This is a genomic window from Pseudomonas sp. D3, from assembly GCF_029320995.1.
Lineage (GTDB): Bacteria > Pseudomonadota > Gammaproteobacteria > Pseudomonadales > Pseudomonadaceae > Aquipseudomonas > Aquipseudomonas paraveronii.
Genome location: NZ_CP119772.1, coordinates 1 through 113,641, shown reverse-complemented (window position 1 = coordinate 113,641; position 113,641 = coordinate 1). Strand labels below are relative to the sequence as shown.

At 61.5% G+C, this 113,641-nt stretch carries 103 protein-coding genes and 3 pseudogenes (1 of these 106 cut by a window edge); 59 read left to right on the top strand and 47 right to left on the bottom strand.

Annotated features, from left to right (window positions below):
- From P3S72_RS00530 to aspA, 4 genes are all read right to left on the bottom strand, one after another.
- A protein-coding gene (locus tag P3S72_RS00530) for a DUF6543 domain-containing protein (protein ID WP_276195511.1) crosses the window boundary here: on the bottom strand, positions 1-4,383 show its 5' portion. 210 nt of this gene lie to the left of the window's left edge; the window shows 4,383 of its 4,593 coding nt (coding positions 1-4,383); it begins with the start codon at positions 4,381-4,383; the stop codon falls past the left edge of the window.
- A gap of 127 nt (positions 4,384-4,510) precedes the next feature.
- Positions 4,511-5,488 carry an asparaginase gene (locus tag P3S72_RS00525; RefSeq protein ID WP_276195510.1) on the bottom strand — a complete coding sequence of 326 codons (978 nt, stop codon included), beginning with the start codon at positions 5,486-5,488 and terminating at the stop codon, positions 4,511-4,513.
- A 73-nt stretch (positions 5,489-5,561) separates the two neighbouring features.
- On the bottom strand, positions 5,562-7,013 hold the full coding sequence (locus P3S72_RS00520) for an alanine/glycine:cation symporter family protein (protein WP_276195509.1): 1,452 nt from the start codon (positions 7,011-7,013) through the stop codon (positions 5,562-5,564).
- Between the two features lie 380 nt (positions 7,014-7,393).
- On the bottom strand, positions 7,394-8,818 hold the full coding sequence (gene aspA / locus P3S72_RS00515; protein ID WP_017850012.1) for an aspartate ammonia-lyase: 1,425 nt from the start codon (positions 8,816-8,818) through the stop codon (positions 7,394-7,396).
- 182 nt (positions 8,819-9,000) lie between these two features.
- On the opposite strand from aspA, the gene P3S72_RS00510 reads away from it, so the two are divergent.
- The 5 genes from P3S72_RS00510 to P3S72_RS00490 all read left to right on the top strand — a co-directional run bounded on the left by P3S72_RS00510 (position 9,001) and on the right by P3S72_RS00490 (position 12,736).
- Positions 9,001-9,909 carry a LysR substrate-binding domain-containing protein gene (locus tag P3S72_RS00510; RefSeq protein ID WP_276195508.1) on the top strand — a complete coding sequence of 303 codons (909 nt, stop codon included), beginning with the start codon at positions 9,001-9,003 and terminating at the stop codon, positions 9,907-9,909.
- A 271-nt stretch (positions 9,910-10,180) separates the two neighbouring features.
- Positions 10,181-10,672: a 5-(carboxyamino)imidazole ribonucleotide mutase gene (purE, locus tag P3S72_RS00505; protein WP_003195648.1), complete on the top strand. Its 492-nt coding sequence runs from the start codon at positions 10,181-10,183 to the stop codon at positions 10,670-10,672.
- Positions 10,673-10,683: 11 nt separating this feature from the next.
- Positions 10,684-11,769 carry a 5-(carboxyamino)imidazole ribonucleotide synthase gene (locus P3S72_RS00500; protein WP_276195507.1) on the top strand — a complete coding sequence of 362 codons (1,086 nt, stop codon included), beginning with the start codon at positions 10,684-10,686 and terminating at the stop codon, positions 11,767-11,769.
- Positions 11,770-11,875: 106 nt separating this feature from the next.
- Entirely contained in the window at positions 11,876-12,121 is a 246-nt protein-coding gene (locus P3S72_RS00495) for a GlsB/YeaQ/YmgE family stress response membrane protein (RefSeq protein WP_005792540.1), read from the top strand.
- 78 nt (positions 12,122-12,199) lie between these two features.
- Positions 12,200-12,736 (top strand): DUF3299 domain-containing protein, encoded by a 537-nt coding sequence (locus P3S72_RS00490; RefSeq protein ID WP_276195505.1) that lies wholly within the window; start codon positions 12,200-12,202, stop codon positions 12,734-12,736.
- Between the two features lie 133 nt (positions 12,737-12,869).
- Here the strand turns inward: P3S72_RS00490 and P3S72_RS00485 are convergent, their stop codons facing one another.
- Entirely contained in the window at positions 12,870-13,775 is a 906-nt protein-coding gene (locus P3S72_RS00485; RefSeq protein WP_276195504.1) for a D-hexose-6-phosphate mutarotase, read from the bottom strand.
- A gap of 57 nt (positions 13,776-13,832) precedes the next feature.
- A complete protein-coding gene (locus tag P3S72_RS00480) occupies positions 13,833-14,237 on the bottom strand; it encodes an acyl-CoA thioesterase (RefSeq protein WP_010566936.1) in 405 nt (134 codons plus the stop codon).
- Positions 14,238-14,705: 468 nt separating this feature from the next.
- Here P3S72_RS00480 and P3S72_RS00475 point away from each other — a divergent pair, with 468 nt between their 5' ends.
- The 8 genes from P3S72_RS00475 (at position 14,706) to P3S72_RS00440 (ending at position 25,257) form a co-directional block, all read left to right on the top strand.
- Positions 14,706-15,995, top strand: coding sequence for an MFS transporter (locus P3S72_RS00475; protein WP_276195503.1), 1,290 nt, complete (start codon positions 14,706-14,708; stop codon positions 15,993-15,995).
- A gap of 241 nt (positions 15,996-16,236) precedes the next feature.
- On the top strand, positions 16,237-17,223 hold the full coding sequence (locus P3S72_RS00470; RefSeq protein ID WP_247404674.1) for a phosphate ABC transporter substrate-binding protein PstS: 987 nt from the start codon (positions 16,237-16,239) through the stop codon (positions 17,221-17,223).
- A gap of 472 nt (positions 17,224-17,695) precedes the next feature.
- The gene (locus P3S72_RS00465; protein ID WP_276198014.1) at positions 17,696-19,729 is read left to right on the top strand and encodes an ABC transporter permease subunit; all 2,034 of its coding nucleotides are present in this window, start codon (positions 17,696-17,698) and stop codon (positions 19,727-19,729) included.
- Between the two features lie 15 nt (positions 19,730-19,744).
- A complete protein-coding gene (pstA, locus tag P3S72_RS00460) occupies positions 19,745-21,415 on the top strand; it encodes a phosphate ABC transporter permease PstA (protein WP_276195502.1) in 1,671 nt (556 codons plus the stop codon).
- Positions 21,416-21,604: 189 nt separating this feature from the next.
- Positions 21,605-22,438 carry a phosphate ABC transporter ATP-binding protein PstB gene (gene pstB, locus P3S72_RS00455; RefSeq protein WP_247404680.1) on the top strand — a complete coding sequence of 278 codons (834 nt, stop codon included), beginning with the start codon at positions 21,605-21,607 and terminating at the stop codon, positions 22,436-22,438.
- Between the two features lie 70 nt (positions 22,439-22,508).
- Positions 22,509-23,270 carry a phosphate signaling complex protein PhoU gene (gene phoU, locus P3S72_RS00450; protein WP_276195500.1) on the top strand — a complete coding sequence of 254 codons (762 nt, stop codon included), beginning with the start codon at positions 22,509-22,511 and terminating at the stop codon, positions 23,268-23,270.
- 166 nt (positions 23,271-23,436) lie between these two features.
- Positions 23,437-24,342: a response regulator gene (locus tag P3S72_RS00445; protein WP_276195499.1), complete on the top strand. Its 906-nt coding sequence runs from the start codon at positions 23,437-23,439 to the stop codon at positions 24,340-24,342.
- 243 nt (positions 24,343-24,585) lie between these two features.
- Positions 24,586-25,257 (top strand): M23 family metallopeptidase, encoded by a 672-nt coding sequence (locus P3S72_RS00440; protein WP_276195498.1) that lies wholly within the window; start codon positions 24,586-24,588, stop codon positions 25,255-25,257.
- 3 nt (positions 25,258-25,260) lie between these two features.
- Here P3S72_RS00440 and P3S72_RS00435 read toward each other — a convergent pair whose 3' ends face one another.
- From P3S72_RS00435 to phoB, 3 genes are all read right to left on the bottom strand, one after another.
- Positions 25,261-26,601 carry a hemolysin family protein gene (locus P3S72_RS00435; RefSeq protein WP_276195497.1) on the bottom strand — a complete coding sequence of 447 codons (1,341 nt, stop codon included), beginning with the start codon at positions 26,599-26,601 and terminating at the stop codon, positions 25,261-25,263.
- A 228-nt stretch (positions 26,602-26,829) separates the two neighbouring features.
- Positions 26,830-28,155: a phosphate regulon sensor histidine kinase PhoR gene (gene phoR / locus P3S72_RS00430; protein WP_276198013.1), complete on the bottom strand. Its 1,326-nt coding sequence runs from the start codon at positions 28,153-28,155 to the stop codon at positions 26,830-26,832.
- Positions 28,156-28,246: 91 nt separating this feature from the next.
- The gene (gene phoB / locus P3S72_RS00425; protein ID WP_003176964.1) at positions 28,247-28,936 is read right to left on the bottom strand and encodes a phosphate regulon transcriptional regulator PhoB; all 690 of its coding nucleotides are present in this window, start codon (positions 28,934-28,936) and stop codon (positions 28,247-28,249) included.
- A 154-nt stretch (positions 28,937-29,090) separates the two neighbouring features.
- On the opposite strand from phoB, the gene P3S72_RS00420 reads away from it, so the two are divergent.
- Positions 29,091-29,471: a hypothetical protein gene (locus P3S72_RS00420; RefSeq protein WP_276195494.1), complete on the top strand. Its 381-nt coding sequence runs from the start codon at positions 29,091-29,093 to the stop codon at positions 29,469-29,471.
- 32 nt (positions 29,472-29,503) lie between these two features.
- On the opposite strand, the gene ubiA is transcribed toward P3S72_RS00420, so the two are convergent.
- Together ubiA and P3S72_RS00410 are read right to left on the bottom strand one after the other, a co-directional pair.
- Positions 29,504-30,394 (bottom strand): 4-hydroxybenzoate octaprenyltransferase, encoded by an 891-nt coding sequence (ubiA, locus tag P3S72_RS00415; RefSeq protein ID WP_276195493.1) that lies wholly within the window; start codon positions 30,392-30,394, stop codon positions 29,504-29,506.
- Positions 30,394-30,957: a chorismate lyase gene (locus tag P3S72_RS00410; protein WP_276195491.1), complete on the bottom strand. Its 564-nt coding sequence runs from the start codon at positions 30,955-30,957 to the stop codon at positions 30,394-30,396. Before P3S72_RS00410 ends, ubiA begins: the two co-directional genes overlap by 1 nt.
- Before the next feature lie 197 nt (positions 30,958-31,154).
- Between P3S72_RS00410 and P3S72_RS00405 the strand changes: the two genes are divergently transcribed.
- The 15 genes and pseudogenes from P3S72_RS00405 to P3S72_RS00335 all read left to right on the top strand — a co-directional run bounded on the left by P3S72_RS00405 (position 31,155) and on the right by P3S72_RS00335 (position 40,717).
- Positions 31,155-31,322, top strand: coding sequence for a rubredoxin (locus P3S72_RS00405; RefSeq protein WP_276195490.1), 168 nt, complete (start codon positions 31,155-31,157; stop codon positions 31,320-31,322).
- Positions 31,323-31,358: 36 nt separating this feature from the next.
- Positions 31,359-32,507: an FAD-dependent oxidoreductase gene (locus P3S72_RS00400; protein ID WP_276195489.1), complete on the top strand. Its 1,149-nt coding sequence runs from the start codon at positions 31,359-31,361 to the stop codon at positions 32,505-32,507.
- Positions 32,508-32,698: 191 nt separating this feature from the next.
- Positions 32,699-32,974 carry an HU family DNA-binding protein gene (locus P3S72_RS00395; RefSeq protein ID WP_040071769.1) on the top strand — a complete coding sequence of 92 codons (276 nt, stop codon included), beginning with the start codon at positions 32,699-32,701 and terminating at the stop codon, positions 32,972-32,974.
- A 267-nt stretch (positions 32,975-33,241) separates the two neighbouring features.
- Positions 33,242-34,279: a hypothetical protein gene (locus P3S72_RS00390; protein ID WP_276195488.1), complete on the top strand. Its 1,038-nt coding sequence runs from the start codon at positions 33,242-33,244 to the stop codon at positions 34,277-34,279.
- 247 nt (positions 34,280-34,526) lie between these two features.
- Positions 34,527-34,961, top strand: coding sequence for a DcrB-related protein (locus P3S72_RS00385; RefSeq protein ID WP_276195487.1), 435 nt, complete (start codon positions 34,527-34,529; stop codon positions 34,959-34,961).
- 41 nt (positions 34,962-35,002) lie between these two features.
- A complete protein-coding gene (locus P3S72_RS00380; protein ID WP_276195486.1) occupies positions 35,003-36,214 on the top strand; it encodes a PAAR domain-containing protein in 1,212 nt (403 codons plus the stop codon).
- Complete coding sequence (locus P3S72_RS00375; RefSeq protein WP_276195485.1) at positions 36,207-36,542, top strand: hypothetical protein; 336 nt, start codon at positions 36,207-36,209, stop codon at positions 36,540-36,542. The genes P3S72_RS00380 and P3S72_RS00375 overlap by 8 nt, the downstream gene beginning before the upstream one ends.
- Positions 36,543-36,639: 97 nt before the next feature.
- Positions 36,640-36,777, top strand: a pseudogene (locus tag P3S72_RS00370) (hypothetical protein); the annotation flags it as partial.
- Between the two features lie 59 nt (positions 36,778-36,836).
- Complete coding sequence (locus tag P3S72_RS00365) at positions 36,837-38,123, top strand: PAAR domain-containing protein (protein ID WP_276195484.1); 1,287 nt, start codon at positions 36,837-36,839, stop codon at positions 38,121-38,123.
- A complete protein-coding gene (locus tag P3S72_RS00360; RefSeq protein ID WP_276195483.1) occupies positions 38,120-38,653 on the top strand; it encodes a hypothetical protein in 534 nt (177 codons plus the stop codon). The genes P3S72_RS00365 and P3S72_RS00360 overlap by 4 nt, the downstream gene beginning before the upstream one ends.
- A gap of 29 nt (positions 38,654-38,682) precedes the next feature.
- The gene (locus tag P3S72_RS00355) at positions 38,683-38,877 is read left to right on the top strand and encodes a hypothetical protein (protein WP_346429962.1); all 195 of its coding nucleotides are present in this window, start codon (positions 38,683-38,685) and stop codon (positions 38,875-38,877) included.
- Between the two features lie 184 nt (positions 38,878-39,061).
- Positions 39,062-39,529: pseudogene (locus P3S72_RS00350) on the top strand (IS630 family transposase); the annotation flags it as partial.
- A 37-nt stretch (positions 39,530-39,566) separates the two neighbouring features.
- The gene (locus tag P3S72_RS00345) at positions 39,567-39,830 is read left to right on the top strand and encodes a hypothetical protein (protein WP_276195482.1); all 264 of its coding nucleotides are present in this window, start codon (positions 39,567-39,569) and stop codon (positions 39,828-39,830) included.
- A 234-nt stretch (positions 39,831-40,064) separates the two neighbouring features.
- Positions 40,065-40,295: a hypothetical protein gene (locus tag P3S72_RS00340; RefSeq protein ID WP_276195481.1), complete on the top strand. Its 231-nt coding sequence runs from the start codon at positions 40,065-40,067 to the stop codon at positions 40,293-40,295.
- The gene (locus P3S72_RS00335; RefSeq protein WP_276195480.1) at positions 40,292-40,717 is read left to right on the top strand and encodes a GTP pyrophosphokinase; all 426 of its coding nucleotides are present in this window, start codon (positions 40,292-40,294) and stop codon (positions 40,715-40,717) included. Before P3S72_RS00340 ends, P3S72_RS00335 begins: the two co-directional genes overlap by 4 nt.
- A 29-nt stretch (positions 40,718-40,746) precedes the next feature.
- Here P3S72_RS00335 and P3S72_RS00330 read toward each other — a convergent pair whose 3' ends face one another.
- The 11 genes from P3S72_RS00330 to tssA form a co-directional block, all read right to left on the bottom strand.
- Complete coding sequence (locus P3S72_RS00330; protein WP_276195479.1) at positions 40,747-42,678, bottom strand: type VI secretion system tip protein VgrG; 1,932 nt, start codon at positions 42,676-42,678, stop codon at positions 40,747-40,749.
- 158 nt (positions 42,679-42,836) lie between these two features.
- Positions 42,837-45,494 (bottom strand): type VI secretion system ATPase TssH, encoded by a 2,658-nt coding sequence (tssH, locus tag P3S72_RS00325; RefSeq protein WP_276195478.1) that lies wholly within the window; start codon positions 45,492-45,494, stop codon positions 42,837-42,839.
- On the bottom strand, positions 45,487-46,530 hold the full coding sequence (gene tssG, locus P3S72_RS00320) for a type VI secretion system baseplate subunit TssG (protein WP_276195477.1): 1,044 nt from the start codon (positions 46,528-46,530) through the stop codon (positions 45,487-45,489). Before tssG ends, tssH begins: the two co-directional genes overlap by 8 nt.
- Positions 46,494-48,353, bottom strand: coding sequence for a type VI secretion system baseplate subunit TssF (tssF, locus tag P3S72_RS00315; protein ID WP_276195476.1), 1,860 nt, complete (start codon positions 48,351-48,353; stop codon positions 46,494-46,496). The genes tssG and tssF overlap by 37 nt, the downstream gene beginning before the upstream one ends.
- Positions 48,350-48,865: a type VI secretion system baseplate subunit TssE gene (gene tssE / locus P3S72_RS00310; RefSeq protein ID WP_276195475.1), complete on the bottom strand. Its 516-nt coding sequence runs from the start codon at positions 48,863-48,865 to the stop codon at positions 48,350-48,352. The genes tssF and tssE overlap by 4 nt, the downstream gene beginning before the upstream one ends.
- Positions 48,859-49,284: a hypothetical protein gene (locus P3S72_RS00305; RefSeq protein ID WP_276195474.1), complete on the bottom strand. Its 426-nt coding sequence runs from the start codon at positions 49,282-49,284 to the stop codon at positions 48,859-48,861. The genes tssE and P3S72_RS00305 overlap by 7 nt, the downstream gene beginning before the upstream one ends.
- The gene (locus P3S72_RS00300) at positions 49,284-49,736 is read right to left on the bottom strand and encodes a type VI secretion system amidase effector protein Tae4 (protein ID WP_276195473.1); all 453 of its coding nucleotides are present in this window, start codon (positions 49,734-49,736) and stop codon (positions 49,284-49,286) included. Before P3S72_RS00300 ends, P3S72_RS00305 begins: the two co-directional genes overlap by 1 nt.
- An 81-nt stretch (positions 49,737-49,817) precedes the next feature.
- Positions 49,818-50,306 carry a type VI secretion system tube protein Hcp gene (locus P3S72_RS00295; RefSeq protein WP_247406914.1) on the bottom strand — a complete coding sequence of 163 codons (489 nt, stop codon included), beginning with the start codon at positions 50,304-50,306 and terminating at the stop codon, positions 49,818-49,820.
- A gap of 91 nt (positions 50,307-50,397) precedes the next feature.
- The gene (gene tssC, locus P3S72_RS00290; protein WP_276195472.1) at positions 50,398-51,894 is read right to left on the bottom strand and encodes a type VI secretion system contractile sheath large subunit; all 1,497 of its coding nucleotides are present in this window, start codon (positions 51,892-51,894) and stop codon (positions 50,398-50,400) included.
- 2 nt (positions 51,895-51,896) lie between these two features.
- Positions 51,897-52,403, bottom strand: coding sequence for a type VI secretion system contractile sheath small subunit (gene tssB / locus P3S72_RS00285; RefSeq protein WP_247406909.1), 507 nt, complete (start codon positions 52,401-52,403; stop codon positions 51,897-51,899).
- 54 nt (positions 52,404-52,457) lie between these two features.
- Entirely contained in the window at positions 52,458-53,480 is a 1,023-nt protein-coding gene (tssA, locus tag P3S72_RS00280; protein ID WP_276195471.1) for a type VI secretion system protein TssA, read from the bottom strand.
- A 393-nt stretch (positions 53,481-53,873) separates the two neighbouring features.
- Here tssA and tagH point away from each other — a divergent pair, with 393 nt between their 5' ends.
- The 13 genes from tagH to P3S72_RS00215 all read left to right on the top strand — a co-directional run bounded on the left by tagH (position 53,874) and on the right by P3S72_RS00215 (position 71,351).
- Entirely contained in the window at positions 53,874-55,202 is a 1,329-nt protein-coding gene (tagH, locus tag P3S72_RS00275) for a type VI secretion system-associated FHA domain protein TagH (protein ID WP_276195470.1), read from the top strand.
- A 45-nt stretch (positions 55,203-55,247) separates the two neighbouring features.
- On the top strand, positions 55,248-55,757 hold the full coding sequence (tssJ, locus tag P3S72_RS00270; protein WP_276195469.1) for a type VI secretion system lipoprotein TssJ: 510 nt from the start codon (positions 55,248-55,250) through the stop codon (positions 55,755-55,757).
- Between the two features lie 18 nt (positions 55,758-55,775).
- Positions 55,776-57,110, top strand: a complete 1,335-nt coding sequence (gene tssK / locus P3S72_RS00265) for a type VI secretion system baseplate subunit TssK (RefSeq protein WP_276195468.1) — start codon at positions 55,776-55,778, stop codon at positions 57,108-57,110.
- A gap of 6 nt (positions 57,111-57,116) precedes the next feature.
- Positions 57,117-58,406: a DotU family type VI secretion system protein gene (locus tag P3S72_RS00260; protein WP_276195467.1), complete on the top strand. Its 1,290-nt coding sequence runs from the start codon at positions 57,117-57,119 to the stop codon at positions 58,404-58,406.
- On the top strand, positions 58,403-61,903 hold the full coding sequence (tssM, locus tag P3S72_RS00255) for a type VI secretion system membrane subunit TssM (RefSeq protein ID WP_276195466.1): 3,501 nt from the start codon (positions 58,403-58,405) through the stop codon (positions 61,901-61,903). The genes P3S72_RS00260 and tssM overlap by 4 nt, the downstream gene beginning before the upstream one ends.
- Positions 61,900-62,553: a type VI secretion system-associated protein TagF gene (gene tagF, locus P3S72_RS00250; protein WP_276195465.1), complete on the top strand. Its 654-nt coding sequence runs from the start codon at positions 61,900-61,902 to the stop codon at positions 62,551-62,553. Before tssM ends, tagF begins: the two co-directional genes overlap by 4 nt.
- Complete coding sequence (locus P3S72_RS00245; protein WP_276195464.1) at positions 62,554-63,273, top strand: protein phosphatase 2C domain-containing protein; 720 nt, start codon at positions 62,554-62,556, stop codon at positions 63,271-63,273.
- Positions 63,270-66,245, top strand: coding sequence for a serine/threonine-protein kinase (locus P3S72_RS00240; RefSeq protein WP_276195463.1), 2,976 nt, complete (start codon positions 63,270-63,272; stop codon positions 66,243-66,245). Before P3S72_RS00245 ends, P3S72_RS00240 begins: the two co-directional genes overlap by 4 nt.
- Positions 66,245-66,949: an ABC transporter ATP-binding protein gene (locus P3S72_RS00235; protein WP_276195462.1), complete on the top strand. Its 705-nt coding sequence runs from the start codon at positions 66,245-66,247 to the stop codon at positions 66,947-66,949. The genes P3S72_RS00240 and P3S72_RS00235 overlap by 1 nt, the downstream gene beginning before the upstream one ends.
- A complete protein-coding gene (locus tag P3S72_RS00230; RefSeq protein ID WP_276195461.1) occupies positions 66,949-68,133 on the top strand; it encodes an FtsX-like permease family protein in 1,185 nt (394 codons plus the stop codon). Before P3S72_RS00235 ends, P3S72_RS00230 begins: the two co-directional genes overlap by 1 nt.
- Complete coding sequence (locus P3S72_RS00225; protein ID WP_276195460.1) at positions 68,126-69,838, top strand: SUMF1/EgtB/PvdO family nonheme iron enzyme; 1,713 nt, start codon at positions 68,126-68,128, stop codon at positions 69,836-69,838. Before P3S72_RS00230 ends, P3S72_RS00225 begins: the two co-directional genes overlap by 8 nt.
- An 84-nt stretch (positions 69,839-69,922) precedes the next feature.
- Positions 69,923-70,852, top strand: a complete 930-nt coding sequence (gene tagQ / locus P3S72_RS00220) for a type VI secretion system-associated lipoprotein TagQ (RefSeq protein WP_276195459.1) — start codon at positions 69,923-69,925, stop codon at positions 70,850-70,852.
- 124 nt (positions 70,853-70,976) lie between these two features.
- On the top strand, positions 70,977-71,351 hold the full coding sequence (locus P3S72_RS00215) for a helicase (RefSeq protein WP_094774023.1): 375 nt from the start codon (positions 70,977-70,979) through the stop codon (positions 71,349-71,351).
- A 108-nt stretch (positions 71,352-71,459) separates the two neighbouring features.
- Here P3S72_RS00215 and P3S72_RS00210 read toward each other — a convergent pair whose 3' ends face one another.
- The 6 genes from P3S72_RS00210 to exbB form a co-directional block, all read right to left on the bottom strand.
- Positions 71,460-72,860, bottom strand: coding sequence for an aminoacyl-tRNA deacylase and HDOD domain-containing protein (locus tag P3S72_RS00210; RefSeq protein ID WP_276195458.1), 1,401 nt, complete (start codon positions 72,858-72,860; stop codon positions 71,460-71,462).
- A 77-nt stretch (positions 72,861-72,937) separates the two neighbouring features.
- On the bottom strand, positions 72,938-75,013 hold the full coding sequence (gene recG, locus P3S72_RS00205) for an ATP-dependent DNA helicase RecG (protein WP_276195457.1): 2,076 nt from the start codon (positions 75,011-75,013) through the stop codon (positions 72,938-72,940).
- An 8-nt stretch (positions 75,014-75,021) separates the two neighbouring features.
- Positions 75,022-75,942, bottom strand: a complete 921-nt coding sequence (locus tag P3S72_RS00200) for a hydrogen peroxide-inducible genes activator (protein ID WP_247406180.1) — start codon at positions 75,940-75,942, stop codon at positions 75,022-75,024.
- Between the two features lie 168 nt (positions 75,943-76,110).
- Complete coding sequence (locus tag P3S72_RS00195) at positions 76,111-76,860, bottom strand: energy transducer TonB (protein WP_276195456.1); 750 nt, start codon at positions 76,858-76,860, stop codon at positions 76,111-76,113.
- On the bottom strand, positions 76,857-77,282 hold the full coding sequence (exbD, locus tag P3S72_RS00190) for a TonB system transport protein ExbD (protein ID WP_247408689.1): 426 nt from the start codon (positions 77,280-77,282) through the stop codon (positions 76,857-76,859). Before exbD ends, P3S72_RS00195 begins: the two co-directional genes overlap by 4 nt.
- 6 nt (positions 77,283-77,288) lie before the next feature.
- The gene (gene exbB / locus P3S72_RS00185; protein ID WP_276195455.1) at positions 77,289-78,299 is read right to left on the bottom strand and encodes a tonB-system energizer ExbB; all 1,011 of its coding nucleotides are present in this window, start codon (positions 78,297-78,299) and stop codon (positions 77,289-77,291) included.
- Positions 78,300-78,488: 189 nt separating this feature from the next.
- Here exbB and P3S72_RS00180 point away from each other — a divergent pair, with 189 nt between their 5' ends.
- Complete coding sequence (locus P3S72_RS00180; RefSeq protein WP_276195454.1) at positions 78,489-79,340, top strand: SDR family oxidoreductase; 852 nt, start codon at positions 78,489-78,491, stop codon at positions 79,338-79,340.
- 155 nt (positions 79,341-79,495) lie between these two features.
- Here the strand turns inward: P3S72_RS00180 and P3S72_RS00175 are convergent, their stop codons facing one another.
- From P3S72_RS00175 to P3S72_RS00150, 6 genes are all read right to left on the bottom strand, one after another.
- Positions 79,496-80,239 (bottom strand): hypothetical protein, encoded by a 744-nt coding sequence (locus tag P3S72_RS00175; RefSeq protein WP_276195453.1) that lies wholly within the window; start codon positions 80,237-80,239, stop codon positions 79,496-79,498.
- Positions 80,240-80,295: 56 nt separating this feature from the next.
- On the bottom strand, positions 80,296-80,676 hold the full coding sequence (locus P3S72_RS00170) for a RidA family protein (protein ID WP_003176922.1): 381 nt from the start codon (positions 80,674-80,676) through the stop codon (positions 80,296-80,298).
- Between the two features lie 24 nt (positions 80,677-80,700).
- Positions 80,701-82,806 carry a bifunctional GTP diphosphokinase/guanosine-3',5'-bis pyrophosphate 3'-pyrophosphohydrolase gene (gene spoT, locus P3S72_RS00165; RefSeq protein WP_276195452.1) on the bottom strand — a complete coding sequence of 702 codons (2,106 nt, stop codon included), beginning with the start codon at positions 82,804-82,806 and terminating at the stop codon, positions 80,701-80,703.
- 60 nt (positions 82,807-82,866) lie between these two features.
- A complete protein-coding gene (rpoZ, locus tag P3S72_RS00160; RefSeq protein WP_247398362.1) occupies positions 82,867-83,130 on the bottom strand; it encodes a DNA-directed RNA polymerase subunit omega in 264 nt (87 codons plus the stop codon).
- A gap of 166 nt (positions 83,131-83,296) precedes the next feature.
- Positions 83,297-83,917: a guanylate kinase gene (gene gmk / locus P3S72_RS00155; RefSeq protein WP_276195451.1), complete on the bottom strand. Its 621-nt coding sequence runs from the start codon at positions 83,915-83,917 to the stop codon at positions 83,297-83,299.
- 10 nt (positions 83,918-83,927) lie between these two features.
- Positions 83,928-84,791 (bottom strand): YicC/YloC family endoribonuclease, encoded by an 864-nt coding sequence (locus P3S72_RS00150; protein WP_276195450.1) that lies wholly within the window; start codon positions 84,789-84,791, stop codon positions 83,928-83,930.
- 229 nt (positions 84,792-85,020) lie between these two features.
- Between P3S72_RS00150 and rph the strand changes: the two genes are divergently transcribed.
- Both rph and P3S72_RS00140 read left to right on the top strand, forming a co-directional pair.
- A complete protein-coding gene (rph, locus tag P3S72_RS00145; RefSeq protein WP_003213280.1) occupies positions 85,021-85,743 on the top strand; it encodes a ribonuclease PH in 723 nt (240 codons plus the stop codon).
- Between the two features lie 22 nt (positions 85,744-85,765).
- Complete coding sequence (locus tag P3S72_RS00140) at positions 85,766-86,134, top strand: DUF4870 domain-containing protein (protein WP_017846057.1); 369 nt, start codon at positions 85,766-85,768, stop codon at positions 86,132-86,134.
- A gap of 59 nt (positions 86,135-86,193) precedes the next feature.
- Here the strand turns inward: P3S72_RS00140 and P3S72_RS00135 are convergent, their stop codons facing one another.
- Complete coding sequence (locus tag P3S72_RS00135) at positions 86,194-86,973, bottom strand: exodeoxyribonuclease III (protein WP_003195493.1); 780 nt, start codon at positions 86,971-86,973, stop codon at positions 86,194-86,196.
- Positions 86,974-87,055: 82 nt separating this feature from the next.
- Here P3S72_RS00135 and pyrE point away from each other — a divergent pair, with 82 nt between their 5' ends.
- On the top strand, positions 87,056-87,700 hold the full coding sequence (gene pyrE, locus P3S72_RS00130) for an orotate phosphoribosyltransferase (protein WP_017526814.1): 645 nt from the start codon (positions 87,056-87,058) through the stop codon (positions 87,698-87,700).
- 70 nt (positions 87,701-87,770) lie between these two features.
- On the opposite strand, the gene argB is transcribed toward pyrE, so the two are convergent.
- The 4 genes and pseudogenes from argB to coaBC form a co-directional block, all read right to left on the bottom strand.
- Complete coding sequence (argB, locus tag P3S72_RS00125; RefSeq protein ID WP_017846055.1) at positions 87,771-88,676, bottom strand: acetylglutamate kinase; 906 nt, start codon at positions 88,674-88,676, stop codon at positions 87,771-87,773.
- Positions 88,677-88,698: 22 nt separating this feature from the next.
- Positions 88,699-90,114, bottom strand: a pseudogene (locus P3S72_RS00120) (phosphomannomutase/phosphoglucomutase); the annotation flags it as partial.
- A gap of 251 nt (positions 90,115-90,365) precedes the next feature.
- The gene (gene dut, locus P3S72_RS00115; protein ID WP_276195449.1) at positions 90,366-90,821 is read right to left on the bottom strand and encodes a dUTP diphosphatase; all 456 of its coding nucleotides are present in this window, start codon (positions 90,819-90,821) and stop codon (positions 90,366-90,368) included.
- Positions 90,822-90,826: 5 nt separating this feature from the next.
- The gene (coaBC, locus tag P3S72_RS00110; RefSeq protein ID WP_276195448.1) at positions 90,827-92,035 is read right to left on the bottom strand and encodes a bifunctional phosphopantothenoylcysteine decarboxylase/phosphopantothenate--cysteine ligase CoaBC; all 1,209 of its coding nucleotides are present in this window, start codon (positions 92,033-92,035) and stop codon (positions 90,827-90,829) included.
- A gap of 143 nt (positions 92,036-92,178) precedes the next feature.
- On the opposite strand from coaBC, the gene radC reads away from it, so the two are divergent.
- Complete coding sequence (gene radC, locus P3S72_RS00105) at positions 92,179-92,853, top strand: DNA repair protein RadC (RefSeq protein ID WP_247398338.1); 675 nt, start codon at positions 92,179-92,181, stop codon at positions 92,851-92,853.
- A 44-nt stretch (positions 92,854-92,897) separates the two neighbouring features.
- On the opposite strand, the gene P3S72_RS00100 is transcribed toward radC, so the two are convergent.
- Positions 92,898-94,490, bottom strand: coding sequence for an ABC transporter substrate-binding protein (locus tag P3S72_RS00100; protein ID WP_276195447.1), 1,593 nt, complete (start codon positions 94,488-94,490; stop codon positions 92,898-92,900).
- Positions 94,491-94,948: 458 nt separating this feature from the next.
- Between P3S72_RS00100 and rpmB the strand changes: the two genes are divergently transcribed.
- Positions 94,949-95,182, top strand: a complete 234-nt coding sequence (rpmB, locus tag P3S72_RS00095) for a 50S ribosomal protein L28 (RefSeq protein WP_003176907.1) — start codon at positions 94,949-94,951, stop codon at positions 95,180-95,182.
- An 11-nt stretch (positions 95,183-95,193) separates the two neighbouring features.
- Entirely contained in the window at positions 95,194-95,349 is a 156-nt protein-coding gene (gene rpmG, locus P3S72_RS00090; RefSeq protein ID WP_003176906.1) for a 50S ribosomal protein L33, read from the top strand.
- Positions 95,350-95,420: 71 nt separating this feature from the next.
- Here rpmG and P3S72_RS00085 read toward each other — a convergent pair whose 3' ends face one another.
- A complete protein-coding gene (locus P3S72_RS00085) occupies positions 95,421-95,783 on the bottom strand; it encodes a cupin domain-containing protein (protein WP_247398331.1) in 363 nt (120 codons plus the stop codon).
- Positions 95,784-96,013: 230 nt separating this feature from the next.
- Between P3S72_RS00085 and P3S72_RS00080 the strand changes: the two genes are divergently transcribed.
- Positions 96,014-97,507, top strand: coding sequence for an aldehyde dehydrogenase (locus P3S72_RS00080; RefSeq protein WP_247398328.1), 1,494 nt, complete (start codon positions 96,014-96,016; stop codon positions 97,505-97,507).
- Between the two features lie 161 nt (positions 97,508-97,668).
- Positions 97,669-98,811, top strand: a complete 1,143-nt coding sequence (locus P3S72_RS00075) for an MFS transporter (RefSeq protein WP_247398325.1) — start codon at positions 97,669-97,671, stop codon at positions 98,809-98,811.
- 14 nt (positions 98,812-98,825) lie between these two features.
- On the opposite strand, the gene P3S72_RS00070 is transcribed toward P3S72_RS00075, so the two are convergent.
- Both P3S72_RS00070 and P3S72_RS00065 read right to left on the bottom strand, forming a co-directional pair.
- Positions 98,826-100,394 (bottom strand): phospholipase D family protein, encoded by a 1,569-nt coding sequence (locus tag P3S72_RS00070; protein ID WP_276195446.1) that lies wholly within the window; start codon positions 100,392-100,394, stop codon positions 98,826-98,828.
- A 62-nt stretch (positions 100,395-100,456) separates the two neighbouring features.
- Positions 100,457-101,881, bottom strand: a complete 1,425-nt coding sequence (locus P3S72_RS00065) for a PLP-dependent aminotransferase family protein (protein ID WP_276195445.1) — start codon at positions 101,879-101,881, stop codon at positions 100,457-100,459.
- Positions 101,882-102,046: 165 nt separating this feature from the next.
- On the opposite strand from P3S72_RS00065, the gene P3S72_RS00060 reads away from it, so the two are divergent.
- Positions 102,047-102,271, top strand: a complete 225-nt coding sequence (locus P3S72_RS00060) for a DUF1127 domain-containing protein (RefSeq protein WP_276195444.1) — start codon at positions 102,047-102,049, stop codon at positions 102,269-102,271.
- Between the two features lies 1 nt (position 102,272).
- Here P3S72_RS00060 and P3S72_RS00055 read toward each other — a convergent pair whose 3' ends face one another.
- The gene (locus P3S72_RS00055) at positions 102,273-103,565 is read right to left on the bottom strand and encodes an FAD-binding oxidoreductase (protein ID WP_276195443.1); all 1,293 of its coding nucleotides are present in this window, start codon (positions 103,563-103,565) and stop codon (positions 102,273-102,275) included.
- 115 nt (positions 103,566-103,680) lie between these two features.
- Between P3S72_RS00055 and P3S72_RS00050 the strand changes: the two genes are divergently transcribed.
- The gene (locus P3S72_RS00050) at positions 103,681-104,034 is read left to right on the top strand and encodes a YkgJ family cysteine cluster protein (protein WP_276195442.1); all 354 of its coding nucleotides are present in this window, start codon (positions 103,681-103,683) and stop codon (positions 104,032-104,034) included.
- 65 nt (positions 104,035-104,099) lie between these two features.
- Here the strand turns inward: P3S72_RS00050 and P3S72_RS00045 are convergent, their stop codons facing one another.
- Positions 104,100-104,588, bottom strand: a complete 489-nt coding sequence (locus tag P3S72_RS00045; RefSeq protein ID WP_003206849.1) for an Lrp/AsnC ligand binding domain-containing protein — start codon at positions 104,586-104,588, stop codon at positions 104,100-104,102.
- A gap of 155 nt (positions 104,589-104,743) precedes the next feature.
- On the opposite strand from P3S72_RS00045, the gene dadA reads away from it, so the two are divergent.
- The 6 genes from dadA to P3S72_RS00015 all read left to right on the top strand — a co-directional run bounded on the left by dadA (position 104,744) and on the right by P3S72_RS00015 (position 110,840).
- Positions 104,744-106,045 (top strand): D-amino acid dehydrogenase, encoded by a 1,302-nt coding sequence (gene dadA / locus P3S72_RS00040; RefSeq protein WP_276195441.1) that lies wholly within the window; start codon positions 104,744-104,746, stop codon positions 106,043-106,045.
- The gene (locus tag P3S72_RS00035; protein WP_276195440.1) at positions 106,017-106,370 is read left to right on the top strand and encodes a RidA family protein; all 354 of its coding nucleotides are present in this window, start codon (positions 106,017-106,019) and stop codon (positions 106,368-106,370) included. The genes dadA and P3S72_RS00035 overlap by 29 nt, the downstream gene beginning before the upstream one ends.
- 78 nt (positions 106,371-106,448) lie before the next feature.
- Positions 106,449-107,522 carry an alanine racemase gene (alr, locus tag P3S72_RS00030; RefSeq protein WP_276195439.1) on the top strand — a complete coding sequence of 358 codons (1,074 nt, stop codon included), beginning with the start codon at positions 106,449-106,451 and terminating at the stop codon, positions 107,520-107,522.
- Positions 107,523-107,638: 116 nt separating this feature from the next.
- Positions 107,639-108,187: a cupin domain-containing protein gene (locus P3S72_RS00025; RefSeq protein WP_276195438.1), complete on the top strand. Its 549-nt coding sequence runs from the start codon at positions 107,639-107,641 to the stop codon at positions 108,185-108,187.
- Positions 108,188-108,369: 182 nt separating this feature from the next.
- Positions 108,370-108,780: a c-type cytochrome gene (locus tag P3S72_RS00020; RefSeq protein ID WP_247401985.1), complete on the top strand. Its 411-nt coding sequence runs from the start codon at positions 108,370-108,372 to the stop codon at positions 108,778-108,780.
- A 137-nt stretch (positions 108,781-108,917) separates the two neighbouring features.
- Complete coding sequence (locus P3S72_RS00015) at positions 108,918-110,840, top strand: acetyl-CoA hydrolase/transferase C-terminal domain-containing protein (protein WP_276195437.1); 1,923 nt, start codon at positions 108,918-108,920, stop codon at positions 110,838-110,840.
- A 160-nt stretch (positions 110,841-111,000) separates the two neighbouring features.
- Here the strand turns inward: P3S72_RS00015 and P3S72_RS00010 are convergent, their stop codons facing one another.
- Positions 111,001-111,573 carry a xanthine phosphoribosyltransferase gene (locus tag P3S72_RS00010; protein ID WP_276195436.1) on the bottom strand — a complete coding sequence of 191 codons (573 nt, stop codon included), beginning with the start codon at positions 111,571-111,573 and terminating at the stop codon, positions 111,001-111,003.
- A gap of 58 nt (positions 111,574-111,631) precedes the next feature.
- Positions 111,632-113,641, bottom strand: a complete 2,010-nt coding sequence (rep, locus tag P3S72_RS00005) for a DNA helicase Rep (RefSeq protein ID WP_276195435.1) — start codon at positions 113,639-113,641, stop codon at positions 111,632-111,634.

Sequence of the window (113,641 nt, the reverse complement as noted above, 5' to 3'; positions counted from 1 at the left end):
ATGGGTGCTGCTTTCGGTGATGGTGTATTCGTCCAGGTAATCGGGCCTGATGGACTTGATGCGCCGTCGGCTGATGGTTTTTTTGATGGTGATCGCGTTGCGGGCCTTGAGCCATTGCACGCCGGAGGGGGTGGGCGGGTGCTGTTGAGTCATTCTCAGCACGTTCTCGATGGAGTGTTGATAGAGGGTGGTCGCGGCGTCGCTGAGTGCCTTTTTGACGGTGCTGGCCAGGGCCACGTCGCCTTGCGCGAGGTTCTTCTGGGTCAGGGCTTGCTCGATGTTGCGCGTGGCTTGTTCCAGGCGCTGGGCGTGTTGATGGTACAAGTATTCGATGCCGATGGGCGTGCGCTGGGCTTGACTGGCCAGCCCGGTGATCCGTTGTTTGAAGTCCGGTAATCCGTCGAGCAGGTCCTGGCCGGTGTCCACGCTGGTTTGCAGGTCGATGGGCGTGCTCACCGTCTGTTCGCTCCTGACCCGTTGCACCCAAAAGCCGTCCGGTTTTTCGTGAAACGTGGCCACCACGGTGTTGGACAGGGGCGAGCGAACATCCACCAGCCCGGTGTCCAGGCCCGCGTCGGACAACTGCGGCTCGCCCACCACCATGCCGTGGTAACGGGTGCGGATGAATTTATTCTGCGCGCGTGGCGGAGTGGGCGGCGGGCTGGGGGTGGCTCTCAGCGTGCTGCGCCGGTCGGCTAAATGCGCAAGATGGTTACTGGCGCGCTTGGTGTACTCATCGAGTTGGTCGCGCAGTCGGGTCAGTGGTTCCGCCAGCGAGACGCTGGGGAATTCGGTGGGGAAGTCCTGCAGGCGCTCGCCCAGCACGGTGAACTGTTCGATCAGGCTGCTCAGGGTCTCGATCTGTTCGTCGATTCGCTTGTCACTGTGCTCGCGCAAGGTGTCGCGTAGGGCCTGGATGGCGATGTCGCAGGCATCGACGATATGGTCGATGGCCGTCCACGCCAGCGGTGCGCTGAGGGTGGTGTTTTCGCGCAGGCACAGGTTGCGGGCCAAGGTCACTTGCAACGCCTTGAGGTCGCCGCTGCTGTAGGCGGGCAGCAGGCTTTTGGTGTCCTTTATCAGGCGCAGGCCTTCGCCGGGCAAGTCACGCAGTTCGTTGAAGCGCGTTTCGAAGTAATCCAGGCGCCCAACCATGCCGCGCAGCGTTTCGTTCATTTCGAGCGCATCGGGGATGTTGCGCACGCGTGCATCGGCGGCCTGCTTCGCGATGTGGTCCAAGGTTATGCGTAATTTGGGGGTAAAGGCTTTCAGCACCTCGTTGAGGCCGGTCCAACTGAGGCTCAGTTGAGCTTTGACATACCCCACGGCGCGGTGCAGGTAGTCGGGCGTTGGGGCAACCACATTCAACTCTTTGAGGTTTTGCAGGGCGGTTTCATAGTCTGTGCGCTGGGCCTCCAGTTGATTGAGGTAGGCCCTTTGCGCGGCCTGGGCCGAGGTCGACGGGGCGTCAACCAATGCTTGATGAGCCTTTTGCAGGGTTTCCTGGGCGGTCTTTTTCTGTTGCTCGAAGGTGGTGATCGGGGCGCGCAGTTGGCTTGCCTTGCGTTCGGCTGCCGCCCGGGCTTTGCGCTCCAGGCTCCTTGAGCCGCCACCACGCAGGCGCAGCCGGGTGTCGATGAACCACTCGCCCTTGAGATTGCCGATCAGAAAGGGGCCGTTGCGCATTGGTTGCTTGGGGTCGGCGATCTGCACGTCGTCATTCTCGTCCACCGTCACTTCGAACCAGCGTTCACCGACCTGTGCGTACCATTTATCGAGCAGTGGGTAGAGGTGACGTTGAGGGCCGATGCGCGCCGAGGCTTTGCTGCGCACCCCCGGCTTTTCGACCTTGAAACTGTCCAGCAGGCTGCCCAGGTCGCTGGCATTGCGATTGATCGCGGCAAGCGTGTGCAGGGCATGCGGGTGATTGCCGGGCAGTTCAGGTGCCGAGAGGTTGGCCAACTGTTTGACCGTTACGGGCTTGGCGATCACCTCGGGCTCGACGGGAAGTTTCGGCGCGGGTTCTTCCTTGGCCAGGCGGGGCTCTGACGGTGCGTTGCGGCTGGCGATGTGCAGGGTCAGCACCATCCCGAGGTTGAGCAGTAATGCCGCCAGGGCGGACCATTCAGCCGGTTTGTCCTGCTGCTGCGCGTCGACCACCGCTTGTAGTTGATCCAGGATCTGCCAGATCCAGGCGGCGGTGTTCACGGTTCGGCCCAGGAACGGCAGCGCCGCGTTGAAGATCAGCCAGCCCGCCTGCTTGAACGACGCCCAGCGGCTTTCGGCGTTCGACGCCGACTGACGGTCCGCCAGCGTGATCAGCGCGTTGGCGTTGGCCTTGAACAGCTCGCCGGGCAGGTCACCGCTGAGCACTTGCGTACCGAGATCCATGGGGCCGCTCATCGTATAGAGTTTGACCGGGTCCAGCAGCAGCTCCACGACGGCCCAGGGTGAGGGCAGCTCGCCGGGGAACGCGTAGCGGGCATAGTCGTCGCGCACGCTGTCCGGCAGCCAGGCCAGGACCGAGTCGCGCAGATGGCGCGATTGGCGGATCGCATACAGCAGGTCGGCCGGTGACGGGTATTGCAGCAGTTGCAGCTCGGCCATCGGGCGATACAACAGGCAGGGCCCGGCGCTCTGGTCTTGGGGGCCTATCACAAACATGTTGGCGACCACGTCTTGCGTGCCTGCGCCGCGGTTTTTCGGTGCGAAGGCCAGGGGGCGAAGGACGATGGTTTGCCCGTCGACCTGGCGGTCCGCCGCCTCTGGCGCTAGCACGGCAGCGACGTAGCGATATCCCAGCTCGTCGACCCCGGCGCGTTGGCTGATTTTGTATTGCAACGCCTGCAGCGGCAGTTGGATACGTAAATGGCTGCTGTACAGGCCCTGGCGGCGGGTGGATTCGAGGGCGTTGTCGAGCAACTTGCTTTTGGCCAGGGCCGGGTAGTGTTGGCCGATGTCCACCCGCAGGATCAGGCTTTCGATGTAGGCCACGGTCAGCCACTCAGGCAGGGCGCCGCCGTTGCGCAGGCGAATGCTTTTGTCGCCGAGGGGCAGGCTGATCAGGTTTTGCAGGGCCAGGTCGGCCAGGCTGAAGAGGCTGGTGTCGACCTTGCCCGGCAGGGTGAAACTGCCCCAGACGATCAGGCTGCGCACCTGAATCTCGACGTTATCCAAGTGCAGGTTCGCCGCGTCGGCGTGCTCCTTAAGCATCTCGGCGCGCAGCCTGTCCAGCGCGTAGGTCTGGATCTGCGGGATGTCGTCGTCATAGGACTTGCCGGCGTTGAGGCTGTGCAGGGCGGCGAGGTCTTTCAGATAGCGGGCGTAGAGACTCAGGTCGGTGGTGGAGGCAGACGTCAGCCACTTGGGCAGCGCGTCGAGATAGGGTTTGAGGTCGGGTTGCTTTTCACCCACCAGCTCTTTGGTGGCCGGTGGCAGGTTGAGTGAGGACTCGCTGGGGTCGGTGCGGCTCAGTTGCTGAACGTCGAGTTGCGCAATGAAGGCGAGCTGATGGGCGATCAGCGTGCAAGCCTGGTGATCGAAAAAATGCCCCGTGGGTTCGAACAGTCGCCACTGGATATGGGTGCGCGATTGGCGGTTGAGGTAGTCGGGCAAGCTCCGGCCCAGTTGCTCCAGCGAGGTGAACTTTTCGTAACCGTTGAGCAGCGAGTAGGTGAGGATAAGGGTCTCCCCTTCATAGCTGCCGATCAGCACGGCGATCGACAGCACGCCCAAGTGGGTCACGGTTGCGCCGTCGACCTGATCAACGTCCACCAGGTAGGCGCGGCTGGCGAAGTCGTCGCCGACCTGGCGGCGCGTCAGTTCAGGCGCGGCGTACAGCGTGCGGGCCATGGCACAGTCCTGCGCGTCCCACCCCTCGACACGGGTTACGTTCCACAGCGACCGCAGCGTGCTGGACAGGGCTTGCCAGTGGGTGCCGGAGTTGCCATTGCTGGTGTTCCAGAACGCCACTTGTTGTTCCTGATAGGCGGTGAGCATCAGGGGCGCCAGCAGGTTGATCAGGGTGGCGATCTGTGTGATGCGCACCGGCAGGTGGGCGGTGGGTTGCTGGTTTTTCTGCTGAATGAGGAAGTGCACGCCTTCGATATAGAGCGTGGGTTCGCCCGAGACGGCCTGGTGGGTGAGGATGTCGGTAAGGGGCTGGTACCCGGTGGGGCGGGCGACGATTTCGTCGTCGACAACGTCCCATACCGGTGTGCCGACCATGGCGGTGTCCGGGTCGATGCCGAGGTCTGGGTAGCGTTCCTGCAACGAGCGCCGTAGCAACGCGCTGGCGGCTTCCCGGAAGGCGGGGCCGACGCAGAGTTGAGTGATCAGCGTATCGGAGGGGCTGTGTGGGGGGGTAGACGTTTGTTGGCTCATGGGTTCCTGCCTTGCCATTTCATGGACGCTGCCGGAAGAACAGCTTCGGCATGCTAGAAAGTGGCAAGGCACGGAGGAGGCTAACTATGTAGTTGGCCGGGGTTTTTTACTCAGGTTGCGACCTGATTCAGGCCAACTCACCGCACAGGTCCAGTTCCACCAGGCGGCGCACTTCGCTGGTCGCGAGGCCAGCACCGAGCAGGGCCTGCAACTTACCGAACGCGGCTTCACGGGTCATGCCGCCACCGGACAACACGCCCACGCCACGCAAACGGCTGCCCGCTTCGTAGACGTCCAGTTCCACGCCGCCTTCATGGCATTGGGTGATGGCGACCACGACCACGCCTTGCGCCTGTGCACGCTGGAGGCTGGCGAGGAACTCGGGGTTATCGCTGGGCCCGGTGCCGCTGCCGAAGCATTCCAGGATCAGTGCCTTGAGGCCGCTGCCGATCAGCGCATCCAGTTGCGCGGCAGCGATGCCCGGCACCAGCGGCAGCACGCCGACGTTGGCCAGGGCTTTGGGCTGACGGTAATCCAATGCAGCGGGCAGTGCCTCGGCCTTGGCCACACCGCCGTTGCGTTGCAGCGCGGCAAACGGATGGCGCCCGAAACTGCGGACCTTCGCACAGCGTGTCGGCGCCATCAGCGTGCCGTGAAAGTACAACTGCACACCCGGCGCCAGGCCTTGGCCCAGGGCCAACAGCGCACCGCTGACGTTTTCCCAGGCATCGCTGTCCGGCACGCCGGCGGGGAGCATGGAGCCGGTGAACAGCACCGGCGCCGGCAGGCCCAACAGTTGGAAGCTCATGGCGGCCGCGCTGTAGGCCAAGGTGTCGGTGCCGTGCAGGATCAGCACCGCGTCGCAACCGTCGTCCACGGCCTCGACCACGGCGGTGCGCAGGCGCTGCCAGTAGGCCGGGGTCATGTTGGCGCTGTCGATCAGCGGCGCCATTTCCCGGAAGCGCCATGCAGGCACGGGCTGGTTGGCGAGTTGTTCGCGCATACGGGCTTCGAAACCGGATGCGGGGGTCAGGCCGTTGGCGCTGGCTTGCATGCCGATGGTGCCGCCGGTGTAGAGCACCATGACGTTGTTAGCTGCTTGCATCGAAAAATCTCCTGAACGAAAAACGCCGCCAAGCCCAGAGCATGCCCAAGGCCAGGCGGCGTGTCATCTACGCTTAGCGTTGCGCCAGCGCGATCGATTCAGCAGGCGCTTTAGCGGCAGGCTCCGGTTTCACCGGGTTGGCCGGCCAGGCGTTGCGGTCCAGGTCCAGGTCGGGGAACTGGCTGGAGTCGAAGACCGGGGTCTTGATGCCCGCTGCGCGCTGGTTGTCGTAGTCGTTCAGGATGCGCATGGCAATCTTGAACAGGAACGCCAGGGCGAACAGGTTGACGAATGCCAGCATCGTCATGGTGATGTCGGCAAAGGCAAACACGGTGCTCAGGTTCTCAATGGAACCCCAGAAAATCAGCACCAGCACCAGTGCGCGGTAGCCCATCAGCACCTTGCGGTTGTTGCCGACCAAAAAGCGCAGGTTGCTCTCGCCGAGGTAGTAGTTGTACATGATCGAGGTGAACACGAACAACGCCAGGGCCACCGAGATGAACATCCGGCCCCACTCGCCGACCACGGCCGCCAGGGAGTTCTGGGTCAGGGCAATGCCGTCGCCTTCGAAGCCTGGGGTGTAGAAACCGGAGAGCAGGATCAGCAACGCGGTGCAGGTGCAGATCACGAAGGTGTCGAGGAACACGCTGAACGCTTGCACCACACCTTGGGCGATCGGGTGTTCCACCGACGCGACTGCTGCCACGTTAGGCGCACTGCCCAAACCGGCTTCGTTGGCGAACACGCCGCGCTTCACACCCATGATGATCGCGCTGCCCACCAGGCCGCCGAAAGCCGGGTCGAGGCCGAACGCGCTCTTGACGATGGTCGCGAGCATGGCCGGCACGTGGTCGAATTGCAGCACGATCACGTACAGGGTCACGGCGATGTAGACCAGGGTCTTGACCGGCACCAGCAGGTCGGCGATCGAGGCGATCCGCTTGATCCCGCCGATGAACACCAGGCCCAGCAATGCCGCCAGGGCCAGGCCGGTGTAGGTGGTGTCGAGGCCGAAGGCATTGTTCAGCGAATGCGTCACGGCATGGGCTTGCAGGCCGTTGAACGCAAAACCGAAGGTCACCAGCAGCAGGAACGCCATCACCATGCCCAGCCAGCGTTTGTGCAGGCCATGCTGGATGTAATAGGCCGGGCCGCCACGGAAGGTGCCTTCGGCGTCGGTGCGCTTATACAGTTGGCCGAGGGAGCACTCGATAAAGCTCGAGGACATGCCCACCAACGCGGTGACCCACATCCAGAACACGGCACCCGGGCCGCCCAGGGTCACGGCAATGCCGACGCCTGCGATGTTACCGGCACCGACGCGGCCGGCCAGGCTGAGCATCAGCGCCTGGAACGAGCTGAGCTGGTCGGAGCTGTTTTTCAGGCTGTCGCGAAACACCGAAAACATGTGGAAAAAGTGACGCAACTGAACGAAACGCGAGCGGATCGTGAAGTAGCCGCCGAGCCCGACAATGAGCACGATCAGTACTTTCCCGGAGAGGAAGTCGTTGATGACTTCGAGCATGGAGTGTTCCTCGCTGATTTTTCTAATGGCAAACGCAGGACGGTTCGACGCTGTCGCTTGGCACCAGGCAGTGCGCGACGGTTCGACCCAATCCTTTTGCGGGTGTTGTTATTCATGCGGTTTCGCGTGTGTCCGGGCCTCGTTACCGACGACCGTTGGCGCGAAGAGGGGCGGCACTATACCTAGGCGAACGTGATCCGTCTGCCTGGGCTGATTAAAGGTTTCAGCCAAGGGGTGGCGGGCACGGGCAATATTGGAATTTTTATGGGCGTCATTTCACAACCTTGAGGCAAAAAAAAGGGCCTGAAGAACGAGCCTTCGGGCCCTCAAAAGGTGAGAGGTGTCTAGTCCCTCAACCTGGTGAGCGGTGCAACAAACGCTTAGGCCTTCAGTGGGACCAAACGTGGGGCAATCATGTTTTCGGGGCGCAGGATGTCGTCGAGCATGGCGTCGTCGAGCAAGCCTTCTTCGCGCACCAGTTCCAGCACGCCGCGGCCGCTTTCGAGGGCGATACGCGCGATGCGGGTGGCGTTTTCATAGCCGATGTACGGATTCAACGCGGTGACCAGGCCGATGGAGTGCTCCACCAGTTCGCGGCAGCGCGCTTCGTTGGCGGTGATGCCGACGATGCAGTGCTCGCGCAGCATGTCCATGGCGCGTTGCAGCAGGCGGATCGAGTCGAAGATCTTGAAGGCGATCAGCGGTTCCATCACGTTCAACTGCAGTTGGCCGCCTTCGGCTGCCATGGTCAGGGCCAGGTCGTTGCCGATGACCTGGAAGGCCACTTGGTTGACGGCTTCCGGGATCACCGGGTTGACCTTGCCGGGCATGATCGAGCTGCCTGGCTGGCGTGCCGGCAGGTTGATCTCGTTGATGCCGGTACGTGGGCCGCTGGACAGCAGGCGCAGGTCGTTGCAGATCTTCGACAGCTTCACCGCAGTCCGCTTGAGCATGCCGGAGAACAGCACGAAGGCGCCCATGTCGGAGGTGGCTTCGATCAAGTCCGCCGCCGGAACCAGCGGCTGGCCGCTGATGGTGGCCAGGCGTTGTACGGCCAGGGCCTGGTAACGCGGGTCGGCGTTGATGCCGGTGCCGATGGCGGTGCCGCCCAGGTTCACTTCGGTCAACAGCTCCGGCGCCAGGGTTTTCAGGCGGGCCAGGTCTTCGTTGAGGGTGGTGGCAAAGGCGCGGAATTCCTGGCCGAGGGTCATCGGCACGGCGTCTTGCAATTGGGTACGGCCCATTTTCAGCACGTGGTTGAACTCGACGCCCTTGGCGGCGAACGCCTGGATCAGGCTGTCGAGGCTGGCCAGCAGCGCGTCATGGCCCAGCAGCAGACCCAGGCGGATCGCGGTTGGGTAGGCGTCGTTGGTCGACTGCGCCATGTTCACGTCGTTGTTCGGGTGCAGGTACTGGTATTCGCCCTTGTTGTGGCCCATGGCCTCCAACGCGATGTTGGCGATGACTTCGTTGGCATTCATGTTGGTTGAAGTGCCGGCGCCGCCTTGAATCATGTCCACCACGAACTCTTCGTGGAAGTCGCCGCGGATTAGGCGGGCACAGGCTTCGCTGATGGCTGCGTGCTTGGCTTCGCTGAGCTGGCCCAACTCGCGGTTGGCGTCAGCGGCTGCTTGCTTGACCATTGCCAGGCCGACCACCAATTTCGGGTAATGCGAAATCGGAACGCCCGAGAGGCGGAAGTTATTCACCGCTCGCAGGGTCTGGATGCCGTAATACGCTTGGGCAGGTACTTCGAGTACGCCAAGCAGGTCTTTTTCTGTGCGGAATGATGCAGCGGAGGACATGATGGAAATCATCTCGATATGGACCCGGAACTAGCCGGAACGCTGTGAATGCTAGGCTTGTGGAAGTTTTTGGGCCAATGCTGTTAAGCACTGGCCTATGCACAAACGGCATAATGGTCGTGTGACCCGGCTATCATGGCGGGCGTGTGGGCCAAAATGGTGCGCACCCGTGGGAGGAACTGATGAACCTTGAGAGCAAATGGCTGGAAGACTTCAGCGCCCTGGCGGCGACGCGCAGTTTTTCCCAGGCGGCGGAGCGACGCTTTGTCACCCAGCCGGCGTTCAGTCGCCGTATCCGCAGCCTGGAGGCCGCACTGGGCCTGACCCTGGTCAACCGCTCGCGCACGCCGGTGGAATTGACGGCGGCGGGGCAGTTGTTCCTGGTGACCGCGCGCACGGTGGTCGAGCAGCTCGGTGAAGTGCTGCGCCATTTGCACCATCTGGAAGGCGGGCAGGGCGAAGTCATGCAAGTGGCGGCGGCCCACTCCCTGGCGCTGGGCTTCTTCCCGCGCTGGATCGCGCAACTGCGCAACGAGGGTTTGAACATTGCGACCCGTTTGGTCGCCACCAACGTCGGCGACGCCGTGCATGCCCTGCGCGAAGGCGGTTGCGACTTGATGCTGGCGTTCTACGACCCGGATGCGGCGATGCAGATGGATCCGGAGATCTTCCCGTCACTGCACCTGGGCAATACCGAAATGCTCCCGGTGTGCGCCGCCGATGCCGAGGGCAAGCCATTGTTCGACCTGGAAGGGGAAGGCAGTGTGCCGCTGCTGGCCTACAGCGCCGGAGCATTTCTGGGGCGTTCGGTGAACCTGCTGTTGCGCCAACGTGCCTTGCGCTTTACCACGGTTTACGAAACCGCGATGGCCGACAGCCTCAAAAGCATGGCCCTGGAAGGCCTGGGCATTGCCTGGGTGCCGCAACTGAGTGTGCGGGCGGAACTGGCCCGCGGTGAGCTGGTGGTGTGCGGCGGGTCGCAATGGCACGTGCCGCTGGAGATTCGTTTGTACCGCTGTGCGTTGGTGCGCAAGGCGAATGTGCGGTTGTTGTGGCGCAAGCTGGAAGGTGGCGCGGCGCAGACTACTTGAGCCCAACACCGCTCAACGGTGGGAGGGGGCAAGCCCCCTCCCACAGGGATTTTTGGTGTTTTCGCTGACTCTTAAGTCAATAAAATCGTTGGTTTGCGCCGCTAGACAGATGGTCAACCGAGGGGCTGTTTATCTGCGTTATTACGGTATACTGCGCGGCCTTCGGCCGGTCCAACCGGCCTTAATTCGTACACCAAGCCACGCCGGATTTCCCGCGTGGCTTGTTGTTTTTTGACGCGCCTGCGGGCGCCCAGAGAGAAGAGGCACGACGATGAGTGCATTGGTTGGCGTGATCATGGGCTCCAAGTCCGATTGGTCCACCCTTAGCCACACCGCCGATATGCTGGAAAAACTCGGCATTCCGTATGAAGTGAAAGTGGTCTCTGCCCACCGCACCCCGGATTTGCTGTTCCAGTATGCCGATGAAGCAGAATCCCGTGGCATCGAGGTGATCATCGCCGGTGCCGGCGGTGCAGCGCACCTGCCGGGCATGTGTGCGGCCAAGACCCACCTGCCGGTGCTTGGCGTACCGGTGCAGTCGTCGATGCTCTCGGGCGTGGATTCGCTGTTGTCCATCGTGCAGATGCCAGCCGGTATTCCGGTGGCAACCCTGGCGATCGGCAAGGCCGGCGCGATCAACGCCGCGTTGTTGTCCGCCAGCATCCTGGGCGCCAAGCACCCGCAGTTCCACGCGGTGCTGAAAAAATTCCGTGCTGAACAAACAGACAGCGTGCTGGACAATCCAGACCCACGTATCGCCTGAGGTTGTTGACGATGAAAATCGGTGTAATCGGTGGCGGCCAACTGGGTCGCATGCTGGCCCTGGCGGGAACGCCGCTGGGGATGAACTTCGCTTTCCTGGACCCGGCGCCGGATGCCTGTGCGGCCGCGTTGGGTGAACACCTGCGCGCTGACTACAGCGACCCGGCCCACCTGCGCCAACTGGCCGACGAAGTCGACCTGGTGACCTTCGAGTTCGAAAGCGTCCCGGCCGAAACCGTGGCCTTCCTCTCGCAGTTCGTGCCGGTGTACCCGAGCGCCGAAGCCTTGCGCATCGCCCGTGACCGCTGGTTCGAGAAGAGCATGTTCAAGGACCTGGGCATTCCTACCCCGGCCTTCGCCGATATCCAGTCCCAGGCGGACCTGGACGCCGCCGTCGCCAGCATCGGCCTGCCGGCCGTGCTGAAAACCCGCACCCTGGGTTACGATGGCAAGGGCCAGAAAGTCCTGCGCACCGCCGCCGATGTGGTCGGTACTTTCGCCGAGCTGGGCAGCGTGGCCTGCCTGCTGGAAGGCTTCGTGCCGTTCACCGGCGAAGTCTCGCTGATCGCCGTGCGTGCCCGCGATGGCGAGACCCGCTTCTACCCGCTGGTGCACAACACCCACGACAACGGCATCCTCAAGCTGTCCGTGGCCAGTACCGATCACCCGTTGCAGGCCCTGGCCGAAGACTATTCCAGCCGTGTGCTCAAGCAACTGGATTATGTCGGCGTGATGGCGTTCGAGTTCTTTGAAGTCGACGGTGGCCTCAAGGCCAACGAAATCGCCCCGCGCGTCCACAACTCCGGGCACTGGACCACCGAAGGCGCCGAGTGCAGCCAGTTCGAGAACCACCTGCGCGCGGTGGCGGGCTTGCCGCTGGGCTCTACGGCCAAGGTGGGCGAGAGCGCCATGCTCAACTTCATCGGTGTGGTACCGCCGGTTGAAAAAGTCGTCGCCATCGACGATTGCCACCTGCATCACTACGGCAAGGCCTTCAAGGCCGGGCGCAAGGTCGGCCACGCCAACCTGCGCTGCCAGGACCGTGCGACGCTGCAAGCGCAGATCCTTAAAGTAGAGGCGTTGATCGCCGAGCAATAATCCTGGGGGCGGCGGGAACCATTGCCGGCCGCCGTCTCTCTGATGGCAGGATGATAAAGCCTGACTAGGCTTTGTCATGACCCACATTCAATCAGAGGGAAATGCCATGGGTATCATCGGAACCATCTTTATCGGCCTGATCGTCGGCCTGCTGGCGCGTTTCCTCAAGCCCGGCGACGACAGCATGGGCTGGATCATGACCATCCTGCTGGGTATCGCCGGCTCCCTTGCCGCCACCTATGGCGGTCAGGCACTGGGTATCTACCAGGCAGGCCAGGGCGCGGGCTTCATCGGCGCATTGGTCGGCGCCATTGTGTTGTTGGTGATCTACGGCCTGATCAAAAAGAAGTAATCGAGCGACAAAGTCCTCTGCGCTGCGCAGGCGCAGAGGGCTAGAATGCCGGCACTGTTTACCTTGTCGAGCTCCTCCATGCGCCGTCTCCTCTTGATGTTTCTCCTGTTGGGCCCTGGCCTGGCTCATGCTGGCGAATTGCCGGAAACCGACTGGCTGGACCTGATGCCGCTGTCGGACCAGAAAGCCCTCGAACAGATGCCGGAAATCGACCACAACTCCCCCGAAGCCCAGGGCACCTTTACCGACAAAGGTGGCTTGAAGCAGAGCAAGGGGTTGCCGGCGGTGATGTATTCCACTAAGACCGTGGCCGCCATGAACGGCAAGAACATCCGCATCGGCGGTTACCCGGTGCCCTTGGAAACCGACGCCAAGGGCCGCAGTACGCTGTTCTTCCTGGTGCCGTACCCCGGCGCATGCATCCACGTGCCGCCACCGCCGCCGAACCAGTTGGTATTGGTGCGTTACCCCAAGGGGTTGAAGCTGGATGATATCTACACGCCGCTGTGGGTCACGGGCACGGTGAAGGTGGAGACGGTCAACAATGACCTGGCCGATGCGGCGTATGCGTTGGATGCGCAGAAGGTGCGGGCGGTGAAGGAGTCGGATCTCTAAAACCCAACGCATAACAATGTGGGAGGGGGCTTGCTCCCGATAGCGGTCTATCAGACACAAATGTGCTGACTGACCCTCTGCTATCGGGAGCAAGTCGAATCGTCGCACCGCCCCTCCCACATTTTGATTGGGTTTACAGCTCGAGACTGATGATGCTCACGCCCAGCGTGTGGCTTTCGCCCGGCGCCAACGCCACCACATCATCCAGCACATTGGCCGTCTCGATGCACAACATGCCCTGCCAGCCGTCGTCGGCCATGTCGTCGAAGGCCTTGGCCCGTTCGGTCCAGGGGTTCCAGATCACGGTCGACCGGGAACCTTCGCTGGTGAGCTGGACGCGGCGCTGCCAGTCTTTATCAACGATGTTCAGCTGAGCGGGGGTGTCGAGGTAGATGCGGTCGGTCTCGGCGCTGAAGTGCAGCAGCCCCGCCTGTTGCCGGGTGGCCCAACCGTCGGCGGTATCGATATACGAACACCCGTCCAGGCCTTCGACCTGCACGTTGCGCACGTCGCTTACGGCGAAGTAGGTGTGCAGCGCCTGGCTGAGGGTCACCGTTTCGTGGCCATGGTTATGGCTGGTCAGGCGAATGTGCAGTTGATCGTCCAAGCGCAGGCTCAGCTTCAGGTCGACCTGATGGGGCCAGCCGGGAAAGCCGCCCGCAGGTACGGGGAGTACCAGATCGACGCGCAGCGCGTCGCCGTCGCCGTCGAGTTCGGTCGTGGCCAATTCCCAGATCGCAGTACGCACGAAACCGTGGGCCCCCGCAGGTTGATCGCTCTGGCGCATGGCCTGCACGCTGTGCGGGTTGCGGTCGAACACGCCAAACCACGGCCAGCACACCGGTACACCGGTGCGGATACCTTTGCCGGCCTTGAAGACGGCGGCCTTGTTCGGCCAGATCAGCGGCTGCTCGCCTGCGCGTTGGTAGCTGAAGATGTGCGCGCCCTGTTGGGCCACCATCAGTTCGGCACCGTTGTGGCGGATGCGCCAGCAGTCCAGCTCGTCGATTTTCACGGTTTCAACGTGGGGCGTGGGCATAACAAAGCACTCTCAATGGCAGGCAATGGGCAATTGACCGTCAAAACCCGGCGAGGTTTAACGCGCCCGCGACGGCACCGAACGGGTACGGCCGCTGCCATCGATGGCGACGAACACGAACACCGCCTCGGTGACCTTGCGCCATTCGCTGGACAGCGGGTCGTCGCTCCACACTTCGACCATCATCTGGATCGAGCTGCGGCCGATTTCCAGCGCCTGGGTATAGAAGGACAATTGCGCGCCCACGGCCACCGGCACCAGGAACGCCATGCGATCAATGGCCACGGTAGCCACACGCCCGCCTGCGACCTTGCTGGCCATCGCCGTTCCGGCCAGGTCCATCTGCGAGACCAGCCAGCCGCCGAAGATATCGCCGAAACCGTTGGTTTCACGCGGAAGCGCGGTGATTTGCAGGGCGAGATCGCCTTGCGGAATGGGATCTTCTTGTTCGAGTTCGATCATGCCGAGGGTGCCTCTGAGCCGTGACGCTTCATGGGTGTTTCAAGTGGATAGTCGTCTCGTAGAAAAACATTCCAGCACCCACGCACGACGCGAGCTGTGTTTCTCGTAAGGCGTACTAAAGGGAAACTCTGCCAAACCGGCTGGATGGCACCCAACGGCGTTTTGGCACAGCAGCCCCTCAAGACTGCGGGTCTGGCGCTTGCAAGGGCCGAGTATATCGAGACGCTGGCGTCGCGACGACCTCTGGGCGCTCATTTGGTCGGTAAATAGACGCTGTAATGGAGCTTTTTCCGGCAACTGTTCTTCTGCCCAGGTTGACGGACTCTCTGCGCCGTGGGTATTTCGCCTGTCTGGACGGTTAAGCGTTCGGCGCTGTGCTTTTTCCGGCGATTTGTTATCTTGCCAGACCGCCGCAAGCCCAGGGCGTGCCGTCCCTATTACGCTGATTACTATAAGAGAAGCCTTGCCATGTCCTCCGTGCCCGCAAGCAGTGCGCAACCGTCGCGCCCGCTGACCCGCAACGACTACAAAACCCTGTCGCTGTCTGCCTTGGGCGGGGCGCTGGAATTCTACGATTTCATCATCTTCGTGTTTTTCGCCACCGTGGTCGGAAAACTGTTCTTCCCGGCCGACATGCCCGAGTGGCTGCGTATGATGCAGACCTTCGGCATCTTCGCCGCCGGCTACCTGGCGCGCCCCCTGGGCGGCATCATCATGGCGCACTTCGGTGACCTGCTGGGCCGCAAGAAAATGTTCACCCTGAGCATCTTCATGATGGCCGTGCCGACCCTGATCATGGGCCTGCTGCCGACCTACGCGCAGATCGGCCTGTGGGCGCCGATCCTGTTGCTGCTGATGCGCGTGATCCAGGGCGCGGCGATCGGCGGCGAAGTGCCGGGCGCCTGGGTGTTCGTCTCCGAGCACGTCCCGCCGCGGCACATTGGCTACGCCTGCGGCACCCTGACCAGCGGCCTCACCGCCGGCATCCTGTTGGGTTCGCTGGTGGCCACCGCCATCAACACGCTCTACAGCCCGGAACAGGTCTCGGATTACGCCTGGCGCATCCCGTTCCTGCTCGGCGGTGTGTTCGGCCTGCTGTCGGTGTACTTGCGCCGCTGGCTGCATGAAACGCCGATCTTCGCCGAGATGCAGCAACGCAAGACACTCGCCGCCGAACTGCCGCTGCGCGCGGTACTGCGTGACCACCGTGGCGCCATCGTGCTGTCGATGCTGCTGACCTGGCTGCTGTCGGCCGGCGTCGTAGTCGTCATCCTGATGACCCCGACCGTGCTGCAAACCCTCTATCACTTCAGCCCGACCGTTGCGCTGCAAGCCAACAGCCTGGCCATCGTGACCCTGAGCCTGGGCTGCATTGGCGCCGGCGCCCTGGCCGACCGCTTCGGTGCCGGCCGCATACTCTTGGCCGGCTGCGCGATGTTGCTGGCGACCTCCTGGACGCTGTATCACAGCCTGCTGGACCACCCGGACTGGCTGTTCCCGCTGTACGCCCTGACCGGCCTGTTTGTCGGCACCATCGGCGTGGTGCCTTACGTGATGGTCAAAGCCTTCCCGCCGGTGGTGCGTTTCAGCGGGTTGTCGTTTTCCTACAACGTGGCCTACGCCGTGTTCGGCGGGCTGACGCCGTTGGCGGTGTCGCTGCTGATGAAGGAAAGCCCGATGGGCCCGGCCTACTACGTTGCCGTCCTGTGTGTGATGGGGATGGGGGTGGGTGGGTATCTGTGGAAGCGCGGCAGGTAATCAAGCATCTGAAGATCGTTCCTGCGCAGTAGCGTAGGAGCGATCATAGGTTACAGAGTGTTTCAGCGTCATCGCTTCAACCGCCTCGCCATCCCCGTCTTTTCGGCACTTGCCGCCTGCAGCCGCTTTTTCTCGCAATACTGGCCTTTCATCTAATTGTCATATTCCGGACATAGAGTGTTCACACGGCCTACCGATACTTGGTCCCGATCTAACTATCACTATCTGCTAGGAGTAAGGCATGAAACTGAAGCGTTTGATGGCGGCAATGACTTTTGTCGCTGCTGGCGTTGCGACTGCCCACGCGGTGGCCGCTGGTGTTGACCCGGCAATTCCGGCTTACGTGAAGACCACTGGTGTGTCGGGCAACTTGTCCAGCGTCGGTTCCGATACCCTGGCTAACCTGATGACCCTGTGGGCTGAGGGTTACAAAAAGGAATACCCGAACGTCAACATCCAGATTCAAGCTGCTGGTTCTGCCACTGCGCCACCTGCGCTGACTGAAGGCACCTCCAACCTGGGCCCGATGAGCCGCAAGATGAAGGACACCGAACTGGCTGCCTTCGAGCAGAAGTACGGCTATAAGCCAACCGCTATCCCGGTTGCCGTGGATGCCCTGGCCGTGTTCGTCCACAAAGACAACCCGATCAAGCACCTGACCATGGAACAAGTCGACGCGATCTTCTCCTCGACTCGTCTGTGCGGTAGCAAAGCCGACGTGAAAACCTGGGGCGACCTGGGTGTGACCGGCGACCTGGCCAACAAGCCAGTGCAATTGTTCGGTCGTAACTCGGTATCCGGCACCTACGGCTACTTCAAGGAAGAAGCCCTGTGCAAAGGCGACTACAAGCCTAACGTGAACGAACAACCTGGCTCGGCTTCGGTCGTGCAGTCGATCAGCTCCTCGCTGAACGGCATCGGTTACTCGGGCATCGGCTACAAGACCGCCAGCGTGAAGACTGTGGCCCTGGCCAAGAAAGGCAGCACTGACTTCATCGAAGACAGCGAAGAAAACGCCCTGAACGGCAAATACCCACTGTCGCGTTTCCTCTACGTTTACGTCAACAAAGCCCCGAACAAGCCGCTGGCTCCACTGGAAGCTGAGTTCGTGAAACTGGTGCTGTCGAAGCAGGGCCAGGAAGTAGTAGTGAAAGACGGTTACATCCCACTGCCAGCCAAAGTAGCCGCCAAGGCCCTGGCTGACCTGGGTCTGAAAGAAGGCAACTAAGTTGCTAGGCCGGGTAAAACCGGCCTTTCTGTAGGAGCGAGTGGCGATAGAGCACCGCGTTTATTCAGAAGCGGCGCTTATCGTTAACGTTCTTCGCGAGCAAGCTCGCTCCTACAGAACCTCCGAATTTTTTGGTCCGCTGCCAGCCCTGCTAAGCGGCGGATTTTTTGCGTCACTGCACTGTCATCTTTCTGTCATACAGGATCGCTAGGGTGTGCGCATGAATGATCTGGCCAATTCCACCATGACGACGACTTCTCCCCCCAAGCGCATTGACTTCAATACGCCTGAGCTGCAACGCAAGCGCCGCATTCGCGCGCTCAAGGATCGCCTGACCCGTTGGTACGTGCTGGTCGGCGGCCTCGCCGTTCTCGGCGCTATCACCTTGATCTTCTTCTTCCTGGCCTACGTGGTCGCGCCCTTGTTCCAAGGCGCCTCGCTGACCAAGGAAGCCGCGCTGACACCGGCGTGGATACAAGACGCGGGCAAGCCGTTGATGATCTCTCTGGAAGAACAGAACCAGGTCGCCATGCGGGTTTCCGACAAGGGCCAGGCGCTGTTCTTCGACGTGGGCACCGGTGCCGAACTCAAGCGCGTCGACCTGCCGCTGGCGGCCGGCGTCAGCGTGGTGTCGATTGGTAAAGACCAGCCGGGCAGCCCGCTGGTGATCCTCGGTTTGTCCAATGGCCAGTCCCTGGTGTTCCGCCACACCTACAAGGTGTCCTACCCGGACGGCAAGAAGACCATCAGCCCGGCGATCGAATACCCTTACGGCGAAACCCCGATCGTGCTGGATGACGCCGGTCGCCCGCTGGAGCATGTCGCGCTGAACGCCACCGACACATCGCTGGTGGTGGCCGGCTCGGCCGGTTCGCGCTTGAACGTGCTGTCCCTGAGCCGTGAAGAAAACATGATGACCGGCGAGGTCACCAGCGAGCAGAAGCGCATCGAGCTGCCGCAGATGACCGAGCCGGTGAAGGCGATCTTCATCGACCCACGCCAGCAGTGGCTGTACGTGATCAACGGCCGTGCCCTGGCCGATGTGTTCAGCCTGCGCGACAAGAGCCTCAACGGTCGCTACAAACTGCTGGAGGATGGCGGTGCCGAAATCACCGCCAGTACCCAACTGGTGGGCGGTATCTCGCTGATCGTCGGTAACTCCAAGGGTGGCCTGGCCCAGTGGTTCATGGCCCGTGACCCGGATGGCGAACAGCGCCTGAAGCTGATCCGCACCTTCGAGATGGGCACTGCGCCCATCGTTGAAATCACTGCCGAAGAACGTCGCAAAGGCTTCACCGCCCTCGACGCTTCCGGCAAATTCGGCGTGTTCCACAGCACCGCCCACCGCACCCTGTTGGTGGACCCGGTGGTCGACGGCCAGGGCGTGTTCGGCCTGTCGCCACGGGCCAACCGCGTGATCGTCGAAGCCGGCGGCAAGCTGCAACCGTTGCTGCTCGACAACCCGCACCCGGAAGTGTCGTGGAGCGCGCTGTGGAGCAAGGTCTGGTACGAAAACTACGACGAGCCTAAATACGTCTGGCAATCGACCGCCGCCAACACCGACTTCGAACCCAAGATGAGCCTGGCGCCGCTGACCTTCGGTACGCTGAAGGCCGCGTTCTACGCCATGTTGCTGGCCGCACCGCTGGCCGTTGCGGCGGCGATCTACACCGCGTACTTCATGGCCCCGAGCCTGCGCCGCAAGGTCAAGCCGGTGATCGAGCTGATGGAAGCGATGCCGACGGTGATCCTCGGCTTCTTCGCCGGCCTGTTCCTCGCGCCGTATGTCGAAGGGCATCTGCCGGGGATTTTCAGCCTGCTGATGCTGGTGCCGATTGGCATCCTGGTGGCCGGCTTTGTCTTCAGCCGCCTGCCTGAGTCCATTCGCCTGCGGGTTCCCGATGGCTGGGAAAGCGCGATCCTGATCCCGGTGATCCTGTTTGTGGGCTGGCTCTCGCTGTACATGAGCCCGTACCTGGAAACCTGGTTCTTCGGCGGCGACATGCGCATGTGGATCTCCCACGACCTGGGCATCACCTATGACCAGCGCAACGCCCTGGTCGTTGGCCTGGCCATGGGGTTCGCGGTGATCCCGAACATCTACTCCATCGCCGAAGATGCCGTGTTCAGCGTGCCGCGCGGCCTGACCCTGGGCTCCCTGGCCCTGGGCGCCACGCCGTGGCAGACCATGACTCGCGTGGTCATCCTGACCGCCAGCCCGGGGATTTTCTCGGCGCTGATGATCGGCATGGGCCGCGCCGTAGGCGAGACCATGATCGTACTGATGGCCACCGGTAACACCCCGGTGATGGAGATGAACCTGTTCGAAGGCCTGCGCACCCTGGCGGCCAACGTCGCGGTGGAGATGCCCGAGTCGGAAGTGGGCGGCAGTCACTACCGCGTGCTGTTCCTCTCGGCGCTGGTGCTGCTGTTGTTCACCTTCATCATGAACACCCTCGCCGAGCTGATTCGTCAGCGTCTGCGCAAGAAATACTCGTCGCTTTAAGAAAGGTAGAAGTCTGTGAAACAGAACTCCCTGAATGGATGGTTCAAGAGCGGCGCCCCCGGCGTCTGGATCAGCGGTGGCGCGGTGTCCATCGCGGTCATCATGACCCTTGGTTTGCTGGCGGTGATTGCGGTGCGCGGTTTGGGCCACTTCTGGCCGGCTGACCTGATCCAGGCCAACTACAACGTACCGGGCCAGGAAAACCATATCGTCATCGGCGAAGTGGTGCAGAAAGAAGAAGTGCCGCGCGAGCGCCTGAAAAGCGCTGGCCTGCCCGTGCCCGATCAGGGCCCGGAATTCATGACCCGCGAGCTGATCAAGGTCGGCAACCGCGATCTGAACGGTAACGACTTCACGTGGATCATCGGCGAATGGCTGAAAAACCAGACCCGGCCGTTGGAATTGATGACCATCGAGCGCCGTGAATGGGGCAACTTCTACGGCACCCTGGTCAACGTCAAGCAGGATGGCAAGGTCATCGCGGAAGGCGAGGCCGCGTGGCCGGAGCTGCAGGCCCGTGTCGACCGCGTGAACAAGCTGGCGGCCCAGCTCAAGGCCCTTGAGAAGTCCGATATCGGCGCGATCAACGCCGGTCTCGAACGTATCCGCCTGCATGGTCGCAAGCTGGAGCTGGAAGGCAAGCTCGACGCCGCCGCCCAGGCCGACATGGACTCAGGCCGCGCCGAACTGAATGCCCGTTACCAGGACATCGAAGCGCGCCTGGCCGACCTGCACGCCCAGTTCAACCGCGACGCCCTGACCGCCCGCGATGCGAACGGCAAGGAATTGGAAATCGGCATCGGCAAAGTGGTGCACGCCTATCAGCCGAACGCCATGGGCACGATGACCAAGATCGGCTTCTACTTCAGCAAGGTCTGGGAATTCCTCAGCGACGACCCACGGGAAGCCAACACCGAAGGCGGGATCTTCCCGGCTATCTTCGGCACCGTGATGATGACCCTGATCATGGCGATGATCGTGACCCCGTTCGGCGTGCTGGCGGCGGTGTACCTGCGTGAATACGCCAAGCAGAACACCCTGACGCGGATCATCCGCATCGCCGTGAACAACCTGGCGGGTGTACCGGCCATCGTTTACGGCGTGTTCGGCCTGGGCTTCTTCGTGTATGTACTGGGTGGCTCGGTTGACCGCCTGTTCTTCGCCGAAGCCCTGCCGGCGCCGACGTTCGGCACGCCGGGCCTGTTGTGGGCGTCGCTGACGCTGGCGCTGCTGGCGGTGCCAGTGGTGATCGTGGCCACCGAAGAAGGCCTGGCGCGGATTCCTCGCACCGTGCGCGAAGGCTCCCTGGCACTCGGCGCGACCAAGGCGGAAACGCTGTGGAAGATCGTGCTGCCGATGGCCAGCCCGGCGATGATGACCGGCATGATCCTCGCCGTGGCCCGTGCCGCCGGTGAAGTGGCGCCGCTGATGCTGGTCGGTGTGGTCAAGCTGGCCCCGTCGCTGCCGCTGGACGGCAACTACCCGTACTTGCACCTGGACCAGAAGATCATGCACCTGGGCTTCCATATTTATGATGTCGGCTTCCAGAGCCCCAACGTCGAGGCCGCACGGCCGCTGGTGTACGCCACCGCGTTGTTGCTGGTGCTGGTGATCGCCACGCTCAACTTGTCGGCGGTGTGGATTCGTAACCACCTGCGCGAAAAATATAAAGCGTTGGATAGCTAATTGAAGTGACGCGGATTCAATGTGGGAGGGGGCTTGCCCCCGATGGCGGCGTATCAGAAACACATATACCGGCTGACACACTGTTATCGGGGGCAAGCCCCCTCCCACACTGGACCGCGCTACACGCAGAATTTGAGTAAACCGCCCAGGCGGTTCAACGAAACGAATTGGTAGCACAGGGAGCATCCCATGCAACACGAAACCCATTCCCACGGCATCAACATGTCTGCCCTGGGTCGCGACAAGCAGAGCCTGAGCCTGGCCCAGGAAACCGTGGCCATCGAAGTGCCGGGCCTGAGCCTGTACTACGGTGACAAACAGGCGCTGTTCGACGTCAGCATGAATATCCCCAAGCAGCGCGTGACCGCCTTTATCGGCCCGTCGGGCTGCGGCAAGTCCACGCTGCTGCGCACCTTCAACCGCATGAACGACCTGGTCGACGGTTGCCGCGTGGACGGTGCGATCAACCTCTACGGCACCAACATCTACCGCAAGGGCGAAGACGTGGCCGAGCTGCGTCGCCGGGTGGGCATGGTGTTCCAGAAGCCTAACCCGTTCCCCAAGACCATCTATGAAAACGTGGTCTACGGCCTGCGTATCCAGGGCATCAACAAGAAGCGCATCCTCGACGAAGCGGTCGAGTGGGCCCTTAAAGGCGCGGCGCTGTGGGACGAGGTCAAAGACCGCCTGCACGAGTCCGCACTCGGCCTGTCCGGCGGCCAGCAACAACGTCTGGTGATCGCCCGTACCATCGCCGTGGAGCCTGAAGTGCTGCTGCTCGACGAACCTTGCTCGGCACTCGACCCGATCTCGACGCTGAAAGTCGAAGAGCTGATCTACGAGCTCAAGTCCAAGTTCACCATCGTCATCGTGACCCACAACATGCAACAGGCGGCGCGGGTTTCCGACTACACCGCGTTCATGTACATGGGCAAGCTGGTGGAGTTCGGCGATACCGATACCCTGTTCACCAATCCGGCGAAGAAACAGACCGAAGACTACATCACCGGTCGCTACGGCTAGGATGCTGTGGTTCAGATTGCATTGACGCTGCGGTTCTCCGCACCTTTCCGGACGCTCCAAGGACGCCAACATGATTAGTAAAGAAGGCCTTACCCATCACATCTCCGCGCAGTTCAACGCCGAGCTTGAGGAAGTGCGCAGCCACCTCCTGGCGATGGGCGGGCTGGTGGAGAAGCAAGTCAACGATGCAGTCACCGCGTTGATCGAGGCCGACTCGGGCCTGGCCCAGCAAGTGCGTGAGATCGATGACCAGATCAACCAGATGGAACGCAACATCGACGAAGAATGCCTGCGCATTCTCGCCCGTCGCCAGCCGGCGGCTTCCGACCTGCGCTTGATCATCAGCATTTCCAAGTCGGTGATCGACTTGGAGCGTATCGGCGATGAGTCCACCAAAATCGCTCGCCGCGCCATCCAACTGTGCGAAGAAGGCGAAGCCCCGCGCGGTTATGTGGAAGTGCGGCATATCGGCGACCAGGTGCGCAATATGGTGCGCGATGCCCTTGACGCGTTTGCCCGCTTCGACGCCGAGCTGGCGTTGTCGGTGGCCCAGTACGACAAGATCATCGACCGCGAATACAAGACCGCGCTGCGGGAGCTGGCCACCTACATGATGGAAGACCCGCGCTCTATCTCGCGGGTCTTGAGCATTATCTGGGTGCTGCGCTCCCTGGAGCGGATCGGTGACCACGCGCGCAATATTTCGGAGCTGGTGATCTACCTGGTGCGTGGCACGGACGTGCGGCACATGGGCCTCAAGCGCATGAAAGCCGAAGTTGAAGGGTCAACTGATCAAATCCCTAATGTTCCGGGTGAATCTGACGATAAGTAAGGTTGCCCGAGAAATTAACGCCCGGCCTTTGGTCGGGCGTTTTCGTTTGTGGCAGCTGATTTTTTTACGCGTAGGGCGAAAGAAAACCCAACGTGACTACAGAGTTTTGGCAAAATGCCATTAGTCAGGCGTTCTGCGTGCCGCGTTTTTATAGGATAAAGGGTCGATGAGTAAAGTCAGTGTATTGGTGGTGGATGACGCCTCGTTTATTCGCGACCTGGTGAAGAAGTGCCTGCGCAACTACTTCCCAGGGATCAAGATTGAAGATGCAGTGAACGGTAAAAAGGCCCAGGCCGTCCTGATGCGCGAAACCTTCGACCTGGTGCTGTGCGACTGGGAAATGCCCGAGATGTCCGGCCTGGAGCTGTTGACCTGGTGCCGTGAGCAACCGCAGCTCAAAGCCATGCCGTTCGTGATGGTGACCAGCCGTGGCGACAAGGAAAACGTGGTGCAGGCGATCCAGGCCGGGGTTTCCGGCTACGTCAGCAAACCGTTCACCAACGAACAGCTGTTGACCAAGGTCAAGCACGCCCTGCACAAGGTCGGTCGCCTCGACGCCCTGGTCGCCAGCGCACCGACCAAGATGAACTCAGCCTTCGGTAACGACTCCCTGAGCGCCCTGACCGGTGGCAAGCCTGAAGCGGTCAAGTCCGCCCCAGTGGCGGCGGCTGCCCCGAGCAGAGGCCTGCTCAACAGCCCGCCCGTACAGGCGGCCTCGGCCGCTGCGCCTGCCAGCGGTCGTGGACAGGGCCAGTTGCGGCTGTCCAGCGGCACCCAGCAATGCGTGATCAAGGGCCTGAGCATCAAGGAAGCGCTACTGGTGGTCCGTCGCAGTGAGGTCCTGCCCCAAGTGCTGGAAAGCGCGGTGCTCGACCTTGAGCAAGGCGACAACGCCGAAGTCGCGCGGCTCAACGGCTACCTGCACGCCATCGTCGCCTTCGAGCCCAAGCCCGACAGTGACTGGCTGCAACTGACCTTCCGCTTTATCGACCAGGACGCGCAGAAGCTGGACTACATCTCGCGGCTGATCGCGCGGGGTACGGCGCAGAAGCATTTTGTGCCGGGCGCCTGATTCACAGCCCGCCACCCGTCCCGTGTGGGAGGGGGCTTGCTCCCGATGGCAGTGGGTCAGTCGCCGCATAAGCTGATTGATACCGCTCAATCGGGAGCAAATCGAATCGTCGCACCGCCCCTCCCACATTTGAAGTTCGCTGTTGCAGCTATCGTATCCGGCTGCAGTCCGGGTTGAGCCTCACACAGTCTTGTCATCAAGGCTTGCTAGCCTGCCGTTCAGTCTCCCCGGCAGGTTCGCGCCATGCTCCTTCGCCTATTGCTGTTCTGTGGGCTGGCCACGGTCGCCACGTCGACCCCGGCCATGACCCTCTACAAATCCACCGACGCCAACGGCGAGGTGTTTTTCAGCGACCGGCAAACCCCCGGCGCCCAAGCGTTCGTGATCCAGGAGCGCAGGGCCGAGCGTGTGCAACGGCCGGTGCTTGAGCGGCCAAAACCCGGTTACTCGCTGCAAGCCTACCGCTACCCGTTGCCTTGGCGCGGTGGACCCTTTCGCCTGACCCAAGGCCCCAACGGCAACTTCAGCCATACCGACGCGAAAAGCCGCTACGCCATGGACATTGCCATGCCCGAAGGCACGCCGATCATTGCGGCGCGCAGCGGTGTGGTGGTGAAGATCGAAAATAGCCAGGCTGGGCGCGGCAACGATGCGTCAGGGAATTTCGTGCGAGTGCGGCACGATGACGGCACCCAGGGCGTGTACCTGCACCTCAAACAAGGTTCGGTGAGCGTCCGAGTCGGGCAGCGGGTGGCGCTGGGCAGTGCGCTGGCGTTGTCGGGCAATACCGGCAACAGCAGCGGGCCGCACCTGCACTTTGTGGTGCAGCAGAGTACCGAGGCGGGGCTGGTGTCGATCCCGTATGAGTTCAACCAGCCCGTGGGGGTGCTGCCCAATTTTGCATTGGGCAATTGAGGGTCAGTCCAGCAGCAGGACCTTGGCCAGCACGATCTTCGGCCCTTTCATCTTCTTGATGATGATCCGCAGGCCTTCAACCTCGAGCACTTCTTCCTCTTCCGGCACCCGCTTGAGGGTGTCGTAGACCAGCCCGGCCAGGGTTTCCGCTTCGATGTGGTCGAGGTCGACGCCCAGCAGGCGTTCTACCTTGAACAGCGGCGTATCGCCGCGTACCAGCAGTTTGCCCGGCTGGTAGGCGAGGATGCCGCGTTCGGCCTTGCGGTGTTCGTCCTGGATATCGCCCACCAGCACTTCGAGCACGTCTTCCATGGTCAGGTAGCCGATGATATTGCCGTCGGCCTCTTCCACCAGGGCGAAGTGCGCGCCGCCTTTGCGGAACTGCTCCAGCAACTGCGACAGCGGCATGTGCCGCGACACGCGCTCCAGCGGGCGGGTCAGTTCGGCCAGGTTGAACGACTCGGGGATATGGTCCAGGTTCGCCAGTTCCAGCAGCAGGTCCTTGATGTGCAGCAGGCCGACAAACTCGTTGCGCTGCGCGTCATACACCGGATAACGGCTGAATTTGTGGCGACGGAACAGCGCGAGGATTTCCTTGAGCGGGGCGTTGAAGTCCAGGGTTACCAGGTCTTCCCGCGAGTTGGCCCAGTCCACCACTTCCAACTCGCCCATTTCCACGGCCGAGGCCAATACGCGCATGCCTTGGTCGCTAGGGTCCTGGCCACGGCTGGAGTGCAGGATCAGCTTGAGTTCTTCGCGGCTGTATTGGTGATCATGGTGCGGGCCGGGTTCGCCTTGCCCGGCAATACGCAGGATGCCGTTGGCGCTGGCGTTGAGCAGGTAGATCGCCGGGTACATGGCCCAGTAGAACAGGTACAGCGGCACCGCCGTCCATAGCGACAGCAATTCCGGCTTGCGAATGGCCCAGGATTTGGGGGCCAGTTCACCGACCACGATGTGCAGGTAAGAAATCAGGAAGAAGGCGGAAAAGAACGACACGCCCTTGATCACTTCCGGCGACTCGACGCCGACGGCGCCCAGCAGCGGCTCGAGGATATGCGCAAAGGCCGGCTCACCGACCCAGCCAAGGCCTAGGGAGGCGAGGGTGATACCCAGCTGGCAGGCCGACAGGTAGGCGTCGAGCTGGCTGTGTACGGTGCGCAGGATCTGCCCGCGCCAACCGTTGGTGTGGGCGATGGCCTCGACCCGCGTGGACCGCAATTTGACCATGGCAAACTCCGCCGCAACGAAGAAACCGTTGAGCAGTACCAGGATCAGTGCAAAGAGAATCATGCCGAAATCGGCGAAGAGCGTGGCGAGGGTGATACTTGGGGAAGGGTCCATGATGGGGTTTTGCGGGTTCCGTGTGTTCAATAGGGGTGACAGGAGCGCCTGAAAGGCAGACGCAAGTCGGCCAATGTAGCGGCTGGCGCAGCGCTTGCCTAGTGGTTGCTGCCCGGTGGGGCCTGGAATGCCTTCTTCGGAACAACACAATGCCAAACTAAATGTGGGAGGGAGCAAGTCGAATCGTCGCACCGCCCCTCCCACAATTAGGTTTGTAGAGTGTCCGGGTTACTCATCATTCACGACCATCCGCGAACGGGTCACCTGGGTCGGCGGAAAATGGCAGGTAAAGGTGCTGCCGTGGCCGAGTACGCTGCTGATTTCCAGGCGGGCGCGGTGGCGCAGTAGCACATGCTTGACGATCGCCAGGCCCAGCCCGGTGCCGCCGGTGTTGGAGTTGCGGCTGGAGTCGACGCGGTAGAAGCGCTCGGTCAGGCGCGGCAGGTGCTTGGCGTCGATGCCGATGCCGGAGTCCTGCACACTCAGGTGCGCGCCCTGCGCGTCGGCCCACCAGCGGATGCGGATATTGCCCTTGTCCTGGGTGTATTTCACAGCGTTGAACACCAGGTTGGAAAACGCGCTACGCAATTCGCCTTCGCTGCCCTTGAGCAGTATCGACGGGTCGGCTTCTAGGGTGATCTGTTGCCCGCGCTGGCCGGAGAGCGCCTGGGCGTCGTTCTTGATGGTCTGCAACAGGCTTTGCACCGCTACCGGGTGGTTATCCGACGGGTAATCGGTCGCCTCCAGCTTGGCCAGCAACAGCAAGTCATTGAGCAGGGTTTGCATGCGCGAGCCCTGCTGCTGCATCTGCTGCAGGGCACGGCTCCAGCGCGGGTTGATCTCGTCGACGTTGTCCAGCAGCGTCTCCAGGTAGCCGCAGATCACCGTCAAGGGTGTGCGCAGCTCGTGGGAGACGTTGGCGACGAAGTCCTTGCGCATCTGTTCCAACTGGTGGATGCGGGTCACGTCGCGTACCAGCATCAAATGTTCGTTGTTGCCGTAGCGCGTCAGGTACAGCTGGATACGCACGCGGTCGTTGGTGGGCGAGGGGATTTCCAGGGCTTCTTCGTAATTTTCCTGCTCGAAGTATTCCTTGAAGCGCGGGTGGCGGACCAGGTTGGTCACCGGCTGGCCGCTGTCCTGGGGCGTCTTGAGGCCCAGCAGGGTCTCGGCGGCGCGGTTCCACCATTCGAGGTTGCCGTCGCTGTCGAGCATGATCACCGCGTCTTTCAGCGCGGCGGTGGATTCCTGTACGCGGTCGATCACCGCTTGCAGGCGCCCGCGCACCCGTTGGTCGCGGCGTTGCAGGTGGTAGATGCTGTCAAACACCTCGCCCCACAGGCCATAGCCGTCGGGTGGTGCTTCATCGGGTTTGTGCTGGCGCAGCCATTCATGCAGGCGCAGCAATTGCTTGAGGGTCCAGCCCAGGTAAAGGCCAATGCCGACGGCCAGGCTCCAGCCGTATTGGCCGCTGAGCAGGCCTACCAGCAGACAGCCGGTGATCAACAGCAGCAGGTGGCGGATAAGCGTGCCATGCCAGTTTTGGTTCACGATCGGTCCTTCGGCCAGTGAAAAGTTTCAAGCCTCACGCTTCAAGTAAGCGTGAGCGGCTTTTACTTGAAGCGTGTAGCTAACAGCTTGCGGCTCAACCTTTGGTTGAAAACCGATAGCCGGTGCCGCGCACGGTTTGTACCAGATTCTCGTAGGCATCGCCCAAGGCTTTGCGCAGACGACGGATATGCACGTCCACGGTGCGTTCTTCCACGTACACGTTGCCGCCCCACACTTGGTCCAGCAACTGGCCGCGCGTGTAGGCGCGCTCCTGATGGGTCATGAAGAACTGCAGCAGGCGGTATTCGGTCGGGCCCATCTCGGCGGGCTTGCCGTCGATGGTCACGCGGTGGCTGATCGGGTCCAGCAACAGGCCGCCGACTTCGATCGGTGCTTCGCCATCGGTAGGGCCGGCACGGCGCAGTACGGCTTTCAGGCGTGCGACCAGTTCCCGTGGGGAAAACGGCTTGGTGATGTAGTCATCGGCGCCGACTTCCAGGCCCTGGATCTTGTTGTCCTCTTCGCCCTTGGCGGTGAGCATGATGATCGGGATATCGCCGGTCAGCTCGTCACGCTTGAGGCGGCGGGCCAGTTCGATGCCGGAGGTGCCGGGCAGCATCCAGTCCAGCAGGATCAGGTCCGGTTTGCGGTCGACAATAATGGCATGGGCCTGCTGCGAGTTCTCGGCCTCCAGGCAGTCATAGCCGGCCATTTCCAACGCGACGGCGATCATCTCGCGAATGGGCGCTTCGTCGTCGACGATCAGAATGCTCCTGCCAACCATGCCTAAAGTCCTCTTGTCATTTAACTGTCTTGCGCCGCATTAGATAACGGAATTATTGCAGTCGTGTGACAGTAATTTAGCTGCTCGCGCAATTCCCGCCTCGGTGGACTACGCTTTGGGTCCGAATTCTGACAACCACAAAAGGAAGGTTCCGATGACTTACAGTACTTTTTCCTGGAAGGCCCTGCTGGTCACGGCGGCGTTGACGCTGCCGACCCTGGCATTCGCGGCTGACCCTGCGATGACCAAAGACGGAATACTGGTCGATCAAAAGGGCATGACGCTCTACACCTTTGCCAAGGATGCCAATGGCAAATCCATGTGCAACGATAAGTGCGCTGCCAACTGGCCGCCATTGACAGCTGCGTCCACCGACAAGCCCATGGGCAAGTGGACCGTGGTCACCCGTGACGATCAAAAGAGTCAATGGGCCTACAGCGGCAAGCCGCTCTACACCTTCGTCATGGACAAGAAGGCCGGTGACATGACCGGTGAAGGCAAGATGGACGGGGCCTGGAAAGTCGCCAAGCCTTAGTTCAACCCCCTAGCGATGAGGGGCCTGGCCCCTCATCGCAACCCGTAATCCGCGACAATCCCGACAAAGATCGCCAACCCTGCCCAGTGGTTGTGCAAAAACGCCTTGAAGCACTTCATCCGGTCCCTGTCGCGGGTGTACCAGAACTCCCAGGCAAAACAGCCCGCCGCCGCCAGCAACCCCAAGTGGAACCAGCCGCCCAACTCGAACCGCGCCCCTGCCAGTAACAGGCATGCCAGCGCCAGGCCTTGCAGGGTCAGAATGATCACCCGGTCGGCGTCGCCAAACAGAATGGCGGTGGATTTCACGCCGATCTTCAAGTCGTCGTCGCGGTCCGTCATGGCGTAATAGGTGTCGTAGCCCACCGTCCACAGCACATTGGCGATATACAGCAGCCACGCGGCGGCAGGCAGGCTGCCGGTCTCGGCGGTGAACGCCATCGGCATGCCCCAGGAAAACGCCGCGCCCAGCACCACCTGCGGGTAATAGGTGTAGCGCTTCATGAACGGATAGCTTGCCGCCAGCGCCAGGCCGCCGAGGGACAGTAGGATGGTCGTCGCGTTGGTCAGCAGCACCAGCAGGAAACTGATGCCCATCAGCAGCGCGAAAAATACCAGCGCCTCTTTCGAGCTGATCTTGCCGCTGACCAACGGGCGTTGCTCGGTGCGCTTCACATGGCCGTCGACCTTGCGGTCGGCCCAGTCATTGATCACGCAGCCACCGGCGCGGGTCAGCACCACGCCGAGCACGAAAATCACGATATTGATCAAGGAAGGCGAGCCCTTGCCGGCGATCCACAGCGCCCACAGCGTCGGCCACAGCAGCAGGTAGATGCCGATGGGTTTATCCATGCGGGTCAACTGAATGAAATCCCAGGCCCTGGGGTTCAGACGGTTCAAGGATTTGAGCAGGCGTTGATACATCAGCAGTTCTCCGGGTGGTCATGCACCGCCTGCCACAGGCTCGGCAGGAAGATTTCGGCGACCAATACACTCAGCGTCCCACGGTCGAACCGCGAGCGGCGCGCCCACAGCCCGTCGACCTGATCCGCCGTGGGCAACCATGGGCGTGGGTAGTGGCAGACCTCGATCGCCTGGCGCGTGAACGCGCGGTCGCAGAACAGCAGTTCGCCCAGGGAGCGGCTCCCCAGTTCGTCCATATGCAGCCCGTCGCCTTGTAACGCACTGCGCGACGCCACGCTGCGGGCAAACACCCACGGCTGGGCATGCCCGCACAAATACACCTCGCGTACCCAACCGATACTGGCCACGGGCAGGTCCAGCGCCGCGCATTCGTCATCGCGCAGCGGCTGCCAGCCTTCGAACAGCGGCGTCACGCTGAAGCCGTCGCGGGACAGCCGCGTCAGCCGCCGCGTCAGCGAGCCCTCGTCGAACAGCCAGTCAAGGGTCAACGGCGCAGGCAGGGGGCTCAGAAGGCTCTGGGTCAGCCATTGGCAAGCATCGGGAGGGGCGATTGAGTGCGGCACGGTGCGTCAATATTGGCGGCAAAAGAGGCCGCGAGCTTACCATGGCGCCCGGCTCTTTTGCCGGGCTGAACCGGTGCCTTGCGTCGATCGTGCTTGCATCTGCAGGCTCCGATCAGTACAAAACGCGCTGAGCCGCACGGCAACGCGAGATCTATCGACCGTCGGCCAACCTGCCTGGCCCCTGAGGAAGCAAGTAAATGAAGAAGTGGCAATGTGTAGTCTGCGGCCTGATCTATAACGAAGCGGACGGCTGGCCGGATGACGGAATCGCACCGGGCACCCTGTGGCAGGACGTTCCGGCAGACTGGCTGTGCCCGGACTGCGGCGTGGGCAAAATGGATTTCGAAATGATCGAAATCGCGTAATCGCGAATTTACGAAACGTACTACGAGGAGAAAGGAATGAACGCACCTGTCGTGATCGTCGGCACAGGACTGGCCGGTTACAACGTGGCCCGCGAGTTTCGCAAGCTCGACAGCGAAACCCCGTTGCTGCTGATCACCGCGGATGATGGGCGCTCCTACTCCAAGCCCATGCTCTCCACCGGCTTTGGCAAGAACAAGGAAGCCGATGGCCTGAGCATGGCTGAACCTGGCGCCATGGCCGAGCAACTCAAGGCCGAAGTGCGCACCCATACCCGTATCACCGGCATCGACCCGGGCCACAAGCGCCTGTGGATCGGTGAAGAAGCGGTGGCCTACCGCGACCTGGTCCTGGCCTGGGGCGCGGAAACCGTGCGAGTGCCGGTCGAAGGCGACGCTGCAGAGCTGATTTTCCCGATCAATGATCTTGAAGACTACGCACGCTTTCGCGCGGCAGCCGTCGGTAAACGCCGCGTCCTGCTACTCGGCGCCGGCCTGATCGGCTGCGAATTTGCCAACGACCTGATCCTCGGAGGCTATGAAATCGACCTGGTGGCGCCGTGCGAGCAAGTCATGCCAACCCTGCTGCACCCTGCGGCCGCCGCCGCGGTGCAGGCCGGGCTGGAAGGCCTTGGGGCGCGCTTCCACCTCGGCCCGGTGCTCAACCGCCTGCAACGCAGCGCCGAGGGCCTGGAAGCGCACCTGTCGGACGGTGAAGTGGTCCGCTGCGACCTGGTGGTCTCGGCCATCGGCCTGCGCCCGCGCGTCGATCTGGCCGCGGCTGCTGGCCTGCAGATCAACCGGGGGGTCATGGTCGACCGCCACCTCAAGACTTCCCACGCCAACATCTATGCCCTGGGCGACTGCGCCGAGGTCGATGGCCTGAACCTGCTGTATGTCATGCCGCTGATGAGCTGCGCCCGCGCCCTGGCCCAGACCCTGGCGGGCAACGCCACGGCCGTCAGCTACGGGCCGATGCCGGTCACCGTGAAAACCCCGGTCTGCCCGCTGGTCGTTTCGCCACCGCCACGGGGTACCGAAGGCGTGTGGAGCGTCGAAGGGCAGGGCGCCGACATCAAGGCCCTGTGCCGCGACACCAGCGGCCGCCTGCTGGGTTATGCGCTGACCGGCAGCGCCGTGATGGAAAAACTGGCGTTGAACAAAGAACTTCCGCCTTTGCTGGCATAAATACCGGTCGTTCTGTCGGAATAACCCTGTTTTTCACCCTAGAAAGGTCGCCGCGAGACTGGCGCGGCGTCCGAGGGCATGCCATCCTCACTCCCGTCTGCCGCAGAGTAGAGCCTGCGGCGCCTTGGGCGCTGCTCCACTAGAGAGCAGCACGGACATAACAACAAAAAACCGTCAAAGAGGCTTCACTTATGCGTAAACCAGAACTCGCAGCCGCCATCGCTGAAAAAGCGGACCTCACCAAAGAACAGGCCAGTCGCGTCCTCAACGCCGTTCTCGAAGAAATCACCGGCGCCCTGCACCGCAAGGACAGCGTCACCCTGGTTGGCTTCGGCACCTTCCTGCAACGCCACCGCGGCGCCCGCACCGGCAAAAACCCACAAACCGGTGAGCCGGTGAAAATCAAGGCCAGTAATACCGTTGCGTTCAAGCCGGGCAAGTCGCTCAAAGACAGCGTCAACCCGTAATAGCGGTATCGTCTCGAAGGGGGCGGGGTGGTAGAAAAAGTGGGCACGCCGACTGGGTTGGGTGCCCATTTTTTGTGCGCGTGGCAAAGCGATTGAGGCGCAAGGAAGGTGCTGACGGCTTATAGGGTTATGAGTGGTAGGCGTGCAGCGTCTATTAATACGTGTAAAGGGCGATTATTGAAACGGTGGAACTTAACTGTTACGGGGTGCCACGTATAAGTCGAGGTTGCAGGGACGCGCTCAAGACTATTTTCAAGAGGTGTCTCAATGAAACTTACCAATGAAACTTATCTCCCCCCAATCGCTCCGTTACCTCAGACAACCGTGCCAGGCAACTCCGCGCCATTGACGTCGGGTAATGGGCCGCAAACGGCTGACCACTCCAAGATTGTATATGGTTCGAGCGCGGGTAACGGAGGGGGCATTGAATATCCTACGGCAAGTAATGAGAAGGTGGGGGCTGCGGAATTAAGTGGTGCTAAGGGCGCCAGCACCTCTAGGAGGAGCCCGACAAGAATACGCGGAGGTAACGGAGGTAACGGGATTAACGGAAATAACGGAAATAACGGAGGGGGATCTAATTCAGGTTCCGGTACTCCGTCAAATAAAGGGACGGTGGGAGGGGCTCGTCCAGGTTCTGGGTCACAGACAAAGCCAAAAGTTGGGTCGGCTGGTATTAAGGATTCGTTAAAAAATACGCAAGATATTAGCAATTTGCACAATAAAAATGGGTTCAAATCGCTCTCTTCTGAACTTGCGGCCAACGCGCGCAGCTCCCTTATAAGTGGGGGGGTAAGCTCACTGGTTAATATCCCCTTGAGCGTGGGGGAACAGCTAGCCTCCAAAGCCATCTTGGATAGAATTCAAGCGCAAGCGGCAATGCCAGGTGCGGAAAAAAAGAACGCGGACGGCACGACCACAACCGTAGATCCGGCCGCGACAGAAAAGCAAAAAATAGACGCGCGCCTCGAAGAAAGTGAAATAAAAACAGAGACGATGGCCAACCAAATCATTTCTATTAACGAAGGGCCTGAGGCTAAGGCCGTTGGTAAACGGGCTGATGCACCAACGGACACAAGCGGGCGTTTAGGCAGTCTTGAAAAAAACATGAATGGCATAGAAACCCAGATGCAAGACCTGGGTAAACGATACGGAGTTATTTACACACCGTATGAAGCGCCTAAATCGTCAGACGCGCCGACTGACAAGTCTCGAATGGATACTATTGAACAGCGCTACACGCACATGAACAGAATGCTCAAGAGACTGGTAAAGAACGCGGAGGCTGATGTAGAGGATAGTTGATAAACGCTCGATTCAAGATTGGACAGTGGCGGACTTTTTAGGCCCGTCCGCCCTTTCCGTCAAATTTTGATAGCGGTGCGGTCTCGAAGGATGGCGGGTCGGTAGGAAAAATGGGCATGTTGACTGGGTTGGGTGCCCATTTTTGGTGGGACGGGACCTGGGAATCGCCCTCGGCTTGATTGTTGTGGCGCATTACCCGAGTATTTGCGCTTTCCCGAGTCACTCACATCCATGGAAAGCGATCACTGTGACCTTCTACAGAATTCAAGAAGCGGACCTCGACATCCCTGATACCTGGCAGGACCAGAGTATCAATATCTTCAAGCTGCCTGCCGTTGGCGGCGCCAAGGAAGCCAGTTTTGTCATCAGTCGTGATGCCTCCCAAGGCGACGCGATCTTTGCGGATTACGTCGACAAACAAGTGAAGAGCGCAGAGCAGCAATTGCCTGAGTTCAAGTTGGTCCAGCGTTGGGACACGGTGCTGCATGCCCATGCCGCCACACTGCTGGATTACACTTGGAAGCGTGAGGGGCGCGAACTGATGTTGCGCCAGATGTTTATCGAACGAAAACCGGCTGTGCTGATTACCACATTGACGACCACGCCGAGTGACCTGGTTCATCACGAGACCGCCTGGAAAATTGCCATGAGCAGCCTCAAACCCCTTGTGTCAGGCACCTGATTCGCACACGGCCGGTATAACCAATACGGTAGATTGACGCAATGGATGCGCAAGCAGCAGCCCGCCTGGGTGATGAAATAGCCCACGGATTTGGCGTCGCCGCAATGCTGGCGGGCGCAGTGGCAGGAGCATTGATTGGTGCCGCAGTCATCGCTGCTACAGTTGCTACCGGCGGAGTGGCGGTGGCAATCATGGCCGGCTCGATTGCGGCGGGTGGACTGTCGATGTTCCAGGTGGTCAAGGGCCTGAGCACTATCTTCAGCCTACCTGAGCCCACCACCGGCAAGCTGATGGTGGGCAGTTTCAACGTCTATATCAACGGCCTCAATGCGATGCGCGCCGGCGAAGACATTGCCTCGTCCTGCACTGGGCTGCCGATGAATCACCCGATGTGGCCCTTCCCGGTGTTGATCGCCGAAGGCAGCGCCACCGTGTTTATCAACGGCAAGCCGGCGGCCCGCCTGCACAGCAAAATGGTGTGCGGTGCCCATATCAAGAGCGGCAGCCCAAATACCTTTATCGGCGGGCCAACCGTCTCGGTAGCCTTTGTGCTGGATATCGAGGGCTGGATGCATTCTGGGCTGGAACTTGTGGGGCTGCTTGCGGCAGGCGCTGGTTTGGTTATGGCCGCTATGGTGGGGTTGGCTGTTCTGGTTGAAGTCGTGATTGTCGGTGGTTTGGTGTTGGGAGGCATGGCACTTATCGGCGATCTTGGCGACCGGCTGGGACCGGGTTACCGAGACTTGTTGCAGGGGATCGCTGGTTTGGCACTGCTGGGCGCAAGCCCAAGATTGGCGCGCAGGCCGATGACCGCCACCGAGCGAACCTTGTTGGCTCGCCAGCGACAAGAACAAATGCTCCAGGACAATACCGGTTTTAACGTCAGCCCGACCTCATGGGATAAATATCCAACGATTGGTCGGGGCGGCAGCTTTGTTTCCGATAAAAAGGGTGTCACTGATGTTATAGGTGATCTTGCAGGGCGCTCCAAAGTAACCATAAGTACAAAGAAAGCGGCAGAATTGGAGCGCGCTTTCGGTCTGGAAGATGGTTCACTGCAGGGCGGCTTTAAAGTGAGGCAGGTGGATAATATTGTTGACCGTATGCCCAGAAGTCCCTTGGAAGGAAATAAGCACTTTTTAGGGCCAGGCAAACACTTGCCAGGAGGGGCTCCAGAAATGGTTGTTGAGTCTATTCCCACAAAGGATGCAAGTGGTATTAAAACGATAACTGAGGTATTTGTCAGTGACTAATGAGATGTTAAAGGCCTATGTGGAAAAAGCAGACGCCGATGCAGTGCGTGTTCGTGTGATGGATCCCAACCTGGATTCTGCTTTGCGCGCTATTGGGTTTTCGCAAACGGCAGAGCATGACGTTTACATTTTGGATGTGCTGGATGATAAACAAAAAGCTCAAGTATTTGATGCCCTGCGTTTACTGGAAGTTGCCTTCTCGGCAGGTAAGGAATGGTGCCCTGCTGAGGTCTTTGAATACCTTCGGGATGACTTGGGTCTTCTCAGTGGTAGCTTTTGGCGAGTCGCTTGGACGGAACCTGGCCAATATCGCCTTACGAGTGTCTGATGCTACTGCTTGCCCTGCCGCGCGGTAGATTTACCGTTGGGCAGCGGTTTGTCCCGTTACCCTGCGTTGTCCGAATATTTGCGATCTATCGAGTCACCTGCGACAAGTCTTTATAGAGCGTAAACCCGCCGTTTTGATCACGATATTGACAACTACCTCCGATGATCTTGTTCATCATGAGAAGGCTTGGAGGATTGTCATGAATTCGCTGAAACCGCGGGTTTCCGATATTTGATCAGGTGATGTGTTCTGCGTAGATACAACACGAGTGGATCAAGAAGGTAGAGGTACGCGATGGATGCGCAGGCGGCAGCACGCTTGGGTGATGAAATAGCCCACGGTTTTGGGGTCATGTCGATGATCGCCGGCGCTGTGGCCGGCGCATTGATTGGAGCTGCAGTCATCGCTGCTACCGTTGCCACAGGTGGGGTGGCGGTGGCGATCATGGCAGGCTCGATCGCTGCGGGCGGTTTGTCGATGTTCCAAATCGTCAAAGGTCTAAATACCCTTTTCAACCTGCCCGAACCTACCACGGGGACGTTGTTGAAGGGCAGTTTCAATGTCTATATCAATGGCCTCAATGCGATGCGAGCGGGAGAGGACATCGCCTCGTCCTGTACCGGTTTTCCGATGAGTCACCCAATGTGGCCGTTTCCGGTATTGATCGCCGAAGGCAGTGCCACGGTCTTTATCAACGGCAAGCCGGCGGCCCGCTTGCATAGCAAAATGGTCTGCGGTGCGCATATCAAGAGTGGCAGCCCCAATACGTTTATCGGTGGGCCGACAGTTTCGGTTGCGTTTGTTCTTGATATCGAAGGTTGGATGCACACTGGATTTGAAGCGCTCGGCATCGTGGCCATGGGCGGAGCTGCAATTCTTGCGGCGATGGCAGGCTTTGCCGCCTTGGTCGGGTTTGTGGTGATCGGTGGTGCAATGATGGGTGGCATGGCCTTACTCGGGGACCTGGGGGATCGCCTTGGGCCTGGCTATCGGGACTTGTTGCAAGGCGTCGCCGGGATGGCGCTTTTGGGACTTGGCCCGAAAATGGCGAAAATCGGTACGTCCCCCAAAGTGAGGTACAAACCGGGTTTTACGCAAGACGATATTCTGGCGATTCCTCGATCCAGCCGGCCGAATCCCGCCGATTACCTTGAAGCCTCCTATATCTCTAAGCATCTGAAGGTCTTCCAGGATGAAGGGGGGGCTTTCCTGTTCACCCCGGACGATATCGCCAATCCGATGTATGCGACCTTTAGCCCATCCAAGTACGTTATGGCCAAGTCAGATTTGCATGGTGTGGTTGGCGAATTTAAAAAGACGGGCGATATATCAGTATTGGAGTCGGCCCTCGGCTATGACCCGGGCACTTTTGCCGGCAAGGAGATTTATATGATGAACCTGGATAACCCCAAGGTGATCATGCCCACCGGTAATGAGCGTGGGGTCAATTCGTTATGGCGTCCCGGCGGACGGACCTACCCTGGTGGCATGCGAGAAGCGGTAATGGACAATGTGGGCATTCCACACGGTAATGACATTAATATTCTGCTCGCGAACCCTGATGTAGTGAGACTTCAATGAGTGCCAATCTAGACAACGTACTGCTACTGGCCCTGGCGAATGACGAATTAGACAAATTCCTCGTGGGGGAGCCGTTCTACTTCCAGGAAGCCAAAAGCGATAACGATGAGCCGCAGAATATCGTCGCAGCGTTCGATCTGCTGCTGCTGCGTTACTGGCAGCAGACCCACGATCCCCTGTTTCCCGCGCGCTTTGTGGCGGCTTTGCTGAAAATTCTGGCGACTTACCCTGATCGTAATCGGGCGATCTATGCGGCGGCGGTTTGGGTCTGGTACTACCGTTTTTGTCTGAGCAAAAAGCACGCACAACCACAAGGTCTTTATGCCGGGTTGTTCGAAATCGACATGAGTGCCGTTGCACTAGCGCTTCAGGCGCAACTTGAAGCCAACAAGGCAGCACTTGTCGTTGATACACGTTGGGCGGGCGCTGCCTGGAACAGTCAGCACGGTCTATGGGATCCGTTGATGCGTACCGCTCTGGTTGTAAGGGACAAACTCGGCGGGCCAGATTTTGTGCCTTTTAATATCTGAGGCACGAAAGATATTTGTGGAAAGAGCAGATGCTGATTCAATTGCGGGACATTATTGTAAGACGTGAGTATAGGTTCACTTTAGGCGTTGAAGAAATTTCAGGCCGATTCTACGTATCGATTCCAGTCAGCAATGGCATGGCCAACTACGAGGAATATTATGAAATTGACCGGGCGACTTTTGACCTTTCAGCCATGCCCCAGAGGCTGCGCTACCATTTGTGAACCATTGCCGCCAGCGTGAACTGGATGAGTTTTTGATTATCCCACCGGGTACAGATCGTGGTACGGCGATCTGATGTTTTGATAAGGCATTCATTGAGACGATGTGTTGCTTGCCCACGCTAGTGTGCTGTCTCTGAAATAAGGTTCTAACCTAAGCTATGCTTCTTTGGTCAGTCAGTGCTCGGATTATGTCCGCCACGGCACCGTCACCTTGTTCACCGCGCTGGATTATCTTCAGGGGCATTTGATCAGCAGCATTGAGCGCCAACATCGGCATCAGGAGTGGCTGGAGTTTCTCAAGAAGATCAATCGAGAAACGCCCAAGCATCTTCAGTTGCATTTGATCGTCGACAACTATGCCACGCACAAGCATCCAAAAGTGAAGGCGTGGCTTGAGAAGCACAAACGCTTCCACATGCATTTCACCCCGACATCCAGCTCGTGGATGAACATGGTTGAACGCTTCTTTCGCGATATCACGGTGTACCTGCGTGATGGCAGTTTCAGTTCAGTTCGCGAACTGGAAAGCTCGATCACCACGTTCCTGGCACTGCGTAATGCGCAGCCGACTCGCTACGTCTGGAACGCCAAGGGGGAAGATATTTTGAACAAGATACAGCGAGCCCGTGAGGCAATGACCTCACAGACATGAGAAGCTTTATTTGTGAGACAGCACCCTAGAGGTGATCATGAAATTTCAGGATGTTTTTGTAAGTCGGGAACACATGTTTTCCGTGGGAATCGAAAAGGAATCGGGTCGTTTTTACGTATCCATACCGGTCAGTAACGGTATGGTCGATTACGAGGAATATTATGAAATTGATCGGGCAACTTTTGAACTGTTCAAGCGTGACCCGGACGCTGCTCTACCGTTCGTTATACGTTGCCGCAAGCGCGAGTTGGATGAGCTGTTGCTGATTCAGCCGGGAACGAACCGAGGCACGGCGATCTGACGTTTCAACATCGTCTACCCACACTTCTGAAAGGATCTGTGGAAAGGAGCGCTGACGCGCTCGGCAGGTTGTTGGGTGATGACACTTACAATGCGGTAGCGGCGAAAGCCAATGTCGAAGGTGGGCTGGGCCACAAGTACTATGAGGAGTGGCGAGTGCTGGACCCAAACAGTGCCGAAGCAAAAGCCATTGCCAATCAGAGCAAAGCCTATTACGACACGATAAGGGGGAGCAGTGGCAATTGATTTTGAAGCGTTTTTGACCCGGGATGTTTTCATCGACTACAACTTCGAAGAAGTCATGTATCGCTGGGATCACCGAGAGAAAAAAATATACGTCAAGTTCTATGGCGCACAAGAACGTACTGAACCGGTTGTTCCTGACCATCGTCTGTATCGGGAAGCGTTGTGCTCGGGCCGGGAAATCACTCGTGAGCAATATGAAAAAGGATTTCCACGTCAATGAGTATTCTCGACGCCGTCATTGCGCTGGCCTGTCGTGTTCATGCAGGGCAGGTGGATAAGTCTGGCAAGCCTTACATTCTGCACCCGCTGCGCTTGATGTTGAAATTCGAGACATTGGACGAGCAGGTTGTCAGCGTTCTGCATGATGTTGTCGAAGACAGTAATGTCACCCTGGATGAATTAAGACAATTAGGCCTCAGCGAGCACGTGATACATGCCATCGACTGTCTCTCAAAGCGTCCCGGCGAAGTCTACGAAGACTTTATCGCGAGGATTTGGCCTGATGAGTTGGCGCGCAAGGTGAAAATCGAAGACATCCGGGACAACCTCAACCTCACGCGATTGCCCACGCTAGAGACCAAGGACCTGGAACGGATCGCCAAGTATCACAAGGCGCTGCGGTATCTTTTGCTGTCGACTTGATCAACTGGGCAGGCGCTCTGTCTGCCTTGTCAGCGTTTGGGAAAGAAGGCTTTCACCGCTGCATCAATAACGCTTTTGATGCCTTTACCCTTGTTATCCACGGCACAAGCATTACCCGCATTGAGGTCCAGCCGGCCGCCTGTATCAATATTGCCGTTACCACTGGCGTAAATATTGAACGCGGTACCCGAGATGTTGATCTCGCCACTGGCATTGAACTCCAGCACGCTCTTTCCACAGACCAGCCGAATTTGCGATCCTGCCTCGATCAGGTATTGGGTGTTGATACTGTCGCTCTTGGCCCCGCCGACATGCAAAGCATCGTTAGCCAACACCGCGCGCAGGCGGTCATTGCCGATTCTGACCATCTCGTTGTGATCCACAGTGCTGTGGCGGTCGTGACCCACCCAATGGCCTTCGTCATTTTCTACGGCAATATCCTGATTACGCTCCGCGTGGATATAGAGTTGCTCGGCGCCTTTTTTGTCCTCCATGCGTATTTCGTTGAAGTTGGCGGGTGAGCCGCCCTTGCTGGAGCGGCTTTTCATACCACTTTGTGTGGCATTTTCGGGCAGTTTGTAGGGCACCGTCTGCTCCGCGTTATACACCCGCCCAGTAATGATCGGCCGGTCCGGGTCGCCTTCCAGAAAGCTCACAATCACTTCCTGGCCGATCCGTGGGATCTGCATCGAGCCCCAGTTCTTGCCGGCCCAGGACTGCGACACACGTATCCAGCACGAGCTGTTTTCGTTGGATTGGTCGTGGCGGTCCCAGTGGAAATGCACCTTCACGCGGCCGTACTGGTCGGTCCAGATTTCTTCGCCTTTGGGGCCGACTACCAGGGCGGTCTGCGGGCCTTTGACGATGGGGCGATAGGTGTTGGCCAGCGGGCGGAAGTTTTGTTGGGCGTCGATGCAGGTGAGGCTGCTTTCGTACTGCGCAGAGTTTGAGCCGCCGCCGCTTTCCAGGCTTTCCTGATGGATGTTGTAGCGGATGCCGACGATCAGGTATTCGCGGTTCTGGTCCTGGCGGCTGAAGCCGGTGAGGCTGAACAGGTGGCCGGAACCGAGGCCGCGGGCGTTGCCGCTGAATTCGATTTGTTCATGCAGGGTTTGCAGCGCTTCGATGCGGGTGCGCGCGTAGTGTTCGCCGTCCGCGCTTTGCACGTAGGTGCCGGGGTAGTCGTACAGCGGGTAGTCGCCGGCGGTGTGCGGGCGCGGCATGGCCGAGCGCACGTCGATGCTCGCGCTGGGGCGCTGGAAGTCGTAGTCGTTGAGCTCCAGCGAGCCCGGCTGCACTTGCTGCGCCAGGTGCCAGTTGTGCATGTGGTCGCGTTCGCGTTGCTGCTCGTCCTTGGGGTAATACGGAATCGACGCGTATCCCGGCACCGTGGTGTGGGCGCCGTAGGCATCGGCCAGCACCAGCACGTGGCGGTCCTGTTCGTGTCGGAAGAAGTAGTAGATGCCTTCCTGTTCCATCAAGCGGCTGACGAAATCGAAGCTGGTTTCGCGGTACTGCACGCAGTATTCCCACTCGCGGTATGGCCGGCTCAGGGCGTCTTCGAAGTCGGAAAAACCCAGGTCGCGGAACACCTGCTTGATGATCTGCGGGATGCCCAGGTTCTGGAAAATCCGGCAGTCCGAGGTGCGGCTCAGCAACCACAGCCACGGGCGTAGCGTCACCTGGTAGCTGGCGAACTGGCCCTGGTCGATGCTCTGGCTGCACTGCGCGACGATCCCGTGGAAATGCCGCTCGCCGCCGTCTGCCAGTTGCACGCCGACGCTCATCGGCTTGCCGAGCAACTGGTTGAGGTCGATGTTGGCGTCCAGGGAAGTCAGTTGCAGGTCGTAGGTGAACAGCCGACCCAACTCTTCGCCGCCGCCCATTTGATTGAGCAGCAGCACGTCCGGCCCGAGGGGGCTGGTGATTTTGGCTAGGCGTGAGGCTTGGTTGAATAGCATCGGTTAACCCGTAAATTGCGTAATAGCTGAAGAAACCGGCTGCAAATGTGGGAGGGGGCTTGCCCCCGATAGCAGTGTGTCAGTTGATGCATGTGGTGACTGATTCACCGCTATCGGGGGCAAGCCCCCTCCCACACATTTGATCGTGTTTCGTCAGGTCAATCGTTGAACTGATAGTGCAATTCATTATCCCGGCTACTGATCCGCACACCCGCCAGCGCCTTGCCTTCGAGCATGCGCGTGAGGAATTCACGGCTCATGTCCGGCAGCAGGCTGTTGGTAAGGATCGTGTCGATCATGCGCCCGCCGCTTTCGGTCTCGGTGCAGCGCGAGACGATCAAATCGACCACCGCGTCGTCGTAGTCGAAGGCGACTTTGTGTGTGTTCTGCACACGCTTCTTGATGCGATCGAGTTGCAGGCGGGTGATCGCCTTGAGCATCTCGTCGCTCAGCGGGTAATACGGGATGGTCACCAGTCGGCCGAGCAGGGCGGGCGGGAAAATTTCCAGCAGCGGCTGGCGCAGGGCCTTGGCGATGGCTTCCGGCTCGGGAATGTTCGCCGGGTCTTTGCAGACCTGGGAAATCAACTCGGTGCCGGCGTTGGTGGTCAGCAGGATCAGGGTGTTCTTGAAGTCGATCACCCGGCCTTCGCCGTCTTCCATCACGCCCTTGTCGAACACCTGGAAGAAGATCTCATGCACGTCCGGGTGGGCTTTTTCCACCTCGTCCAGCAGCACCACGCTGTAGGGCTTGCGCCGTACCGCTTCGGTTAGCACGCCGCCTTCGCCGTAGCCGATGTAGCCCGGTGGCGCGCCCTTGAGGGTCGACACGGTGTGGGCTTCCTGGAACTCGCTCATGTTGATGGTGATGACGTTCTGCTCGCCGCCGTACATGGCTTCGGCCAGGGCCAGGGCGGTTTCGGTCTTGCCCACGCCGGAGGTGCCGGCCAGCATGAACACGCCGATCGGCTTGCTCGGGTTGTCGAGGCCGGCGCGAGAGGTCTGGATGCGCTTGGCGATCATCTGCAAGGCGTGGTCCTGGCCGATGATGCGTTTTTTCAGGTGCTGGTCGAGGTTGAGCACGGTTTCCAGTTCGTTGCGCGCCATGCGGCCGACCGGGATGCCGGTCCAGTCGGCGACGACCGAGGCCACGGCCTGGTAATCCACGGTCGGCAGGATCAGCGGGGTTTCGCCTTGCAGCGCGGTGAGGCGCTGTTGCAAGTCGACCAATTGCGCACGCAACTCATCGTTGCCGCTGTCCACGACGCCGGCTTTTTCACGCAACGTGGCGCGGGTAGCGAGCAACTCATCCACCAGGGTTTTCTCTTCGGCCCAGCGGCTTTCCAGGGTGGCCAGGCGCTCGCGCTCGGCACTCAGCAAGGCTTCGCTGTTGCTCTGGCGCGCACCGATGGCGATGCCGATCGCATGCTCGCGGGCGATGATTTGCAGCTCGGTTTCCAGGGCTTCGATGCGGCGACGGCTGTCGTCCACTTCGGCCGGCACCGCATGCAGGCTGATAGCCACGCGGGCGCAGGCGGTGTCCAGCAGGCTGACGGATTTATCCGGCAACTGGCGCGCCGGGATGTAACGGTGGGACAGCTTCACCGAGGCTTCCAGCGCTTCGTCGAGGACCTGCACCTGATGGTGTTTCTCCATGGTCGAGGCCACGCCACGCATCATCAGCAGCGCCTTGTCTTCCGACGGTTCGGCCACCTGTACCACCTGGAAGCGGCGGGTCAGGGCCGGGTCTTTCTCGATGTGCTTTTTGTACTCGGCCCAGGTGGTCGCGGCGACGGTACGCAAGGTGCCACGGGCCAGGGCCGGCTTGAGCAGGTTGGCTGCGTCACCGGTTCCGGCGGCGCCACCGGCACCCACCAGGGTGTGGGCTTCGTCGATAAACAGGATGATCGGCTTCGGCGAGGCCTGGACGTCTTCGATGACCTGGCGCAGACGCTGTTCGAATTCGCCCTTCATGCTGGCGCCGGCTTGCAGCAGGCCGACGTCGAGGCTGCGCAGTTCCACGTCTTTCAGCGCGGGCGGCACGTCACCGGCGACGATGCGCAGGGCGAAACCTTCGACCACGGCGGTTTTGCCGACGCCGGCTTCACCGGTGAGGATCGGGTTGTTCTGGCGTCGACGCATGAGGATGTCGACCAACTGGCGGATCTCTTCGTCACGGCCGACGATCGGGTCGAGCTTGCCGCTGCGCGCCTGTTCGGTCAGGTCGACAGTGAAACGCTTGAGCGCTTCCTGCTTGCCCATCGCACTCGGCGCCATCGCACCGCTGGCTTCGCCCGGAACGGCGCCGGCGTTGAAACCGTCGCTTGCGCTCAGGGCATTTTCCGGCGAGTCGCCGACGTACTCGTCAAAGCGTTCGCTCAGGGCTTCGGCCTTGATCTTGTCGAACTCCGAGGATAAGCCCAACAGCGCATGGCGCAGGCTCGGCGTCTTCAGAATGCCCAGCACCAGATACCCGGTACGCACCTGGCTTTCGCCGAACATCAGGCTGCCGTAGACCCAGCCGCGCTCCACGGCTTCTTCCACATGGGAGGACAGGTCGGTGATCGAAGTCGAGCCACGGGGCAGGCGGTCCAGGGCTTCGGTCAGGTCGCGGGCCAGGCGTGCCGGTTCCACGTTGAACTGACGGATGATGCGGTGCAGGTCCGAGTCCTGCAGTTGCAGCAACTGGTGAAACCAGTGGGCCAGTTCCACATACGGGTTGCCCCGCAGCTTGCAGAACACGGTGGCGGCTTCGATGGCTTTGTAGGCCACGCTGTTGAGTTTGCCGAACAGTGCGGCGCGACTGATTTCACCCATGCTCTGGATTCCTTGAGGTGGTGGCGTGATCGGCGTAATGCCGGGCCAGGATTAGGTCGTTGGCATCAACCGCAGGGCGGCCGAGCCAGGTGTTGAAGCCCAGGCGGAAGCGGCCGTTGAGTTGCAGCGCCGGTACTTCGGGTTGTTGCAGAACCAGGTTCAAGTCCCAATCCAATTCATGGCCCAGGTACTCGGCTACCCAGGCCACCAGCTCGTTGAACGGCTGGCTGCCGGGCAGCATGCCCATGTAATCATCAAGTTTCAGCGGGCCCAGGCGGATACGGAATTTATGCTGGCGGTCCCACACGTGGCTGCCCAGGCAGAAGTCCACGCCCAGCCGGTTGGCGCTGACACCAACGCGGCTGCGTTCGGGCAGTTCGAGCCACTGGCCGACGTATTCTTCGATTTCTACCGGCAGGCCGAAGTACTCGCCAAGGATCGCCTTCAAACCATCCGGGTAGCGGGTTTGCGCTGACAGGTGGCCGCTGTAATGCAGCTTTGCCGTGTCGGGGATCAGCCCCTGGTTGAGCAGGCTCGGCATGCCCCGACCGCTCAAGGCGGCGAGGCGCGCCGACCAGTAATCATCGTCCGGGCGGTCGTGGCTGACGGTCGGCCGCGCCTCGGCCCAGGCGCGATAGAACAGGCTCAACAGGCGATGATGGAAGATATCCAGGAACTGCTTGCTGGTGCTGTCGGCGTTGTTGCGCTGGCGCTCGCGCACGTATTCGGTGATGTGCAGCGGCAGCGGGCCGTTGGGACCGCCGAGGCCGAAAAAGAACTGCTCCAGCCGCGCCGGCTTGCCGTCGCCACCGGGGTCGACCGAGGCCAGGGTGGCCGGTGCGAAGGTGCAGTCGGCCTGTTGCCCGAGGCGCAGCGGGTCATCCGCCAGGCGCAGGGAATGGCCCAGGCGCGGCAGCTCCGGCGATTCGCACTCGATACGCCGCAGCGCCTGGAAGAAATCGTATTCCCAGGGCTCCCGGTGCATCGCATCCAGGGTACTCACAGGGTCGGACGACGTCCGGGCTTGGCTTTCCATCGCATGATCTCGCCGCGTTCGGTGGTACGGATCACCGTCTCGGTAAAGCTGTTGATCGACACGTAGCGTGCCAGGAAGCGCTCCAGTACCGCACCGAGCAGGAACACCCCGGTGCCGCGAAACGCGTTTTCATCGAATTCCAAGGTGATTTCCAGGCCGCGCCCAAACACGATCGGGCCGGGCATCGGCAGGCGCCGGGTCACCGTTTTGCTGCTGACTTCGCGCAGGCCTTCGATCTGCAATTGCAGGGCGGCGTCGTTGCTGTCGCCATACAGGCGCAACAGTTCGCGCAAGGCGCCCGCGCCCTGGCCCTGTTCGCTCAGGGACAAGTAGTTGAGCGACAACTGGCTGATCAGGCGCCAGGCCTTGGCGTCATGGGCATGGCTGGCCCGCGGGCGGCTCGGCCCGGCGACGCAGCGCACGGCCAGCACCGGGGCGCTGTCGGCGAGGGTGAAGTCGGTTTTGCCGTTGCCCACGCTCATGAACAGCGGCAAGTCGCGGTTGGTACACAGCGCTGTCACACCGAGTTGGCGCAGGTCGTGGCGGTACGGCGCTTGCTGGCTGTCCACCAGGCTGACGAAGGTTTCGCTGCCCACGTAGGTGGAGCGCGGGCCGTTGCGCCGTTGGTCGCTGGACAACACCCGAGGCTCGCGGCGCACGGTGTAGTACGCCTGGTCGCGGCCATAGCGCGATGGGTCGCGCACCGCATAGAACGGCAGGAACGGCTGCTCCGGCCCCGTGCCGTGGCCAGTGATGCCGCTCAGGGAGTGAATCTCGAAGTCCATCGGCCGCGTGCGGTCGGCGATCACATGGTGTTCGTTGACCCGGTCGGACAAGTGGATACGGTCCACGCGTTTCGGGAACAGGTTGATCGCCGGGGTGCAGAACGGCAGGAACTGCGCGGCGCCGACGCTGCCTTCCAGGCTCGGTTCGTGACGGTCGAACAGCACGATCAGCTCCAGCTCCTGGCCGTCGCAACGTTTGACCGCACGGCGCAGTTCGGCGAACTCGACGAACAGGAAACGGTGGGGCAGGGCGAAGTATTCCTGCAACAGCCGATAGCCCTGGAACGCCCGCGCCACCACAGGCATGGCCGCGTCGGCGTCGTCAAAACCGCGCGAGCGCAGCGCGTCTTGCGGCAGGCGCTCGACCCAATCGCCACCCGGCTTGCGCGCAAAGACCGCGCAGGTGTTGCCCAGCAACTGTTCGTAGAGGCGGAACGGTTGCTCATCGGCGCCGCTGAGGTACAGCGGCAGGTTGTCCAGTTCGAGGCTGTTGAACGGCAACTCGGCGCCGGTGCGCAGGGTCAGGCGCAAACCGGCCTTGGCTTTCGGCTCGCTGGCCGCCAGGCGCCCGAGCACGGCGGCGGGGTTGCCGAAGTATTCGGCGTGGCTGACCTGCAACGGCCACAGCGTCACCGGGTGAGCGGTGCGGTACTCGCAACAGGTCTGGGTTTCACGGCCCAACGCGGCGCGCAAGACGGTGTCGCGCGGCAACGGGAAGCCGCTGGCCAGGGAGCCTTCATCCGGGTCGGTCTGCAGTTGCACCACGGTCATCGACGGGGTCGGCGCCAGGTAGTGCGGGTAGGCGATTTCCAGCAGGTTGTGGGTGAAGGTCGGGTACTCGGCGTCAAGCTTGAGCTGCACGCGGGCCGTGAGGTAGGCAAAGCCTTCGAGCAGGCGTTCGACGTAGGGGTCGGCGCAGTCCATGCCGGACAGGCTCAGCCGACTGGCGATCTTCGGGTATTCCTTGGCGAACTCGGCGGCGCTTTCGCGCACGTGGTGCAGTTCCTGGTTGTACAGCTCCAGCAGGCGCGGGTTCATGGGCGTCTCCGCTGGTCGGCGTTGACCACGCGCACGTGGCCCGACTCCAGGTCCAGGTCGGTTTGCAGCAGCAGGCGCAACGGCACCGGCTGCGCCCACAGGTCGCCTTCGATCTCGAAGCTCAGGGCGTTGTGGTTCATCTCGCCATGGCCGACACGGGCTTTGACGCGCAAGGTGTGGCGCAGAATACGTGGCTCAAAGGTGGCGATCGCCTGATAGATGAGGGTTTCCAGGGCTTTGATGTCGACGCTGGAAACACTGTTGCCCGCCAGTGCCGGCAGGCCGTAATTGACCACCGAGGTGCCGGCCGGGGTGTGCAGGGTGGCATCGGCATCGAGCAGCGACGTGGTATTGAGCAGCCACGCCAGGTCACGCAGCACCGAGGCTTTCAATTGGGTCAGGGACAGCACGCGTTTGTCGGCGCTTTCCTTCGGATTGGTCGGGTCGTCGTCGGTCAACCGGTCCAGCAGGGACGGTTGCAGACGGTCGCGGGTGGCGATTTCGGTTACCACGTAAAGGGCGCCACATACATTTTTTGGTCGCCACCCCAACCGCAGGATGCCGATAGGCTGACCGGCGCCACCTCTAGGTGCCCTTGGATTTGGCGAATAGCCTGCATTTTGTTCAAGCAGTCGCGGCTCGGGGCAGGCATGTGCTCAACACGCCAAACTGAAAATATAGGGACGCCGTTGAATGTCTCCACGCGCAATTTCTGATGTTTATCCAAGCTGAAGCTGCATGGCCATTCCATATCCAGTTTTGTACGGCTTTGATCAGGGTTGACTAACGTGCACTGACCCTGGTCATCGATCAGTTTGAGGGGTTGCCCAACAAACACGGCCTCGATCGTCGCCGTTTCGGTATGTTCGGCGCGTGCGTTCAGACTGAGCACGTTCATGGTCAGGCAGAGGGCGAGCAATGGTTTTTTCATTATGTGAGTTCCCAAAACCAGACAGCTCTGGAGCGGAAAAAGAGATCGCCGGTTTGGGTTATTCCTCGGTTCCATAGATCAATATGATCGCCGGTACGGTTATCCAGGGACTCGCCTGATTGCTGGAAACAATCCTTGAAAAAAATAAGTCCGGTTTTGCCCATCAGCGTGCGACGGTCTTCGGCGGTGTTACCCAGAATGGCGGGTCGTCCTAGATGCCTTTTCCACAGCCAATTAGCCAACGACTCGGCACCCCTGGCGTGTTCATGCGCACACTTGGGCTCCGTATAGGTAGATTTGTTGACCTTGATGCTCAGCTCGGCGTTGAGCGCCAGACTCATGCGGATAGCGCATTGATTGGCCCAAGGGCCATTGCAAGGATCTGCTTTCGGGTACGTAACTAAAAGATCGGAATACGCCTTCCACACATTAATAAACGAAGGTTTGGCCATGACTCAGATACCGAAAAAGAAGGGGTCGAATGTGAGCACGCACCAAACCCCCCCGGCGCATGGCGCCAGGGGGTGTTCATATCAGCGCTTGGTGTTGGAGCGGATGTTCCAGCCAAACTTGATCGCGCCGCCGTCTTTGGTGCCGTCGGCTTTCTGTGGCTGGTAGTCGACCATCACTTGGGCGAAGTTCAGGGTGACGTTTTCGGTCAGGCGATCATCGGAGCCCGAACCACCGGTGCTCAGCGACGTGACCAGCACTTCTTCCAGGTTGATCACCATGTACTCGACCTGGCTTTCGCCACCGGCCTTGCGCACGGTCAGCTTGACCTTGTCGATGTGTTTGCCGCTGGCGCAGTGCATCATCAGGTTCGGCGAGGATTTGTCGACGTACTTGGTCAGCGACAGGTCTTGGATGTTCACCTTGCCTGCGCCGCCGCCACCGCCTACGTGCATGTTGCCGGACTGGGACATGCCCCAGCTCCAGTTCAGCACGTCGATTTCGTCCTTGTGGGCTTTGTCCATGGACTCGCCCTTGATGTCGCCAATCTTGATGAAAATATCAACAGCCATGTTTTCTCCCTGTGTGGACTCGGCCACTCGATTTGGTTTTTTGTGGGAGGGGGCAAGCCCCCTCCCACAGAAGAGCAAGTTCAGCCGCTAGTTATGCGCTTTTCGCCGAAGGCAGTTTCGATACCAGGCGCAGCGACACGGTCAGCCCTTCGAGCTGGTAGTGCGGGCGCAGGTAGAACTTGGAGTTGTAGTAACCCGGGTTGCCTTCGACGTCTTCCACGATCACTTCGGCGGCAGCCAACGGGTGCTGGGCCTTGGTGGTTTCGGTGGAGTGCGCCGGGTCGCCGTCGACGTAGTTGAGGATCCAGTCCTGCAACCAGCGTTGCATTTCGTCCTTCTCTTTGAAGGAACCGATCTTGTCGCGCACGATGCACTTCAAGTAGTGCGCGAAACGGCAGGTGGCGAACAGGTACGGCAGGCGCGCAGCCAGGTTGGCGTTGGCGGTGGCGTCCGGGTCGTCATACTCGGCCGGCTTCTGCAGCGACTGCGCGCCAATGAACGCGGCGAAATCGGTGTTTTTCTTGTGCAGCAGCGGCATAAAACCGTTCTTCGCCAGCTCCGCTTCACGGCGGTCGCTGATGGCGATTTCGGTCGGGCACTTCATGTCCACACCACCGTCATCGGTAGGGAACGTGTGGGCCGGCAGGTTTTCCACTTCACCGCCGGATTCCACGCCTCGGATGCGCGAGCACCAGCCGTAGTGTTTGAACGAACGGTTGATGTTCACCGCCATCGCGTAGGCGGCGTTGGCCCAGGTGTACTTGGAGCTGTCGGCGCCGTCGGTGTTTTCTTCGAAGGCGAAGGCTTCCACCGGGTCGGTCTTGGCGCCATACGGCAGGCGCGCGAGGAAGCGCGGCATGGTCAGGCCGATGTAGCGCGAGTCTTCCGATTCACGCAGCGAGCGCCAGCCGGCGTATTCCGGGGTGGTGAAGATCTTGGTCAGGTCGCGCGGGTTCGACAGTTCCTGCCACGAGCCCATGCCCATCACGGTCGGCGAGGCCGCAGCGATGAAGGGGGCGTGCATGGCGGCACAGACTTTGGACAACTCGCCCAGCAACTCGACATCCGGTGGCGACTGGTCGAAGTAGTAGTCGCCGACCAGGCAACCGTAAGGTTCGCCGCCGAACTGGCCGTATTCTTCTTCGTACATCTTCTTGAAGATCGGGCTCTGGTCCCAAGCGGTGCCCTTGAATTTCTTCAGGGTCTTGTGCAGGTCCGGCTTGGAGATGTTGAGCACGCGAATCTTCAGTTGCTCATCGCTCTCGGTGTTGTTGACTAGGTAGTGCAGGCCACGCCAGGCGCTTTCCAACTGCTGGAAATCCTGGTGGTGGATGATCTGGTTGACTTGGGCGGTGAGCTTGGCGTCGATGGCGGCGATGATCGATTCGATCGACTTGATCGCGTCGTTGGACACCAGGTCCGTCTGTGCCAACGCCTGTTCGGCCAGGGTGCGCACGGCGGTTTCCACGGCTTCGCGGGCACGCTCGGTCTTCGGTTTGAATTCTTGCAGCAACAGCGAGGCGAACTCGCTGGTTTCTTCGGTGGCGCCCAGGTTTTGAGCGTTTTCGCGAACGGTATTCTCGGTCATGATTATTGGTCCCCTGCCGGCTTCGGCGCGCTCGCAAGGGCCTGCAGCAATGCTGGGTCCTTGATCGCTTTCATGATGATTTCTTCAGCGCCGGTCTTGCCGTCCATGTAGGTCAGCAGGTTGGCCAACTGGGTGCGGGCTTCGAGCAGCTTGCTCAGCGCGTCGACCTTGCGGGCCACGGCGGCTGGGCTGAAGTCGTCCATGCTTTCGAAGGTGATGTCCAGGCTCAGGTTGCCTTCGCCGGTCAGTTCGTTGGGTACGTGGAACGCTACGCGTGGCTGCATGGCCTTGAGGCGCGAGTCGAAATTGTCGACGTCCACTTCAAGGAACTTGCGGTCGGCCACGGGCGCGAGCGGCTCGGCGGGTTTACCGGCGAGGTCGGCCATCACACCCATCACGAAGGGCAGCTGGACCTTTTTCTCGGCGCCGTAGAGCTCGACGTCGTACTCGATCTGCACTCGAGGCGCGCGGTTGCGCGCGATGAATTTCTGAGAACTTTGCTTCGCCACGTTGCTGCTCCTGGTCGCTTGAGCGACGGTATTGTTACTGCACGGTCGGTCGGCTTACTCGCCGTCCGGGCCACGCAGGTTTTCAAATTGGGACATGCCGTCGGGAATCAGATTACGCACGATGGCCGCGAAGTCGGCATGCACCAGGTGCTTTGCGCGGTTCAACAGCACCGGCAGTGGGCTCGAAGGCTCGTGACGGCTGTAGTACGCAAGGATCTTGTCGAGGCTGCGCAGCACGTCATCGCGGTTGGTGATATCGCCGCTGGGGCGCGGTGCGACGGGGGCGGCGGCGAAGTCGACCGAGGGGGCATTGTCGTCACTGACGGCCTCGGGTTCGCGGCTGTCGGTCTCGCTGCTCGGGACAAACTGACTGAGGATCTGCAGCGCCTGCTTGAGCGGTTGTTTCAACAGGCTGAGGTCGACGCCCTGGGCCGAGCCGACCTGGTCGCTGACCTGTTGTTCGATGGCTTCGCAGGCGGCACGCGCGCTGCTCAAGGCGTCGCGGGTGGCTTGCAGTTGCTCGGGGTCGCTGTCGAGGAACGCGGCGTTGAGCTGCTGGGCGCCGAGTTGTTCGTCGGGGAAACTCATCAGGCCGCTGGCGTTCAGCGCGGCGCGCAGGCTCACGGGGCCGAAGGTGCGCGAGCGCGTGAGGATGCTTTCGCGCAGCAGGCGAATCGTCGCGTCGCTGGTCAAGCCGGACAGGGCGTTGATGCGCACGGTGGGGTCGTTATCGTCGTCGGCATCCAGGTGCGGATGCAGGTCGGCCCAGTATTCGCGCAGCAGTGCGTTGATCAGCGTGAGCGCGTCGGCCAGCCCGGCCACACCCTGGAGGGCGAGGGCGCTTTGCAGCAGAAAATGGGTGATGCGCAGGTCTTTGCTGCGTTGCAATAAGTCGAGGCTTTGCTGCTGGATGCTGCGCCAGTCCGGCGGTTCGGCAGGGAGGATGGAGTCGCCCATGCTGCGCTCGGGCTGACCCTTGGCGTCACGTTCCAATTGTAGAAATTGCGCGTCATATTCCATGTCTTCGCCACATGGCGAAGTCGCGGAAACGGCAGCGAGCAGCAACGGCACATCCACTGAAATCGATCTCCCTATCGGCCCGTTAGATGGCGGGCAATTCATGCATTAGTTGCGTGATGAACTTTGCATGTTTTCTTGGTCATATAAGTGCGACGCCACTAATGTGCCATCACTGGTATTCAAGAAGTTGTGCATTTTTGGTGTAGTAGTTATGGCTTGTCAAGGTAAGCTATTCGCCCTCTGTGACAGATGTGCGGTGTTTAGCAACCTGCTCGACTGATAAGTCAGGAGGCGTACTAAAACAGGATTTTTCTCACAGACGCCGGTTAAGATCAGTGATCATGCTGTAAAAAGCAGGTTATAACAGCCGTTCGCACCACCTGACGGGACCCCTCGGGAAAGGTTGCCGCCGGGAATCGACTGCGCGCGAAGTATCAGCAAGGAGGCAAGATGTCGCTGTGTTTGACTATCACTAGTTATCACAAGATTACCCCTGGGCAGTGTGCCGAAAAATCCTTGAGCCAGGGCTCGATGGCGATCGGCCGCAGCTCGGATAATGACTGGGTATTGCCTGATCCTGAGCGTCTGGTTTCCTCGCAGCATTGTGTAATTCAATACAAAGATGGTCGATATTATTTAACCGATAACAGCACAAATGGTGTGGAGTTGGTTAACGCCGGCATCCGTCTGCGTCGGGGTAATAGCGAGCCTTTGCAGGATGGCGAACTGATCCGCATCGGTGATTACGAAATCCAGGCGCGCATCGATTTCAATGTGCAAGCCGTGGATAGCCAGCCGTTTGCCGGTGATTCCCCGAACAGTTTCGAGGCGCTGATGGGCGCCGTCGTGAGTAAACCGGCAGCCGCGCCGGTGATCGCCCCCCAGTTCCAGGGCGCGTCGTCGATGGACACCCTGCCGGACCTGTTTGATTTCCTCAGCCCGACCGCTGTGCCGCCGCCGACCGTGGCCGATCACGTGCCTTGCGAGCAACATGATTTTCGCCCGCCGACCCCGGTGGCCGTGCCGGTTGTCCCGCCACCTGCCGTGTCGGGCTCGGTCATTCCCGAAGATTGGGACCTGTTTGGCGACACGCCAGCTCCCTTGGTCAGCGCACCGCCACCGCCATCTCCCGCCGCCGTTGTCCCGCCGCCACCCGTGGTTGAGCCCTTGCTCCCCGTGGCCGACAGCCAACAACCCGATCTTTTGCAAGCCTTCCTGCGCGGTGCCGGCCTGGACCAACTGCGCCTGGACAAGGCCCAGGCCGAAGCCCAGATGGAAAGCATCGGCCGCAGCTACCGGCTGATGGTCGACGGCCTGATTGACGTGTTGCGCGCTCGCGCGAGCCTCAAGGGCGAGTTCCGCATGCAGCAAACGATGATCCAGCCAGCGGAAAACAATCCGTTGAAATTCGCCCCGAATGCCGACGAAGCGTTACTGCTGCTGCTTCGTCATGGCAACCAGGCGTTTATGGCGCCGGACATCGCGGTGCGCGACAGTTTCGACGATCTGCGCGCTCACCAGTTGGCAGTAATGGCCGGTGTGGAAGCGGCGATCAAACATCTGCTCAGTCGCTTCGAGCCGGCACAGTTGGAAGAGCGCATGGGCAAGCCCGGCGGGCTGTCGAGCCTGTTCAGCGGCTCGCGCCAGGCCCAGTACTGGCAGCAGTTCACCGAGCTCTACGGCAATATTTCCCGCGAGGCCCAGGAAGATTTCCAGGACCTGTTCGGCCGCGAATTCAGCCGAGCCTATGAAGAGCACAGCGCACGACAGCGTCGCTGAAGCATGGATAAAACGGAAAGCTAAGTACGTCATTGAGGACGAAGGATGATTCCCAGGTTTTTACTCGCAGTAGCCACCCTGCTGATGCTGACAGCGTGCGCCAAGGATGCTGTCAAACCCGAAGCCGCGGCCTCGGCCGAAGCGAACACCGCTGCCGTCGAGTTGCACTTTCATGCGATTGCCGGGCTTAACCCCGGCGCCAACGGCCAGGCCGCCCCGGTGCGGGTGCGGATTTTCGAACTGAAAAACGCCGCCACCTTCAGCCGTTCGGATTACTTCGCCCTGGCTGACCGCGCGCAATCCACCCTTGGCCTCGACCTGCTGGACCAGGACGAAGTGACGGTGCAGCCCGGCCAGCAACTGAGCATCCAGCGCGACCTCGACCCGTCCACCCGCCAGATCGGCCTGTTGGTGGGCTATCGCGAGCTGGACCGCGCGCAATGGCGCACGGTGCTCAACGTGCCGCCGCGCCAATACACCGAATACCAGATCAGCCTCGATGTGCGCGCCGTGCGTGCGGACGTCGTGGTTTCCCCATCCAGCCCAGCCCAATAACAAGCAATCGGAGCCCCCATGTCCTGGAACAATCGCGTGGTCTGGTCGGAAGGCATGTTCATTGGAACGCAGCACTTCCAGCAGCATGACCGTTACCTGGAAAACCTGATCGACGCCCGCAGTCGCCCGTTGTCCGCCGGCGCCTGGGGGTTTTCCGAGTTGCTGATCGATCAGGGCCTGCTGGCCCAGGGCAAGCTGGCGATTGTGTCGGCACGCGGCCTGCTGCCCGATGGCACGCCGTTCAATATTCCCCAGGATGACCTGGCGCCCAGCCCGCTGAATATCGACGACAGCCTGCGCGACGGCCTGGTCTACCTGGCGTTGCCGCTCAAGCGCGCGGGGGCCCGCGACACCGTCGACGACGGCGAAGAGCTTGGCGCTGCCCGCTACGTGAGCCAGGTGCGCGAAGTGCGCGACGACAACGCACCGTTCGAGAACCGCGCCCCGGTGGCTGTCGGTTCCCGCGCGCTGCGCCTGCTGACTGCGCAGGACGGCATCAGCGATTACGCCGCGATCGGCCTGGTACGTATCAAGGAAAAACGCGCCGACCGTGCGCTGGTCCTCGACGACAGCTACATCCCGCCGGTACTCGACGTGGCCGCCAGCAAACCGCTGACGGCGTTTCGCAGCGAACTGCTCGGCCTGCTGCACCAGCGCGGCGAAGCCCTGGCCGGGCGCGTGGTCGCTTCGGGCGCGGGCGGCGCGTCGGAGATCGCCGACTTCATGCTGTTGCAACTGGTCAACCGTGCCCAACCGCTGATCCAGCACCTCAGCCAACTGAGCCCGCTGCACCCGGAGCGTTTGTTCAGTGAACTGGTCAGCCTGGCGGGTGAGTTTGCCACCTTTTCCACCGCCGGCCGGCGCCCCCAGGAATACCCGCAGTACCAGCACGACGACCTGGCCCTGAGCTTTGCCCCGGTGATGCAGGCTCTGCGTGAAGCGCTGTCGATGTTGATCGACAGCAAGGCCACACCGATCCCGATTGTCGAGAAAGCCTACGGCATCCACGTGGCGATGCTCGCCGACAAAACCCTGATCGACAGCGCCAGTTTCATCCTCGTGGTGCGCGCCGATGTGCCCGGCGAAACCCTGCGCGCGCGCTTCGGCCAGCAGAGCAAGGTCGGCTCGGTGGAGCACATTCGCGACCTGGTCAACCTGCAATTGCCTGGCATCGGCCTGCTGCCGTTGCCCGTGGCGCCGCGCCAACTGCCGTACCACGCAGGCTCGACCTATTACGAGCTGGACCGGGGCAGCGAGCACTGGCAGCAGTTGAGCAATTCCGGTGGTTTCGCCTTCCATATCGCCGGGCAGTTCCCGGGCTTGAACCTGGCCTTCTGGGCGATCCGAGGATAATCCGCGATGCACCCCAATGATGATGACCGCACCCAGTTCATGCCGCGCCCGGGTGGCCGGGAGCCTGCTCCTGCGCGTGCCGAACCGGCGCCGCTGTCGATGCCGGCCGCGCCGATCCTTACCGGCCAAAGCCAAGGCCTGAACCCGCTGGAAAGCGCCGCCGGCCCGTTGCTGGCGTTGCTGACACGCCTGCGCAACACCATCGCGCATCCGGCGCCGGCCAGTTTGCGTGCGCAGTTGCTGGCCTACCTGCGCCAGTTCGAAGAGCGCGCCGAAGCTGCTGGCGTGGCCCGCAACGAAGTGCTGCTGGCGCGTTACGCGCTGTGTACCGCCCTGGATGAGGCCGTGTTGAGCACGCCGTGGGGCAGCACCAGCGATTGGGGTAAGCAGAGCCTGCTGATCACGGTCCACAACGAAGCCTGGGGCGGCGAAAAGGTCTTTCAGCTACTCGACCATTGCCTGCAAAGCCCGCGTGAGCGCTTGTACCTGCTGGAGCTGTTGTACCTGTGCCTGTGCCTGGGTTTCGAAGGCCGCTACCGCGTGATGAACGATGGGCGCAGCCAACTGGAAGCCCTGCGTGAACGCACCGCGGCGGCAATTCGCAGCGCACGTGGCGAGCATGAGCGCGAACTGTCGCCGCATTGGCGCGGCGTGAGCGTGGTACGCGATCGCCTGGCGCAGTTCATGCCGCCGTGGATCGCCGTGGCCATCGGCCTGGCGCTGCTGCTGGCGTTGCTGTTCGGCCTGCGCATGAAGCTGGCCTCGGACGCCGAGCCGGTGTTCAAGAATATCCATGCCCTGGGCGAGATCCCGGTGCAGGCCATCGACCGCCCCGTGGCGCAGCCGAAAGTGATCGAGCGCCCGCGTCTGGCCGGTTTTCTGGTGGAAGACATCAAGGCCGGTCGCGTTGCGGTGGAAGACAAGGTCGACCGTTCCGTCGTGACTATCCGCGGTGATGAGCTTTTTGCCTCGGCCAGCTCCAGCATCGTCGATGACTACCAGCCGTTGATGCTGCGCATTGCCGACGCGATCCGCAAGGTCAAGGGCCAGGTGCGCGTCACCGGGCACAGCGACAACCGCCCGATTGCCACGCTGCGCTTCCCGTCCAACTGGGCCTTGTCCGAAGCGCGGGCCAAGTCGGTGCTGGAGATCCTTGCGGCCAAGACCGGCCAGGGCGATCGCTTCAGTGCCGAGGGCCGAAGCGACACCGAGCCGGTGGCCACCAACGCCACCGCCGAAGGCCGTGCCCGCAATCGTCGGGTTGAAATCACCGTACTCGCGGAGGGCGTCGAGTGAAGGCGTTTTTCAGTTTCATGATTCGCTGGGTAATCCCGTTGCTGGGCCTGATCGCCCTGAGCCTGATCATCTGGTTTGTCGGGCCGTTGCTCGACGTACTGATGCCCGAAGGGCGGCGCTGGGCGCTGATCATTCTGGTGTTTGCGGTGTGGCTCGCCTACCGCGTGTTCCGCATCCTCCAGGCCCGCCACCAGGCCGCCGAAGTGATGCGCAGCCTGGCCGCGCAAACGCCGGCCGACCCCAACAGCGTCGCCACCGCCGAAGAACTCACCACCCTGCGCCAGCGCATGGACGAAGCCCTGGCCCTGCTGAAAAAAGCCAAGCTCGGCGGTGATGAGCGGCGCAACCTCTACGAACTGCCGTGGTACGTGATCATCGGCCCGCCGGGTTCGGGCAAGACCACCGCGCTGGTCAATTCCGGGCTGCATTTCCCGCTGGCGGCCCAATTGGGTGCCGGTGCGGTGCGCGGCGTCGGAGGCACGCGCAACTGCGACTGGTGGTTTACCGACCAGGCCGTATTGCTCGACACCGCCGGCCGCTACACCACCCAGGACAGCAACTCCACGGTGGACAAAGCCGCTTGGTTGGGCTTCCTCGACCTATTGAAAAAGCAGCGTTCGCGCCGCCCGATCGATGGTGCCTTTATCGCCATCAGCCTGTCGGATCTGCTGCTGGGCAGCGATGCCGAACGCGCTGCCCACGCGGCAGCGATTCGCCTGCGTATCCAGGAGCTGTACACCCAACTGGGCGTGCGCTTCCCGATCTACCTGATGCTGACCAAGCTCGACCTGGTGCCGGGCTTCATGGAGTTCTTCGACAACCTGAGCAAAGAAGAGCGCGCCCAGGTGTGGGGCATGACCTTTGCCCTGGACGACGGCAAGCACGGCGACAGCCCGCTGGCCCACCTGCAAAGCGAATTTGCCGGCCTCGAACAGCGCCTCAACGAACGCCTGGTCGAACGCCTGCAACAGGAGCGCGACCCGGCACGGCGCGACCTGATCTACGGCTTCCCGCAGCAGTTCGGCGCGTTGAAGGATTGCCTGCAAGGTTTCCTCGAAGGCGTGTTCAAACCCAACGCCTTTGAAGAGCGCGTATTGCTGCGCGGTGTGTACTTCACCAGCGGCACCCAGGAAGGCAGCCCGATCGATCGCTTGATCGGCGCCATGGCCCAGAGCATGAACCTGGACCGCCAGCACCTCGCGCGTCAGAGCGGCAGCGGGCGCAGTTACTTCATCGAGAAACTGTTCAGCGCGGTAGCCTTTGCCGAGCGCGGGCTGGTGGGCGTCAACCCGCAGGTCGAACGGCGGCGCAAATGGATCGCGCGCGGCGTGCTCGCGGCCACCGTGGCGCTGGTGATCGTGGTCAGCAGCCTGTGGTGGGTCAGTTATCGCGCCAACCAGGCGTATATCGCCCAGGTCGACCAGAAGGTCGCCCCCCTGGGCCAGGCCGTACAGAACCTCAGCCCGGCACAGCGCGAAGTGCTCGCCGTGCTGCCGTTGCTCAACGCGGTGAAACACCTCGCCGGTGATTCGCCAAGTTGGTCCGAGGGCCTGGGCCTGTATCAAGGCGATATGCTCGAAGCCGAATCCGCCAGCGTTTATCGCAAGCTGTTGATTGCCGTCTTAGCGCCACGCCTGGTGACGCGCATCGAGGAGCAACTGCACGGCGGCGGTAATTCCGACTTCCTCTACGAAGGGCTCAAGGCTTACCTGATGCTCGCCGACACCGAGCATTACGACCCGGACTTCATCAAAGCCTGGATCGCCCTCGACTGGGATCGCAACCTGCCGCGCGATTTGCCTGCCGATCAGCGCCAGGCGCTGGCCGAACACATGCAGGCGTTGTTTGAACGCCACCCGCCTAGCGCACGCCTCGACCCGCGCTTGATCGACGACCTGCGTCGGCAGTTGCGACAACTGCCGGTGGCCCAGCGCGTGTATGACCGGGTCAAACGCCAGAAACTGCCCGAAGGCATTGCTGACTTCCGCCTCAACGAAGCCGCCGGCCGCGACGCTGCGCTGGTGTTCAGCCGCAAGAGCGGCAAGCCGTTGGGCGAGCCGTTGAGTGGTTTCTTCACCGCCAAAGGCTATCGCCAGGCGTTCCTGCTGAGCAGTCTGAACCAGACCGGCACCCTGGCCGAAGAGCAATGGGTGCTTGGCCAGGAACAGGCCGACCAGCAGAACGTGGTCAGCCTGGCTGCCGACGTGCGTCGCCTGTACTTCCAGGACTATCAGCGTCAGTGGGATGCGTTGCTGGCCGACATCGACTTTGTGCCGATCACCAGCGTGGCCCAGGCAGCGGACGTGCTGCGGGTGATTTCCGGGCCGACCTCGCCGCTGAAAAAGCTGCTGGTTGCGGTGGCCAACGAAACCGACTTGCAGGCGCAAGAGCGTCAGTTAGCGGCCAAGGGCGTGCCGGTTGAAGGCGGGGTGGACAAGCTCAAGGAGCGCCTGGGCAACCTGCTCGGCCAGGAGCAGCCCAGCGCAAATGCGCCGGTTGCGGCGGACGACCCGGTGACCGCGCACTTTGCCGAGCTCAACAGCATCGTCAGCAAGAACGAAGGCGAGCCGGCGGCCATCGACGGCCTGCTGGCCGACATGAACGCGCTGTACGTGCAAGTCAGCGCCATGGTCGGCGCCAGCGGCGATGCCTTGCTCGGCGAGGCGAAGAACCAGGCGGCGGCTGCAGCCACGCGGGTCAGCCTGAACGCCGAGCGCCAGCCGCCGTTGGTGCAGGGCATGGTCAAGTCGGTGGTCAACTCGACCACCAACAGCATGATGGGCGGCGTGCGTAACCAACTGAACGCGGCCTGGGTCAGCGAAGTGGTGAACGTGTATCGCCAGTCCCTGGCCGGGCGTTATCCGATGTCGCCGGGCAGCGCCCGTGACGCCACGCTGGATGATTTCGGCCAGTTCTTCGGCGTGGGCGGGGTGATGGATAACTACTTCCGCAAATACCTGCAGCCCTACGTGGATACGTCCGCACAGACCTGGCGCTGGCAGCCGGGCGCCGCTCAGAAACTCGGGATTGCGCCGGGCGTGCTGCAAACCTTCCAGCGTGCCGCGACGATCCGTGACGCGTTCTTTCGCGCAGGCGGCACTCAGCCGATCGTGCGTTTTGAGCTCAAGCCGGTGGCGATGGACGCCAGCATCACCCAGTTCCTGCTTGACCTGGACGGCCAGCAATTGAGCTACGACCACGGCCCGAGCCGCCCGGTGGCGATGCAGTGGCCGAACCCCGGCAGCATTGGCGTGGTGCGTATTTCGATCATGCCGCCGTCGGCCAGCGGCCGTTCCGGCGTGACCCTGGACGGCCCGTGGGCCTGGTTCCGCCTGCTCGAACAATCGGACCTCACGCCCGGCAATGCGCCGGATCGCTTCAGCCTGCGCCTGCGGGTCGACGGTGCGAGCATCGCCTACGAATTGCGCGCCAACAGCGCCTTCAACCCGTTCAAAAGCCGCGTGCTCAGTGGCTTCAGCCTGCCGGAGCGGTTATGACGACGCTGGGCTTCTACGGCAAGTTGGCCAGTCGCGGGGATTTTGTCAGCCGCGCCTTGCCGCAGAGTTTTATCGGCCCGTGGGACAGCTGGCTGGCGGCGGGTTTGCTCGCCAGCCAACACAGCCTGGGTGCCGACTGGCTCAACGTGTACCTGGTCAGCCCGCTGTGGCGCTTTGTTCTCGCGCCCGGCGTGTGCGGGCCGAACGCGGCGGCGGGTGTGGTGATGCCGAGCATCGACCGGGTCGGGCGGTATTTCCCGCTGGCCGTGGTCGCCTTGCTCGATCACGACACCAACCCGGCGTCCCTGGTAGGTGGCCCGGACCGCTGGTTTGAAGAGGCCGAAGAGCTGTTGCTCAGTACCCTGGACGCCGGCGCCACCTTCGACCGTTTCAACGACGGCGTCGACAGTCTGGGCTTGCCGGCGACTGAACTGCGCGCGGTGGACAGCCGTTTCGCCGGGCTACAGCGGGTCGCCGCCACCGTGCCCCATGCACGCATGACCGCGCTCGCCGAACAGGCCTGCGACGGCGCCAGCCTGTGGTGGGGCCGTGGTTCGCAGACGATTTCCCCGGGTTTATTGCGGTGTCAGGGCTTGCCTGCCACCCGCGATTTTGCGCAGTTTTTGCTCGGACAAGAAGGTGTGATGTAGATGGGGTCGACGTACAAATCCGCGAGCAAAAGCCATGTGGGCATGGTTCGCCAGGTCAATGAAGACGCGTGCCTGGACCTGCCCGAGAGTCGCCTGTGGGTGGTAGCCGACGGCATGGGTGGGCATGCCGCCGGGGATTACGTCAGCAGCCTGATCGTCGACAGCCTGCGCAGTGTGCCGCTGGGACGTTCCCTCGAGGAATACTCGGCGGCCTTGCGCAATGACCTGATTCGCGTCAACGCGGCCGTGCGTGAAGAAACCGCCAACCGTGGCGTGACCATGATGGGCAGCACCGTGGTGGTGTTCGCCGCACGCGGCTTGCGCGGCGTGTGCCTGTGGGCCGGCGACAGTCGCCTGTATCGCCTGCGCGACGGCGTGCTCGACGGCGTCTCCCGCGACCACAGCTACGTGCAGGACCTGCAAGACAGCGGCCTGCTCAGCGAGGCCGATGCCCGCGTGCATCCGCGCGCCAACATCGTCACCCGCGCCATCGGCGTGGAAGCCCAACTGGAACTGGCGGTGGTCGACCTGCTGATTGCCCCCGGCGACAGCTACCTGCTGTGCAGCGATGGCCTGAACAAGACCGTCGAAGATCATGAGATCCGTGAAGTGCTCAACCATGACGCACCGGATGAAATCGTGCGCAGCCTGGTCCACCTGGGGCTTAACCGAGGCGCACCGGACAACATCACCGCCATCGTCGTGAAGGTATCGGCATGAACATCGTGATCCCGGGCTACGACATCGAAGGCGAGATCGGCGAAGGCGCCATGGCCAGCGTGTACCTGGCGACCCAGCGCTCGCTGGAGCGCAAGGTCGCGCTAAAGGTGATGGCTGCAGCGCTGGCGGCGGACCCGAGTTTCTGCGAGCGCTTCCTGCGCGAGGGCAAGACCCTGGCGCGGCTGTCGCACCCGCACACGGTGACCATCCATGACATCGGCAATGTCGGTGAGCTGTATTACATGGCCATGGAATACCTGCCCAACGGCACGCTCAAGGAGCGCATCGCCGCCGGCCTCACACCGGAGCAGGGCCTCACGCTGATCCGCCAGATCGCCTCGGCCTTGGGTTACGCCCATGCACGGGGGCTGGTCCACCGTGACGTCAAGCCGGCGAACATTCTGTTCCGCGCCGATGGTACCGCCGTGCTGTCGGACTTCGGCATCGCCAAATCCCTGGACGACCGCACCCAGTTCACCCAGGCCGGTTTCGCCGTGGGCACGCCGAGCTACATGAGCCCGGAACAGGCGCGTGGCCAGGAAATCGATGGCCGTGCGGACCTGTATGCGCTAGGCGTGGTGCTTTACGAGATCCTCGTCGGCAAGCTGCCTTATAACGGCACTGATGCGCTCTCCACGGCGCTGGCCCACCTGACCGAGCCGCTGCCGGAGCTGCCGCTGCATCACGGGCGTTATCAGGAGGTGCTGCGCAAGCTGTTGGCCAAGGACCCGAATGAGCGTTTCCCGGATGCGGCGGCGTTGCTGCTGGCGCTGGATCAACTGCCGACAGAGTCGCCGGACGCCACGCTGGTGCGGCCGTTGCCGATTCCGCTGAGTTTTGACCTGGCGGGCATGACGCCCGTCACCATCGACATTCCCACCGATAAACCCCAGCCACAACCCGTGCGCCAGCCGGTGGTGACACCGCCACCACACACTTCCGTGTCCGAGCAGCGCCGTGGGCCGGTGTTGGCGTTGGCCGCCGTGGCGGTGGCGGTTGCGTTGGCCATTGGTGGCGCCAGTTACTGGTGGTTGAGCGGTAGCGATACGCCTGCCAAGCCGCCGGCTGCTGTAGTGCCCAAGGTCGCGCCGCCTGTAGTGGTCGCCGACGTGGACGGTGGTCAACGACCCTTGCTGATGGTGGGCAAGAAAACCCTGTTCCAGCGCGTGCTCAGCAAGCCCGGCGCGAAACTCTCCAGCGCTGCCGGCAGCGCACCGGGCAAAGCCCTGCCGGCGTTTTCGGTGCTCTACGTGTATCAGCGCAAGGACGTCGACGGCAGCCCGTGGGTGCGCGTCGGCGCCGCCACCGATGGGCGCAGCGGCGGTTGGTTGCCGGCCGCCCAGGTCAGCGACTGGAAGCAAAGCCTGGTGCTCAAGTTCACCGAACGCTCCGGCCGGGCGCCGGTGATGTTCCTGCGTCAATCCGGCGAAGTGGAAAAGCTGCTGGCCGATCCCGCCGCCGCCAAAGGCGTGCTGGCCAAGGCGCAGAACAACCGCGACGACAACGGCCAGGTCCTGGCCCTGGAACCGGCCGCCAGCGCCGTGCCGCAGAACCAGTTCTACCTGTTGCCGATCTTCGATTCCAAAGAGAGCTTCGACGAAAACGGCCAGCCGGTGCAGTTGCTCAACGTCGCGTCCATCGACCCCGGCAATAGCGCAGTCGCCAAGCCCGCGACCCCGGTAATCAACGCCAGCGCTGATGCCTTCCGCACCGCCGTGGTGTTGGTGGTCGACACCACCGTGTCGATGCAGCCGTATATCGACCAGATCCGCGATGTGGTCCACGAACTGCAAACCCGCATCGCCGAGCGTGGCGAGCTGGACAGCGTCAGTTTCGGCCTGGTGGGTTTTCGCAACAGCATCAAGAAAACCCCGGGCCTGGAATACGTGGCCAAGACCCTGATCACCCTCGACCAGGGCCGCGACCCGCAGCGCTTTCTCGACCTGGCGCGTGACGTCAAGGCGTCCACCGTGTCCAGTCATTCCTTCAACGAGGACGCGTTTGCCGGAGTGATGCAGGCAGTGGAAGGCATGGACTGGTCCGGCTATGGCGGTCGTATCATCCTGCTGGTCACCGACGCCGGCGCGCTGCGCAAGAACGACCCGTTCGCCGCCACCCAGATGAACGAAGCCGAAGTGCGCCAGGCGGCGCTGGGCAAGCAGATCAAGATCTACGCCCTGCACCTGCGCACCGATGCCGGCAAGAAAACCCATGGCGGCGCCGAAAGCCAGTACCGCATCCTCACCGCCGACGCCAACCCGCAGATCGGCGACCTGTACACGAAGGTGCCGGGTGGCGATGTGCGCAAGTTGGGCGAGCGCGTCGACGAGATCGGCACGGTGTTCGCCAACCTGGTGCATCAGGTGCGCAGTAATACGCCGCAGCCGGTGCCGTTGTTGAGTGCCGCGCCGAGCCTGGCGGATAAATCCGCCGCCATCGGCTACGCCATGCACATGGACTTCCTCGGGCGCAAAACTGCAAGCCAGGCGCCGCAGTTGGTCAGCGCCTGGACCGCCGACCGCGACCTGACCAACCCGGCGCTGCCGGCGTTCCAGGTGTGCGTGATGTTGACCAAATTGCAGCTCAACGACTTGCAGCAGTCGCTGAAACTGATCGTCGACGCCGCCCGCAAAACCCAGACCTCGCCCAAAGACTTTTTCCAGGAAATCGCCAGCGCCTCGGCCTATATGAGCCGCGACCCGCAGGCCCTGCGCAAGGGCGGCAACCTGGCCGATGGCGGCATTCTCGGCGAATACCTGGAAGGCCTGCCGTACCGCAGCAAGTCGCTGAACATGACCCAGGATCTATGGCTGTCGTTGAGCGTGGCCGAGCAGGAAGACTTTATCGACGAGCTGGATTCGAAGATCCGTCTCTATGAAACCTTCCATAATGACGTGGCCAACTGGGTCCGTTTCGGCGATGCCGAGCCGGGCGATGCGTTGTACCGCGTGCCCTTGTCGACGCTGCCGTAATGCTGAACCTGAACGCGGTCCACAAGAGCCGGGGCGTCGGTAGCCAGCGCTATAGCCTGGTGATTCCGGCGCTGCACCTGCGTGCGGGTGAGCAAGTGGCGATTGTCGGGCCGAGCGGGTGTGGCAAAAGCACCTTGCTCGACCTGCTGGCGTTGGTGCTCGCGCCGGATCAGGTGGACAGGTTTGAATTCAATCAGACCGACATCGGCGACTTGTGGCGCGCCAATCGGCAGACCGCCTTGGCCGACCTGCGCAGCCGGCACCTCGGTTATGTGCTGCAAACCGGCGGGTTGCTGGGCTTTCTCGATGTGCGCAGCAATATCGCCTTGTCCCGGCAATTGCTGGGGTTGAAGGACGATGGCAGCGTGGCGCGCCTGGCTGAGCAATTGGAGATCAGCGATCAGTTGGCCAAGAAGCCGGCGGCGCTGTCGGTCGGCCAACGCCAGCGCGTGAGCTGCGCCCGCGCCCTGGCCCATGCGCCGCAATTGGTCTTGGCCGATGAGCCGACCGCGTCCCTCGACCCGCTTAACGCCGAACGGGTGATGCAGGCGCTGTTGGCCCGCGCGCGCGAACACCGCGCCGCTTGCGTGATCGCCACCCATGACGAACCCCTGGCCCGCGCCAGCGGCTTGCAGGTGCGCCGCATCGCTTGCCGTCGCGACAGCGACGGCGGCGTCACCGCCACCCTCGGGGAGGTGTGCTGATGCGCCTCGGCCTGGTGGCTTCCCTGGCTTGGCAGGACTACCGCAACGATGCGTGGCTGTCGGCCTGCTCGGTGCTGGCGCTGGTCGCCGTTATCGCGCCGTTGCTGGTGCTATTTGGCCTGAAATTCGGACTGGTCAGCAGTTTGACCGAGCGCCTGGAGACCGACCCCGCCACCCGCGAAATTATTCCGTTGGGCGGTGGTCGATTCAGCCGCGCTTTTGTCGAGCAGTTGGGCCAGCGCGGCGACGTGGCGTTCGCCATCCCGCGCACGCGGCAGATCGCGGCGACCGCGCAGGTGGGCACATTGACCCTGGAAATGCTGCCGACTGCGCCGGGCGATCCGCTGCTCAACGGTTTGCCGATGCCCCAGGGGCTGGAGCAGATCGTGCTGAGCCACACCGCCGCCGAGAAGCTCGCGGCGCGGCCGGGGGATTGGCTGGAAACCAGTTTTGCTCGTCAAGTTGCGGGGCGCGTCGAAGCCCGGCGTACACGCTTGCAGGTGCTCGCGGTACTGCCGCTGGAGGCCTTCGCCCGCGACGGTCTGTTTGCCCAATTGAGCCTGCTGGAAGCGGTGGAAGACTACCGCGATGGCCGCGCCGTAGCCGCGCTGGGCTGGGACGGCGACGCGGCCAGCGTGGGCGAGCAGCGGGTGTATCCGGCGTTTCGCCTGTATGCGCGCAACCTCACCGATGTGGAGCCGCTGCGGGTGTATTTCGCCGGACAGAATCTGTGGGTGTCGACTCAGGCATCGAGCATCGCCCAGGTGCAGTCGTTGAGCCGCAACCTTTCAATCGTGTTTTGGATCATCGCCGGGTTGGCCTTGGCCGGGGCGTTCGCGGCGATCTTCGCCGGGGCGTTGGCCGCCGTGGCGCGCAAGCGCAGGGAGTTGTCGGTGTTGCGCCTGTTGGGCTTTTCCACCGGCGCGCTGTTGCGCTTTGTGGTGCTGCAGGCGCTCTACAGCGCTGGCTTGGCTGCCGTGTTCAGTGCGGGTCTGTATGGCCTGGCCGAGGCAGGGTTGAATCAATTATTCGTGCAGGTGCCGGGCGAACACGCCAGCCACCTGTTGGTGCGTCATTACGGCCTGGCCCTGGTTGCGGTGCTCGGCGTCAGCGCCGTGGCGGCGGCCTGTGGCGGCTGGCGCGTGGCGCGTATCCAGGCTTCTGAAGGAATCCGAGATGTATAAGTTACTGGGCGCCGCCTTGGCGCTGAGCCTGGCCTCACTGGCCTGGGCCGATGAAGCCAGCGATAAGCTCGACAACCCCAAACCGTTGCCGGGCGACGTCAGCCTGCCGTTACCGTGCGAAGGCAACCTGGTGTTCCGCTACGCCTACGTGCTGGCGCAAGGCACGTTGGACGACCGCGAGATCAGCCTCGGCTACCCCTTTGCCGAAGGCGAGGCGGGCTATCAACAGTCGTTTATTTCCGGCTATCGCCGCGACTTCATCAACGGCCAGTTCAGCCTCAAGGACTTGCCCAAAGACTGGAATAAAGTCATCGCGCCCCTGATGCCGAAGACCGACGCCAAGACCCCGCTCAAGCCGATGCTGTACTTCATCGGCAAGTACGAAGTGACCGCGCGTCAATACGCCCAGGTGATGTCCCAGGCGCAATCGTTGGCCAGTGGCGAACCGGCGCCCGCGTGCGATGCGCCCAGCGGCATGGCCGGGCGTTTGCCCAAGGTCAAGCTGTCGCGCTTTGAAGCCGAACGCTTCTCGGCGGTGTACAGCGCCTGGCTGATGAAATATCACCGCGAGTTGCTGCCGGTCAGCGGGCGCGGCGCTTCTGCCGACGACGGCGGCCTCGGTTTTGTGCGCTTGCCCACCGAAGTGGAATGGGAATTCGCCGCGCGCGGGGGGCAGGCCGTGAGTCGCCAGGACTTGGAAGGGCGCCTGTTCCCCCGGCGTATCGAGGGCAGTGAAAGCGATGGGCCGCTGGCGGATTGGGCGGTGTTCAACCAGGTCGCCGGCGGCACCGGCCAGGCCGCACGGCTGATGCCCATCGGCACCAAACTGCCCAACCCGATCGGTATGTTCGATGTGATCGGCAACGCGGCGGAAATGGTCCAGGAATCCTTCCAACTGGTACATGCCGGACGTCGCCAGGGCGCCTACGGCGGCTTTGTGGTCAAAGGCGGCAATTACCTGGAAGGCGAGGGCACGCTGTTCACTGGCATGCGCCGTGAGTACCCGTTGTTCGCCGCCGACGGCACCGAGCAAAGCAACGAGACCACCGGTTTTCGCGTGGCGATTGGTGCGCTCTCGGCGCCGCGTTCGCGCTACAAGGAGCTGTTCGCGCAGTGGCAGAAAGAGGGCCGCTTGGCCTCGCTGACCGATGCCATCGATGACGCCCAGGACCCGACCAAGCGCCTGGACAGCATCATCGCCGCGAGCGTCGACCCACGGCTGCAAGCCGAGCTGGGGCTGGTCAACGAAGAGCTCAAGCGCAACGTCTCGCTGATCGCCCAGCAACGCGAAGAAGCGGCGGGCAACTTGATTCAGTCGGCGGCGTTGGTGGCCGAGACCATCAACAACTACAACATCCGCCTGATCAACCTGCAAAAGAGTCGCCAGCAGGCCGTGGATGCTAAGGACGAGGCCAGTGCGCAACTGTTTGCCACGGCCATCGCCAACGGGCGCAGCGCGCTCGACGGTGCGGTGGCGATCTATATCGACAACCTGGCCACCGGCACGCGCTACACCGATGCGGTGATCCAGGCACAGTTTCAACGGATCAAGGAAGAGTTGGATCGCAAGCCAGTGCTCGGCAAAAGCCTGGTGACGCGCGCGACACTGTTCGTTCGCCATGTCGGCGACTACCGCAAGCAACAGCGGGCCGACCCGGCAACGATTTTGAAGGAATTGCTCGCAGCCAGCGGTCAGCGGTCTTGATCGCTGGCTTGCGGGCGAGCTTGGAAGGGACTCAGGCGGCGGTGGGCCGTGCTGGGCAAGTCAAACTTAAAAGAGAACACACCTATGCTTTTTTCCCGTAAGGCGGTTTCCAAGCGTCACCTGCTGCTGATCGCGGCCGGTTTCAGCACCGTGTTGACTGGTTGCGCCACGTCGCCGGCCTCCAAGGTCGCGTCGAGCACCAAGGTCGAGTACTACCCGAACTGCTATGAGCCGGTGCAGCACCTGCGCACGACCGATTCGGACATGACCAAGTCGGTCGTTACCGGCGCGGCCATCGGCGCTGCCGGCGGTGCATTGCTCGGCGCCCTGACCGGCGACTCCGAGAAGCGTGGCCGTAACGCAGCGATCGGTGCTGCGGGCGGCGCCCTGGTCGGCGGCGCGGCGGGTTACTACACCGAGCGTCAGAAGCAGGTCGCCGACGACAACCAGCGTATTGCATCCTACGCGGCTGACGTGAACAAAAGCGCCTCCGACATCGATCGCAGCACCGCCTACGCCAAGGCGTCGCAGCAGTGCTACCAGAGCGCGTTCACCAAACTGGTGGCCGACCGTAAAGCCAAGACCGTCAACGATACCGAAGGCCGCAAGCGCCTGGCGGAAATCGTTTCCGGCCTGAAGGAATCCAATGACTTGATCGTCGCGGTCAATGGCAAAGCCAGCGAAGACCTGAACAACTACACCCAGGCTTACGAGAAAGACCTGCAACAGGTTGGCGTGCAGCGCAACGACGTAGTCACCGTGGCGACAGCGGATGCCACTCCGGCGGTCGTACCGGCCAAGAAAGGCAAATCGACCAGCAAAGTCGTGACCAAGCGTCCGCCGCTGCCTGTGGTGCCGAAAGAAGCGGTCGCCACCGAAAAAACCTTCCAGACTGCCCAGACCAAGCAAGCTGAAAGCAAGCAGGTCGCCAGCGCCGGTAAAGCGCAGATCGAAGGCACTTGCCGCGATCCAAACCTGGCCGACTGGGCACCGGTACCTTGCCCGAACGTATAAGCAAGTTGTTGCTATAAGCGTTAAACGCCAACCGATCTCCCGCTAAAGCGCGAGATCGGTGGCGTTCTTTTGGCAAATTGCTACACTGCTGCGGCCACTCAATAATTACACCGAGGCCGTGTGCATGAAATTTCGTTTTCTCCTCTGGGTACTGGGCCTGATGATGGGCAAAGCCAGTCGCACCAACCCTGCGTTCCAGCAGCAGTTGGGTGACAAAGACCTGGCGTTCCAGTTGCAGACCCTCGACGGCAAGGTTGCCCGTCATTTCATCGTCAAAGACCAGCGCATCACCAGCCGTTCGGGTGTTCACCCCGCGCCGGCCTTCGCCATTGCCTTTAAAGATGCCGCCTACGGCTTCGCCACGATGCAGGCGAAGAACAAGCAACTGGCGTTCATGACGGGGATTCAGGACAAGTCGATTCAGATCAAGGGCAACCCGGCGCTGGTGATCTGGTTCCAGGGGTTGACCAAGTATTTGAAGCCGAAGAAAAAGAAGTAGACCGAGGTGGATTCATCGGGGGCAAGCCCCCTCCCACACTTGACCGTGTTCGCAGATCAAAATGTGGGAGGGGGCTTGCCCCCGATAGGGATCTAACAAGCTACCGATTCAGCCCTGGCTGAACTGCGAGGCCAATTCGCGCAACAGCACCTCGGCATCCAGCACCTTGGCCACGACTTCTTCAGCCTTGTCACGGCTCAAGCCCAAACGTTCAAGCAACTCGTCAGGGATGGTTTCATCCGGCCCGGACCCGATGCCTCGGCTGCGCAGCAGGCGCACGGCCAAGCACACCAGATTCGGGTACTCGGCGTATTGGCCGTCGTAGAACGGATCGTGCTGGAAGCGCAGGGCGGTGGACAGTTCGTCCGGCATGTCCCAGTAGCGCATCAACCAGGCGCCGATCTGCTCGCGGCTGATCCCCAACAAGTGTTGCTCCACAAAGCTGTGGCACAGGTGCGGGTTGACCTCCAGGTGTCGGCAGATCAGCGAGAAGTGCGGCGGGAATACGTGGGCCAGCAGCAGATAACCAAAGTTGTGCAGCAGGCCGGCCAGGTAGGTCAGGCCGGCTTCCGGGCGTTGCGCGCGCGGCATCGCGCGGGTCAGGCCTTCGATGACGGCGGCGGTGTAGATCGACTGGTGCCAGTACGGCGTGGCGTGGTGCGGATGGTCCTTGGGCAGACTCAGGGTTTTGCCCAGGGCCAGGCCCAGCGCCAGGTTGATCACCAGATCGAAGCCCAGCACACGCACGATCGCGTCTTCCACCGAGCGGATTTTGCCCGGCGAGGCGTAATAGGGCGAGGCGGCCCAACTGACCACTTGGGCGGCCAGCGACGGGTCGGTTTCGACCACGCTGGTGATGTCTTCGATGGTGGCGTTGGGGTCGACGCGCAGTTTGATGATCTTCTGCGCGGTGTCGGCCAGCGGCGGAATCTCGATGGTCGCTTCCAGGCGCTGTTGGATGCGCCGGGCGGTGAACGCCTGCATGGCCTGGGTGATTTCCTCGCGGTCATCATTGGGCCGGTCGAGGTTGGGGCGGATGTTGCTCAGCGGCTCGCCGAATTGCGCGGCGCTGGCCTTGGTCAGCATGGTTTTGAAGTCGGCGCTGGCAATCTCCAGCAGCAAACCGGCTTCGCCCGAGTGAACCAGCAGGCTCGGCTCATTCAGCAGGCTGCCTTCATACAGGCAAGGTGAACTGGTCAGCGCCGGCAGGCCGGGCAGCAGGCTCAGGTCATGCTTGCCCAGCATGCGTTCGATACGCTCCGGTGACACCGACGTCAGGCGACGACCGGTGAGTTCGGTGAGTCGGTTGAGGTCGAGCAACTGGCTCTGAGGGAACAGCACCATGAGGGCACCCACCGCATCCTCCAGCAGCACCGCCTGGACCTTTCGCGCAGGGTTCAGGCCCGGATGTTCGGCGACTTCCGTGTAGCTGATGGCGAGCTTCGCGAGCAGCGCTCGAATAACCGGCGGTGCGGTCAGCGGGGCGGTGGCGTGGGCAACTTCTGACATGGCCTGATCCAATTTCGTACAGTCTTTGGAGTATAACCAGCTTGATACATATGTTGGTCGGATAAGTGAAACAGGCGTCACACTTGGCCGTATTGCTGCCCATGCCGCAGCCATCGGTCCAGTAGCGGGCTGACGTGATGCGGCCAGCGTTCGAGCAAGGCTTGGGCCGCATCGCGCACCGCCGGCAGCAGGTCGGCGTCGCGCATCAGGTCGGCGACCTTGAATTGCAACAGGCCGGTTTGGCGGGTGCCGAGCATTTCGCCGGGGCCGCGCAGTTCGAGGTCTTTTTCGGCGATGACAAAGCCGTCATTTGTTTCACGCATGATACTTAGGCGTTGACGACCGACCTGTGACAGCGGCGGGTGATACAGCAGCACACAGTGGCTGGCCGCGCTGCCCCGGCCGACGCGGCCGCGCAACTGGTGCAGTTGTGCCAGGCCCAGGCGCTCGGGGTTTTCGATGATCATCAGGCTGGCGTTGGGCACGTCCACCCCGACCTCGATCACCGTGGTGGCCACCAGCAATTGCAGGTTGCCGGCCTTGAAATCAGCCATCACCGCAGCTTTTTCCGCTGGCTTCATGCGCCCGTGGATCAGCCCGACCTTGAGTTCGCCCAAGGCGCTGGTGAGGTCTGCGTAAGTGGTCTCGGCGGCCTGGCAGGTCAGCTCTTCGGACTCTTCAATCAGTGTGCATACCCAATACGCCTGGCGGCCTTCGGCACAGGCGCCGCGTACCCGCTCGATCACTTCCACGCGCCGCGTGTCGGTGACCAGCACGGTATTGACCGGGGTGCGGCCGGGCGGCAGTTCGTCGAGGATCGAGGTGTCGAGGTCGGCGTAGGCGCTCATGGCCAGGGTGCGCGGGATCGGTGTGGCGGTCATGATCAATTGGTGCGGGCTCATGCGTCCGCCCACGCCTTTCTGGCGCAGGGCCAGGCGCTGTTGCACGCCGAAGCGGTGCTGTTCGTCGATGATCACCAGCGCGAGGTTCTTGAACTGCACTTCGTCCTGGAACAGCGCGTGGGTGCCCACCACCATCGGGGCGCCGGCGGCGATCTGTTCCAGCGCCGTTGCGCGGTGCTTGCCTTTGAGTTTGCCCGCTAACCACGCGACTTCCAGGCCCAGCGGTTCGAGCCAGCGCTTGAAGGTGATGAAGTGCTGCTCGGCGAGAATCTCGGTAGGTGCCATCAGCGCCACCTGGTAACCGGCTTCCAGCGCCTGCAAGGCGGCGAGGGCGGCGACCACGGTCTTACCCGCGCCGACGTCGCCCTGGATCAGGCGCAGCATCGGTTCCGGCTGGCTGAGATCGTAGGCGATTTCATTGCCCACGCGTTGCTGGGCACCGGTCGGCGCAAAGCCGAGGTTCGCCAGGTACTGTGCGGGCAGGCGCGTGGCCTTGGGCATCGCCGGTGCGCGCAAGGAGCGCATGCTCTCGCGCAGGCGTTGCTGGGACAGTTGGTGGGTCAGCAGTTCTTCGAAGGCCAGGCGATGCTGGGCCCAGTGATGACCGAGGGCCAGTTCGTCGACATCGGCGTCGGCCGGCGGGTGATGCAGGTAGCGGATCGCATCGTCCAGCGGCGCCAGTTGATAGTCGCGGGCCAGCTCCACGGGCAGCCAGTCGGGCAGGCTTGTCGGGCCGAGCATGCTCAGGGTCTGCTGGCACAGTTGGCGCAGGCGCTGTTGGGTGAGGCCTTCGGTCAGCGGGTAGATCGGCGTCAGGGTGGTGTCGACCGGCGGCGGCTCGTCGCCGGTAATGGCGCGGTATTCCGGGTGGTAGATTTCCAGGCCGGAGGCGCCGGGGCGTGCTTCGCCGTAGCAACGCACGCGGGTGCCGCGCTTGAGGCCTTCCTTCTGCGCGTTGCTGAAATGATAGAAGCGCAGGCTCAGGCCACCGGTGCCGTCCTGCAAGCGCACGACTAAACTGCGGCGCTTGCCCATCACCACGTCGGCGCCGCTGACGGTGCCTTCGATTACCGCGTCTTGCCCCGGACGTAAATGGCCGATGGGCACCACGCGTGTGCGGTCCTGGTAGCGCAGGGGCAGGTGGAACAGCACATCCTGAAGGTTCTCGAGGCCGACCTTGGCCAACTTCTCGGCCATGGCTTCGCCGACACCCTTGAGCGCCGTCACCGACACCTGCGACAGCTCAGTCATACAGCGGCTTAGCTCGCAGCAGGCGGCTTGGCCACCGAACACAGGCGGATCGAGTCGGCAAGGATCTCAATGGCTTTGGGTCGTGGGAAGCTGGCGCGCCAGGCGATCGCCACGGTACGGAACGGCACCGGTGGCGTGAGTGGGCGTACTGCGATCACGCCTGGGGCGTAGTGATGGCTGTCCACCGCCGACAGCGGCAGGATCGAGATGCCCAGGCCGGAGGCGACCATGTGGCGAATGGTTTCCAGGGAGCTGGATTCCACGGTGGTGTGTTTGGCGCCGTCGTGGCCCTTGGTCAGGGTCGGGCAGGCTTCCAGCACCTGGTCGCGGAAGCAGTGGCCTTCACCGAGCAGCAGCAGGCTCTTGTCGTTGAGCAGGCCGGCGTCGATGGTGTCTTTCTGCGTCCACGGGTGCGAGGCCGGCATCAGTACGTAGAACGGCTCGTCGTAGAGCGGCAGGGTCAGCACGTCGGCCTCGTTGAACGGCAGCGCAATGATGATTGCGTCCAGCTCGCCGTTGCGCAGTTTGTCGCGCAGCACGTGGGTGAAGTTCTCTTCGATATACAGCGGCATCTGCGGCGCGACGCGGTGCAGTTGCGGAATCAGGTGCGGGAACAGGTACGGGCCGACGGTGTAGATGGCGCCGACTTTCAGTGGCGCGGTCAGCTGGTTTTTGCCGGCCTGGGCCAGTTCACGAATGCTTTGGGCCTGCTCCAGAACCTTTTGGGCCTGGGCTACGATGCCTTCACCGACCGGCGTCAGGCGCACGGCGCTTTTGCTGCGCTCGAAAATCAGCACACCGAGTTCGTCTTCAAGTTTTTTCACACCCACCGACAGCGTCGGCTGGCTGACGTGGCAACGCTCGGCCGCGTGGCCGAAGTGTTGTTCTTGGGCGAGGGTCACGATGTAGCGTAATTCTGTAAGAGTCATAGCGGGCGTCCATGAGGTTGCGAGCCAAGCATACCGGCTGCAATCGATAGACGCACGTTATCAGAACTTTGACTGGGATTGAGCGGGGAATGTGCGAGATTTTGCTGAAACGATAAGACCCAATGTGGGAGGGAGCAAGCCCCCTCTCACACAGCCCTGCGCGTGCCTTTAGCGGCGACGCTTCTCGATGTTGTAAACGAACGGCGCGACGATCTCAATGCTGCCGCTTTTTACCATGTCGGCCGGTGGCTTGGGCAATGGCTGGGCGCTGCGGATCATGTCCAGGGTGGCGCGGTCCAGGTTGGCGTTGCCGGAGCGGCCCACCAACTCGTAGGACAGCACATTGCCTTGTGCATCGACCACGAAGCGCAAGCGATTCATGCCTTCCTTGCCACTGTTCAGAGCGCTTTGCGGGTACTTTTTGTACTTCTGCAGGTGCGCCAGCAGGGCGCCTTCCCAGGAGGCTTTGGCGGCGACCTGTTGCGGCGACGGGCCCGGCGCGGGCTGGGCCGATTTTTCCGCCGGCGTGTTGGTCGGCGGCGTGTCGCTCGGTGGCGCTTCGGAAGGTTTCTCCTTGGGCGGTTCGGGCTTCTTCTCCACCGGCTTGGGCGGCTGTGGTTTGGGCTTGGGTTTGACCGGCTTGGGCACCTGGATCGTCGGCTTGGGCGCCTCGGTCAGTTTCGGCAGCGGCAGCTCTTCCACCGGGGCCGGCGGCTGCGGCGGCGTGACGACCTTGGGCGGTGCCGGTGGCGGCGGTGCGGGCATCGGCGCCAGGTCAATGACCATGGCCGCCGGTGGCAGTTGGACCGTGCGCGGCGCTGACCAGTGGAGCGCGATGGCGATCGCGATGGCATGCACGCCCAGCACGACGGCCAGGCTGGTGCCATAACGCGTCAGTTTGTGGCGCGTCGTGATCATTTCTTGGCTGCCGTCTCAAGTCCGACCAGGCCGACCTTGAGGTAGCCGGCTGCCCGCAGGGCATCCATCACGCTCATCAGGTCGCCGTAGTCCACGCCCTTATCGGCCTGGAAGAAGATCGTCGTGTCTTTCTTGCCGTGGGTCTTGGCGTCGAGCACCGGCCCCAGGGTTTCGGTTTTGACTTCTTCTTCGCCCAGGAACAGGCGCTGGTCCGCCTTGACGCTGAGGAAAATCGGTTTCTCCGGGCGCGGCGCAGGCTTGGCGCTGGACGCGGGCAGGTCGACCTTGATATCCACGGTGGCTAACGGTGCCGCCACCATGAAGATGATCAGCAGCACCAGCATCACGTCGATAAATGGCGTGACGTTGATTTCGTGGTTCTCGACGAGTTCGTCGTCGCCTTGATTCAAATGCAGGCCCATGGCCGATTACCCCACTTTCACCATGTGCGGTTGCGAGCTGCGCTCGGTAGGCAGGTGATCGAGGTCGCGGCTGACCAGCAGCAAGACTTCTGCCGACGCGTCCGATACCTGGGCCTTGTAGCCGGCAATCGAACGGGCGAAGACGTTGTAGATCACCACCGCAGGAATCGCGGCAACCAGGCCCAGGGCGGTCGCCAGCAGGGCTTCGGCGATGCCGGGAGCGACAACGGCGAGGTTGGTGGTCTGGGTTTTGGCGATGCCGATGAAGCTGTTCATGATGCCCCACACGGTGCCGAACAGGCCGACGAACGGCGCGGTGGAGCCGATGGTCGCCAGCACGCCGGTGCCGCTGCTCATGTTACGACCGCAGGCTGCCACCAGGCGCTCCAGACGGAACGCCACGCGCTCCTTGATGCCTTCTTTTTCGCGGGTGTTGGCCGACAGGCGCATTTCTTCCAGCGCGTCGTGTACCAGCGTATTGGCCAGGGTGCCCTTCTTGGTCGCGCTCTCGCTCGCTTCCTTGAGGGTGGTGGCCTTTTTCAGGTGGACGATTTCGCCGCGCAGGCGGCGCTTGGCGCCCAACAACTCGAAGCCTTTGGCGATCCAGATGGTCCAGGTGATGATCGAGGCGATGGCCAGGCCGATCATCACGGCTTTCACCACCACGTCAGCGTTTTGGTACATGCCCCACGGCGACAGGTCGTGGGCCATGCCGAGGGTGTTGTTCTGTTCGGCTTGCGCCTCTTCGGCCAGCGCATTGAGGCCCTCAACAGCGGTCTTGAGTTCTGGCGGCAGCTTGGAGATGTCGACAGTGCCGTCAGCGTTTCTTGGCACCGGTGTTTGCGCGACGTTCGCGGGGGGTGCTTGTTCGGCGGGAGCAGCAGCCGGTGCGGTGGCATCAGCGAATGCGGCGGTCGGTGCCAGCAGTACGCTGAACAGCAACGCAGCAATCGCGCGCCAGGCGCGAGACGGACTGTGAAGCCTGGTTGGCGAAGCGGGGTTTGTATGACGTGTCATGCTGGCCGGACCTGAGAGAAAAAAATGAGTGATCGTCCTTCCAGACCCTGTGAGGTCGAGGACAAATGGGTGGTTATTATTGCAAGTAATTCTTGTTAACAGAAGCAATGCAGTAATTTTATTTGCCCTTTTTCTGGCCGCTGGTCTCTTGTGACGGCTAATCTAGACCTTTCAGTACGGAGTTTTGTGATGTCTGCGCCTTCTGTTGTGATTGCCGGTTGTGGCGATGTGGGGAGTCGGCTGGCCAGCCAATTACTCGCCTCGGAATGGGAGGTTCATGGCCTGCGGCGCGATATTTCGCGCCTGCCCGACGGCGTGATCGGCATTGCCGGTGACCTGTTCAATAAGGACTGCCCTGACACCTGGCCGATCGGCGGGGTGGATTACCTGGTGTATTGCGCGGCGGCGACGGATCACGACGAAGCCGGTTATCGCGCCGCGTATGTGCAAGGGTTGCAGCACGTGTTGGAGTGGTTGACGGATTACGGCCAGGAGCCCAAGCATCTGCTATTTGTGTCCAGCAGCAGTGTGTATGGGCAGCAGCAGGGCGAATGGGTCGACGAAACGTCTGAGACCCTGGCAAAAGGCTATTCCGGGCAGGTGATGCTGGAGGCCGAGCAAGTGGCGCTGAACAGTGGCATTCCGGCGAGCATCGTGCGGTTGACGGGGATCTATGGGCCGGGCCGTGAGTGGCTGCTGACTCAGGTGCGCCAGGGTTATCGCGTGGCGATCGATCCGCCCTTATATGGCAACCGGATTCACGCCGATGATGCGGCGGGCCTGCTGGCGTTTTTGTTGCGGCATGTGGAGCAGGGCGGTTCGTTGGATCAGATCTATATCGGTGTGGATGACGCACCGGCGCCGCTGGCCGAGGTGGTGGCCTGGTTGCGCGATTACCTGGGTGTGACGCAGTGGTCCGAGGACGCCAGTGTGCGTCGTGCCGGTAGCAAGCAATGCAGCAACGCCCGGGCGAAGGCGTTGGGCTGGGTGCCGACGTATCCGAGTTATCGTGAAGGGTATGCGGCTATCTTGAAGGGCTGAAACGCGATCAGAAAATGTGGGAGGGGCGGTGCGACGATTCGACTTGCCCCGATAGCAGGGGTTCAGTCAATGCATCTGTGACTGTCACCGCCGCCATCGGGGGCAAGTCGAATCGTCGCACCGCCCCTCCCACATTCATATCTGTGTGATGGCGGTTATTGTTTTTCAAGCATCCATTGGCGAGGGCCTGGCGTGAACTGTGGCACTTCATCAGCATGCGCGGTGTTGATCGCCTGGAAGATTTCCAGTTGCTTGCCCTTGCGTACAAAGATCCACGGATTGCCCACGCCGTGCTGTTGCAGCCACATGCTGTCGTAGCCGCCGCTCATGGAGGCGCAATCACCCGCCAGGCACAACGAATATCGATCGGCGCCCGGCAGGCCGGCGACTTGGCCGTCGGCTTGGAACTGCACGATGGCGCCTTCGCCATTGCCGCTGGCTATTTTCCAGTCGCCGCCCATATAAGCTGCGTACAGCGCGCGCTCGAAGTTGGCGCCCAGTGGCGCGCCTTCCGGTGCGGGTTCCTTGGCGCGGGCGAACAGCTGTTCGGGCTCGTTGTCGTTGGCCACTTGCAGCAGTTGCCTGCCTTTGCGCTTGAGTTCAGTGGCGGCGCTGCCGTAGAAGTCGACGCTCCAGGCGCCAGGCTTCTCACTGAGCAACTTGCCTTCCGCTACTTCAAAACCGTTGTAGTAGCGGGCCTGCATAGCCTTGGTGTTGACGTCCCATTCGAGGTTCGGACCAAAGCTCTGCAGTGCTTCACGCAAAGGGCCGCCCTTGGCTGCCGCGTCGATGGCAACCTGGTTGATCCAGGTGCCGCTCACATCCAGGTCGGCGGGGTTGCTGGCACAGCCGCCGAGCAACAGGGCGAGCAACGAAGAGGCTACTAGCGCTTTGCGCATCATGAAATCCTTTTAAAACGAAGTCGGCGCAGCCTGTGGAGGCTACGCCGGGTGTTTTACTCGATGACCAGAATCGCGTCCATCTCAACCTGTGCGCCCTTTGGCAGGGCAGCAACGCCGATGGCGGCGCGGGCTGGGTAAGGCTGTTCGAAGTACTTGCCCATGATCTCGTTGACCTTGGCGAAGTGGCTAAGGTCAGTGAGGAAGATGTTCAGCTTGACGATGTCCTTGAACGAACCACCGGCAGCTTCGGCGACCGACTTGAGGTTTTCGAAGACCTGTACGGTTTGTGCTTCGAAGCCTTCAACCAGTTCCATGGTCTTTGGGTCCAGCGGGATCTGGCCGGACATGTAGACGGTGTTGCCCGCCTTGATCGCCTGGGAGTAGGTGCCGATGGCGGCTGGGGCTTTGTCGCTGGTGATAACAGTCTTGGTCATGAATGACTCCTTGTAAGAGGTGGGCTATGCACGCATGCGGGTGATGCGGATCACGCCGGTCAATGCGCGCAGTTTCTTGATCACGCGGGCCAGGTGTACGCGGTCGTGTACGCTGACCACCAGTTGGACCACGCTGATGCGACCATCGCGCTCGTCCATGCTGATTTTTTCGATATTGCCGTCGGCCGCGTTGACGCTGCTGGCCAGCAGGGCGATCAGGCCGCGTTGGTGCTCCAGTTCCACCCGCAGCTCGACGTTGAATTCACCGGTGACATCCTTGGCCCACGAGAGCTGGATGCATTTTTCCGGGTTGTGGCGGATTTCGCTGATATTGCGGCAGTTGTCCAGGTGAACCACCATGCCTTTGCCCGCAGACAGGTGACCGACAATCGGGTCGCCCGGGATCGGTGTGCAGCACTTGGCGTAGCTGAGCACCAGGCCCTCGGTGCCGCGAATCGCCAGCGGACCTTCCGGGCTTGGCAATTGCTCGCCTTCGCCGAGCAGGCGACGGGCGACCACATAGGCCATGCGGTTGCCCAGGCCGATGTCTTCGAGCAGGTCTTCGATGGTTTCCTGGCGGTACTCGTTGAGCATCGCTTGCAGGCGTTCGCCAGGGATCTTCTCCAGGGCGCTGTCGAAACCGTTGAGCACCTTGTTCAGCAAGCGTTCGCCCAGGCTGATGGACTCGGAACGGCGCTGCAGTTTCAAGGCGTGACGGATGTGAGTGCGCGCCTTGCCGGTGACCACAAAGTTGAGCCACGCCGGGTTCGGGCGTGCGCCCGGTGCGCTGACGATCTCCACGGTGGAGCCGCTTTGCAGCGGTTCCGACAGCGGGGCCAGGCGCCGGTTGATGCGGCAGGCGATGCAACTGTTGCCGACATCGGTGTGTACGGCGTAGGCAAAGTCGACCGCCGTGGAGCCTTTTGGCAGCTCCATGATCCGGCCCTTGGGCGTGAACACGTAGACCTCGTCCGGGAACAGGTCGATCTTCACGCTTTCGATGAATTCCAGGGAGTTGCCCGCACGTTGCTGCATTTCCAGCACGCCTTTGACCCACTGGCGGGCGCGGGCGTGGGTGCCTTTGGACTGCTCGTCGCCGCTGGATTTGTACAGCCAATGGGCGGCGATGCCGTTATTGGCCATCTCTTCCATTTCCCGAGTGCGGATCTGGATCTCGATCGGCACCCCATGCATACCGAACAGCGTGGTATGCAGCGACTGGTAGCCGTTGGCCTTGGGAATGGCAATGTAGTCCTTGAAGCGCCCCGGCAGGGGTTTGTACAAATTATGTACAGCGCCCAGTACGCGGTAGCAGGTGTCGACCTTGTCGACGATGATCCGGAACGCGTACACGTCCATGATCTCGTTGAAGGCCCGGCGCTTGCCGCGCATCTTCTTGTAGATGCCGTAGATGTGCTTCTGCCGCCCGCTGACCTCGCCCTCGATCTCGTCGATCGCCAGGCAATGGCTCAGGGACTCTTCGATCTTGTTGACGATTTCCTTGCGGTTGCCCCGCGCGCGCTTGACCGCCTGGTAGATGCGCGCCGAACGCATCGGGTACATGGCCTTGAAGCCGAGGTCTTCGAATTCGATACGAATGGCGTGCATGCCCAGCCGGTTGGCGATGGGCGCGTAGATTTCCAGGGTTTCCTTGGCGATGCGCCGGCGTTTTTCGCCGGACAGCACTTCCAGCGTGCGCATGTTGTGCAGCCGGTCGGCGAGCTTGACCAGAATCACCCGGATATCCCGGGCCATGGCCATCGCCATCTTCTGGAAGTTTTCCGCCTGGGCTTCGGCCTTGGTCTCGAAGTTCATCTGGGTCAGTTTGCTGACCCCATCGACCAGTTCGGCCACGGTGTCGCCAAATTGCGCGCAGAGCGCTTCCTTGGCGATGCCGGTGTCTTCGATCACGTCATGCAGCATCGCGGCCATCAGGCTCTGATGGTCCATGTGCATGCCGGCCAGAATATTGGCCACCGCAAGAGGATGGGTGACATACGCCTCGCCGCTGCGGCGACGTTGGCCGTCGTGGGCTTGTTCGGCGTAGAAATACGCTCGGCGGACCAGGTTGACCTGGTCTGGGCCGAGGTAGGTCGATAAGCGATCGGCGAGGGCGTCTATGCTCGGCAAAGGATGAACTCCTGCTGCGTGCGTTGACTCCGCGCCGTGCTACGTCGACCAGGCATAGGCTTAGGCGTCCTCGTTGGACTCGCCTTCGAACGCGGCAAACAGCGGTTCGTCTTCAACGATTTCGGCGTTGGCGATGAACTCGTAGCTCATCAGGCCTTCAGCGATTTCGCGCAGGGCGACAACGGTAGGCTTGTCGTTTTCCCACTGGACCAGGGGCTCTTTGCCGCCAGTGGCCAGTTGACGGGCACGCTTGGTAGAGAGCATGACCAGCTCAAAGCGGTTTGCCACGTGGTCTAGGCAGTCTTCAACGGTTACGCGGGCCATGATATTCCTCGGAGCGAATGCAAAATGCGCGCTGCCCGGTTGGGCGAGCGGACTAAACAGTTTAAAAAAACACCAGCGTTTAGGGAAGCGCTGATTTTTCCACGGCCCTCGAAAACCGCTACAAGTGCCAATGTAAGGCCCTCGCAGCCGTTTTGGGAAGAACCAATCAACCGAGCAGTTCGGCCAGTAATTTGCCGAAACGCTGCTGTTGGCGCTTTTGCTGGAGCTGATTGGCGCGGAAAATCGCCTTCAGGTCGTCGAGTGCGTGGGCAAAATCGTCATTGATGATCAGGTAGTCGTAGTCGACGTAGTGGCTCATTTCGCTGACGGCTTCACGCATGCGGCCTTCGATGATCGCGTCGCTGTCCTGGCCTCGGTTGGTCAGGCGCTGGTGCAAGGCTTCGAGCGACGGCGGCAGGATGAAGATCGACCGCGCCTTGGGCATCAGTTGGCGCACTTGTTCGGCGCCCTGCCAGTCGATCTCCAGGATCAGGTCGTGACCTTCATCCAGGGTTTGTTGCAGGTGGCTTTGCGACGTACCGTAGAGGTTGCCGAACACTTCGGCGCGCTCAAGGAAGGCGCCGTGCTCGATCATCTTGACGAACTCGGTGCGCTCGACGAAGTGATAGTGGACGCCGTTCACCTCGCCCGGGCGCATGGCGCGGGTGGTGTGGGATACCGAGATGCGGATCTGTTCTTCAGCGTCGGTCAAGGCCTTGACCAGGCTGCTCTTGCCCGCGCCCGAAGGGGCGGAAATGATGTAAAGGGTGCCGGTGCTGTGGGTCATGGAGGTTGCCTTACTCAATATTCTGTACTTGTTCGCGCATCTGCTCGATCAACACTTTGAGGTTGACCGCAGCCGTGGTGCTACGCGGATCGAACGCCTTGGAGCCCAGTGTATTGGCTTCGCGGTTGAGTTCTTGCATCAGGAAGTCCAGGCGCCGACCAGCGGCGCCGCCGGACTTGAGCACGCGGCGTACTTCAAGGATGTGGGTACTCAGGCGGTCGAGCTCTTCGGCGACGTCGCTCTTCTGCGCGAGCAGGACCATTTCCTGCTCCAGGCGCACCGGATCAAGGTCGGCCTTCATATCGGCAAAGCGGTCGAGGACCTTCTGGCGCTGGGTCGCGAGCATCTGCGGCACCAACTCGCGCAGGGTGACCACGTCGGCTTCAATCGAGGTCAGGCGCTCGTTGATCAGTCGGGCCAGTTCGGCGCCTTCGCGCTCGCGGCCGGCCTTGAGTTCCTTCAAGCCCTGGGTGAACAGGGTGAGGGCTTCGGCGTTGAGGGCTTGCGGGTCGCTGGCGTCAGCCACCAGCACGCCGGGCCAGGCCAGCACTTCCAGCGGGTTCAGCGCGGCAGGCTGCTTGATCAGGCCTGCAATGGTCTCGGCGGCGGCGACCAGTTGCGCGGCGCGCTCGCGGTCGACCTGTAGCGGTTTGCCGGTGGTTTCCTCGGTAAAGCGCAGTGTGCATTCCAGCTTGCCGCGGGAAATGCCCTGGCGCAGTGCCTCACGTACCGCGCCTTCGAGGTCGCGGAACGATTCCGGCAGGCGCAGGTGCGGCTCCAGGTAGCGGCTGTTGACCGAGCGCAGTTCCCAGCTCAGGGTGCCTTGGGCGCCGGCTTTTTCGACGCGGGCGAAGGCGGTCATGCTGTGCACCATGGAGGTACCTCGCGTTGCAGTCCCGCAATAGCGGGCTGATGGGTAAATTGAAGCCGACAGGCTGCGAAGGCGCAGGAGTGTAGCGCAGTGGGGCGATTGGCCCCAAACCCTGGCACTGACAAAGCACTGGAAGTCGGCGATTCGTAACCGGATTTTTTAGATGTGCCCCGAATCGGCTCGCGGCTCTATAATGCCCGGCAGTTTTTCGTCCTCCGTACAGGTATCCCCTATGAAACGTCCAAGTGGTCGCGCTGCCGATCAGCTCCGCTCGATCCGCATCACCCGCAACTACACCAAACACGCCGAGGGATCTGTACTGGTCGAGTTTGGCGATACCAAGGTGATCTGCACCGTCAGCGTCGAAAACGGCGTACCGCGGTTCCTCAAGGGCCAGGGCCAGGGTTGGTTGACCGCCGAGTACGGCATGCTGCCGCGCGCCACCGGCGAGCGTAACCAGCGTGAAGCCAGCCGTGGCAAGCAAGGCGGCCGCACCCTGGAAATCCAGCGCCTGATCGGCCGTTCGCTGCGCGCTGCCCTGGACATGTCCAAGCTGGGCGACGTGACCCTGTACGTCGACTGCGACGTGATCCAGGCCGACGGCGGCACGCGTACTGCCTCCATCACCGGTGCCATGGTTGCACTCGTCGACGCGCTGAAAGTGATCAAGAAGCGTGGCGGCCTGAAGGGCGGCGACCCGCTCAAGCAGATGATCGCCGCTGTGTCGGTGGGCATGTACCAGGGCGAGCCTGTGCTGGACCTGGACTACCTGGAAGACTCGGCCGCCGAGACCGACCTGAACGTGGTGATGACCAGCACCGGTGGTTTCATCGAAGTGCAGGGTACCGCCGAAGGTGCGCCATTCCAGCCGGCTGACCTGAATGCCATGCTGGCCCTGGCCCAGAAAGGTATGACCGAGATTTTCGAGCTGCAGAACGCTGCGCTGGCCGACTGAGCCAGCTTCAAGGAGAAACGCCATGAGTGACAGCCAATTGCCTGTTCCGGCACCGTCCAAGGAAGTGCGCCAGTGGGCGATGTTGTGTCACTTCGCGGCGTTTCTGGGGTTGGTATTCCCTTTCGGCAGCCTATTGGGGCCGTTGATCCTGTGGCAGATCAAGAAGGACATGGACCCGCTGATCGATGACCAGGGCAAGGAGGCCCTGAACTTCCAGATCACCGTGGCCATCGCCTGGCTGGTCTGCATGGTGCTCGGGTTCGTGGTGATCGGCTTTCTGTTGATGTTGATCCTAGTGGTCGCGGCGCTGGTGCTGACGATCATTGGCGGGATCAAGGCCAACAACGGCACGGCCTACCGCTACCCGTGGACCTGGCGGCTGATCAAGTAAGCAGGCGCGCACAAAAAAACCGACAGCGATGTCGGTTTTTTTGTACCTGGACAAAGACCTCAGATGGTCAGTGTCCAGTCGTAGTCCACGATCAGCGGCGCATGCTGCGAGAAGCGCGGCTGGCGCGGCAGGCGTGCGCTGCGCACAAAGCGGCGCAGGCCCGGGGTCAGCAACTGGTAGTCGAAACGCCAGCCCAGGTTGAGCATCTCGGCCTGTTCGTTATCCGGCCACCAGCTGTACTGGTCGCCTTCACGGCTGACTTCGCGCAGGGCGTCGACATAGCCCATGTTGCCGACAATCTCGTCCATCCAGGCCCGTTCCGGCGCCAGGAAGCCCGGCGATTGCTGGCTGTCGCGCCAGTTCTTGATATCCAGCTTCTGTTGCGCCACGTACAGCGAGCCACAATAAATGTACTCGCGACGTTTGCGTCGCTGTTTATCCAGATAGCGGGCGAAGTCGTCCATTAGCTTGAACTTCTGGTTCAAGTCTTCATCGCCGTTCTGCCCCGAAGGAAGCAGCAAGGTCGCGATGCTGACCTTGTCGAAATCGGCTTGCAGGTAGCGCCCGTAGCGGTCGGCTGTCTCGAAGCCGAGGCCGCTGATGACCGCCTTGGGTTGCAACCGCGAGTACAAAGCCACGCCACCTTGGGTGGGCACTTCGGCATCGCAGGCATAAAGGAAGTAGCCATCCAGTTGGAAGGCTGGATCGTCCAGTTCAAAGGCGGAGGCGCGGGTGTCCTGCAGGCAGATGACGTCGGCATTCTGGGCTTGCAGCCAACTGAGCAAACCACGCTCGACTGCAGCCTGAATACCATTAACGTTCACACTGATGATCCGCATAAATGGCCCCAAAAATCGCGTGCGTGTATGATACACGCCGTCTACCTAATTAGCTAAAGCCGTGGTATCTGAGGTTTTTTTCATGCAGGCGTATCAACGCGATTTCATTCGTTTTGCCATCGATCGCGGTGTTTTGCGCTTCGGTGAGTTCACCCTCAAGTCCGGGCGCACCAGCCCGTATTTCTTCAATGCAGGCTTGTTCAACTCGGGTTCGGCCCTGGCGCAGTTGGGGCGTTTCTACGCGGCAGCCATCGTTGAAAGCGGCATTTCCTTTGACGTTCTGTTCGGTCCGGCCTACAAGGGCATCCCACTGGCCGCTGCGACGGCCGTGGCGTTGGCTGAACACCATGGGCGCGATCTGCCGTGGTGCTTCAACCGCAAGGAAGCCAAGGCCCATGGCGAAGGCGGTAGCCTGGTGGGCGCGCCGCTGACTGGCGACGTGCTGATCATCGACGACGTGATCACTGCAGGCACCGCCATCCGTGAAGTGATGCAGATCATCGCGTCCCAGGAGGGTGCCAAGGCTGCAGGCGTGCTGATCGCCTTGAACCGCCAGGAGCGCGGCAATGGTGAGTTATCGGCGATCCAGGAAGTGGAACGTGATTTCGGCATCCCGGTGGTGAGCATCGTGTCGTTGAACCAGGTGTTGCAGTTCCTCGAAGACGATCCGCAACTCAAGCAGCATTTGCCGGCGGTGCGGGCGTACCGCGAGCAGTTCGGCGTCTGACACCGAACCCCCTCCCACATAAAAAGGCCCCGCTCAATCAGATTGAGCGGGGCCTTTTGGTTTTCAGCGCTTAAGGACGCTTGCGATTACTGATCAGCGTGCCCACACCGGTGTCGGTGAAGATTTCCAGCAGGATCGCATTCGGTACGCGACCATCAAGGATCAGTGAGCTGCCAACGCCGCCCTGTACCGCTTCCAGCGCACAACGGATCTTCGGCAGCATGCCGCCGTAGATGGTGCCATCGGCGATCAACTCGTCCACTTGTTGGGTGGTCAGGCCGGTCAGCACCTTGCCTTGCTTGTCCATCAAGCCCGCAATGTTGGTCAGCAGCATCAGCTTTTCAGCCTTCAGCGCTTCGGCCACTTTGCCGGCTACCAGGTCGGCGTTGATGTTGTAGGACTCACCGTTAGCGCCCACGCCGATCGGTGCGATAACCGGGATGAAATCACCTTTGACCAGCAGGTTCAGCAAGTCGGTGTTGATGCCGATCACTTCGCCTACCTGGCCGATGTCGATGATTTCCGGCTGGGTCATTTCCGGCGTCTGACGGGTCACGGTCAGTTTTTTCGCGCGGATCAGCTCCGCGTCCTTGCCGGTCAGGCCAATCGCGCTGCCGCCGTGGCGGTTGATCAGGTTGACGATGTCTTTGTTCACCTGGCCGCCGAGGACCATCTCCACCACGTCCATGGTCTGCGCGTCAGTCACACGCATGCCATCGATGAAGTGACTTTCGATCGACAAACGCTTGAGCAGATCGCCGATCTGCGGGCCGCCGCCGTGGACCACCACCGGGTTGATCCCCACGGCTTTCATCAACACGATGTCGCGGGCAAAGCCGGTTTTCAGCTCGTCGCTTTCCATGGCATTGCCGCCGTATTTGATCACCAGCGTCTTGCCGACGTAGCGTCGAATGTAGGGCAGCGCTTCGGACAGGACCTTGGCGGTGTTGGCAGCGGCTTCGCGTTCGAGGGTCATTCAGGGCTCCGGTGCAAAAAAATCAGAACGGTAATTGGAGATCAGGGGCAACACGTTTCAACTGGGCGTGGAACACGTCCTTGATGCGCTGCAACTCAGCCTCGGTATCCGCCTCGAAACGCAGCACCAGCACCGGTGTGGTGTTGGACGCGCGAACCAGGCCCCAGCCTTTGGCGTAATCGACTCGCACACCATCAATGGAGGTCAGGTTGGCGCCTTCGCCCCATTGCGCATCGTGCAATGCGTCAATGATGCTGAATTTGCTCTCTTCGGTCACATGGATATTGATCTCTGGCGTAGAAATATCGTTCGGGAAGGTCTGAAACAGCTCCTGCGCCGTGGATTTTTCCTTGCTGAGGATCTCCAGCAGACGAGCGGCGCTGTAAATGCCGTCGTCAAACCCGAACCAACGCTCTTTGAAAAACACGTGGCCGCTCATTTCGCCGGCCAGCAGCGCGCCGGTTTCCTTCATTTTCTTTTTGATCAACGAATGACCGGTCTTCCACATTAGCGGGCGACCGCCGTACTCCTTGATCAGTGGCGTCAGGCGACGGGTGCATTTCACGTCGAAGATGATTTCGGCATTCGGGTTGCGCGCCACCACATCACGAGCAAACAGCATCAGCAGGCGGTCGGCGAATACGTTTTCGCCGGTGTTGGTCACCACGCCCACGCGGTCGCCGTCGCCGTCGAAGGCCAGGCCTACGTCGGCCCCGGTTTCCTTGACCTTGGCGATCAGGTCCACCAGGTTTTCAGGCTTGCCCGGGTCCGGGTGGTGGTTGGGGAAGTTGCCGTCGACGTCGCAGAACAACGGCACGACTTCGCAGTTCAGGGCTTCGAGCAGTTGCGGGGCGATCACGCCGGCCGCGCCGTTGCCGCAGTCCACCACCACTTTGAGGCGACGTGCGAGTTTGACGTCACTGGTGATTTCGTCGGAGTAGCGCTGAAGAATGTCGACCTTGGTGATGCTGCCTTTGCCGCTGGTCAGGTCGTTGGTTTTCAGGCGTGTGTGCAGGGCCTGGATCTGTTCGTTGGCCAGGGTGTCGCCGGCGATGACGATCTTGAACCCGTTGTAGTCCGAAGGGTTGTGGCTGCCGGTGAGCATCACCCCGGATTTGCCGGCCAGCACGTTGGCGGCGTAGTACAGCGCCGGGGTCGGCACCAGGCCGACATCGCTGACATGGCAACCGCTGTCGGCCAGGCCCTGGATCAATTGTTCCACCAACTCGGGGCCGGACAGGCGGCCGTCACGGCCAACCGAAACGTTTGGCTCATCCTGGGCCAGGCTTTGGGCGCCGATGGCGCGGCCAATCCAGTAAGCGGTTTCGGCGGTCAGGGTCTTGGGCACCACGCCACGGATGTCATAGGCGCGGAAGATGCTGTCGGGAAAGGTCGGTGCTACTCGGGCGGCGGTACTCATCGCGGGGGGAAACTCCATCTGAGAGAGGCAAGGCTGGCCTTAATGCGGCTGACCGGCAGGCTTAAACTGAAGGGTATGACGGCGTTTTCGGTGCAGAGTTCGTGGTGCAAAAAGGCCATCGGAGCATCCGCTCCGCGCTTATGTTCTGGTAGTGCTTTGATTTTAATGAAGAAATATCGTTCGTCAGGTCCGCGCATTCTTCATCCTGAAAGGCCATGCGGTGGCGTCGAGCCGGGCCGGACAGTGGCGTCCGCCCCGGTTCAGTGTGGTCAGAGACTGCCGGAATGCCCAAAGCCGCCTGCGCCGCGCTGGGTTGCGTCGAATTCCTGTACCAGTTCGAAGTGCGCCTGCACCACCGGCACCAGCACCAGCTGCGCAATGCGCTCGCCGACGACGATGTTGAAGGCGGTCTGGCCACGGTTCCAACACGACACCATCAATTCGCCCTGGTAGTCCGAGTCGATCAGGCCGACCAGGTTACCCAGCACGATGCCGTGCTTATGGCCGAGGCCGGAGCGTGGCAGGATCAGCGCCGCCAGGCCCGGGTCGCCGACGTAGATCGACAGGCCGGTTGGAATCAGCAGGGTCTGGCCCGGCTCAAGGACGGTGTCTTGCTTGAGCATGGCGCGCAGGTCGAGGCCGGCGGAGCCAGGTGTGGCATAGGCCGGCAGTGGGAAGTCGGTGCCGATGCGGGGGTCGAGGATCTTGGCTTGCAAAGCGTGCATGTAAATTAAACCTGGTTCAGCCGTTGGGCGATAAAAGAGATCAGTTGACGGGCAATCTTGCCCTTGCTGGTCTGGGCGAAAAGGGTGGCGTGCAGGTCGCGGTCGATCACGCTGCAGGCGTTTTCCTCGCTGTTGAAGCCGATGCTCGGGTTGGCGACATCATTGGCAACGATCAGGTCGAGATTTTTGTCTTTCAATTTGCGAGCGGCGTAATCCAGCAAGTGCTCGGTCTCGGCGGCGAAGCCGACGCTGAACGGGCGGTCCGGGCGGCTGGCGATCGTGGCCAGGATGTCCGGGTTGCGCACCATTTGCAGGAGCAGGCCGTCGCCGCTGGTAGGGTCTTTCTTGAGTTTGTGCGGTGCGACGACTTCCGGGCGGTAATCCGCAACCGCTGCCGAAGCGATAAACAGGTCGCAGGGGATGGCCGCCTCGCAGGCCGCCAACATGTCCCGGGCGCTGACCACGTCGATTCGCGTGACGCGATCGGGGGTCGGCAAATGCACCGGGCCGGTGATGAGCGTCACGCGCGCGCCTGCCTCGACCGCGGCTTCAGCCAGGGCAAAGCCCATTTTTCCTGAGCTATGGTTGGTGATGTAGCGCACCGGGTCGATATTTTCCTGGGTCGGGCCGGCGGTGATCAACACGTGCTTGCCGGTCATGGCCAGGTGCTGGAAGCACTCGGCGGCGCACAGCGCCAGGTCGGTGGCTTCGAGCATGCGGCCCATGCCGACGTCACCGCAGGCCTGGCTGCCGGAGGCCGGGCCGAACACCTTGAGGCCACGGCTTTGCAGGAGTTGAGTGTTGGCTTGGGTGGCCGGGTCGCGCCACATGGCCTGGTTCATGGCCGGGGCGATAGCGACGGTGGCGTCGGTGGCCAGGACCAGGGTGGTCAGCAGGTCATCGGCGATGCCTTGCGCCAGGCGGGCGATCAGGTCGGCGGTGGCCGGGGCGATCAGTACCAGATCGGCCCATTTGGCCAGTTCGATATGGCCCATGGCGGCTTCGGCGGCCGGGTCCAGCAGGTCCAGGTGAACCGGGTGGCCGGACAAGGCCTGCATGGTCAGCGGGGTGATGAACTCACTACCGCCGCGGGTCATGACCACGCGCACTTCGGCGCCCTGGTCGAGAAGCCTGCGAACCAGTTCTGCGCTCTTGTAGGCGGCAATGCCGCCGCCGACGCCGAGAACGATGCGTTTCCGATACAGACGCTGCATTGGTTTGCCTTTCCAGTTCAGTGAAGCCAGTTCAGTGACGCCTGCGACGCCCCCTCCCCAGGTGAAATCGCATGCAAAAAAGAGCGGCTACGATAACACAGCGTCCGCCAGGCAACAGCGGCGCACATGCACAGGGAGGTGGGATGAGTATTCGTGATTGGCCGGCAGCAGAGCGGCCACGAGAGAAACTGTTGGAGTGGGGCGCGGCGAGTTTGTCCGACGCCGAACTGTTGGCAATCTTCCTGCGCACCGGGGTAACCGGGCGAAGCGCAGTGGACCTGGCCCGCCATCTTCTCGCGCAGTTCGGTGGACTGCGCCCGTTGCTGGAGGCCAGTCAGGTGCTGTTCAGCCAGCAGTTGGGGCTGGGGCCGGCAAAGTTTGCCCAACTGCAGGCGGTGCTGGAGATGTCCCGGCGCCACCTGGCCGAACAGTTGCGCGGTGACTCAGTGCTGGAGAGCCCGGTCGCTGTGCGTGACTACCTCAAGGCGCTGTTGCGCCACGAGCCTCACGAGATTTTCGGCTGCCTGTTTCTCGATTCAAAGCATCGGGTACTGGGTTTCGAGGCGTTGTTCCAGGGCACCATCGATGCCACCGTGGTTTACCCCCGGCAAGTGGTCAAGCGCGCCCTGGCTTACAACGCGGCGGCGTTGATCCTGTGCCACAACCATCCTTCGGGGAGCGTGGAGCCGAGTGCGGCTGATCGAAAATTGACCAAGATTCTGCAAAAAGCCTTGGAAGTGGTGGATGTACGGGTGCTGGATCACATCATCGTGGGGGATGGTGATCCATTGTCGATGGCGGAATACGGGTGGATGTAGGGGCGGAGCAGCTGCAAACCTCAAGAGGGCTTGCAGCTTGTCGCTCAGGGCTTGACGCTGACCTTGGAGAAATCCTGCCGCCCAAACGGGCTCACCTGGTATCCCTCGACATTCTTGCGAGCCAGGGCGAACGCCGTCGGGTGCGCCAGCGGCAGCCACAGAGCCTGTTGCTGGATCTGCGCCTGGGCCTGTTGATACAGCTTGCTGCGCACCCCTTGCTCGCTGGTGGTCTTGCCGGCGCTGATGAGCTTGTCCAGGGCCGGGTCGCAATAGCGCGCGAAGTTGGTGCCGGATTTCAGCGCCGCGCAGGAGAACTGCGGCGTAAGGAAGTTATCCGGGTCGCCGTTGTCACCGGCCCAGCCCATGAACAGCAGGTCGTGTTCGCCGGCCTTGGCGCGGCGAATCAGCTCGCCCCATTCGATCACGCGGATCTCAGCCTGGATGCCGACCTTGGCCAGGTCCGCCTGCAGCAGTTGCGCGCCGAGGTTTGGGGTGGGGTTCAGCAGGCTGCCGGTGGGGCGTGTCCAGATTGTGGTCTTGAAGCCGTCCTTGAGCCCGGCGCGCTCCAGCAGCAGCTTGGCTTTGGCGATGTCCTGTGGATAACCCGGCAAATCCTTGGCATAGCTCCAGGTGTTGGGCGGGTAGGGGCCGTTGGCGGCTTCGGCGGTGCCTTCGAACACGGCTTTGAGATAGCTGCCCTTGTCGAAGGCCAGGTTGATCGCCTGGCGCACCTCAGGCTTGTCCAGCGGCGGGTGCTGGCTGTTGATCGCGACGAATGCGGTCATGAATGCTGCGGTTTTTTCCACTTTGAGTGCAGGGTCTTTCTCGGCTTCGCCCACATCCAGCGGTTTGGGTGACAGTGCGATCTGGCATTCGTCGCGGTGCAGTTTCTGCAGGCGCACGTTCGCATCCGGGGTGATGGCGAAGATCAAGTTATCCACAGCCGGTTTGCCGGCGAAGTAGTCCGGGTTGGCTTTGTAGCGCACCACGGCATCTTTCTGGAACCGCGTGAAAATGAACGGGCCCGTGCCGATGGGCTGGCTGTTGAGCTTCTCCGGGGTGCCGGCCTTGAGCAGCTTGTCGGCGTATTCGGCCGGGTAGATCGAGGCAAAACCCATGCTCAGCGCGGCGAGGAAAGTCGAGTCGGCGTGATCGAGGGTGAAGCGCACGGTCAGCGGGTCAAGGGCGTCGATCTTCTTGATCAGTGCCGGCAACTGCAGCGACTGAGCGTGGGGGAAACCGCTCTGGGCGATCTTGTGCCACGGGTTGGCCGGGTCGAGCATGCGCTCGAAGCTGAAGCGTACATCTTCGGCGGTCAGGGTGCGGCTCGGGGTGAAATAGTCGGTGCGGTGGAATTTTACGTTGGGGTGCAATTGGAAGGTGTAGGTCAGGCCGTCCGGCGACACTTCCCAACTGTCCGCCAGGCTTGGCACCAGTTTGCCGCTGGCCGCGTCATAGTCCACCAAGCTGTTCATCAGCACGTCGGCCGAGGCGTTGGTGGTGGTCAGCGAGTTGTACTGCACCACGTCGAACCCTTCAGGACTGGCCTCGGTACAAACGCTCAGATTGGTCGCCGCCAAGGCCTGCGACGCGATAAATAGAGGGGCTAGCAAAAGCGCTAGGGCAGCGAGGCGCATGTTCGGTTTCCTGTGCAGATCGAAGGCCCATCTGCGAGTGCAGTCTGGAAAAGTCCTACCGTAGTGGTCTGATCGATAAATGACTAGTCCATTTTTGCCTGTGCTTTTGCCTCAAATGCTGTTTTGATGGCGCCTCAGCGCGTTTCGCCGTGTACTTTTTGGTGCCGGCGGGCGTTGTAAATCATTCTGTGCGACGAGCGGTCGGCTGTTGCAGCGGCCCCTCCTGGCAACGGTTCGGGCATCTGTCGCCGAGATTTACGCCGTTAAAAACACACGGGCTGTTGTTGCACTTGGGTCTTTCTGGTATAAAGCAGCGCTCTTTTCTAGGGGCCCGGTTCCTTCGCTTGTAGGTGTAGCCGGTAAGACCCTAAAGAAACGCGGCGCCTGGCGCCAAATGACTGAGAGATTAAGCGGCCAACCCATGCCGGGTTGGGCATGTGGTTTTAGAGGGCTGAGGCATGTCGAGAGTCTGTCAAGTTACCGGTAAGGGTCCGGTGACTGGGAATAACATTTCCCACGCAAATAACAAAACCCGTCGTCGTTTCCTGCCGAACCTGCAGCATCACCGCTTCTGGGTTGAAGAAGAGAAACGTTTTGTTCGCCTGCGTGTATCTGCCAAAGGCATGCGCATCATCGACAAGCGTGGCATCACTGTCGTGCTGGCCGAAATCCGTGCCGCTGGCAAGATCTAAGGAGCTCTATCATGCGTGAATTGATTCGAATGATCTCTAGCGCCGGTACTGGTCACTTCTACACTACCGACAAGAACAAGCGTACTACCCCGGACAAGCTCGAAAAGAAAATGTTCGACCCGCGCGTTCGCAAGCACGTGATCTACAAAGAAGGCAAAATCAAGTAATTGATTTTCTTCCTTGTGAAAAAAAGCCCGTATCTCACGATGCGGGCTTTTTTTTGCGTGGGATTTGCTGATCAGGCTTTCTGTTCGAACACCACGTAGATCTTGCGGCAGGGCTCCAGCACTTCCCAGGTGCCGCTGAAGCCGGCCGGGATCACGAAGCGGTCGCCGGCCCGCAAGGTCTTGGCGTTGCCCTCGGCATCGCGCAATACGGAAACCCCCTGCACAATCTCGCAGTACTCATGCTCGGTGTAGTTGACCTTCCACTGCCCGACCTCGCCTTCCCAGACCCCGGCGCTCATCTGGCCGCACGGGCTGTTGTAGTGGTTGTAGATCGTCTGCTCGGGATCGCCCTTGAGGATTTTCTCGGCAGCAGGGCGATAGCGATCGGCGGCGGTTTTGGCTTGGCTGAAGTCGATGATGTCCTGGATGCTCATGTGCGTGTCCCGTCTGGCCTGCGGTTGGGGAACCCAAAGTCTATGTTTATTAAAATGAACATCGCAAGGGCGTTTACCGGCGTTATGTCAAATATATTGATACATCCCCAGCCGCTGGTTTAGGGTGGTAGCCGCCTTTAGCCGAAAAAATGGCTGGCGAGGCAAGCATTCTTTGAGGCTGCCGGGGCACATCGCCTGGCCCTTGTATTCAATAAGAGGAGGACACTCGCATGACCACCCTGACCCGTGCCGACTGGGAACAACGCGCCAAGGACCTGAAGATCGAAGGTCGCGCCTATATCAATGGCGAGTACACCGCTGCGGTTTCCGGCGACACGTTTGAATGCATCAGCCCGGTCGATGGCCGCCTGCTGACCAGCGTTGCCAGTTGTGACGTCGCCGACGCCCAGCGCGCCGTGGAAAATGCCCGCGCCACTTTCAATTCCGGTGTCTGGTCGCGCCTGGCGCCGGCCAAGCGCAAGGCCACCATGATCCGTTTCGCCGCGTTGCTCAAGGCCAATGCCGAAGAGCTGGCGCTGTTGGAAACCCTGGACATGGGCAAACCGATCAGCGATGCCCTGAACATCGACGTACCCGGCGCGGCGAATGCCCTGAGCTGGAGCGGCGAGGCAATCGACAAGATTTACGATGAGGTTGCCGCCACCCCTCACGATCAGTTGGGTCTGGTGACCCGTGAGCCGATCGGTGTGGTCGGCGCCATCGTGCCGTGGAACTTCCCGCTGATGATGGCGTGCTGGAAACTCGGGCCGGCGCTGTCCACCGGTAACTCCGTGATCCTCAAGCCGTCCGAAAAATCCCCGCTGACTGCCATCCGCATCGCGGCCCTGGCCGTTGAGGCCGGTATTCCAAAAGGCGTGTTCAACGTGCTGCCGGGTTATGGCCACACCGTGGGTAACGCGCTGGCGCTGCACATGGATGTCGACACCCTGGTGTTCACCGGTTCCACCAAAATCGCCAAACAGTTGTTGATCCGCTCCGGTGAGTCGAACATGAAGCGGGTATGGCTGGAGGCGGGCGGCAAGAGCCCGAACATCGTGTTCGCCGACGCCCCGGACCTGCAAGCCGCCGCCGAATCCGCCGCCGGTGCCATTGCCTTCAACCAGGGTGAAGTTTGCACCGCCGGTTCGCGCCTGCTGGTGGAGCGTTCCATCAAGGATAAATTCCTACCGCTGGTGATCGCTGCGCTGAAGGGCTGGAAGCCAGGCAACCCGCTGGACCCGGCCACGAACGTCGGCGCGCTGGTGGACACTCAACAGATGAACACCGTGCTGTCCTACATCGAAGCCGGCCACGCCGACGGCGCCAAATTGGTGGCCGGTGGCAAGCGCATCCTTGAAGAGACCGGCGGCACCTACGTCGAACCGACGATTTTCGACGGCGTGACCAACGCCATGAAGATTGCCCGGGAAGAAATCTTCGGCCCGGTCCTCTCGGTGCTCACCTTCGACAGCGCCGAAGAAGCCATCGCCATCGCCAACGACACCCAATACGGCCTGGCCGCAGCGGTGTGGACGGCGGATCTCTCCAAGGCGCACCTCACCGCCAAAGCCTTGCGCGCCGGTAGTGTGTGGGTCAACCAGTACGACGGCGGTGACATGACCGCGCCGTTTGGCGGCTTCAAGCAGTCGGGTAACGGTCGCGACAAGTCGCTGCATGCGTTCGACAAGTACACCGAGCTGAAGGCGACCTGGATCAAGCTCTAAGCAACACCGCAGGTCCCTGTAGGAGCGAGCTTGCTCGCGAAAAACGCCAACGATAACGCGTGCTGTCTGGTTGAACGCGGTGTCTTTGAGTTCTTCGCGAGCACGCTCGCTCCTACAGTTCGTTTACAACCCTGAAAATAGTTATCCACAGGAGCGTGGAAATGCGTTGGGCGACTTATTTCGCCGTCCTGGCCTCGGTGCTCAGCGTCGGCCTGGCGTTGGGCGTCAGCATGCCGTTGGTATCCCTGCGCCTGGAAGGCTGGGGCTACGGCAGCTTCGCCATCGGGGTGATGGCTGCGATGCCGGCCTTCGGCGTGCTGTTGGGGGCGAAGGTCTCCAGCCGGCTGGCGTCCTGGCTGGGCACCGCCCACCTGATGCGCTTGTGCCTGTGGGCGGGGGCGGTGTCCATCGGCCTGCTGGCGATTCTGCCGAGCTACCCGGTGTGGCTGGTGCTGCGGCTGATGATCGGGGTGATCCTGACCATCGTGTTTATCCTGGGCGAAAGCTGGATCAACCAGTTGGTGGTGGAGCAATGGCGTGGCCGGCTGGTGGCGCTGTATGGCTGCACCTATGCGTTGAGCCAGTTGTCGGGGCCGTTGTTGTTGGGCCTGCTGGGCACCGACCATGATTATGGGTTCTGGGTGGGCGTAGGCCTGTTGACGCTGGCGCCGTTGCTGTTGCTGGGGCGTTCCGGGGCGCCGACCGCCGACTCCTTCAGCGTGACGTTTGCCGAGCTGTGGCGCTTTTGCCGGAGCCTGCCGGCGATTGCCTGGGCGGTGGCGTTGTTCGCTGCGTTCGAGGCGATGATTCTGACGCTGCTGCCGGTGTATTGCCTGCAACAGGGCTTCACGGCCGAGGTCGCCCTGGCGATGGTCAGTACAGTGGTGGTGGGCGACGCGTTGCTGCAGTTGCCCATCGGCGCACTGGCCGACTACCTACCGCGCCGCACGCTGTTCTTGAGTTGCGCCCTCGTGTTGCTGGCGTCGAGCCTGGCGATTCCGTTGTTGCTGCACACGCCGTTGATCTGGCCGGTGTGGGTGCTGTTCGGCGCCAGTGCGGGCGGGTTGTTTACGTTGTCGTTGATCCTGATTGGCGAGCGTTACCGCGACGATGCGCTGGTGCGCGCCAATGCCCACGTGGCGCAACTCTGGGGCATCGGTTGCCTGATCGGGCCTTTGGTCGCCGGTGCGGGCAGTCAGTGGGTCAGCGGGCAGGCGTTGCCGTGGCTGATGGCGGCGGGAGCGCTTGGGCTGGTGGTGCTGTTGTTGCGCCAGGGCGCGTTTGGCGTCGTGCAATCGGCCTAGCACCTGATTTGGTCTTAGAGCATGCGTTCCAGGCCGACGGAGGTGGCGAACCAGGCATTGAAACGGCGCCACCAACTGCCGGGCTCGCGGGTCAGGGTGTGCAGTTGCCCGTTATCCTCGGTCGTCCACACCACCTGGCCATCCTGTAGTTTTGCTTCGTAGCTCAATGCTGGCGCCATGCCTTGCAGCGCCAGGTTGCGCACGTGCTCGGCCAGCTCGGGGCTGTCCACCAGCACGCCGACTTCGGTGTTCCACAGCACCGAGCGCGGGTCGAAGTTGAACGAGCCGATAAACGCTTTCTGCCGATCAAAAATCATCGCCTTGCTGTGCAGGCTGGAGTCCGAACCGAGGAAGGTGCCGCGACGAAACAGGTGTGGCCCGCTGCCTGTGCCGGGCGCACCCGGTTGGCGGCGCAACTCATAGAGTTTCACGCCGTGCTCCAGCAGCGCCTTGCGATAGGGTGCGTAGCCGCCGTGTACGGCCGGAACGTCGGTGGCTTCGAGGGAGTTGGTCAGCAGGCTTACCGAGACGCCCGCGTCTGCGCGCCCGGTCAGGTACACCAGGCCCGGCTGCCCCGGCACGAAATACGCCGAGATCATCACCAGTTCATGGTCGACGCCTGCCAACTCCGGCGCCAGTTGGGTGGTCAGCAGCAGCCGTGGGTCCGGATCAGCCTTGGCGATTACCTTGCTCGGTGCGTCCCACAGTGCCTGGTTCCAGGCCCAGATCAGCTCGCTGCGCCAGATGTCCAGGCGCGGTTCGGTCTTGTAGATGCGTAGACGGTTGTAGAGCGCGTGGTTCTGTTGGCGCGATTGGGCCAGTGACTCTTCCAGGCGCAAGCGTCCTTTGCTCAAGTCACCTTTGGACGGCAGGTTAGAGACGAACTCATCGATGGGTTTGCTCAGTGCGCTGTTCCAGTACTGGTCGAAACTGTGGCCCAGTTGCTCGGCCACCGGGCCCACGCTGAGCATGTCGATATCGGTGAAATTCAGGTTCGGTTCGGCGTCGAAATATTCGTCGCCCAGGTTACGCCCGCCGACGATGGCCGCGCTGTTGTCCGCCAGCCACAGCTTGTTGTGCATGCGTCGATGTTGCCGCGACAGGTTGAGCAGGCGCCCCATGGCCCGCGTCACGCCGGTGCTGCGCCCCAGGTGCAACGGGTTGAATAGGCGAATCTGGATGTTGGGGTGGGCGGCGAGGGTGGCGATGACCTGATCGAGGCCGTCGCTGGTGGTGTCGTCCAGCAGGATGCGCACGCGCACGCCACGGTCGGCGGCCTTGAGCAGTTCATCCACGAGCAGGCGAGTGCTGATGCCGTCGTGGACGATGTAGTACTGCAGGTCGAGGCTGGTCTGGGCGTTGCGGATCAGTTCGGCGCGGGCCATGAACGCCTCGCTGCTGTTGGGCAGCAAGCGAAAGCCGGAGCGGCCCTGATGCGGCGCGGCCTGGGCCTGGATCGAGCGACCGAACGACGATTGCGCCGCCGGCAGGGCGTCGCTGGGGATGCGCGGCACATCGACCGTAGCGCAGCCGCCCAGGGCCAGGGCGCCCACCAGGAAAAACGCTAAAAGCCGTCGAGTCATCAAGGGCGCTGCTTCCACATCAGGGCGTTTGTCGACATATGACGGCTATTTCCCGAGAAAGGTCAGTCGGCGGCCTCGGCCAGCATCTTGCTCGCGGCGGCGCCGACCTTGCGCACCGCCTCTTCAATCTGCGGCGTAGGTTTGGCCGCGTAGTTCATGCGCAGGCAGTTCCTGTACTTGCCGGAAGCGGAAAAGATACTGCCCACGGCGATTTGTACGCCTTGTTCCATCAACGCACGGTTGAGCTTGAGGGTGTCGAAGCCTTCCGGCAGCTCGATCCACAGCATGAAGCTGCCTTGAGGTCGGCTGGCGCGGGTACCGGCGGGGAAATAGCGGCTGACCCAGTCGAGCATCAAGTCGCGATTACGTTGGTATTGCGTGCGCATCCGCCGCAAATGCGGTTCGAAATGGCCGCCTTTGAGAAACTCAGCGATGGCGATCTGCGGCTGGGTCGCGGTGGAGCCGGTGCTGATGTATTTCATGTGCAGCACCCGCTCCAGGTAGCGGCCCGGAGCGACCCAGCCAATCCGCAGCCCCGGCGCCAGGGTTTTCGAGAAGGAGCTGCAGAGCAATACGCGACCATCTTCGTCGAAGGATTTGATGGTGCGCGGGCGCGGGTAGCTGTAGGCCAGTTCGCCATACACATCGTCTTCGATGATCGCCACGTCAAAGCGCTGGGCCAGGGTCAGCAGCGCCCGCTTGCGCGCCTCCGGCATGATGTAGCCCAAGGGGTTGTTGCAGTTGGGGGTCAGTTGAATGATTTTGATCGGCCACTGTTCCAGGGCCAGTTCCAGGGCTTCGAGGCTGATGCCGGTGAGCGGGTCCGTAGGGATTTCCAGGGCTTTCATGCCCAGGCCCTTGAGGGTTTGCATGGCGCCGTGGAAGCTCGGCGAGTCTACCGCGACGATATCGCCTGCCTCGCAAATGGCACGGATGCTGGCGGACAGCGCTTCATGGCAGCCGGTGGTGATCACGATGTCTTCGGCGGTCAATTGGCAGCCGGAATCCAATGACAGTCGAGCGATTTGCTCGCGCAGTTCCATACAGCCGAGGATGTTGTCGTAATACAACCCCGGCAGATCCTGACGCCGGCTGACGCGGGCCAGGCTGCGCAGCAGGGGCTTGAGGGTGGGCGACAACACGTCCGGCATGCCGCGCCCCATCTGTATGACATCTTTACGCGGCACTGCGCGAATCAACTCGAGTACCTGGTCCCACTGGGAAATTTCCACCGGGCGCTGGGCCGGGCGGCCGACTTCGGGCAAGGCCGGCAGCTCACGGCTCGCGGGCACAAAGTAACCGGACTTGGGCTTCGGCATCGCCAGGCCGTTGTCTTCCAGCACGCGATACGCTTGCTGCACGGTGCTCAAACTGACCCCGTGCTCCACGCTCAAGGCCCGTACAGAAGGCAGCCTATCGCCGGGGCGGTAGAAGCCTTGCTCGATGCGGGTGCCCAGCAATTCGGCGAGGTTGACGTAAAGGGTCACGGTGATCACTCCCAAAGGACCAGTACAGATCCAGGGAAAATACAGGATTCAGCCGTTCGTGGGCAGTGTCTGTATGGATTTAATAAAATTCGGTTGAATCTGTAATGGTTTTGTCCGCCCGCTCATTCTAGTCACTCATGGCAACCAGCAAATGAGGGCAGCAAAATGAACGGGATGAGCGATGTGCGGCTGACGTTACACAGTCAGGAACTGGAAGCTGGGCAGGAGCCGACGATGTCGACCCTGACGCGCAACCGCTGGAGCCTGTTCTGGTGTCGCCGCCACACGCGTAAGGCGTTGCTGGACCTGACTGCCGAGCAACTGCGGGATATCGGGCTGACCGCCGAGCAGGCGCGCCAGGAAGGCCTGAAGCCGTTCTGGCGCCGTTGAGTCACACCTGTTCTTTCAGCCGGTGCCAGAGCATCCCCAGCGCCAACAGCGGCGAGCGCAAGTGCTTGCCGCCGGGGAAGGTGATGTGCGGCACCTGGGCGAACAGATCGAAACGTCCCTGCTGCTGGCCGCTGATGGCTTCGCCCAGCAGCTTGCCCGCCAGGTGCGTAGCGTTGAGGCCATGACCGGCGTAGGCCTGGGCGTAATACACATTGGGTTGATCCGCCAATCGGCCGATCTGCGGCAAGCGGTTGGCGCCGATGCCGATCATGCCGCCCCATTGGTAGTCGATCTTCACGTCGGCCAGTTGCGGGAACACCTGCAACATCTTCGGTCGCATGTAGGCGCTGATGTCCTGGGGGTCGCGGCCGGAATAATGACAGGCGCCGCCGAACAGCAGGCGACGGTCGGCGGACAGGCGGAAGTAGTCCACCGTCACCCGCTGATCACACACTGCCATGTTTTGCGGCAGTAACTGGGCGGCCTGGGCTGCGCTTAGCGGCTCGGTGGCGATGATGTAACTGCCGGCGGGCAGCACTTTGCCGCTCAGGTGTGGGTTCAGGCCATTCAGGTAGGCGTTGCAGGCCAGCACCAGGGTCTTGGCGCGCACATTGCCGCGGGCGGTGTGTACGTTGACCTCGGGGCCGTAGTCGATGCGCGTCACTTCGGAGTGCTCGAACAGTTGCGCGCCCAGTTGCGCTGCGGCGGCCGCTTCGCCGAGGGCCAGGTTCAGCGGGTGCAGGTGGCCCGAGCCCATGTCGATCATGCCGCCCACGTAGCGGTCGGAGCCGATCACGCTGCCCATTTCGCCGGCTTGCAGCAGGCGTACTTCATGGCGATAGCCCAGGCTGCGCAACGCTTCGGCGTCTTCGGCGAGGCCGAGCAGGTCGCGGGGTTTGTTGGCCAGGTCGCAGTAACCCCAGGTCAGGTCACAGGCGATCTGGAAGCGCTCGACGCGCTGGCGCACAATTTCTACCGCCTCCAGGCCCATCAATTTCATCTGGCGCACGCCGTCGGTGCCGATCACATTGGCGAACTGCTCCAGGCCGTGGCCGACGCCGCGAATCAATTGGCCGCCGTTGCGCCCGCTGGCGCCCCAGGCAATCTTGCGCGCCTCCAGCAGCACCACGCTGAACCCACGTTCGGCCAGTTCCAGGGCGGTGTTGATCCCGGAAAAACCACCGCCGATCACGCACACGTCGGCAACCCTTTCGCCGGCCAACGCCGGGTAGTCGGGTTGCGGCAGGCTGCTGGCGGCGTAGTAGGAAGCGGTGTGCCGGGCACTGGCGGTCATGGGGAATATCCCTGTTTGGAAAACTTGGCGCAGGATACAGCGGTCGGACGAAGCTGTCTCACCGTGGGCTTTTGCGGCAGAATCCACGCCTATTCGCCGTTCGGTACGTGTTTCGATGAGTTGCAACAGTCAGAAAATCAGCGCGTTGCGCCGACAGATTCCCTCGTTCGAGTGCGTCCCCGGCTGCCACGATTGCTGTGGGCCGGTGACGACCTCACCCGAGGAAATGTCGCGCCTGCCGCGTAAGACCGCTGCCGAGCAGGAAGCTGCCATGGACGAATTAAACTGTGTCCACCTGGGCCCCAATGGCTGCACGGTGTATGGCGAGCGACCGCTGATCTGTAGGCTTTTCGGCACCACAAAGACCTTGCCGTGCCCCAATGGGCGCGGGCCGGTGGAGCTGATTCACCCGCGCGTCGAGAAGCAGATCCATGAATACATGGCGAGTACCCGGCAGGTGCTGGTCTAACAGAGGTATGCGGTCAAAATGTGGGAGGGGGCAAGCCCCCTCCCACATTGACCCAGTTGTGTCAGTCAGTCGGGGATCGGCAGATTGAGGCTCTCTTTCACTTCCTCCATCACGATATAGCTCTTGGACTCCCGCACATGGGGCAGTTTGAGCAGGATGTCGCCGAGCAACTTGCGGTACGAGGCCATCTCGGAAATCCGCGCTTTCACCAGGTAGTCGAAGTCCCCCGACACTAGGTGGCACTCCAGCACATGGGGCAATTTCAGCACGGCGCGGCGGAATTCTTCAAAGGTGTCGCCGGATTTGTAATCGAGGCTGATCTCGACAAATACCAGCAAACTCCCCTTCAAATGCTGGGGGTTGAGCCGCGCGTTGTAGCCCATGATGATCCCTTCACGCTCCAGGCGGCGCACGCGCTCGGTGCAGGGGGTGGTCGACAGCCCGACCTTTTCCCCCAGCTCCGTGAACGAAATACGCCCGTCGGCTTGCAGGATGCGCAGGATATTGCGGTCGATCTTGTCCAGCTCCCGCTTGGTCTGGGTGTTGGTACGCATAGGGGATACGCCTCTGTTAAAAGGGTTTTTGCCGAGAATTGTCGCCAAATATAAGCATTTATATAGTGAAATGCACTGGTGATTGCTTTTTATACTGCTCACATTATTGCTCGAACAACACACGTCGGCGGTCAAGCCGCGATGAGGATATAAAAATGCGCGTTCTGGTCTTGGGTAGCGGCGTCATTGGTGTGACCAGTGCCTACTATTTGGCGCGAGCCGGCTTTGAGGTGGTCGTGGTCGATCGTCAGCCTGCCGCTGCCATGGAAACCAGTTTCGCCAACGCCGGCCAAGTGTCTCCAGGCTACGCTTCGCCATGGGCTGCACCGGGTGTGCCGCTCAAGGCCATCAAGTGGCTGCTGCAACGCCACGCGCCGCTGGCGATCAAGGCTACCGCTGATATCAACCAATACCTGTGGATGGCGCAGATGCTGCGCAACTGCACCGCCAGCCGGTATGCGGTGAACAAGGAGCGCATGGTCCGCCTGTCCGAGTACAGCCGCGACTGCCTCGACGAGCTGCGCGCTGAAACCGGGATTGCCTACGAAGGCCGCAGCCTCGGTACGACCCAACTGTTCCGCACCCAGGCCCAACTCGATGGGGCGGCCAAAGATATCGCCGTGTTGAAAGAGTCCGGCGTGCCGTTCGAATTGCTTGACCGCGCCGGCATCGCCCGTGTCGAACCGGCCCTGGCCAGTGTTACCGACATCCTCGCCGGTGCCCTGCGCCTGCCGAACGACCAGACCGGCGACTGCCAGATGTTCACCACCCGCCTGGTCGACATGTGCAAGCAGTTGGGCGTCGAATTCCGGTTCGAACAGGATATCCAACGCCTCGACTACGCCGGTGATCGCATCAACGGCGTGTTGATCGACGGCAAGCTGGAAACCGCCGACCGCTACGTGCTGGCCCTCGGCAGTTACTCGCCGCAGTTGCTCAAGCCGTTGGGGATCAAGGCGCCGGTGTACCCGCTCAAGGGCTACTCGCTGACCGTGCCGATCACCAACCCGGCGATGGCGCCGACGTCGACCATTCTCGACGAGACCTACAAGGTCGCGATCACCCGTTTCGACAACCGTATCCGTGTCGGCGGCATGGCTGAAATAGCCGGTTTTGACCTGTCGCTTAACCCGCGTCGGCGTGAAACCCTGGAGATGATCGTCAACGACCTTTATCCTCAGGGCGGCGATCTGAGCGAAGCGATCTTTTGGACCGGGCTGCGCCCAACCACTCCCGACGGCACGCCGATTGTCGGTGCCACCCCGTTCAAGAACCTGTTCCTGAACACCGGCCACGGCACCCTCGGTTGGACCATGGCATGCGGTTCCGGTCGTTTACTGGCGGACCTGATGGCGAAGAAAACGCCGCAGATCAGCGCCGAAGGCCTCGATATTTCCCGTTATGGCAACCACCAGGAGTCTGAAAAACATGTCAATCCAGCGCCAGCTCACCAATGAGCGCATGAGCCAGATCGTTGCCCACAGCGGGACCGTGTATTTGTCAGGGCAAGTCGGCGACGACCTGAGTGCCGGGATTGAACAGCAGACCCGTGAAGCGCTGGCTACTATCGAGCGCCTGCTGGACCTGGCCGGTACCGACAAGACCAAGTTGCTGTCGGTGACGATCTACCTGAAAGACATTGACGCCGATTTCGCCGGCATGAACGCAGTGTGGGACACGTGGCTGCCTAAAGGCGTTGCCCCGGCCCGCGCCACGGTTGAAGCGAAACTGTGCGAACCGCAAATCCTGGTGGAGCTGTCCGTCGTGGCCGCCCTGCCTTAAGCAACGATCCCTCTCCCGGCACCGATGTTGTTGGTCGGTGCCGGTTTTTTTCACTCTGCCGCCTAGAAGCCTGCCGCCATGCGTCCAGCCCGTGCCCTGATCGACCTCCAAGCCCTGCGCAACAACTACCAATTGGCCCGTGAAGTCACGGGGGCCAAGGCCCTCGCCGTGGTCAAGGCCGATGCCTACGGCCATGGTGCCGTGCGCGTGGCCCAGGCACTGGAAGCCGAGGCCGATGGTTTTGCCGTGGCGTGTATCGAGGAAGCGTTGGAGCTGCGGGCCGCCGGCATCCGCGCGCCGGTGTTGCTGCTGGAAGGGTTTTTCGAAGCCGACGAGCTGCCGCTGATCATCGAGCATGATTTCTGGTGCGTGGTGCATTCGCTGTGGCAACTGGAGGCGATCGAACAGGCCAAGTTGAGCAAGCCACTGACCCTCTGGCTCAAGCTGGATTCGGGCATGCACCGCGTCGGCCTGCATCCCAAGGATTACCACGAGGCGTACCAGCGCCTGCTGGCCAGCGGCAAGGTGGCGAAGATTGTGTTGATGAGCCACTTCGCCCGCGCCGATGAACTCGATTGCGTGCGCAGTAATGAACAAGTAGCGGTGTTCGAGGCAGCGCGCCAGGGCTTGTCGGCTGAGGTCAGCCTGCGCAATTCACCCTCGGTGATGGGCTGGCCGAATGTGTCCAGCGACTGGGTGCGCCCGGGCATCATGTTGTACGGCGCGACGCCGTTTGGTGAAGACCAGGCCATCGCCGCACGCTTGCAGCCGGTGATGACCCTGGAGTCGAAAGTCATCTGCGTGCGCGAATTGCCGGCCGGCGAGCCGGTAGGCTACGGCGCCAAGTTCATCACGCCCAAATCGATGCGGATCGGCGTGGTTGCGATGGGTTATGCCGACGGTTATCCGCGTCACGCGCCCACCGGTACGCCGGTGTTGGTGGCGGGGCAGCGCAGCCAGTTACTGGGCCGCGTATCCATGGACATGCTGTGCATCGACCTCACCGACGTGCCCCAGGCCGGCCTCGGTTCCACCGTGGAGTTGTGGGGCAAGAACATCCTCGCCAGTGACATCGCAGTCGCCGCCGAGACCATCCCTTACCAGATATTCTGCAACCTGCACCGCGTGCCAAGGCTCTATTCCGGCGCTTGATCGGCCGTTACGAACGGAGCTGGCGAGGATTTAGGCTCAAGTGTTGTAAATACTGAACGCTGTCGCCATGATAACGCTCAATTACAACAAAGCCTGAATCCTAGGAGGCTCCCGCATTGGACGTCGGCGAACGACTGCAATCCATCCGTAAGCTGAAGGGTCTTTCCCAGCGTGAGCTCGCCAAGCGTGCGGGTGTCACCAACAGCACCATTTCGATGATCGAAAAGAACAGTGTCAGCCCTTCCATCAGTTCCTTGCGCAAGGTGCTGGGCGGCATCCCTATGTCGATGGTCGAGTTCTTTTCCGAGGAAATCCTCGAGGAAATACCGACCCAGATCGTCTATAAAGCCAACGAGCTGATCGACATCTCCGACGGCGCCGTCACCATGAAACTGGTGGGGCGCGCACATCCGAGCCGGGCGATCACGTTTCTCAACGAAATTTACCCGCCTGGCGCTGACACCGGCGTAGAAATGCTCACCCATGAAGGCGAGGAAACCGGGATTTTGGTGGAAGGTCGCCTGGAGTTGGTGGTCGGTCTTGAAATTTTTGTGCTCGAAGCCGGCGATAGCTACTACTTTGAAAGCACCAAGCCCCATCGTTTTCGCAATCCGTTCGATATGCCGGCGCGACTAATCAGCGCAGCCACACCCGCGAATTTTTGACAGAAGAGGCGTCCTGCCAGCATTGCAGAGACACCCGCAGCTGTATTCCGTGAAACTGAATCTCCCTTTGCTTAATAGGGTTGTTTCAGCCAAGCGGGCTAACCGTTATACTTTCGCCGCCTGCGAAACCGTGGCCGCAGGCGTGAATAGCCACCATTGAGGGTGAACGCGTGAACCTAATTATGAAAATGCTGGCTGCACCAGCAACCGTACTGGCCCTTTGGGCTGTCAGCGCTCAAGCTGCGACCAATGATGACATTGCCAAGCGCCTGGAGCCTGTTGGCCAAGTGTGTGTGCAGGGACAGGAGTGCAAAGGGATGGAAGTCGCCGTAACAGCGGGCGGCGGCGGTGCAAAAACACCGGATGAGATCATCACCAAGCACTGCAGTGCGTGCCACCAAACCGGCCTGTTGGGCGCCCCGAAAATCGGCGACACCGCCGCCTGGAAAGACCGCGCCGACCACCAGGGCGGCCTCGACGGCATCCTGGCCAAGGCGATCACGGGTATCAATTCCATGCCGCCAAAAGGCACGTGTGCTGATTGCTCGGATGCTGATCTGAAGGGCGCAATCAAGAAGATGTCCGGGTTGTAATCCAGCGATCTTCGTCAAAAATGCCGCTTACGAGCGGCTTTTTTGTGCCCTCGATTTATGTTTAGAGGCTGTTCTTTGCAGCAAAGACCCGCCACTCTCTGTCCAACCCCTAATCACGAAATGTTCAGGAGGGTCGGATGGTGCAGTTATGTTCAATCGAGCAAGCCGTTGACGACGTACTTGCGCGCTTGCCGGCGCATATCCACATGGGCTTGCCTCTGGGCCTGGGCAAGCCCAATTTGTTCGTTAATGCGCTGTACCGCCGTATCGCCAAGCTGCCGGAGCGGGCGCTGACGATCTACACCGCATTGAGCCTGGGTCGCCCGGCGTTGGGCGATGGCTTACAGAAGCGCTTCCTGGAACCGTTTACCGAACGGGTGTTTGGCGACTATCCCGAGCTGGATTTCCTCGCCGCTCTGCATAAAGACAGTCTTCCAAAAAATATCCACGTACAGCAATTTTTCATGCAGCCAGGCAGCCTGCTTCACAGCCAATCAGCGCAACAGGACTACGTCAGCAGTAACTACAGCCACGCCGCGCGCGATATCTACGCCGCGGGCCTGAACCTAGTGGCGCAACTGGTGGCCAGCAGCGCCGAACACCCCGACCGGCTGAGCCTGAGCTGCAACCCCGATATCACCCTCGACCTGCTGCCGATGATCGCCAAGCGCCGCGCCGCCGGGGAAACCGTGCTGATTGTCGGCCAGGTCCACACCGATCTGCCCTACATGCCCGGTGATTCGGAGCTGGGCATGGATGAATTCGACTACCTGCTCGATGAAAAGGACAGCACCACGCTGTTCTCCACGCCGAATATGCCGGTGGGCTTCCAGGACCACTTTATCGGCCTGCATGCCAGTACGCTGGTGCGTGATGGCGGCACCTTGCAGATCGGGATCGGTTCGATGGGCGATGCGCTGACCGCCGCCTTGCTCGCGCGCCAGGCGGATAATGAAGCCTATCGGCTGCTGCTGACCGACCTCGATGTGTACCAGTGGGCGCCGCTGATCAGCCGTGAAGGTGGCGTTGAGCCCTTCGCCAAAGGCCTTTATGGTTGCAGCGAAATGTTCGTCAACGGCCTGCTGGTATTGACGGATGCCGGGATTGTGCGGCGCAAGGTCTACCCGGATGTGGCAACCCAGGAACAGGCGAATGCCGGCCTGCTCGATGACGCGGCGCAGCCCGACGGCGTTTCGATCCATGGCGGTTTTTTCGTTGGCCCGCGCAGTTTCTACCAACGTTTGCAGGACATGCCGCTCGCCAAGCGTCAGGCATTCAACATGACGCGCATCAGTTACATCAACGAGCTGTACGGGCAGGAAGAACTCAAGCGTTTGCAGCGTCTGGATGCGCGGTTTATCAACAGCGCGATCGTGGTGACCTTGCTCGGCGCCGGGGTTGCCGACCAACTGGAAGGTGGCCACGTGCTCAGTGGCGTGGGCGGGCAGTACAACTTCGTTGCCCAGGGCCACGCGCTGGAAGGCGCGCGCTCGATCCTGATGCTGCGCAGTTGGCGCGAAGCGGGGGGAGAAGTCAGTTCCAATATCGTTTGGGAGTACGGCCATTGCACCATCCCACGGCACCTGCGGGACATTGTGATCACCGAATACGGAATTGCCGACTTGCGCGGTCAGACCGACGCCAAGGTGATCGAGGCGTTGCTCAACATCACCGACTCCAGGTTCCAGGGCGACTTGATCGAGCAAGCGCAAAAGGCTGGCAAGTTACCCCAGGATTTCCAGCTGGACCCGCGCTTTACCGACAATACTCCGGAGCGGCTTCAGGCCCTTCAGGCACGGCATCGCCGATTGTTTCCGGAGTATCCGCTGGGCACTGACTTCACGGATGAGGAGCGGGATCTGTTGCGGGCGTTGAACTGGCTCAAGAGCAAATTCAAGCTGAGCGAGATTTTCGACTTGGGCAAGGCGGCGCTGGATGCACCGGAGCCGGAGGCGTTTCCAGAGCATCTGAAGCGGATGCGGTTGGATAAGCCTGAAGGTTTGAAGGAGGACGTGTATCAGCGGCTGTTGCTCGCCGGCCTCCAGGCCACCGTGCACTAAATGTGAGAGGGGCGGTGCGACGATTCGACTTGCCCCCGATAGCAGTGGGTCAGCCAACACATTTGGTGACTGATACACCGCTATCGGGGGCAAGTCGAATCGTCGCACCGCCCCTCCCACATTTTGATCCGTGCTCACCTGGTATTTGCTGTGTAGCAAATTACTCGATGAAGGTGACGACACCACCGCTCAGCGATTTCACCCGCGCCAGCGACTCAACCCGATAACCCTGCGCATCCAGTTCGGCACGCCCACCCTGGAACGACTTCTCGATCACAATCCCCACGCCGGCAACGGTGGCGCCGGCCTGTTTGATGATCGAGATCAGCGCCTGGGATGCTTTGCCGTTGGCCAGGAAGTCATCGATGATCAGTACGCGGTCGCTGCTGGTCAGGTGGCGCGGCGAGATCGCCACGGTGCTTTCGACTTTCTTGGTGAAGGAATACACCGTCGCCGACAGCAGGTTTTCGGTCAGGGTCAGGGACTGCTGCTTACGGGCGAAGATTACCGGCACGCCGAGGTTCAGGCCGGTCATGATCGCCGGGGCTATCCCCGAGGCTTCGATGGTGACGATCTTGGTGATGCCCGAATCTTTGAACAGCGCGGCGAATTCGTCGCCGATCAGTTTCATCAGCGCCGGGTCGATCTGGTGGTTCAGAAAGGCGTCGACCTTGAGTACCTGATCGGAAAGCACGACGCCTTCTTCGCGAATTTTCTTGTGCAGTGCTTCCACGGAACGCTTCCTCTAATGGCGCGCAGTGCGCCGAAAGTAGATTAAAAAATAGTCAATTCTAGCGCTTTAACATCGCGCGTATATCCGCCAGGGCGGTGTTGCCGCGAACGGCCTTCACCTCGGTCGGGGTGTCGTCATTGCCTTCCCAGGCCAGGTCGTCCGGCGGCAGTTCGTCGAGGAACCGGCTGGGGGCACAATCGATGATTTCGCCGTATTGCTTGCGCTTGGCGGCAAAGGTGAAGGCCAGTGTCTGACGCGCGCGGGTAATGCCCACGTAGGCCAGGCGCCGTTCTTCCTCGATGGTGTCGGCTTCGATGCTGGAGCGGTGCGGGAGGATTTCCTCTTCCATGCCCATGATGAACACGTAGGGAAATTCCAGGCCCTTGGACGCATGCAAGGTCATCATCTGTACACCTTCGGCGCCGTCTTCCTCTTCCTGCTGGCGCTCGAGCATGTCGCGTAGCACCAGCTTGCCGATGGCGTCTTCGACGGTCATTTCGCCGTCTTCGTCTTTTTCCAGGGTGTTCTTCAGCGCTTCGATCAGGAACCAGACGTTGCCCATGCGGTAATCCGCGGCCTTGTCGCTGGAACTGTTGGTGCGTAGCCAGTTTTCATAGTCGATGTCCATGACCATGCTGCGCAGGGCGCTGATCGGGTCTTCGCCGGCGCACTGCTCGCGCACTTTGTCCATGAAGCGCTTGAAGCGCGACAGGCGATCGGTGAAGCGCGTGTCCAGGTGTTCGCCCAGGCCGATTTCGTCGGTGGCGGCGTACATCGAGATCTTGCGTTCGGTGGCGTAGTTGCCGAGTTTCTCAAGCGTCGTCGAACCGATTTCCCTGCGTGGGACGTTGATCACCCGCAGGAAGGCGTTGTCATCATCCGGGTTCACGATCAGCCGGAAGTAGGCCATCAGGTCTTTCACTTCCTGGCGTCCGAAAAAGCTGTTGCCGCCCGACAGACGATACGGAATCTGGTGGTGCTGCAGCTTCAGCTCGATCAACTTGGCCTGGTAGTTCCCGCGATACAGGATCGCAAAGTCACTGTAGGGCCGGTCGGTGCGCAGGTGCAGGGTCAGCAGTTCGACGGCCACGCGCTCGGCTTCGGCGTCTTCGTTGCGGCAGCGGATCACGCGGATCTCATCGCCGTGGCCCATCTCGCTCCACAGTTGTTTTTCAAACTCGTGGGGGTTGTTCGAGATCAGCACGTTGGCGCAGCGCAGGATACGGCTGGTGGAGCGGTAGTTCTGCTCCAGCATCACCACTTTCAAGGACGGGTAGTCGACCTTGAGCAGCATCAGGTTTTCCGGGCGTGCACCGCGCCAGGCGTAGATCGACTGGTCGTCGTCACCCACCACGGTGAACTGGTTGCGCTTGCCGATCAGCAACTTCACCAGCAGGTACTGGCTGGCGTTGGTGTCCTGGTATTCGTCCACCAGCAGGTAGCGCACCTTGTTCTGCCACTTTTCGAGGATGTCGGCGTGTTCCTGGAACAGCTTGACCGGCTGCAGGATCAGGTCGTCGAAGTCCACCGCGTTGAACGCCTTGAGCGTGCGCTGGTAGTGGGTGTAGACGATGGCGGCGGTCTGTTCCTTGGGGTTGCGCGCGTTTTCCAGGGCTTCGGCGGGCAGGACCAGGTCGTTTTTCCACGCGCCGATCATGTTCTTGATCTCGTCGACGCCATCGTCGCCCGCGTATTCCTTCTGCATGATGTCGGTCATCAGGGCCTTGACGTCGGTCTCGTCGAAGATCGAGAAGCCTGGCTTGTAGCCCAGTCGCACATGCTCCTTGCGGATGATGTTCAGCCCCAGGTTGTGGAAGGTACACACAGTGAGGCCACGGCCTTCGCCACCCTTGAGCAGGGTGGCGACACGCTCTTTCATTTCCCGCGCCGCCTTGTTGGTAAAGGTCATGGCGACGATGTACTGGGCGCGGATGCCGCAGTTCTGGATCAGGTGCGCGATCTTGCGGGTGATCACGCTGGTCTTGCCGGAGCCAGCACCGGCGAGCACCAATAGAGGGCCGCCGACGTAGTTCACGGCTTCTTGCTGCCGGGGATTGAGTCGGGACAT

What these genes read in the sequence shown, in the direction of transcription:
- P3S72_RS00525 (WP_276195510.1), bottom strand. Translation starts at nt 5,488, where the DNA reads ATGCAAGCAGCTAACAACGTCATGGTGCTCTACACCGGCGGCACCATC.
- P3S72_RS00520 (WP_276195509.1), bottom strand. Translation starts at nt 7,013, where the DNA reads ATGCTCGAAGTCATCAACGACTTCCTCTCCGGGAAAGTACTGATCGTG.
- aspA (WP_017850012.1), bottom strand. Translation starts at nt 8,818, where the DNA reads ATGTCCTCCGCTGCATCATTCCGCACAGAAAAAGACCTGCTTGGCGTA.
- P3S72_RS00510 (WP_276195508.1), top strand. Translation starts at nt 9,001, where the DNA reads ATGAACCTTGAGAGCAAATGGCTGGAAGACTTCAGCGCCCTGGCGGCG.
- purE (WP_003195648.1), top strand. Translation starts at nt 10,181, where the DNA reads ATGAGTGCATTGGTTGGCGTGATCATGGGCTCCAAGTCCGATTGGTCC.
- P3S72_RS00500 (WP_276195507.1), top strand. Translation starts at nt 10,684, where the DNA reads ATGAAAATCGGTGTAATCGGTGGCGGCCAACTGGGTCGCATGCTGGCC.
- P3S72_RS00495 (WP_005792540.1), top strand. Translation starts at nt 11,876, where the DNA reads ATGGGTATCATCGGAACCATCTTTATCGGCCTGATCGTCGGCCTGCTG.
- P3S72_RS00490 (WP_276195505.1), top strand. Translation starts at nt 12,200, where the DNA reads ATGCGCCGTCTCCTCTTGATGTTTCTCCTGTTGGGCCCTGGCCTGGCT.
- P3S72_RS00485 (WP_276195504.1), bottom strand. Translation starts at nt 13,775, where the DNA reads ATGCCCACGCCCCACGTTGAAACCGTGAAAATCGACGAGCTGGACTGC.
- P3S72_RS00480 (WP_010566936.1), bottom strand. Translation starts at nt 14,237, where the DNA reads ATGATCGAACTCGAACAAGAAGATCCCATTCCGCAAGGCGATCTCGCC.
- P3S72_RS00475 (WP_276195503.1), top strand. Translation starts at nt 14,706, where the DNA reads ATGTCCTCCGTGCCCGCAAGCAGTGCGCAACCGTCGCGCCCGCTGACC.
- P3S72_RS00470 (WP_247404674.1), top strand. Translation starts at nt 16,237, where the DNA reads ATGAAACTGAAGCGTTTGATGGCGGCAATGACTTTTGTCGCTGCTGGC.
- pstB (WP_247404680.1), top strand. Translation starts at nt 21,605, where the DNA reads ATGCAACACGAAACCCATTCCCACGGCATCAACATGTCTGCCCTGGGT.
- phoU (WP_276195500.1), top strand. Translation starts at nt 22,509, where the DNA reads ATGATTAGTAAAGAAGGCCTTACCCATCACATCTCCGCGCAGTTCAAC.
- P3S72_RS00445 (WP_276195499.1), top strand. Translation starts at nt 23,437, where the DNA reads ATGAGTAAAGTCAGTGTATTGGTGGTGGATGACGCCTCGTTTATTCGC.
- P3S72_RS00440 (WP_276195498.1), top strand. Translation starts at nt 24,586, where the DNA reads ATGCTCCTTCGCCTATTGCTGTTCTGTGGGCTGGCCACGGTCGCCACG.
- P3S72_RS00435 (WP_276195497.1), bottom strand. Translation starts at nt 26,601, where the DNA reads ATGGACCCTTCCCCAAGTATCACCCTCGCCACGCTCTTCGCCGATTTC.
- phoB (WP_003176964.1), bottom strand. Translation starts at nt 28,936, where the DNA reads ATGGTTGGCAGGAGCATTCTGATCGTCGACGACGAAGCGCCCATTCGC.
- P3S72_RS00420 (WP_276195494.1), top strand. Translation starts at nt 29,091, where the DNA reads ATGACTTACAGTACTTTTTCCTGGAAGGCCCTGCTGGTCACGGCGGCG.
- ubiA (WP_276195493.1), bottom strand. Translation starts at nt 30,394, where the DNA reads ATGTATCAACGCCTGCTCAAATCCTTGAACCGTCTGAACCCCAGGGCC.
- P3S72_RS00405 (WP_276195490.1), top strand. Translation starts at nt 31,155, where the DNA reads ATGAAGAAGTGGCAATGTGTAGTCTGCGGCCTGATCTATAACGAAGCG.
- P3S72_RS00400 (WP_276195489.1), top strand. Translation starts at nt 31,359, where the DNA reads ATGAACGCACCTGTCGTGATCGTCGGCACAGGACTGGCCGGTTACAAC.
- P3S72_RS00395 (WP_040071769.1), top strand. Translation starts at nt 32,699, where the DNA reads ATGCGTAAACCAGAACTCGCAGCCGCCATCGCTGAAAAAGCGGACCTC.
- P3S72_RS00390 (WP_276195488.1), top strand. Translation starts at nt 33,242, where the DNA reads ATGAAACTTACCAATGAAACTTATCTCCCCCCAATCGCTCCGTTACCT.
- P3S72_RS00380 (WP_276195486.1), top strand. Translation starts at nt 35,003, where the DNA reads ATGGATGCGCAAGCAGCAGCCCGCCTGGGTGATGAAATAGCCCACGGA.
- P3S72_RS00365 (WP_276195484.1), top strand. Translation starts at nt 36,837, where the DNA reads ATGGATGCGCAGGCGGCAGCACGCTTGGGTGATGAAATAGCCCACGGT.
- P3S72_RS00360 (WP_276195483.1), top strand. Translation starts at nt 38,120, where the DNA reads ATGAGTGCCAATCTAGACAACGTACTGCTACTGGCCCTGGCGAATGAC.
- P3S72_RS00355 (WP_346429962.1), top strand. Translation starts at nt 38,683, where the DNA reads ATGCTGATTCAATTGCGGGACATTATTGTAAGACGTGAGTATAGGTTC.
- P3S72_RS00345 (WP_276195482.1), top strand. Translation starts at nt 39,567, where the DNA reads ATGAAATTTCAGGATGTTTTTGTAAGTCGGGAACACATGTTTTCCGTG.
- P3S72_RS00335 (WP_276195480.1), top strand. Translation starts at nt 40,292, where the DNA reads ATGAGTATTCTCGACGCCGTCATTGCGCTGGCCTGTCGTGTTCATGCA.
- P3S72_RS00330 (WP_276195479.1), bottom strand. Translation starts at nt 42,678, where the DNA reads ATGCTATTCAACCAAGCCTCACGCCTAGCCAAAATCACCAGCCCCCTC.
- tssH (WP_276195478.1), bottom strand. Translation starts at nt 45,494, where the DNA reads ATGGGTGAAATCAGTCGCGCCGCACTGTTCGGCAAACTCAACAGCGTG.
- tssG (WP_276195477.1), bottom strand. Translation starts at nt 46,530, where the DNA reads ATGGAAAGCCAAGCCCGGACGTCGTCCGACCCTGTGAGTACCCTGGAT.
- tssF (WP_276195476.1), bottom strand. Translation starts at nt 48,353, where the DNA reads ATGAACCCGCGCCTGCTGGAGCTGTACAACCAGGAACTGCACCACGTG.
- P3S72_RS00305 (WP_276195474.1), bottom strand. Translation starts at nt 49,284, where the DNA reads ATGAAAAAACCATTGCTCGCCCTCTGCCTGACCATGAACGTGCTCAGT.
- P3S72_RS00300 (WP_276195473.1), bottom strand. Translation starts at nt 49,736, where the DNA reads ATGGCCAAACCTTCGTTTATTAATGTGTGGAAGGCGTATTCCGATCTT.
- P3S72_RS00295 (WP_247406914.1), bottom strand. Translation starts at nt 50,306, where the DNA reads ATGGCTGTTGATATTTTCATCAAGATTGGCGACATCAAGGGCGAGTCC.
- tssC (WP_276195472.1), bottom strand. Translation starts at nt 51,894, where the DNA reads ATGACCGAGAATACCGTTCGCGAAAACGCTCAAAACCTGGGCGCCACC.
- tagH (WP_276195470.1), top strand. Translation starts at nt 53,874, where the DNA reads ATGTCGCTGTGTTTGACTATCACTAGTTATCACAAGATTACCCCTGGG.
- tssJ (WP_276195469.1), top strand. Translation starts at nt 55,248, where the DNA reads ATGATTCCCAGGTTTTTACTCGCAGTAGCCACCCTGCTGATGCTGACA.
- tssK (WP_276195468.1), top strand. Translation starts at nt 55,776, where the DNA reads ATGTCCTGGAACAATCGCGTGGTCTGGTCGGAAGGCATGTTCATTGGA.
- P3S72_RS00260 (WP_276195467.1), top strand. Translation starts at nt 57,117, where the DNA reads ATGCACCCCAATGATGATGACCGCACCCAGTTCATGCCGCGCCCGGGT.
- tagF (WP_276195465.1), top strand. Translation starts at nt 61,900, where the DNA reads ATGACGACGCTGGGCTTCTACGGCAAGTTGGCCAGTCGCGGGGATTTT.
- P3S72_RS00245 (WP_276195464.1), top strand. Translation starts at nt 62,554, where the DNA reads ATGGGGTCGACGTACAAATCCGCGAGCAAAAGCCATGTGGGCATGGTT.
- P3S72_RS00240 (WP_276195463.1), top strand. Translation starts at nt 63,270, where the DNA reads ATGAACATCGTGATCCCGGGCTACGACATCGAAGGCGAGATCGGCGAA.
- P3S72_RS00235 (WP_276195462.1), top strand. Translation starts at nt 66,245, where the DNA reads ATGCTGAACCTGAACGCGGTCCACAAGAGCCGGGGCGTCGGTAGCCAG.
- P3S72_RS00230 (WP_276195461.1), top strand. Translation starts at nt 66,949, where the DNA reads ATGCGCCTCGGCCTGGTGGCTTCCCTGGCTTGGCAGGACTACCGCAAC.
- P3S72_RS00225 (WP_276195460.1), top strand. Translation starts at nt 68,126, where the DNA reads ATGTATAAGTTACTGGGCGCCGCCTTGGCGCTGAGCCTGGCCTCACTG.
- tagQ (WP_276195459.1), top strand. Translation starts at nt 69,923, where the DNA reads ATGCTTTTTTCCCGTAAGGCGGTTTCCAAGCGTCACCTGCTGCTGATC.
- P3S72_RS00215 (WP_094774023.1), top strand. Translation starts at nt 70,977, where the DNA reads ATGAAATTTCGTTTTCTCCTCTGGGTACTGGGCCTGATGATGGGCAAA.
- P3S72_RS00210 (WP_276195458.1), bottom strand. Translation starts at nt 72,860, where the DNA reads ATGTCAGAAGTTGCCCACGCCACCGCCCCGCTGACCGCACCGCCGGTT.
- recG (WP_276195457.1), bottom strand. Translation starts at nt 75,013, where the DNA reads ATGACTGAGCTGTCGCAGGTGTCGGTGACGGCGCTCAAGGGTGTCGGC.
- P3S72_RS00200 (WP_247406180.1), bottom strand. Translation starts at nt 75,942, where the DNA reads ATGACTCTTACAGAATTACGCTACATCGTGACCCTCGCCCAAGAACAA.
- P3S72_RS00195 (WP_276195456.1), bottom strand. Translation starts at nt 76,860, where the DNA reads ATGATCACGACGCGCCACAAACTGACGCGTTATGGCACCAGCCTGGCC.
- exbD (WP_247408689.1), bottom strand. Translation starts at nt 77,282, where the DNA reads ATGGGCCTGCATTTGAATCAAGGCGACGACGAACTCGTCGAGAACCAC.
- exbB (WP_276195455.1), bottom strand. Translation starts at nt 78,299, where the DNA reads ATGACACGTCATACAAACCCCGCTTCGCCAACCAGGCTTCACAGTCCG.
- P3S72_RS00180 (WP_276195454.1), top strand. Translation starts at nt 78,489, where the DNA reads ATGTCTGCGCCTTCTGTTGTGATTGCCGGTTGTGGCGATGTGGGGAGT.
- P3S72_RS00175 (WP_276195453.1), bottom strand. Translation starts at nt 80,239, where the DNA reads ATGCGCAAAGCGCTAGTAGCCTCTTCGTTGCTCGCCCTGTTGCTCGGC.
- P3S72_RS00170 (WP_003176922.1), bottom strand. Translation starts at nt 80,676, where the DNA reads ATGACCAAGACTGTTATCACCAGCGACAAAGCCCCAGCCGCCATCGGC.
- rpoZ (WP_247398362.1), bottom strand. Translation starts at nt 83,130, where the DNA reads ATGGCCCGCGTAACCGTTGAAGACTGCCTAGACCACGTGGCAAACCGC.
- gmk (WP_276195451.1), bottom strand. Translation starts at nt 83,917, where the DNA reads ATGACCCACAGCACCGGCACCCTTTACATCATTTCCGCCCCTTCGGGC.
- P3S72_RS00150 (WP_276195450.1), bottom strand. Translation starts at nt 84,791, where the DNA reads ATGGTGCACAGCATGACCGCCTTCGCCCGCGTCGAAAAAGCCGGCGCC.
- rph (WP_003213280.1), top strand. Translation starts at nt 85,021, where the DNA reads ATGAAACGTCCAAGTGGTCGCGCTGCCGATCAGCTCCGCTCGATCCGC.
- P3S72_RS00140 (WP_017846057.1), top strand. Translation starts at nt 85,766, where the DNA reads ATGAGTGACAGCCAATTGCCTGTTCCGGCACCGTCCAAGGAAGTGCGC.
- P3S72_RS00135 (WP_003195493.1), bottom strand. Translation starts at nt 86,973, where the DNA reads ATGCGGATCATCAGTGTGAACGTTAATGGTATTCAGGCTGCAGTCGAG.
- pyrE (WP_017526814.1), top strand. Translation starts at nt 87,056, where the DNA reads ATGCAGGCGTATCAACGCGATTTCATTCGTTTTGCCATCGATCGCGGT.
- argB (WP_017846055.1), bottom strand. Translation starts at nt 88,676, where the DNA reads ATGACCCTCGAACGCGAAGCCGCTGCCAACACCGCCAAGGTCCTGTCC.
- dut (WP_276195449.1), bottom strand. Translation starts at nt 90,821, where the DNA reads ATGCACGCTTTGCAAGCCAAGATCCTCGACCCCCGCATCGGCACCGAC.
- coaBC (WP_276195448.1), bottom strand. Translation starts at nt 92,035, where the DNA reads ATGCAGCGTCTGTATCGGAAACGCATCGTTCTCGGCGTCGGCGGCGGC.
- radC (WP_247398338.1), top strand. Translation starts at nt 92,179, where the DNA reads ATGAGTATTCGTGATTGGCCGGCAGCAGAGCGGCCACGAGAGAAACTG.
- P3S72_RS00100 (WP_276195447.1), bottom strand. Translation starts at nt 94,490, where the DNA reads ATGCGCCTCGCTGCCCTAGCGCTTTTGCTAGCCCCTCTATTTATCGCG.
- rpmB (WP_003176907.1), top strand. Translation starts at nt 94,949, where the DNA reads ATGTCGAGAGTCTGTCAAGTTACCGGTAAGGGTCCGGTGACTGGGAAT.
- rpmG (WP_003176906.1), top strand. Translation starts at nt 95,194, where the DNA reads ATGCGTGAATTGATTCGAATGATCTCTAGCGCCGGTACTGGTCACTTC.
- P3S72_RS00085 (WP_247398331.1), bottom strand. Translation starts at nt 95,783, where the DNA reads ATGAGCATCCAGGACATCATCGACTTCAGCCAAGCCAAAACCGCCGCC.
- P3S72_RS00080 (WP_247398328.1), top strand. Translation starts at nt 96,014, where the DNA reads ATGACCACCCTGACCCGTGCCGACTGGGAACAACGCGCCAAGGACCTG.
- P3S72_RS00075 (WP_247398325.1), top strand. Translation starts at nt 97,669, where the DNA reads ATGCGTTGGGCGACTTATTTCGCCGTCCTGGCCTCGGTGCTCAGCGTC.
- P3S72_RS00070 (WP_276195446.1), bottom strand. Translation starts at nt 100,394, where the DNA reads ATGACTCGACGGCTTTTAGCGTTTTTCCTGGTGGGCGCCCTGGCCCTG.
- P3S72_RS00060 (WP_276195444.1), top strand. Translation starts at nt 102,047, where the DNA reads ATGAACGGGATGAGCGATGTGCGGCTGACGTTACACAGTCAGGAACTG.
- P3S72_RS00055 (WP_276195443.1), bottom strand. Translation starts at nt 103,565, where the DNA reads ATGACCGCCAGTGCCCGGCACACCGCTTCCTACTACGCCGCCAGCAGC.
- P3S72_RS00050 (WP_276195442.1), top strand. Translation starts at nt 103,681, where the DNA reads ATGAGTTGCAACAGTCAGAAAATCAGCGCGTTGCGCCGACAGATTCCC.
- P3S72_RS00045 (WP_003206849.1), bottom strand. Translation starts at nt 104,588, where the DNA reads ATGCGTACCAACACCCAGACCAAGCGGGAGCTGGACAAGATCGACCGC.
- dadA (WP_276195441.1), top strand. Translation starts at nt 104,744, where the DNA reads ATGCGCGTTCTGGTCTTGGGTAGCGGCGTCATTGGTGTGACCAGTGCC.
- P3S72_RS00035 (WP_276195440.1), top strand. Translation starts at nt 106,017, where the DNA reads ATGTCAATCCAGCGCCAGCTCACCAATGAGCGCATGAGCCAGATCGTT.
- alr (WP_276195439.1), top strand. Translation starts at nt 106,449, where the DNA reads ATGCGTCCAGCCCGTGCCCTGATCGACCTCCAAGCCCTGCGCAACAAC.
- P3S72_RS00020 (WP_247401985.1), top strand. Translation starts at nt 108,370, where the DNA reads ATGAAAATGCTGGCTGCACCAGCAACCGTACTGGCCCTTTGGGCTGTC.
- P3S72_RS00015 (WP_276195437.1), top strand. Translation starts at nt 108,918, where the DNA reads ATGGTGCAGTTATGTTCAATCGAGCAAGCCGTTGACGACGTACTTGCG.
- rep (WP_276195435.1), bottom strand. Translation starts at nt 113,641, where the DNA reads ATGTCCCGACTCAATCCCCGGCAGCAAGAAGCCGTGAACTACGTCGGC.